The sequence below is a fragment of the Streptomyces sp. NPDC055189 genome, from assembly GCF_053606765.1.
Genome location: NZ_JBSGSG010000002.1, coordinates 1 through 113,461, shown reverse-complemented (window position 1 = coordinate 113,461; position 113,461 = coordinate 1). Strand labels below are relative to the sequence as shown.

Sequence of the window (113,461 nt, the reverse complement as noted above, 5' to 3'; positions counted from 1 at the left end):
GCGCTCGCCGACTTCGTCGTCGTACGGAAGAGATGATCACTATCGGGCAGATATAGCGCTCGCAGTCGCCGGCCGGCGCCCAGCGCGTCGGCCGACGGCGGACCCACAGCAGAGAAGACGACTGCACGAAGGGGAAGCCATGACAGCGACGACCGACGGAAGCACCGGAGCGGTGACGCCCCGCGCACCTTCGGCCAGCCAGCCACTCGACACGACCGCCGCGCCGCCGGGGCCACTTGACGCCGCCGCGCGCGCCATACAGCGCTCCACCGATTTCCTGCTCTCGCAGCAGGACGCCGCGGGCTGGTGGAAGGGCGACCTCGACACGAACGTGACGATGGACGCCGAAGACCTGCTGCTCCGTCAGTTCCTGGGCATCCGGGACGAGGAGACCACCCGCGCCGCCGCGCTCTTCATCCGCGGCGAGCAGCGCGAGGACGGCACCTGGGCCACGTTCTTCGGCGGCCCCGGCGAACTCTCCACCACCATCGAGGCGTACGTCGCGCTGCGTCTGGCGGGCGACGCCCCGGACGACCCGCACATGGCGAAGGCCTCCGCCTGGATCCGCGACCAGGGCGGCATCGCCGAGAGCCGCGTCTTCACCCGCATCTGGCTCGCCCTGTTCGGCTGGTGGAAGTGGGACGACCTGCCCGAACTCCCGCCGGAGCTCATCTACTTCCCCAAGTGGCTGCCCCTCAACATCTACGACTTCGGATGCTGGGCCCGCCAGACGATCGTGCCGCTCACGATCGTCTCCGCCAAGCGCCCCGTCCGCCCCGCGCCCTTCGCCCTGGAGGAACTGCACAGCGACGCACGCGTGCCGAACCCGGACAAGCCCCTGGCTCCCGTGGGCAGTTGGGACGGAGTGTTCCAGCGGCTCGACAAGGCGCTGCACCTCTACCGCAAGGTCGCCCCGCGCCGGGTGCGCAAGGCCGCAATGAACAGCGCCGCCCGCTGGATCATCGAGCGCCAGGAGAACGACGGCTGCTGGGGAGGCATCCAGCCGCCGGCCGTCTACTCCGTGATCGCGCTGCATCTGCTCGGCTACGACCTTCAGCACCCGGTCCTCAAGGCCGGCCTCGCGTCGCTCGACCGGTTCGCGGTCTGGCGCGAGGACGGCGCCCGGATGATCGAGGCGTGTCAGTCGCCGGTCTGGGACACCTGCCTGGCCACCATCGCGCTCGCCGACGCCGGTGTGCCCGCCGACCACCCGCAGCTCATCAAGGCGGCCGACTGGATGCTCGGCGAGGAGATCGTGCGGCCCGGCGACTGGTCCGTACGCAGGCCCCAACTGGCCCCGGGTGGCTGGGCGTTCGAGTTCCACAACGACAACTACCCCGACATCGACGACACCGCCGAAGTCATCCTGGCCCTGCGCCGGGTCGAACACCCCGACCGCCCGCGCATGGAGAACGCGATCTCCCGCGGAGCGCGCTGGACCCTGGGCATGCAGTCCAGGAACGGCGCCTGGGCCGCCTTCGACGCCGACAACACCAGCCCGTTCCCCAACCGGCTGCCGTTCTGCGACTTCGGCGAGGTCATCGACCCGCCGTCGGCCGACGTCACCGGACACGTCGTCGAGATGCTCGCCATCGAGGGCAAGTCTCACGACCCGCGCACCCGCCGCGGCATCGAGTGGCTACTCGCCGAACAGGAGCCGGACGGCTCGTGGTTCGGCCGCTGGGGCGTCAACTACGTCTACGGAACAGGGTCCGTGGTCCCCGCGCTCACCGCGGCGGGCCTGCCCGCCTCGCACCTCGCGCTGCGCCGCGCCGTCAACTGGCTGGAGTCCGTGCAGAACGACGACGGCGGCTGGGGCGAGGACCTGCGCTCCTACCGCTACGAGGAGTGGCGGGGCCACGGCGTCTCCACCGCCTCGCAGACCGCCTGGGCGCTGCTCGCGCTGCTCGCGGCAGGCGAACGGGACTCCAAGGCGGTGGAGCGGGGCATCGCCTGGCTCGCCGAGGCGCAGCGGGCCGACGGCTCCTGGGACGAGCCGTACTTCACCGGCACCGGCTTCCCCTGGGACTTCTCCATCAACTACCACCTCTACCGGCAGGTTTTCCCGCTCACCGCCCTCGGCCGGTACGTCAACGGAGAGCCGTTCGCGGGCCTCTCCGTCAAGGGGGGTTGATGGAGCGGACCCCGGCCGCCCAGGGCCCCGCACCGCTGCTGATCGCCTGCGCGCTCGGCATCGAGCACCTCGCCCTGCGCACGGGAGACCGCACGGGCGCCGCCGGGCAGGTCACCATGGTCCGTACGGGCATGGGCCCCAAGAACGCCGAGCGTGCCGTCACCGGCGCCCTCGGCAAGGAACCGCTGCGCCACGCCGCCGTCGTGGCCACCGGCTTCTGTGCCGGGCTCGTCCCCGGCATGCACCCCGGCGATCTGGTCGTCGCCGACCAGACCCGCGACGCACACGGCCACACGTCCTGCGTCGGCACCGATCTGCTGGTCAAGGAGCTGATGCGGGCCCTGCCCGGCCGCACCGTGCACACCGGCCCGCTGACCGGCTCCGACCACGTCGTACGCGCACACGAACGCGCCGGCCTGCTCGCCACGGGCGCGATCGCGGTGGACATGGAGTCCGCCGCGACGCTGCACAGCGCGATGCGGGCGGGACAACGGCCGGTTGCCGCCGTCCGGGTGGTCGTGGACGCCCCACAGCACGAACTCGTCCGCATCGGCACCGTGCGCGGTGGAATATCGGCTTTCCGCGTTCTTCGTGCCGTGCTTCCCGCATTTTTCGAATGGCACCGTTCTTCTTTGCTCCCTCGGAGGTGAGCCAGATGGCCATGCCGCTGCGCCAGACCATCAAGGTCGCGACGTATCTCTTTGAACAGAAGCTCCGCAAGCGTGACAAGTTTCCGCTGATCGTCGAGTTGGAGCCGCTCTTCGCGTGCAACCTCGCGTGCGAGGGATGCGGAAAGATCCAGCACCCGGCCGGTGTGCTCAAACAGCGCATGCCGGTGGCCCAGGCCGTGGGCGCCGTACTCGAATCCGGTGCGCCGATGGTGTCCATCGCCGGCGGCGAGCCGCTGATGCACCCTCACATCGACGAAATTGTCCGGCAGTTGGTGGCGAAGAAGAAGTACGTCTTCCTCTGCACCAACGCCATGCTGCTGCGCAAGAAGCTGGAGAAGTTCACGCCTTCCCCGTACTTCGCGTTCGCCGTGCACATCGACGGCATGCGCGAGCGGCACGACGAATCCGTCGCGAAAGAGGGCGTGTTCGACGAGGCCGTTGCGGCCATCAAGGAAGCCAAGAAGCACGGTTTCCGGGTGACCACCAACTCCACCTTCTTCAGCAACGACACGCCGCAGAACATCATCGAGGTCCTCAACTTCCTCAATGACGAGCTGCAGGTCGACGAGATGATGCTGTCGCCCGCCTACGCCTACGAGAAGGCGCCGGACCAGGAGCACTTCCTGGGCGTCGAGCAGACCCGCGAACTGTTCAAGAAAGCCTTCGCGGGCGGCAACAGGCTGCGGTGGCGCCTGAACCACTCACCCCTGTTCCTCGACTTCCTGGAGGGCAAGGCGGACTTCCCGTGCACCGCGTGGGCGATCCCGAACTACTCGCTCTTCGGCTGGCAGCGCCCCTGCTACCTGATGAGCGACGGGTACGTCCCCACGTACAAGGAGCTCATCGAGGAGACCGACTGGGACAAGTACGGCCGCGGCAAGGACCCGCGTTGCGCCAACTGCATGGCGCACTGCGGTTACGAGCCGACCGCCGTCCTCGCCACCATGGGCTCTCTCAAGGAGTCCATCCGCGCCGCCCGTGAGACGGTCTCCGGAAACCGCGGGTGACGTGATGACCCCTGGAACGCCTGTCGCACTGGGCCTTCCTGAGCTGCCGGTCCGGCCGATCGCCGAGCGTCGCCTCTCGCGGCGCATCGAGGTCGGACCGGTGGCCGTGGGGGGCGGTGCACCGGTGTCGGTGCAGTCGATGACGACGACGCGTACGTCCGACATCGGGGGGACCCTTCAGCAGATCGCGGAGCTGACCGCGTCCGGCTGTCAGATCGTGCGGGTCGCGTGCCCGACGCAGGACGACGCGGACGCGCTCGCGACCATCGCGCGCAAGTCGCAGATCCCGGTGATCGCCGACATTCACTTCCAGCCGAAGTACGTCTTCGCGGCGATCGACGCGGGTTGTGCCGCGGTCCGGGTGAACCCGGGCAACATCAAGCAGTTCGACGACAAGGTCAAGGAGATCGCGCGGGCCGCGAACGATGCGGGTACGCCGATCCGGATCGGTGTCAACGCGGGTTCGTTGGACGCGCGCCTGCTCCAGAAGTACGGCAAGGCCACCCCGGAGGCGCTCGTCGAGTCCGCCCTGTGGGAGGCGTCGCTCTTCGAGGAGCACGGCTTCAGCGACATCAAGATCTCGGTCAAGCACAACGACCCGGTGGTCATGGTCAACGCCTACCGCCAGCTCGCCGCGGCCTGCGACTACCCCCTGCACCTCGGCGTGACCGAGGCCGGACCGGCCTTCCAAGGCACGATCAAGTCGGCGGTGGCCTTCGGCGCGCTGCTGAGCGAAGGCATCGGCGACACGATCCGCGTCTCCCTCTCGGCCCCGCCGGTGGAGGAGATCAAGGTCGGCATCCGGATCCTGGAGTCCCTGAACCTGCGCCAACGGCGCCTGGAGATCGTCTCCTGCCCGTCCTGCGGCCGTGCCCAGGTAGATGTGTACAAGCTGGCCGAAGAGGTCACGGCGGGTCTGGACGGCATGGAAGTGCCGCTGCGCGTCGCGGTCATGGGGTGTGTCGTGAACGGGCCGGGGGAGGCCCGTGAGGCGGATCTCGGTGTCGCGTCCGGCAACGGCAAGGGGCAGATCTTCGTCAAGGGCGAGGTCATCAAGACCGTCCCCGAGTCGAAGATCGTGGAGACCCTCATCGAAGAGGCGATGAAGATCGCCGCCCAGATGGAGGACGACGGCGTCACCTCAGGGATGCCCGACGTCACCGTGAGCTGAGTTCAACCACAGAGGGGGCCCGAGCATGACCATCCTGGAAACCATTCGGGGGCCGCGCGACCTGAAGGCACTGACCGAGACCGAGCTCGACGAACTGGCCGAGGAGGTACGGGAGTTCCTGGTGCACGCGGTCGCCAGGACCGGAGGTCACCTCGGGCCCAATCTCGGGGTGGTGGAACTCTCCATCGCCCTGCACCGGGTCTTCGAGTCGCCGCTCGACCGCATCGTCTGGGACACCGGCCACCAGAGCTACGTACACAAACTCCTGACCGGCCGGCAGGACTTCTCCAAGCTGCGCGGCAAGGGCGGCCTCTCCGGCTACCCCTCGCGCGCCGAGTCCGAGCACGACATCGTCGAGAACAGCCACGCATCGACCGCGCTCGGCTGGGCCGACGGCCTGGCCAAGGCCCGCGAGGTCCTGGGGGAGCGCGGGCACGTCGTCGCCGTCATCGGCGACGGCGCGCTGACCGGCGGCATGGCCTGGGAGGCGCTCAACAACATCGCCGCCGCCAAGAACCGGCCGCTGATCATCGTCGTCAACGACAACGAGCGTTCGTACGCCCCCACCATCGGCGGCCTCGCCAACCACCTCGCCACGCTGCGCACCACCGACAGCTACGAACAGGTCCTGGCCTGGGGCAAGGACATACTCCAGCGCACACCCGTCGTCGGACACACGCTGTACGAGTCGCTGCACGGCGCCAAGAAGGGGTTCAAGGACGCCTTCGCGCCGCAGGGCATGTTCGAGGACCTGGGCCTGAAGTACGTCGGGCCGATCGACGGGCACGACACCGGAGCCGTCGAGTCGGCACTGCGACGAGCGAAACGCTTCCACGGCCCCGTCATCGTCCACTGCCTCACCGAGAAGGGCCGCGGCTACGAGCCCGCGCTCGCCGACGACGCCGACCGTTTCCACACCGTCGGCGTGATGGACCCGCTGACCTGCGAACCGCTCGCACCGTCCAACGGGCCGACCTGGACCTCGGTGTTCGGCGAGGAGATCGTACGCATCGGGGCCGAGCGCCAGGACGTGGTCGCCATCACCGCGGCCATGCTGCACCCGGTCGGCCTGACCAAGTTCGCCGAGGCCTACCCCGACCGCGTGTGGGACGTCGGCATCGCGGAACAGCACGCCACGGTCTCTGCGGCCGGGCTCGCGACAGGCGGCCTGCACCCCGTCGTCGCCGTCTACGCCACCTTCCTCAACAGGGCCTTCGACCAGTTGCTGATGGACGTGGCGCTGCACGAGTGCGGCGTCACCTTCGTCCTGGACCGTGCGGGCGTCACCGGTGTCGACGGAGCCTCGCACAACGGCATGTGGGACATGTCGATCCTCCAGGTCGTGCCGGGTCTGCGGATCGCGGCGCCGCGCGACGCCGACCAACTGCGCCTGCAACTGCGGGAGGCGGTCGCCGTGGACGACGCACCCACGCTCCTGCGCTTCCCCAAGGAATCGGTGGGACCCGCGATCCCCGCCGTGGACCGGATCGGCGGCATGGACGTGCTCAGCCACGACCCCGACGCGGACGTGCTGCTCGTGGCGGTCGGCGTGATGGCGCCCGTATGCCTGCAGGCCGCCGAGCTGCTGCGGGAGCGGGGGCTCGCCTGCACCGTGGTCGACCCGCGCTGGGTCAAGCCGGTCGACCCCGAACTGCCCGCACTCGCCGCCGGGCACCGTGTCGTGGGCGTCGTCGAGGACAACAGCCGGGCGGCCGGGGTCGGCTCGGCCGTCGCCCTCGCGCTCTCGGAGGCCGAAGTCGACGTACCCGTACGGCGGTTCGGCATTCCCGAGCAGTTCCTCGCGCACGCCAAGCGCGGCGAGGTGCTCGCGGACCTCGGGCTCACGCCCGTCGAGATCGCGGGGCGGATCAGCGCCACCCTCGCAGCCAAGGAGCACACAGCATGACCAAGGAGTTCGACCTCGGCAGACTCCTCGCCGAGCGGGGCGCCGAGCGCTACGAACTGCACGCGCGGCACCTGAACCACCAACTGCCGCGCATGCTGCACACCATCGGCTTCGACAAGGTCTACGAGCGGGCCGAGGGCGCGTACTTCTGGGACGCGGAAGGCAACGACTACCTCGACATGCTCGCCGGCTTCGGGGTGATGGGCCTGGGCCGCCACCACCCCGTCGTACGCAAGGCGCTGCACGACGTCCTGGACGCCTCGCTCGCCGATCTGACGCGCTTCGACTGCCAGCCGCTGCCCGGACTCCTCGCCGAGAAGCTGCTGACCCACAGCCCGCACCTGGACCGGGTGTTCTTCGGCAACAGCGGCACGGAGGCCGTCGAGACCGCGCTGAAGTTCGCGCGGTACGCGACGGGCAGACCCAGGGTGCTGTACTGCACGCACGCCTTCCACGGCCTGACGACGGGCTCCCTCTCGGTCAACGGCGAGTCCGGCTTCCGGGACGGGTTCGCACCGCTGCTCCCCGACACGGCGATCCCGCTCGGCGATCTGGACGCCCTGCGCACGGAGCTGAAGAAGGGCGACGTGGCCGGGCTGATCCTGGAACCCATCCAGGGCAAGGGCGTGCACGAGACGCCGCCCGGCTATCTGCGCGCGGCCCAAGAGCTGCTGCACCAGCACAAGGCGCTGCTCATCGCCGACGAGGTGCAGACCGGCCTCGGCAGGACCGGCGACTTCTACGCCTACCAGCACGAGGAAGGCGTCGAGCCGGACCTGGTGTGCGTCGCGAAAGCGTTGTCGGGCGGCTATGTGCCGGTGGGCGCGACCATCGGCAAGGACTGGATCTTCAAGAAGGTCTTCTCGTCCATGGACCGGGTGCTCGTGCACTCGGCGAGCTTCGGGTCCAACGCGCAGGCCATGGCGGCCGGGCTCGCGGTCCTGTCCGTCATGGACGACGAGCGGACCGTCGACAACGCGCGCGTGACCGGCGACCTGCTCAAGTCCCGCCTCGGCGCGCTCGTAGACCGCTATGAGCTGCTGAGCGAGGTGCGCGGCCGCGGCCTGATGATCGGCATCGAGTTCGGGCGGCCCAAGTCGCTCAAGCTGCGCAGCCGCTGGACGATGCTGCAGGCGGCACGCAAGGGCCTCTTCGCGCAGATGGTGGTCGTGCCGCTGCTGCAGAAGCACCGCATCCTCACCCAGGTCTCCGGCGACCATCTGGAGGTCATCAAGCTGATCCCGCCGCTGACCGTCGGAGAGCGGGAGGTCGACCGTTTCGTGGAGGCCTTCACCGCGGTGATGGACGAGGCGCACAGCGGGGGCGGCCTCATGTGGGACTTCGGCAAGACGCTGGTGAAGCAGGCGGTCGCGAACCGCTGAGGTGCAGCGGGCGAGAGGGACGGGCCGAAAGCTTTTGCCTCCGAGGCAATAAAGTTGCCTCGGAGGCAAGACCCTGGCTCAATCGGGGTATGAGCGATGCCGAGCCCGAACCGGTCGACCCGGAGGCCGCCGAAGCCCTGCCCGCCGTTGCCCCGCAACTGCGTGAGCTGCGGCGCCGTGCCTCCCTTACGCTGGAGGCCGCCGCCCGCACCGTCGGGCTCTCGCCCGCCCATCTCTCCCGTCTGGAGACCGGGCAGCGCCAGCCGTCCCTGCCCATGCTGCTCGCACTCGCCCGCACCTACGGTACGACGGTCTCCGAGCTCCTCGGCGAGACGCCCGCCGACCGGGACGCGATCGTCCGCGCATCGGACATGGAGCCGACCCGGGCGGGCGGCTGGACCTACTGGCAGGCGGGCGCGCAGGGCCGCGGCATGCAGGCGCTGCGGGTGCACGTGCCGCACGGCGCACAGGGCGACATCGTGCGCGTCCACCCCGGCGAGGAATGGCTGTACGTCCTGCAGGGGCGCCTGCGGCTGCGGCTCGGGGACACCACGTACATGCTCGAACCCGGCGACAGCGCGCACTTCGACTCGCTGACCCCGCACCGGATCGCCGCCGCGGACCGCCTCGGCGCCGACCTTCTCTTCGTCCACACCCTGCTGCAGAGCCCCGCCACCGCGCTGTGCCTCGGCGGGGCCCCGCACAGCCCCACCACGGGAGATTCGCGATGACGGAACCCGAAGCGCAGCAGCCCGGGCAGGATGCCCTGCCCGCCAAGAAGAAGATGTCGATGGAGGAGAAATTCCCCCGCGGACTCTGGGTCCGGCTGATCGTCTACGTGGCCGTCGGACACCTCTTCGCCGCCTTCATCTACCTGCTGTTCACGCTGGGCGCTCAGAACCAGTAGGGCAGGCGGCGCCGGGGGTCAGTCCAGGAGGTGCTCGCGGAGCCGCTCACGTATCTCCGGGGTCACCTTGAGGCCCTCGGCAAGGTAGGTCTCCGTGTCGCCCCAGGTCTGCTCGATCGTCTCGAAGGCGGCGGCCAGGTACTCGGCGCGGGCCTCGAAGAGCGGGCTGAGCAGCTCCATGACCTCGGGGGACAGGGCGCTGGGGGAGTTGTCGCCGCGGCGCACCTTGTAGCGGCGGTGGGTGGCGTTCGACTCCAGGTAGTCCGCCTCGATGGCGTCGCGCTCGACGCCGACGGCGAGGAGGGCCACGGCGATCGAAAGGCCCGCACGGTCCTTGCCCGCCGCGCAGTGCATCAGCGCGGGCATGCTGTCCGCGGCCATCTCGTGCAGCACGCGGCTGTGCTCGGCGGTGCGGTCCTTGATGATCTCGCGGTACGTGTCGATCATGCGCCCCGTGGCCTGCCCGTCGTCCAGGGCCGCCCGCAACTGGTCCAGGTCGCCGTCGCGCACCATCGTCCAGAACTCGGCGCCGTGCGCCGGGTCGGTCAGCGGCAGGTTCACGTTGCGCACGCCGGGCAGCTCGACGTCCGGGCCTTCGAGGCGCTGGTCGGCCGCGTTGCGGAAGTCGTAGATCGTGCGCAGGTTCAGGGTGGCGAGGAACGCGGCGTCGGTGGCGGTGGCGTGCGCGAGGTGACCGCTGCGGAAGAGCCGGCCCGGCCGGACCCGGCGGCCGTCCACCGTCGGAAGTCCGCCCACGTCACGGAAGTTGCGGACGCCGGTCAGCTCGGGCTCCGACAGCTCTGTCGGCGGGACTTGCTGCGCCACGGGGGCTCCTCCCATGCGGCCGCCGGCGCGACTCGCCGGTGGGGATTGCGACTTCGACCATACGACATGGGTTCCTGAGGCAATCACTGCTGGTGCATGAGCGTTGCCTCACAGGTGATGCCTCTCGACTCCGACCGCTGCCGCGGGGGTCCGCCGCGTATTCCGGGCTTGAACGAAACTTGACCGGTGGCTTATCTCACCCCCCGTCAACCCCTCCCTACGGTGGCGTAGGTCACTTAGCAAGGTGAAAGATATGACGACGTGAGAGCAGAGTCGACATCCTTCATCCCTGACACATTCACCTCCTACGCAGCGGTCGGCGACAGCTTCACCGAAGGCGTGGGGGACCCCGGCCCTGACGGCACGTTCGTCGGCTGGGCCGACCGCCTGGCCGTCCTGCTCGACGACCGGATGCCGGAGCACACGTTCCGGTACGCCAACCTCGCCGTGCGCGGCAAGCTGCTCGACCAGGTCGTCGCGGACCAGGTGCCCCTGGCCAAGAAGATGGGCCCCGACTTCCTGTCGTTCTGCGCGGGCGGCAACGACATCATCCGTCCCGGTACCGACCCGGACGAGGTCGCCGAGCGGTTCGAGCGAGCCGTCGCCGACCTCACCTCCGCGGTCGGCACGGTCATGGTGACCACGGGCTTCGACACCCGCGGGGTGCCGGTCCTCAAGCACCTGCGCGGCAAGATCGCCACGTACAACGGCCACGTCCGCGCGATCGCCGACCGCTACGGCTGCCCGGTCCTTGACCTGTGGTCCCTCAAGACCATCCAGGACCGCCGCGCCTGGGACGGCGACCGCCTGCACCTTTCCGCCGAGGGCCACACCCGCGTGGCGCTGCGCGCGGGCCAGGTGCTCGGCCTCGAAGTTCCCGCCGACCCGGACCAGCCGTGGCCGCCGGAGCCGCCGCGCGGCACGCTGGAGGTGCGGCGCGACGACATCAACTGGGCGCGCGAGTACCTGGTGCCGTGGTTCGGGCGGCGGCTGCGGGGAGAGTCGTCGGGGGACCACGTGGAGGCGAAGGGCAGCGTGGACCCGTACACCGTCAGGATGCACATCGAGTCGGCGTCCTGAACGGAGCCGTCAGGCCGCCGGGGAGCCGACCGGGAGCAGGCCGAGCTCCCGGGTGAGGGCCTCCTCCACCCACGCCAGCATGCGGGCGCGGGACAGCGTGCCCCCGTACGCGGTCATCTGCACCGCGAGGCCGTCGAGCAGGGCCGTCAGGCGCAGGGCCGTGTCCCGGGGGTCGGAGCAGGTGAACTCGCCCGCTGCGACGCCCTCCTCGATGACCTCGGCCAGCGCCGCCTTCCACCGCTGGTCCAGGTCGCGCGCCACCGTGCGCAGAGCGGGTTCGCGCAGTGCGGCCGACCAGCCCTCGATCCACAGGCGCCAGCCCTTGGCCTGACCGGTGGGGGCGTACCAGCGGATGGCGGCGCGCAGGCGGCGCAGGGCCGTGGTGCGGCGTTTCAGGAGCGTGCGCAGGTGGGCGAGGTCGGCCTCCGCGGCATGCGCGAAAGCGGCCGACACCAGCTTCTCCTTCGTGGAGAAGTGGTACAGGACCAGTGCGTTGCTCACCCCGAGCGCCGCGGCCACGTCCGCGATGCGCACGGCGGCCACGCCGCGCACTTCGATCTGTTCGACGGTCGCGGCAAGGAGCTCCGCCCGCCGTTCCGCCACGCTCAACCGCACTCTCGCCACGCCCGGCAGCCTAGCCGCCCGCGGTCTACGCGTGTCTACGTGGCGGCATACCAGCCGAATCGCTCCCCGATCTCCGGCAGACGGTCGGCGACCAGCGCGTGGGCAGCCGCCCGCGGCGTCGTGCCGTCCGCCTCCGCGCGGCCCAGCATCACCTCCACCAGGGACCGCATCGAGCGCCGCGTGTGCGCGAAGGCCCCCTCCGCGTCGGCCCCGATGTCCCCGAACAGGGTCCACCACCACCAGGCGTTGGTACCGGAGTTGACCACGACGTCCGGCAGGACGGTGACGCCGCGTTCCGCAAGCAGCGCCTCCGCCTCCGGCAGGACCGGCATATTGGCCGCCTCGGCTATCCAACGGGCCCTGATCCGCGCCTGGTTGACCCGGTTGATGGTGTACGACACCGCGGCGGGGACCAGGATGTCCGCCTCCACGGCCAGCCAGTCCTCGCCCGGCAGCTCGCGGTCGCCGGGGCGCAGGGCGGAGCGGTCCACGGTGCCGTGCGCGTCGCGGGCGGCGAGCAGCGCCTCCACGTCGAGTCCGGCCGGGTTGGCGATGGTGCCCCTGATGTCGGCGACGGCCACCGTCGTCAGGCCCGCGCGCATGAGGAACCGGGCGCTCGCGCCGCCCATGGTGCCCAGGCCCTGCACGGCCACGCGCGCACCCGCGTGCGCGTGGCCCGCGCGGTCGAGGGCGGCCAGGACCGCTTCGGCGACTCCGTGGCCGCCGACCAGCTCGGCCAGGCCGATCCCGTCGACCTGCACGGCGAACGCGTCCGCCAGGCGCTCACGGGCCGCCGCCTCGTCGTCCAGGAGCGGGTAGACGGCCTGGACGGACGAGACGAGGCCCGCTTCCGACGCCGCCTTGTCGACCAGGTCCCGGGTCAGGCCCAGATCCTCGCCCGTGGTCCAGGAACTCTCGACGTAAGGGCGCATCGCCCTCAGGTAGCGCACCAGGACGTCGTAGGCCTCGGGGGCGCGCGGATCGCAGTCGATGCCGCCCTTGGCGCCGCCGAGCGGTACGTAGCGGGCGCGCGGGTCGTAGTGCAGGGCTTCCTTCATGGTCATCCCGCGCGCGAGGCCGGCGACCTCGTCGAGGGTGCAGCCGGGGCGCATTCTCAGGCCGCCGCTGCAGACGCCCCGCACGAGACGGTCGATGACCAGGAAACCTCTGTGGCCGGTGAGGTGATCCGTCCAGGTGAGGGAGAGCAGGGGCGTGTGAACCGGGGGCATGAGGCACACTCCTACTGAATGGGGGATCAGTAGTAGTACACCACGCACCGGCGGGCACGTGGCCGGTGCGGGCCCCTCCGAACGGCCGTTGCCGGAGGCGGTGCACATAATGGAGATCTGACCTATCCCTTCCAGGAGGTGCTGTGTCCCGTTCGCTGAGCTCCGGGCTCCGCTCGCTCAGGACCGCCCCCTTCGGTGCGGATCCGGCCGGTGAGCGGCTCGCGAGGATCCACAGATCGCCGAACTTCGCCGACGGGTCCTTCCAGAACCCCGAAGGGGCGCGAACCCGGCCGACCGGGTCGTCACTCGAGTTCGCGAAGATCTACTTCCGCAAGGAGGAGCGGATCCGGCGCGGCCCGTCGGGCACCGTTCCCGTGCATGCCACGACCCTGGCCGACCTCGCCAAGCCCCCGGCCGACGGCCTGCGGATCACCTGGATGGGGCATTCCAGTGTGCTCGCCGAGATCGACGGGCAGCGGGTGCTCTTCGACCCGGTCTGGGGCGAGCGGTGCTCTCCCTTCTCCTGGGTCGGCCCCAAGCGGCTGCATCCCGTGCCGGTGCCGCTCGCGGCGCTCGGTCCGGTGGACGTCGTGGTGATCTCGCACGATCACTACGACCACCTCGACATGCCCACCATCCAGGCCCTGGCGGGCACGGACACGGTGTTCGCGGTGCCGCTGGGCGTCGGCGCCCACCTGGAGCGCTGGGGCGTCCCCGCCGACCGGCTGCGCGAGCTCGACTGGAACGAAGCCACGAAGGTGGCGGGCCTGACCCTGACCGCGACGCCCGCGCGCCACTTCTGCGGCCGCGGCCTGCGCAACTACCAGCACACGCTCTGGGCGTCCTGGGTCGTCTCGGGAGCCGAGCACCGGGTGTACCACAGCGGTGACACCGGTTACTTCAGCGGCTTCCGGGACATCGGCGCGGAGCACGGACCCTTCGACGTCACGATGATCCAGATCGGCGCCTACTCCGAGTTCTGGCCCGACATCCACATGACACCCGAGGAGGGCGTACGCGCCCACCTGGATCTCCAGGGCGGGCGCCCCGACGGCGTACTGCTGCCGATCCACTGGGGCACGTTCAACCTCGCACCGCACCCGTGGTCCGCACCCGGCGAGGGCACCGTCGCCGCGGCCGGGCTCGCGGGGGCGCAGATCGCGCTGCCCGTGCCGGGAGAGCCGTTCGAGCCCGCGTCGGACTCCGTTCCCTCGGAGCCGTGGTGGCGCGGCGTCGCGATCGAGCCGGAGGGCGGCTGGACCGCTGCGGACACGGTCGCAGCGGCCACCGGTCGCGCGCAGGCCACCGCCGGCGCGAGGGGTGCCGGGGGCGCGAGGGGCGCCGGGGGTACTGAGGGCACGGAGGGCACCGGGGAGCCCGAGGCGGCGCGGGTCGGCTGACGGCATTCGGGGTGGCCGGTGATTCCGGGGTGGCCGTGATTCCGGGTGGCCGTGATTCCGGGGTGGCTGGTGAATCTCGGGTGGTCGTGATTCCGGGGTGGCCGGTGGATCCCGGGTGGCTGTGATTCCGGGGTCGCCTTGATCCTGGGGTGGCCGCGCGCCGCGCGCTGCCGCCCCGGAGCCCGCCGCGCGCGCCTCGGTCGACATGGCGGTGTCGGACGGCGTAGAAGCACCGCACGGCCACCGGTACGGGACGGCGACGGTTGACGGCTGGGCGGCGATCGTGCCTCGCGAGGGCTGGCCGCCGCAGGACACGGAGAAGCTGCCGCCCCGGAGCCGGGTCAGCCGGGCGTGGGCGTCAGGGCGGGCCGGGCGGCGGGAACGCGGTCGGCCGACGCGAGCAGCATGGTGAACCACACGGTCTTGCCGCTGATGGTGGGCCGCGTGCCCCAGGCATCGGCGAGCGCTTCGACCAGGCACAGGCCGCGGCCGTCCTCCTCCGTGCTCCCGGCGAGCCGGGCCCGCGGCCGCGGCGTGCTGCGGTCGGTGATCTCCACGCCCAGTTCGCGGACGCTGTGCCACACCCGCAGATCGATCGGCCCCCGCGCGTGGCGGAACGCGTTGGTCAGGAGCTCCGAGGCCAGCAGGAGCGCCGTGTCGGCCTGTGCCAGAAGCCCCCACTCCGCCAGCTGCGCCCGCAGGAACCGCCGTCCTGCCGGGACGGAGACCGCCTCGCAGTCGAGCCCGGTCTCCGCGGTGTCCAGGGGGGCCGTGGGGAAGCTGACGAGCAGCAGGGTCACGTCGTCGGCGTACGTGTCGGTGTCCGGCAGCAGTGTGTGCAGAACGCGGTCGGCGGCGCTCTCCAGGCCACCGGCAGTGGCGAAGGCGTCCTCCAGCATGCTGGTCACCAGCTTCAGCCGGAGGTCGATGTCGCTGCTCGACGTCTCCACCAGGCCGTCGGTGTAGAGGGTCAGGGTCGTTCCGGCCCGCAGCGGCAGCCGGACCTGCTGGTGCGGCACCCCGCCCACCCCGAGGGGAATGCCGGTCGGCACCGGCAGCGCGCTCACCGTCGCGTCCGGTTCGATGAGGAGAACCGGCAGATGGCCGGCCGAACACACGGTCATCTCGCCCCGCGCCGGGTCCGCCTCCAGATAGACGCAGGTGACGAACGGCTCGGGCAGGTCCCGCGTGAAAGAGTCCAGCGTCTGCATCACCTCGCACGGCGGAAGGCCGGCCAGGGCCAGGGCGCGCGCCGCCGAGCGCAACTGCCCCATCACCACGGCCGCGTCCATGCCGCGCCCCATCACGTCCCCGACGAAGACCCCGACCCGCCCGGCACCCAGATCGATCAGGTCGAACCAGTCCCCGCCGACCCCCTGCCCCTGGGTCGACGGCAGATAACGGCTTGCCGCGAGCGCACCGGGAATCTGCCGGGCGTTCCCCATCAGGTTGAGCGCCAGTGAGATCTGCCGCTGCTGCGCGTGCAGTTCGGTGAGCTCTGCCTCGGCCCTCTTGCGCTCGGTGATGTCACGCATGAGCGAGCAGGCGGCGGTGATGGATCCGTCGCGCGTGCGGACCGGCCAGAGGGTCACGTCGATGTCCAGGACGCGGCCGTCGCTGGTCGTCCGGCGGGTTTCGTAGTGCTCGATCCGCACCCCGCGGGCGATCCGCTCGAGCATGCGGGCTTCCTCGTCCTTGAGGTCGGGGGGTACGAGCATGCCCGCGTGGCTGCCGACTGCCTCTTCGGGCGCGTATCCGTAGAGGCGCTGAGCTGCGGCGTTCCAGAAAGTGATCTGCCCGTCGAGGGTCTTCATGAGGATCGCGTCCTGTGAGGATTCGACCAGCTCCCGGAAGAACCCCGGCTGGCTTCCGGCGCCCCGCAGCTTGTGCACTGACATCGCTGATGCCTCGCTTCACCCGACGCGTCCGCAGCCGGGCTGGGAGAGCCGCGTCCCCCGCACCACTGCACGACCACGTCATCCATCACCTGTTGTGATGACGGATATTGCAGCACATCAAGGGGCGTCACCGTGGTTCTGCCGTTATTTCACCGATACGGATTCGCGGTTGTCCATTCCGGGCCATGCCGGGGTGGGGCGGGCATCACAATGGGACTGTTTGTCGGCCCTGTCTGCGACGTCATGCCTTTTTCCGATTCACCGACGACCGCCGAACTCCCACTCATGGACCTCGATTTCGGCGTACCGGTCCGGGACCAGGACGGTGCGTGCCGCATCCGGGTCCGCGGCCCGTACCAGCGCGGCCGTGCCCAGCCAGGTGGCGCCGTCGTCGGACAGCAGCGGCCCGTACGCGATGAGGTCGTCCTGGCCCGGCGGCACGTCGAGATCGGCGGAGAATCCCGAGCCGAGGCCGATGACCAGGTACCGGTTGCCACCCGAACGTCCGCCGGGAAAGTCCCACATGGTGCGCCCCAGCACGTTGCGCCACCGGCGCAGCAGTACGTCCCGGAAGGCGCCCGCCTGGTAGTTGGGCTCGTCGAAGGCGAACGCGCGGGCGGCGGCGGAATCCGGCAGGTCGGCTATGTGCACGCTGCCGGTGGGTGTTTCGCCGTCTGCGGCGAACGTCGGGCCGCGCGCGATCAACTCCGCCGCGTACCCGTCCATGTAGGACCAGTGGTCCTCCGTGAGCTCTTCGCGCAACTTGAGGGAGCCCGACCGGTCGCGGTGATAGCAGAAGAAATACATGGCACCGACTCTCGTCAATCAACGGTGGATTCTCAACAGCATTCGGGCAAGCCCGAGTTCGCACCGTAATCAGACGGCCGTGCGATGCGTCATACCAGAGCGGGACGCTGGGTGCCGGACTTTGTCAACTGCCCCACGCACTTGAAGCGTTGGTGACTACCGTGAGTGTCCGCCGGTCGACGCAGGGATCATGACGGCAATCACGCCTGTGCCCTCCCGACCGGCACGGCGATGCCGCGAAGCCATGCGTCGCGCGCCCGTCGGAGCCCGCTCCCTGACCGAGGACGCTGATGTCTCACCTTCGTGCACCGGCCGCCCGCGCAGACCGCCGTGAGGGCGGAAGGCACGGGAGGCCCGGGAGCCGACCCGTCACGACGCTGCCCGAGGCCCGGATACGCCCGCAGCTCCTGCGCATCGCCGTACTGCCCGCGGTCGCGGTGGTGCTCTGCGCCGGCGCGGCCGTGCTGTTCATCGTCCGCTCGGCACCCGGCCCGCTCGAACCCGCGCTCCTCCTCGTCCTCGGCGCCGCCGGGGCCATCAGCCTGGCCAGCGTCGTGATCGCCGCCGTCGCCGCGAACCGCACCGCCACCTCCGTACGCGACCGCGTCGGCACCCTGCGCCGCACGACCGCCCGCGGCCAGGCCGAACTGCGCGAAGTCGTCGAGAAACTGCGCCGCGGCGAAGGACCGCCCCCGCGCCGGGCTCCCGTCAGAACCGCCCCGGACGGCGACGAGTTCGGGCTGCTCGCCGACGAGCTCTCCCGGGCCCAGGACGTCGCCGTCGCCGCCGTCGTGCAGGCCTCGCAGCTCTCCAGCCACGCGGGCAGCGAACAGAAGGTCGAGGTCTTCGTCAATCTGGCCCGGCGGCTGCAGTCCCTCGTGCACCGCGAGATCTCCATCCTCGACGACCTGGAGAACGACGTCGAGGACCCGGACCTGCTCAAGGGCCTCTTCCACGTCGACCACCTCGCCACCCGCATCCGCAGGCACGCCGAGAACCTCGCCGTCCTCGGCGGCGCCATCTCGCGCCGCCAGTGGAGCAACCCGGTCTCCATGACGGAGGTGCTCCGCTCGGCCATCGCGGAGGTCGAGCAGTACTCCCGGGTCAAGCTGGTGCCGCCGATCGCCGGCACCCTGCGCGGCCACGCCGTCGCCGACGTCATCCACCTCCTGGCCGAACTCGTGGAGAACGCCACGGTGTTCTCCGCCCCGCACACCCAGGTCCTGCTGCGCGCCAACCTGGTGACGGCCGGACTCGCCGTCGAGGTCGAGGACCGCGGGCTCGGCATGCCGCTGACCGAGCAGAACAAGATGAACCACCTGCTCGCCGACCCCGACCAGGTCAATGTCGCGAGCCTCCTCCAGGACGGGCGGATCGGCCTCTATGTGGTCTCCGCGCTCGCCCGCAGGCACGGCATCGCGGTCCGCCTCCAGACCAACATCTACGGAGGCGTGCAGGCCGTGCTGATCCTGCCGCAGGGCCTCCTGGGCACCGAGCCGCAGAACGAGCCCGTCGCGGCCGGGCGCCCGCAGCGGGCCCCGCAGCCGGTCGACCCCGGCGGCGGCGTACGGGAAACGGCACCCGCTCCCGCGGCGGCCCCCCAGCCGGAACCGGTCCCCGCGGCGCGCCGACCGCAGCAGGACGCGCCGTCGAGCCCTCCGCAATCCCCCGCCCCGCACGCCCCCGCGGTGAACGGCTCCGCGGTGAACGGCTCCGCGCCCGCCCCGCTGCCCGTGCGCGGCAGGGAGGGCAGGTCCACCCCGGCCGAAGCCGTGCCGGGGATCCGGCCGGAGGACCGGCAGGCCGTGGCCGAGCACGCCGGGACACTGCCGACCCCCCTCAACGGCGCCGTACGCGGCCGGGTGGGCAAGCCCCAACTGCCCAAGCGCCGCGCCCAGGAACACCTCGCGCCCCAACTGCGGGACGCGCCCGCGCCACGGCCGGAGAGCGAGCACCACGTCGGCCACGACCCGGGCCTGATGGCCGCCTTCCAGCGCGGCATCGGCCTCGCCGCCGCACAGGAGATGCGCGACCCGGCGCCCGAACCCGACCTCAACGTCCCCCGTGACGGAGGCGACCAGGGTGGCTGAACCTCACCACCCGGCCACCACCACATCTGCCCCGGCAGATCCTCGTACCGCAAGGAGTCGATCCACCATGGTGAGCGATGCGCCGACAGGGCAGGTATCCGACCTCGACTGGCTGATGAGCGGACTCGTGCAGCGCGTTCCGCACACCCACAGCGCGGTCCTGCTCTCCTCCGACGGGCTCGTGAAGTCGGTCCACGGCCTCGACCCGGACAGCGCCGACCACATGGCGGCCCTGGCCTCCGGGCTCTACTCACTGGGGCGCAGCGCGGGCATCCGGTTCGGCGACGGCGGCGACGTACGCCAGGTCGTCGTGGAGCTCGACTCCACCCTCCTGTTCGTCTCGACGGCGGGCTCCGGCACCTGTCTGGCGGTGCTCGCCGGGCGCGAGGCGGACGCGGCGGTGCTCGGCTACGAAATGGCGATGCTCGTCAAGAGCGTGCGCCCCTACCTGATGACCGCCCCCCGCCAGCTCGCCGGCGAACCCGCGCCGATGAGGCATTGAGCGTGGCGGCCCCGCACGACGGGCCATGGCTCGACGAATCCGCCGGACGGCTCGTCCGTCCCTACACGGTCAGCGACGGACGGACCCGGCCGACCGCCCAGATGGACCTGCTGACGCAGGTGATGGCCACCGGCGGACCGGTCATCGGCTATCCGGGGCCCGATCACACGACGGCACTCGGGCTCTGCGCGGCACCCACATCGGTCGCGGAGATCGCGGCGCAGCTGAAGCTGCCCGCGGTCGTGACCAAGGTGCTGCTCTCCGATCTCGTCGACTGCGGGGCGCTCACCCTGAGAGCCCCGGACTTCTACCACAACCCCACTGACCGGTCCCTGTTGGAGGCAGTGCTCGATGGACTACGACGACAGCTCTGACCCCTTCCCCACCGCGCTGAAGATCCTGATCGCGGGCGGTTTCGGGGTCGGCAAGACGACCTTCACGGGCGCGGTGAGCGAGATCGCGCCGCTCAGCACGGAGGAGCTCCTCACCACGGTCAGCGAGGGCACCGACGATCTGTCGGGCGTCGAGAACAAGACCACGACCACCGTGGCCATGGACTTCGGGCGCATCACCCTCGATCCGGAGCACGTGCTCTATCTCTTCGGAACACCCGGCCAGGAACGCTTCTGGTTCATGTGGGACGAACTCTCCGAAGGCGCGCTCGGCGCGGTGGTCCTCGCCGACACCCGCCGCCTGGAGGACTGCTTCGCGGCCGTCGACTTCTTCGAGCAGCGCGGCATGGGCTTCATCGTCGCGATCAACGAATTCGACGGCGGCTACCGCTACGAACCCGAAGAAGTACGCTCCGCCATCGACCTCGACCCCCGGGTGCCCGTCGTGCGGTGCGACGCGCGGATCTCAAGCTCGGGCATCGCCACGCTCCTCACCCTCGTCAAACATCTCCTCGCCCACGCCCCGGCCGCCCCGAGCTACGGAGCCCACACCTGATGTACGACACGACAGCGCACCTGCTGCTCACACCCGTCGACAAGGAGGCGCCGAGCCGGGTACGGCGGCTGCGCAGGCTCGGCATAGGACTGCGCCCCGACCTCGCCTTCGACGCCTTCGCCGACCGGCTCGCCGAGGTCACGGGGGCGCCGTACTCCATGGTCAACTTCATCGACGAGAACCGGCAGTTCTTCGCCGGCCTGCACACTCCCGACGACACGGTGGCCGGTCCCGAACTGTCCTCCGCGGCTGCGGCGGAGAGTGCGGCGCGCCGCTACATGGCGCGCGATCACGGCTACTGCCCCCATGTGGTCGTGCGGCGCAAGGCGCTGGTCCTGGAGGACGTCTGCGACTATCCGCGGTTCGCGGGGAACCCCGTGGTCGACGAGATCGGGATCCGCTCCTATCTGGGCGCCCCGCTCATCGACCGCACGGGCATCGCGCTCGGCACGGTCTGCGTCGTGGACGTCGAGCCCCGCCCGTGGGGCAGGTCGGGCCTGGAGACGATCAAGGCGATGGCGGCGGAGCTGATCGAGCAGATCCACCGCCGGGAGGACGGCGGGATCTGACTCACACCGTGAGTTCGGTGCCGTCGGGGAAGCGGACGCGGACGGTGTCGCCCTCCACCGCGCACGCGATGGACTCCCGCAGCGCCGTCGGCCGGACGGCGTCCCTGGACAGGGTGACGAGCGTGACGTGGACGCCGGTCCCGCCCGGATGCCCGGCGAACGTCAGATAGGGCGTCGCCGAGTGCGGCCCGTAGGCGTTGGCCGCCACCTCGCGGGCGATGCCCGCCGCCTCGTCCCACCCGTGGAGTGCGACGACGGCGCTGGTCAGCCCGGTCTGCGTACGGGTGAGGGCCCAGCCGGGGCCCTGTTCGGCATGCGGCTGTGTCTCGTCGGCCACCGCGTAGCCGCCCTCGCGGACCGTCACGCCCTGCGGGGCCCTGACGCGGTGGACGCGGATCTCCCAAGGGCCGTGCAGTGCGCTGGTCGTCAGAATCGGGAACTCGCCCTCCGTGCCCGGCAGCAGCGCGTCGTGGCACGAGACGGCCACGCGACCCTCGCACCGCACCGGGTGGATCCTGCGCCGCCGTGACGGGGTGCCGTCCGGCGTGAGCAGGGCGAGGTGGTTGTCCACGTTGCGGTCCCATGCGCTGGGGGCGGTTTCGGGGGCGGTCGCCGTGGAGTAGCCGAACTTGGCGTAGTGCGGGTCGTCGGCCGCTTCGCCATCCAGGGGGTTGTGGTCGCTGCCGTGGTTGATCAGGCGGACGATGCCGTCGTGGCGGGTTCCGTGCAGGAGCCAGCCGGGCTCGGGGAGCGCCGTGTACTGGTCGGATTCCTCCACGGGGAGCGGGAGTTCGCGCTCCGTCCACACCGGGTGGTCGGCGGGAAGGAGCAGGCCGAGGAAGCCCTTGCTGGCCCAGTACGGGGACGCCGGGCCCGAGTAGGCCTGGGTGGAGGGCAGAAACGTCCCGTACCAGCCGAGCGGAAGCAGCCCCCGCTCGTCGGGAACGCCGCGCTCCACGAAGTGCCGTGCGGTGCCGGACGCCAGGCGCCGGGTGAGGCCGGGGGCCAGGGGCGTGCAGTCCGCGAGGGCGCCCATCCAGACGGGGGCGGTCGCCGCGAAGCGGTACGTCAGGGAGCGGCCCTGGTGGACGGGGGCGCCGTCGGCGCCGAAGAAGTGCGGGTAGGCGGAGAGGAATTGGGCCAGGCGCTCGCGGTAGACCTCGGCGCGGCCTCCGTCGTCCTCGCCCGCCATGCGGGCCCACAGCAGCGGGTACAGATGCATCGCCCAGCCGATGTAATAGTCGAAGTTGCGCCCGTCGCCGTCGGTGTACCAGCCGTTCCCGCGGTACCAGTCCTCGATGCGGTCCAGGCCGCCGTCGATGTCCGCCTTGCTGTGCGGGGCGCCGACGGAGGCCAGGAACTGCTCCGACACCACCTGGAAGAGCCGCCAGTTGTTGTCCCACGTCCGGCCGCCGACGAAGCCGGAGAACCAGTCGACGACCCGCTCCTGGACCTTGGTGTCGAGCTTGTCCCAGATCCAGGGGCGGGTCTCGTGCAGGCCGATCGCGATCGACGCCGCCTCCACCATCTGCTGCGAGCAGTCGCTGAGTTCGGGCCAGGCCTCACCGCCCGCGCCGTCGCGGTCCGTGCCCGTTGTCAGACCCTGCGCGTAGCGTTCGACGAGGTGGGGGTCGGCCTCGCCGCCCGAGCCGCCCGCTCCCGCGATCCGGAAGGAGGCGAGGAGGAATGACCGTGCGTAGCCTTCGAGCCCGTCCGACACGACCCCCGACCAACTGCCGCGCCCCGGCAGCCGGAACTGCGCGAAGTTCGGCGTCGCGTACGGGACGAGTGCGTCCAGCTGCCGGTCGGCGAGCGCCTCCCAGTGCGACCGGGTCCAGCCCGTGAGCGGGGACAGGACACGGTCGGTGGGCGGCAGGGTCAGGTGCGGTGCGGGCATGACGGGTCCGTGATTCCTCTTCGGCGTAGGTGGATCACCGCAGCTGTGCGGTGTGCGTATGGCCGCGGGAGCCCGCGACGCGGACGGTGACGCGGGCGCGACGGCCGGGAGTGACGCTGACCGTGTCGTCGGCGCGCACCACCCTCCGTACGGGGAAGGGCAGTTCCAGGGTGAGAGTCGTGCCGGTGCGGCCCGGGTCGGACACGGCGAGGGATATGCCGTCGGCGCCACGTCGTGCGATCACGGTGCAGGGGCCCGATGCCGTGAGACCGGCGGCGCTGCCCGGCTGCCAGAAGTGTGCGGCGAGGAGGCCGTGGCGGCGGGCCTCGACGGCCTGGGCGGTGGCGTTGTTGGCGACGATGCGGACCGGACGTGCATGGGACCAGACGGCGGTCGCGGCGGCGCTCGCACCGGGCAGCAGGACGTAGGCGTACGAGGACGCGGCGGGGGAGACGCCGTGGTCGAGCCACAGGGTCAGATAGCGGCGGGTGAGCGGGGTGGTGCTGCCTCCGGTGTCCGCGCCGGTGTTGATGGCCCGCCAGGTGCCGGTCCGCTCCTCGCGCAGGGCGTGCAGGCGGGCGGGGTGCTCGGAGTGATCGTCGGGGAAGACGTAGCCGCCGGTGCCGTCCAGATGGGCCCACCGGGTGCCGGGCAGGGATGCCGACCAGTCCGTGTGCGTGGGCTGCCGCCGGCCGTCGACCGTGAGGCGGGGGGCGCCGTTCTCGTGCAGATTGCGGTTCTCGACGACCGTCTCGATGCTCCGGCCGTCGCTCGCGGTGATGCCGGTGCCCAGGGCGACGACCGCGTTGTCGAGGAAGAACCACGCCTTCCTGGCGCGCAGTGTGCTGCCGTCGGCGATGAGCTCCATCGCGGCGGCGCCGTACCTGTCGTCGAGCACCGCGCCGCCCGCGACGGCGTTCTTCGGGAGATAGGTCCCCGTGCCGCCGCCGGTGCCGATGTCGGCACGTTCGCGGGTGTCCACGGTGGTGCCCGGCAGGCGGTAGGGATCGACCGTCGCCCAGAAGCCGTCGCCGAACTGCCCGAGGTCGTCGCCGTCGTAGAGGTAGGTCATGCCGTCGCCGGTGTACCAGCCGTGCAGGTTCTCGCCGTTGCCCGCCTCGTACGCGGCGATGCGCTTCGAGGAGAGCGAGAGCGTGAGCGCCCAGCCGGGGCGCCGGTGCACCACGCGGTCCATGTCCGCGAACGAAAAGTGCCCGGTGAGCCGGTCGGCGGCCGGTACGGCTGAGTCGTCGAGGACGGACTTGGCGCGGGCGATCGCGGGCACGCCGACCAGGCCGAGGTAGGGGTTGGTCTTGTTGCGGGACATCCATCCCTTGGCCAGGGCGCGCCAGCGTGCGGCGTACGCGGCCGGGGCGCCGTCCGCCAGCTGCAGGATGTTGGTGAGGGCCGCCGCGCCGTCCTTGTGGTCCGGCGCCTTCTCGCGGGAGGTGGCACGGCCGCGCAGTGCGTCCATCATCAGGCCGTCGAAGACCACCGGCGAGAAGGTCCGGTCCACCGCCTCGTAAAGGACGGACGTCTTGGGGTCGGTGACGGCCCAGTCGGAGTCGGCGAGCAGTGCGATCAGCTGTCCCGCGCTGCCGAGCAGGACACTGCCGTACGTCCCCGTGTAGGCGACGGAGCCGTGCTGCACGAAGGACCCGTCCTCGTAGAACCCGTCGCCCGAAGTGACGTACGTGAACAGGCTGTTCTTGCCCTTGTCCCGTACGTCGGAGAGACCGTCGCGGGCCAGTGCGAGCGTGTCCGCGTCGCGTGCGAGGAGTCCGCGCAGCGCCACGATGACGGCCTTGTCGGCGCGGTTGGCGCCCGTCTCGGACAGCGTCGGAATGCTGGTGCGCCGGTCCGGGTCCGGGACGAACTTCGCCACCGTGGCGACGTATGCCGTCAGGTCGGCCGCGGGGATCTTCTCCCGCAGCAGCACGCAGGTGTCCATAAGGGCGCGGGGCGCGCCGATCTCCCAGAACCACCAGTTGCCGGATTCGGGGCGGCCGGGGTTGTAGGCGTCGGCGTGCAGGAAGCGCAGGGCTTCGAGCAGGGCGTCGGCCGCTTCGGTGCTGTCGCTGAGGGAGGTGCCGGGGGTGGTCAGGGCTGTCGCGATCGTGCGCAGGCGGGTGTAGCTCTGGCCGAAGTTGCCCGGCTCCTTCGCGGGGGAGAGGTCGGGCCACAGGGCGGTGCGGCTCGTGCTCCTGTCCAAGTCCCGCCACCATGCGGACGCCTGGGTGTCCAGGGTCTTCAGCGCTGCCGCGAAGTCGGGGTCGCCGGCGTCGAACTCACCGCCGGTGAGCTGGGCTGCGGCGCGGGCGAGGAGGGTGTCGTAGGGGTTCGCGTCCGAGGCCTTGTCCGCGCTCTTGTCCGAGGCGGCGCGGGCCGTGCCACCAGCAGCCAGCGGCACGAAGGCCGATGCGGCACTCGCGGCGAGGATCGTGCGGCGTCGTGGCCCGGTGGAGCCGGAGTGGGACATGCGCATAAGGAACTCCCGTGAGGCGTCAGGGCGTCGGGGTGTCAGGGCGTCGGGGGGATCCCGCGACAGCATGTAAGCGGTTGCTATGGCACGCAAGAGGGCCGGGAATCTTTCTATATCTTTCTGTGCTGGTGACAGCCTGCCGAGGGCCTATGTGCCTGCTGTCCGAGGGGTCACCAGATACATCGGAGGTATTGACGCTGACAGTAAGCGATTACTACGTTGCGGCCCCATGGCTGAGAACTGGACCCGAAACGTACGCGCTCGCGGTACTCACACAGTCCGCGCCCGCAGCACCCGTACCGTTCGCGCCGCCACGGCGACCGCGGCCGCGGCCGCCACCCTCGCGCTCGCCCTCCCCGCCCACGCGGCGCCCTTCGACCCGGCCCCGGGGGCGGACGGCGTCGGCGACCCGCTCTTCCCGACGCTCGGCAACGGCGGCTACGACGTCCGCCACTACGACCTCTCCTTCGACTTCACGCCGGTGACGTACGACTTCACCGGCACCATGAAGATCAAGTCGAGAGCCACTCAAGACCTGTCGTCCTTCAACCTCGACGTCGACTCGCTGGCGATCGACGCCGTCAAGGTCAACGGCAAGAAGGCGGCATGGGAGATCGGCCCGGGCCAGACCGGTCAGGAGCTGACCGTCACCCCGTCGGGCGGTCTGCGCGACCACCGCGCCTTCGACGTCGAACTGACCTACCACGGCAACGGCAGGACCAAGCCGGTCGGCCAGCCCGGCTGGCGCTACATGTCCGACGGCGGTTTCGCCTCCGCCGCCCAGGCCTCCCGCGCCGACACCTTCGCGCCGGTCAACGACCACCCCTCCGACAAGGCCACCTGGACCTTCCACCTCACCGCCCCCGACGGCTGGACGCCCGCCGCCAACGGCAACCTCACCGGCACCCGCAACGCCGGGACCGAGAAGAAGACCTGGGACTTCTCCCTCAAGTCCCCCATGGCGCCCGAGCTCCTCGGGATCTCCGTCAACAAGCAGACCTACCTCTACGGACGCGGCCCGCACGGAGTGAAGCTGCGCCACCTCGTCCCCGAGGACCAGCAGGCCAAGTACAAGCCCATCGCCGAGGAGACCGGCGGACAGCTGGCCTGGCTGGAGAAGACCCTCGGCGTGCGCTACCCGTTCGACACCTACGGAGTGCAGATCGTCCGGGACGGCTACAGCGACGCACTGGAGAACCAGACCCTGTCGCTCTTCGGCCCTTCGTGGTTCGAGAAGCCCACCTACTCGACCACCATGGTCCACGAGCTGACCCACCAGTGGTTCGGCGACTCCGTCACCCCCGCCACCTGGCAGGACGCCTGGCTGAACGAAGGCCCCGCCGTCTACTACGCGGCCGTGTGGGCGGACCAGAAGGGGTTCCAGACCATCGAGGAGAAGATGAAGACCGCGTACGCAAAACTCGACGCGGTCCGCAAGACCGACGGACCGCCCGGAAAGCCCACCGGGCTCGGCGGCTTCAACATCTACGACGGCGCCGCGGTCTCCCTCTACGCCCTCAACCAACGGATAGGGCAGACGAAGTTCGAGGCCGTCATGAAGTCGTGGCTGAGCGAGCACCGGCACGGCAACGCCTCCACCCAAGACTTCATCGACAACGCCGTCGAGGTCACCGGCGACGACTCGGTCGGCACGTTCCTGAACCACTGGCTGTTCGACCTCGACAACCCGCCCATGCCGGGCCACCCGGAGTGGGGTGTCGCGAAGTGAGGCGCCGGCAGAGCGCGGGGAAGCGCCCGCGCATCGCAGCGGCGGCCCTCGCGATGGCGGCGGTCGGTGCCGTCAGCGCCGTCAACGCGCCGCAGAGCGCACAAGCCGCCCCGAGCCCCAAGATCCTCCACGTCGCCCCGAACGGCTCGGGCGACTCCTGCACCGTCACCCGTCCCTGCTCCCCGCAGGCCGCCCGTGACACCGCACGCACCGTCGACGGACGGGACGTACGCGTCGAACTCGCCCACGGCACCTACGAGATGAGCGAGCCGCTGAAGCTGGGCGCGGCCGACTCCGGGCGCGACGGGCACACCGTCACCTGGACGGCAGCGCGCGGCGCCCGCCCCGTTCTGTCCGGCGGCCGTGCGCTGACCGGGTGGGACAAGGGCGCCGACGGCACCTGGACGACGGATGTCCCCGAAGGGATCACCCCGCGCCAGCTGTTCGTGGACGGCGAGCGGGCGGTACGTGCGCGGGGCGAGGCCTGCCCGGCCAGTACCTGTGACGCGACGAAGACCGGCATGACGGGCGCCAGGGCCACCGACATCGACCGGTGGCAGCGGCCCACCGGCGCGGAAGCCGTCATCAAGGTCCGCTGGCGCGACTACCACTGCCGGATCACGGGCGTCGAAGGCGACAACCTCACCTTCGCGCAGCCCTGCTGGACCAACTCCGCGAGCGGCACGAACCGTACGGGCCCTGCCTGGGACTCCACCACGGTCGACTCGGCGCGCTACTCCGGGGTCGCCTACTTCGAGAACGCCCGCGAACTACTGGACAAGCCGGGCGAGTTCGTCCGGGACGCGCAGGACCGCACCGTCACCTACCTCCCGCGCAAGGGCGAGAACATGCGGCACGCGCGCGTGCTCACCCCGGTGACCGAGCGGCTCATGGTCGTCGACGGTGCCCACGACCTGCGCGTACAAGGCATCGGCTTCGCCTACGCCGCGTACGGCCAGCCGTCCACGGACGAGGGCTACGCGGGCACCCAGGCCGGCCTCACCCTCACCGGAGCGACCGGTCCCGTCGATCACGCGGGCCGGCACTACACCAAGCCGAGCGCGGCGCTCACGGTGCGCGGTGGCCGCCATGTCAGCGTCACCGGGGCCGAGTTCACGCACCTGGGCGGTGCCGGTGTCGTCCTCGAAGGGGGCACCAAGGACAGCTCGGTCACCCGCTCCCGCTTCACGGACCTCTCGTCCGGCGCCGTGTACGTCGGTGACACCGAGCCGAAGCCGGAATCCGAACTCGCCGGTGAACGGAACACCGTCGCGTACAACACGATCCGTCGCACCGGCGTCGAGTACACCGACGCGGTGGGCATCTGGGCCGGATACGAGGCCGGACTCACCGTCGACCACAACACCCTCGACGACCTGCCCTACTCGGGGATCTCCGTCGGCTGGGGCTGGAACCAGCCGGAGGCCAGGGAGTCGGTCCTGCGGGACAACCGGATCACGAACAACCGGATCATGAACGTGATGCGCGTCGAACACACCCAGCACGACGGCGGCGCGGTCTACACCCAGGGCGCCCAGCCCGGCACGGTTGTCTCCGGCAACTACATCAACCGCTCCGCCTACGGGAACACCGAGCGCGACGGCAACGGAATCTACCTCGACGAGCAGTCGTCGTACATCCGCGTCGAAGGCAACGTCATCACCCGCATCGGCTACAAGTGGGTCTCCAACTGGGCCGATTACGGCATCCGGAACCACGCCACCGGCAACTGGACCGACACCGACACACCGGCCCTCACCGGCACCGGATCGACGATGAAGGACAACCACACCAAGCTCGACAGGCTCCCCGCGGCGGCGCTCGCCGTGGCGGCCCGCTCGGGTGCGCACGAGGCGGCGGCCGAACAGCTCCGCCCGGACCTCGCCCGCGCCGGAACCGCGACCCAGTCCTCCACGGACGGCGCGGCCCCGGCCTCCCGCGCGACCGACGGAGACACCTCGACCGACACCCGCACCCTGTCCGAACCGGGCGCCTGGTGGCAGGTCGACCTCGGCGGCGTGCGGCGCGTGGGACAGGTCGAGATCTGGAACGACACGTCCATGACCACGGCCGACTTCGACGTACAGCTCGCGAGGACCGCGGACTTCGCCGACGCCACGACCGTGCACGTCGACGGACGATCGCTTCGGCCCACACTCCTCGACACGGACGCGGAAGCCGGATACATAAGGATCAAGCTCACCGGCACGGGACGCGTAGCGCTTTCCCACGTACTCGTGCACCCTGCACGTACATAGGCAACATCCGCACTCGCACAGGTTTTTGTACGGAAAGGCACACCATGACCGACCTCCGTCTCGGCGTCCTCGGCTACGGCTTGCGCGGTTCGCTCGCCCGCACCGCACACCGGCCCGGCGCGGGCTCCCGCGTCATCGCGCTCGCCGACCACGACGTCACCGCGCGGACGGAGGCGGCCGCGGCCTTCCCCGACGCCCGGATATCCACCGACCACCGCAAGGTCGTCGAGGACCCGGACGTCGACGCCCTCGTCATCCTCACCCCCGACCACACCCACGCGCAGCTCGCCTGCGAGGCGCTGCGCGAGAACAAGCCCGTCTTCGTGGAGAAGCCCCTGGACATCGGCATCGAAGCCTGCGACGAGATCCTGCGGACCGCCTACGAGACGGGAACTCGCCTCTACGTGGGCCACAACATGCGCCACATGCCCGTGATCAGGCTGATGCGCGACATCATCGGGCGCGGTGAGATCGGCGAGGTCAAGACGGTCTGGGTACGCCACTTCGTCGCCTACGGAGGCGACTGGTACTTCAAGGACTGGCACGCCGAACGGCAGAACACCACCGGCCTGCTGCTCCAGAAGGCCGCCCACGACATCGACGTACTGCACTGGCTCGCGGGCGGCTACACCCGTCAGGTGCAGGCCCTCGGCGACCTCATGGTCTACGGCGACAACCCGCACCGCCGCGAGCCGGGCGAGCCCAAGACGGACGACTGGTACACCGAGGACGGCCACTGGCCGGCGGCCACCCAGCGCGACCTCAACCCGGTCATCGACGTCGAGGACGTCTCGCTGGTCAACATGCGCCTCGACAACGGCGTCCTCGCCTCCTACCAGCAGTGCCACTTCACGCCCGACTACTGGCGCAACTACACCGTCATCGGCGACGCGGGCCGCCTGGAGAACTTCGGCGACGGCCCCGGCGGCGTGGTGAAGGTCTGGAACACCCGGCGCTCGGCCTACCGCGCCGACGCGGACGCCGAGTACCCGGTGCCGGACGAGCAGGACGAGGGCGGGCACGGCGGCTCCGACCCGCTGCTCATCGACGAGTTCGTACGGTTCGTGCGCGAGGGAGGCCGCACCGACACGTCGCCGGTCGCGGCCCGGATGGCGGTCGCGGCGGGCGTGCGCGCGACGCAGTCGCTGCGGGACGGGGGCACGCCGCGTGAGGTGCCGGACCTGGATCCGGAACTCGTGGCCTACTTCGAGCGGGGCCAGACCCGCTAGGACACAGGGCCTGAAGGAAAGCTGCGGCGGCGCTTAAGAAATCCTCGATGGACCGGGGCGCCGCCGTAGGGAAGATTCCTGTGTCGTCGGTGGAAGAAGCGACGTACGACAGGAGCCGCTGCGTTGAAGGCGCTGGTCAAGGAGAAGGCGGAGCCGGGTCTCCGGCTGATGGACGTACCGGAGCCGGTGATCGGCCACGGAGACGTCCTGATCAAGGTGCTCCGCACCGGGATCTGCGGAACCGATCTGCACATCCGGGCCTGGGACGGCTGGGCGCAGCAGGCGATCAAGGCGCCGCTGGTCGTCGGGCACGAATTCGTCGGCGAGGTCGTGGAGACCGGGCGTGACGTCGCCGACATCAAGATCGGTGACCGGGTCAGCGGCGAGGGCCACCTGGTCTGCGGCAAGTGCCGCAACTGCCAGGCGGGCCGCCGCCACCTGTGCCGCGCCACGGTCGGTCTGGGCGTCGGCAGGGACGGGGCGTTCGCTGAGTTCGTCGCGCTGCCCGCCGCCAATGTGTGGGTGCACCGCGTTCCCGTCGACCTCGACGTGGCCGCGATCTTCGACCCGTTCGGCAACGCCGTGCACACCGCGCTGTCCTTCCCGCTGGTCGGCGAGGACGTGCTGATCACCGGGGCAGGGCCGATCGGCCTGATGGCCGCCGCCGTGGCCCGGCACGCGGGCGCCCGCAACGTCGTCGTCACGGACGTCAGCGAGGAGCGCCTCGAGCTCGCCCGCAAGATCGGCGTGAGCCTGGCGCTGAACGTCGCCGAGACCCCGATCGCCGAGGGGCAGCGCGACCTCGGCCTGCGCGAGGGCTTCGACGTCGGCCTGGAAATGTCCGGCAACCCCGTCGCGATGCGCGACATGCTCGCCAACATGACGCACGGCGGCAAGATCGCCATGCTCGGTCTGCCGGCAGAGGAGTTCGCCGTCGACTGGTCCCGGATCGTCACCTCGATGATCACGATCAAGGGCATCTACGGCCGAGAGATGTTCGAGACCTGGTACTCCATGTCGGTGCTGCTCGAAGGCGGCCTCGATCTCGCCCCCGTGATCACCGGCCGCTACGGCCACCGTGACTTCGAGGCGGCCTTCGACGACGCGGCGAGCGGCCGCGGCGGCAAGGTCATCCTCGACTGGACCTCCTGAACCTTCTCGGCCGCACCGCTCAACTCCCAAAGGACTCAAGCATGTTCGACTCCGTACGCGACGACCTGCGCACCACCCTCGACGAGATCCGCGCCGCCGGCCTGCACAAGCCCGAGCGCGTCATCGGCACCCCGCAGTCCGCCACCGTCTCCGTCACCGCGGGAGGCCGCCCCGGCGACGTACTGAACTTCTGCGCGAACAACTACCTCGGTCTCGCCGACCACCCCGAGGTCATCGCCGCCGCGCACGAGGCCCTGGACCGCTGGGGCTACGGCATGGCGTCCGTGCGCTTCATCTGCGGCACGCAGGAGGTGCACAAGGAGCTGGAGGGGCGCCTTTCCGCGTTCCTCGGCCAGGAGGACACGATCCTCTACTCGTCCTGCTTCGACGCCAACGGCGGAGTCTTCGAGACGCTGCTCGGCGCCGAGGACGCGGTCATCTCGGACGCCCTCAACCACGCCTCGATCATCGACGGCATCCGCCTTTCCAAGGCCCGCCGCTTCCGCTACGCCAACCGCGACATGGCGGACCTGGAGCAGCAGCTGAAGGAGGCCTCCGAGGGCGGCGCGCGCCGCAAGCTGATCGTCACCGACGGCGTCTTCTCCATGGACGGCTACGTCGCCCCGCTGCGGGAGATCTGCGACCTCGCCGACCGTTACGACGCGATGGTGATGGTCGACGACTCGCACGCCGTCGGTTTCGTCGGCCCCGGCGGCCGCGGCACTCCCGAGCTGCACGGCGTCATGGACCGCGTCGACATCATCACCGGCACCCTGGGCAAGGCGCTCGGTGGCGCCTCCGGCGGCTACGTGGCGGCCCGCGCGGAGATCGTCGCCCTCCTTCGCCAGCGCTCGCGCCCCTACCTCTTCTCCAACACCCTCGCCCCGGTGATCGCGGCGGCCTCGCTGAAGGTCATCGACCTCCTGGAGTCGGCCGGTGACCTGCGCGACCGGCTCGCCGCGAACACGGAGCTGTTCCGCTCGCGGATGACGGAGGAGGGCTTCGACATCCTGCCGGGCGACCACGCGATCGCCCCGGTGATGATCGGCGACGCGTCGGTCGCGGGGCGGATGGCCGAGCTGCTCCTGGAGCGCGGCGTGTACGTGATCGGCTTCTCGTACCCCGTGGTGCCGCAGGGCGCGGCCCGTATCCGCGTCCAGCTGTCGGCCGCGCACTCCACCGATGACGTGAACCGCGCGGTGGACGCGTTCGTGGCGGCGCGGGCGGAGCTGGACGCCTGACGGTGTCCGGGCGCCCTCGGGTGACCGCGGGGCTTGGCCGGACCGCTGGTGTCGGTGAGGTCCGAGGTTTGGGACAATCGACCCCATGATCGAAGCGCGGCGGCTGCACATCCTCCGTGCGGTGGCCGACCACCGCACGGTCACGGCCGCTGCCGCCGCGCTCTATCTCACCCCGTCCGCGGTCTCCCAGCAGCTGTCCGCCCTGGAGCAGGAGACCGGCCACCGCCTGGTCGAGCGGGGTGCGCGCGGGGTCAGGCTGACCCCGGCGGGCGAGATCCTGCTGTCCCACACGAACGCGGTCCTCGCCCAGCTGGAGCGGGCCGAGGCGGAGCTGGCCGCGTACAGCTCGGGCGAGGCGGGGACGGTGACCGTGGCGTCCTTCGCCACGGGGATCGCCCTGGTGGTCGGCCCCGCCCTGGCCCGGCTCTCGTCCAGCGCGCCGGGGATCCGCGTACGGGTCCAGGACGCGGAGGGCGACGCGAGTCTGCCGATGGTGCTGGACCGGCAGGTGGATGTCGCCGTGGCCGTGGAGTACCGGGGCGCGCCTGGCGCGGACGATCCGCGTCTCACGCGGGTCCCGCTGTACGCGGAGCCCTTCGACGCGGTGCTCCCCGAGAGCCACCGCCTCGCGGAGGCGGAGCGCGTACCGCTCGCGGAGCTTGCCAAGGACGCGTGGATCGGGCCCTTCGCGGGGAACCCCTGCCATGACGTGGTGATACTCGCCTGTGAGGCGGCGGGCTTCCAGCCGCTCCTCGAACACTGGTCGGACGATTTCCGGGCCGTCGTCGCCCTGGCGTCGGCGGGCGCCGGAGTGGCCCTCGTGCCCCGGTCGGCACTGCGCGGCATGGACGTCTCGGGGGTGGTGATCCGTCCCGTGGAGGGCGCCGCTCCCACCCGCCGGGTGTTCGCGGCCGTGCGGTGCGGGGCCGAGGAGCATCCGCTGATCCGCCCCGTCCTCGACGCGCTGGGACAAGCGGCGGAATAGCGGTCGGCCTTCGGCCCGGTCCTGTCGCCGGGGCGGCCGACGGAACCGGGCCGGACGCGGATACCGGCGGAGGGCGGACGGCGGACGGCGGACGTGGCTACATCCAGAGGCCGTCCAGGAACGGGTAGACCTCGGTGAGCCCGGCCGGGCCCTGGATGAGCTTGTCCTCGGAGACGACGACGAACTCGTCGCCCTTGGTGAGGAAGTAGTGGGCCGTCGACTCCGAGACGGCCGTGCAAGCCGCGTCGGGCCCGAACCCGAAGGCCTCGGGTGCGGCCGTCAGCTGGAACAGCTGGTGGATGGGGCCACGTGCCAGGTCGACCTCTTCGGGGTCGACGGTGCAGCTGCCCTTGCGGCCGAAGACCAGGAGCCTCCCGCCGTCGGTACCGAAGCCGGTGACATCGCACAACTCGCCGACGGTGTGCAGCAGTTCGGGGTGCAGGAGATGTTCCGCGTAATGGACGGGGCCGTGGCTCTTCTCGGAGAACTCGATGGCCTGGTCCTGTACGAAGCCCATATAGATGTGCCCACTGCGCTCGGCTGCCGGACCGACGGCGTCGAAGCCGTCGCTGAACGGCTTGGGCAGGTGCGGGAACTGATCGGTGATCCTCCGCGGTCCTGCCTCGATGCCGCGTCGCTTCGAGAAGCGGATGAACTCGTCCCCGCGGAAACCGTCGAATCGTACGTAGGGCGTGTCGCTGTCCGGGATCGCCTTGGCCGCGGACTCGAAGATCCCGCCGCCCGCGTCGAGTGCCCGCTTGGTCGCGCCGCTCAAGGAACCGAGCGCCGAGCCCAGGACGCCGCCGCCGGCGGAGACCAGGGTGGCCGTCAGCGCGTCGAAGGCCTTGGCCTCGCCGCGACCGGGCACCCGCTCCAGGATCCACTGCTGGGCGGTGCGAGGCCCCAGGGCGGGCTTGGCCGCCTGCTCCAGGGTCGCGTCCGGCGAGCTGCTGTCGTCGTGGACGGACAGCAGGTGACCGCTGTTCGCGTTGATCAGCGTGTACCGGCCGTCGCCGGTCTCCACCGGCCGCCACAGCTGGGACACCAGCAGGTCACGCCGGGTCTCCGCAGGGCACTGCTGCACCGGGGAGCCCGCACGGCCGCGGCCCGTCATCACGTCCATGCGCAAGGTGCTGTGCACGCTCTGCAGCGTCCAGGTGTCCTTCTCGGCGGCGTTGGGCCGCAGATGCCACAACTGGCTGTACCGCGCGGTTCCTTGCGGGTTCAGCTCCTGCTGCACGATCGGCACGCTCTGTGCCGTCTTGGCTCCCCGCACTCCCGCGTACAGCCCGCTCTCCTCGTTCTTGAGCAGGTAGATCCCCTCGGACAACGCAGCCATGTGCCAACCTCCGTGGAAGACGGACAGTGATCCCGCGGTAACCCCCCGGTGATCCCCCGCGTGTGCGCCTCACAGAGTAGGAGCTCGGTTCGATATCCGATACGGGTGGAATTCGGCTGCTATTCACCCCTCAATTACCGGGACGTGAGGCTGCCGTCCGGACGGGCGTAGACCCAGGTGGCCTCAACTCCCACCGGTGGCACATCCGTTGGGACTAGACGCGTGGGGGCGGAATGCGCCCGGTGTGCGAGGTCCGGTTCTCACCCGTGACGCCGTCGCCCCTCCCGCCGCGCCAGACCGCCGGAGACCGGTGCGGTGCCGAGGTCGCCGTCCCCGTCCTCGTGGCGCAGGACCCAGTCGTCGAGGTCGCGCGCGGCTTCGAGGGGACTGCCCGCGGTGTAGTCCTGCCACCAGGCAGCTCCACCGGGGTTTCCCGGGGAGCGCAGTTCCTCCCGGAAACGGGACTCGGCCGCGGCGAAGCGTGTCCGCGCGGTCTGCGCCTCCACGCCCAGGGCGTCGGCGATCAACTGCCAGCCGGCGCCGCCCAACCGCTCGCACACGGCGGCGGCCTCGAAGAACCGGTGCGCCGCCCTGAGCACGTCGGCGGCGTCGGACAGCACGGAGCCGGGGGAGCGGGCGGTGCCGTCGGAACGCAACTCGTGTTCCCCGATCGGTACGGCGGCCCGCGCGAGGCCGGCAAGTTCGCACGCCTCGTGGGCCATCGCGAGACGCGCCAGGGACGCGTCCGTGTACGGCGACGATGCGGCGGCACCGGAGTCCTTGTCGGCCATGTCAGCTCCAGTGGCCATGTCAGCCAGGTCCGCTGTGTCGGCAGTGTCCGCCGTGTCAGCCATTTCGTCCGCGTCGGCCATGGTGGTCCGCCTCAGCCGCGTACGAAGTAGAGGACGGTCATCGTCACGGCGACGGTGAGGATGATGCCCCGCAGCAGCCGGGCTGAGAGGCGGCGTGCGAAGTGGGCGCCGGTGAAGCCGCCCGCCAGCGCGCCGACGAACATCGCGCCGAGAACGAGCGGAGCACTGAGCGCGTCCGAGGCGAGGAGGAGCAGGGCGGCCGCGCTGAGATTGATGGCCGCGATCTGGGTGATCCGCATCGGATTGCTGACGGCGGCGTCGAGGCCCAGGCCGATGCCCCACAGGGCGAACATCATGATGCCTACGGCCCCGCCGAAGTATCCGCCGTACAGCGCGAGCAGGAACTGGCCGATCAGAACGGCTCGCGGACTCATGTCGATCCGGCGGCCGAGTGCGCTGCTGATCGTGCGGGAGATGCGGCGGCCGAAGGCGAGTACGGCCGTGGCGAAGGCGAGCAGCCACGGCACCGCGGCGTCGAACGAGGCCGCGGGCAGGGTGAGGAGCAGGGTGGCGCCGAGCCCGCCCCCGACCACGCTGACCGTCGTCAGCGCCTTGATGGATGTCGCCCCGACCGGGGCGATTTCACGCCGGTAGACCCATCCGCTGGCCACGGCTCCCGGCACCAGGGCGATGGTCGAAGAGGCGTTCGCCGTCACCGGGGAGAGGCCGACCGCGACCAGGGCGGGCAGCGCCACGAACGTGCCTCCGCCGCCGACGGAGTTCAGTGCTCCGGCGGCGATGCCTGCGAGGAGGACGAGCAGAGTCTCGGACACCCGCCGAGCATCGCCCCGTGACGGACGGATCCACAATGCGTAATCGGCGTACCCGGCCTAAGGCTGTGCCATAGGCTGATCTGGTGCGCTACGACCTCGACGACCTGCGACTCTTCCTCGACACGGTGACGGAGGGGTCGATCACGGCAGGGGCCCGCCGCATGCACCTGAGCCTGCCGTCGGCCAGCGCCAGGGTCCGTTCCCTGGAACAGCAGGCCGGTGTGGCGCTGCTGATCCGCGGCCGGAGAGGGGTTCGTCCCACACCGGCGGGGACCACACTGGCCCGGCACGCGCGCGAGGTCCTGGCCCAGACGGTGCGGCTCGAGAGCGCAGTGGCCAGCTACACGCGATCGCCCACCGCGCCCCTGACCCTCCTCGGCGGCGGTTCCGCGGTGCACAGGCTCGTACCGCATGCCCTTGTCTCGTTCCTCCGGGCGCACCCGGATGTCGACGTCCGGGTATCTGAACACCGCACTCCGCAGATCGTGCGGATGCTGACCGACGGCGAGGCGGACCTGGGCATCGTCCTCGACGACGAGGCGCGCGACTGCGGTCTGGTCATGGAACCCCTCGGTGACGACTCCCTTGTGGTGGTCGGCCAGGCAGGCGGGATCCTCGCCGGCCGTACGTCGCTCACCTACAGCGAGGCCGCCGAGCATCCGCTGGTCGGCCTCGACGCCGACGCCTCGCTGCGCCGCTGGATCGAGAGGCACGTCGGCCCGCACGCGCCGGTCGTCCGCTACCGCACCACCGTCGCCAACCTCAGCGTCCTGCTCGCCCTGGCCGCCGCGGGCGTGGGTCTCGCCATCGTCCCGCGCCGCGTGATCGACCCCGCCCAGCCCTTGGACGTATGCGCCCTCCAGGACCCCTGGGCCAAACGCCACCACCTCCTGGCCCGGGGCGCGAAGACGGGCCCTGCGTCTCCGGCGACGGAATCCCTGGCCAACCACCTGCGTAGTGCCGCGACTTCAGAACCGATACTGCCGGGGCACGGGGTGGGCGGGGTGGGGTGAAGGCGCTGGGTGTCGGCTGTCGGGCCCGGGCCGTAGGCCGTTGGGTGCCGCGCCCCTCAGGTCGCAGGCCACTCGTGCTGCGTGGCGGCGTCACTTGGCCCTGCCGCCGTTCGACCCGTGCGTGCAGGTTCTGCCAGCAGGTCCAGCAGGTCCAGCAGGTCCAGCAGGCCGTACCTACGCGCCGCGTCGGGGGACCGCCGTCCTCAGGTCGTCGCAGGTCGCCCCGTGCTGGCCCGGAGCACGACCTCGCCCTGCACCCGCTCCACCCGGGACCTCGCGCCCCGCTCGCGAAGGGCGAGGGCCAGTACGTCCCGGCCCATCTGCGTCAGCGGCAGAGCCACCGTGGTCAGCGGTGGGGTCAGTTCGCCGACCAGGGGGATGTCGTCGAAGCCCGCCAGCGATACGTCCTGCGGCACCCGGAGCCCCCGCTCCCGTAACGCACCCAGCGCACCCACGGCCATCACGTCCGTCACCGCGAAGACGCACGTGGGCCGCTGCCCCCGGCGCAGCAGTTCGACCGCCGCCGCATGACCCCCGTCACGGGTGAACGCGCCCTCCACGATCCGCTCCGGGGGGAGATCGACCCCCGCGTCGGCCAGCGCCGTGCGGAACCCGGCCAGGCGGTCCGCGACCGTGGTGAGCCGTTCGGGCCCGGTGAGGACGGCGAACTCCCGGTGGCCCAGGGACAGCAGCGCCCGCGCCAGGGCGCCCGCCCCCGCCCGGTTCTCGGGCTGCACCGTGTCCACGCGGAGGCTCCGGTGCCGGCTGACCACCGCGACGCGGCCACCGTCACGTATATAGGGAGCGAGCTCCGACTCCAACGCCCGCTCCCACGCGGGGTCCTGGAACCCGGAGCCGATGAGCAGGATCGCGCGGGCCCGCTGCGCCCGCAGCATCGAGACGTACGCGATCTCCCGCGCCGGAGCGCGGAAAGTGCTGGCCAGCATGACCAGCAGATCCTGCTCGGCGGCCGCCGCCATCACACCGCTCGCGATCGCCGCGAAGTAGGGGTCCCCGACGTCGTGGCAGATGACCCCGACCGTGTTGTTCGAGGAGCTGGCGAGCGCCTGCGCATGGGCGTTGGGGATGTACCCCAACTGCTCCGCCGCTTCGAGCACCCGGCGCCGCAGGTCCTCGCGGACACGCGTGGTGCCGTTCAGTGCCCGTGACGCGGTGGCCGGCGAGACCCCGGCGGTCCGGGCCACGGCGTGCAGGGTGACATGAGGTCCGTGCTCGCGCTCGCGTCCTCGCCCCGGCACGGGCGGCTGCTCGCGCCCCGGCGCCCGCCCTGTTCCCGGTTCCTGCTCGCGCCCCAGCGCCCGCACCGCGCCCCCCTCGTCCCGCGTCGCGAAACTTCGAGCCGACCTATTGACCCTGCGGTCAGCCAGTCATTAGCGTGGCGGACACCTTACCAGAAAGCGCTTTCTGAAAGCGGTTTCCGCACCACCGAAGCTGAAACCCGAAGCTGGAACCGAAGCTGCAACTGAAACTGAAGCCCGTACCACCGAAGCTCCGCAACTGACTCCGAAGTTCGCTGAATGCCAGGGGAGTTCACCGTGAGCCAGAGCGCACTGCAGGCAACTCCCGTCAAAACGGCAGGCGTTGCCGATCGAAGCCGTCCCACCCTGCGACAACGTACCGCCGAGGCGGCCGAGAAGAGCTGGCGTCCGCTGGTCCTGCTGCTCGTCTGCTTCGGGGCCTGGTGGCTGATCGCCGCCACCGAGATGGTCGAGGCATACCTCGTGCCCTCGCCCGGTGCGACCTTCGACGTGATCCTCGACAAGCCCGACTACCTGTGGCAGCACACCTGGGTCACCACGTACGAAACCCTGCTCGGCTTCGTCATCGCCGTGGCCGTCGGCATTCTCTCCGCGGTCGTCATGGTCTACTCGACGACCGTCGAGAAGACGCTCTATCCGATCCTCCTCTTCGCCCAGGTCGTACCGAAGATCGCGATCGCCCCGCTGTTCGTCGTCTGGCTCGGCTTCGGCATCGCACCGAAGATCCTGATCGCTGTTCTCATCGCCTTCTTCCCCGTCGTCATCTCCATGGTGACCGGGCTGAAAGCCGTCGACCCGGAGATGCTCCAGCTCTCCGCCACCATGGGCGCGCGGCCCTGGCAGACCTTCCTCAAGATCCGCTTTCCGGCATCGCTGCCGCACCTGTTCTCCGGCCTGAAGGTGGCCGTCACCCTGGCCGTCACCGGCGCCGTCGTGGGTGAGTTCGTCGGCGCGAACGAAGGCCTCGGATATGTGATCCTCCAGGCCAACGGAAACCTCGACACCCCGATGCTCTTCGCGGGGCTGCTCGTCATGTCGCTCATCGGCGTCGTCCTCTTCGTCATCGTCGAGATCGCCGAGAAGCTGCTTCTGCCGTGGCATGCGAGCCGCAGGGACGTGGCCGCCACCACTACTTACTGACCCGCACCATGCCTTACTGACCCGCACCACGGCCTACGTCACCCACCACGGCCAACTGTCACCCACCACGCGGTGCCGGCGCACCCACCCCGCCATGTCCGACGCTCGACGTACGCGAGAAGGGCCCGCCCATGCACGCGCGCAGACTGCTCACCGGCCTCGTCCCCCTGACCCTCGTCGCGATGACCGCGACGGCCTGCGGCGGCGATGACGACAAGACGAGCACCAGTGACTCAGGCAAGAAGCTCAACAAGGTGACGCTGACGCTCAATTGGTATCCCTACGGCGAACACGCGCCGTTCTATTACGGCAAGCAGCAGAAGATCTTCGAGAAGCACGGCATCGACCTGGACATCAGGGCGGGCCAGGGCTCGCAGAAGACCGTGCAGGCCACCGGCGCCGGGCAGACCGACTTCGGCTGGGCGGACACCCCGGCGGTGCTCGCGGGCGTCGATCAGGGCGTCAAGGTGAAGAGCCTCGGGGTGTTCCTGCAGACGACGCCCGCCTCCGTGCAATTCTTCGACGCGCAGGGCATCAAGGCGCCCGGCGACCTCAAGGGCAAGATGATCGCGGGCACGGCGGGCGACGCGCTCACCAAAACCTTCCCGATCTTCCTGGAGAAGAACGGTCTGGAGCTCTCCGACGTCAAGGTCCAGAACACCGACCCGGCGGGCAAGATCGCCGCGGTGATCTCCGGCAAGACGGACGCGCTGCTCGGGTACGCGAGCGACCAGGGCCCCACCATGCAGAACAAGGCCAAGAAGGACGTCTCGTATCTGCGCTTCTCCGAGAACGGCCTCAACTTCTACTCCAACGGCCTCATCGCCGGGCCCAAGACCCTCCAGGGCAACGGCGACCTGGCCAAGCGCATGACCGCCGCGGTGAGCGAGTCCTGGGCGGCCGCGGAGAAGAGCCCGGAGCCGGCCGTCGCCTCGATGGAGGGCGCGTCCGAGCAACTGCCGCCCAAGGACGTGCTGTCCGAGCAGTTCAAGACGACGCTGACCCTGCTGCACACCGACGCCACGGAAGGCAAGGCGCCCGGCGCCAACACCGAGGCGGACTGGCAGCAGACCATTGACGTCTTCTCGAAGGCAGGCCTGGTCAAGGAGGCCAAGCCGGTCGCGGAGTACTGGGACGCGGCCAAGGGGATCAAGGGCTGAGGGGCGGCAGGGGAATGGCGAAGGACGCGACTCTCAAAACGGACGCGGCTCTTGAGATGACCGACGATCGACGAATTCCGGCGGGGGAGGCGAAGTCGTCCGCGGTGCGCCTGGACGACGTCGCAGTCCGCTTCCGTACGAAGAAGAAGGACGTCACCGCCCTCCAGGACGTCTCGCTCGACGTCCGCCCGGGCGAGTTCGTGGCGATCGTCGGCCCTTCGGGGTGCGGCAAGTCCACCCTCCTGAAGCTCGTCGCCGGGCTGCTCACGCCCTCCTCGGGCACGGTGCTCCTCGGCGGCGAACGGGTGCGCGGGCCGCGGCGCGACATCGGCTACGTCTTCCAGCGCGCCGCGCTCCTGGACTGGCGCACGGCACGCCGCAACATCCTGCTCCAGGCGGAGATGCGGGGGATCCCCGGAGCCGAGGCACGCGCGCGTGCCGACGATCTGATCCGCATGACGGGACTCGGCGGCTTCGAGGACGCCTATCCGCACGAGCTCTCCGGCGGCATGCAGCAGCGCGTCGCGCTCTGCCGCGCGCTCCTGCACGAGCCGCCGGTACTGCTCATGGACGAGCCCTTCGGAGCCCTCGACGCGCTCACCCGCGAGCAGATGAACGTCGAGCTGAACCGGATCTGGCGCGAGACGGGAACCACGGTGCTCCTGGTGACCCACTCGATCCCCGAGGCCGTCTATCTCGCGGACCGTGTCGTCGTGATGAGCCCCCGCCCCGGCACGATCACGGAGATCATCGACGTCGGCCTGCCCGCCGAGCGTTCCTACGCGACGACGCTGGCGACAGCCGAGTTCGGCGAGGCCACCGGTCGTATCCGCGAGCTTCTGGGGGCGGTGTCGGCGCACGAGTGAGGCGTGAACCGACGCGGCCGGCGATTGCCGCGTGTTTCATATCTGGGATAGCGTGCCGAATATGGAACGCGATGATGTCGACGAGCGGCTCGCCGGCCGCCTCGCCGAGCTGCGGTCGGAACACGGCTGGTCCCTGGGCGATCTGGCGGACCGCAGCGGCGTGAGCCGGTCCACCTTGTCGCGGGCCGAACGCGCGGAGATCAGCCCCACGGCATCCCTCCTGAACCGGCTCTGCGCCGTCTATGGGCGCACCATGTCGCAGCTCCTGAGCGAGGTGGAGGCCGAGCCCGCGCTGCTCGTGCGCGCCGCCGAGCAGAGCGTGTGGACCGACAGCGCGTCCGGCTTCGTACGGCGATCGGTGTCGCCGCCGCACGCGGGACTGCGCGGCGAACTCGTCGAGGGACGCCTGGAACCGGGCGCTGACGTCGCCTACGACCGGCCTCCCGTGCCCGGCCTCGAACAGCACATCTGGGTGCTCGACGGAGCCCTTGAGGTCACCGTGCAGGGCGAGGCGCATGCCCTGGACACCGGGGACTGCCTGCGCTTCCGGGTCTGGGGGGCGACGCGGTTCAGGTGCCCGGGGGAGCGGGCCGTGCGGTACGCCCTGGCGGTGGTCGCGCGATGAGGGCCGGACGAGCGACGGTCACCCGCCTCACCGCAGATCAACTCACCGCGTGCGCAGACGACTTGGGGGGTCTGCTGGCCGACGTCGTGGGCGGCGGCTCCTCCCTCGGCTTCCTCGCGCCCTTCGACCGGTCGGCCGCCGCCGACTGGTGGCGGGGCCTGGCCCCTGCGGTGGCGGACGGGCGGCTCGCCGTCTGGGCCGCGCGCGACGCCGAGCGGGTCACCGGGACCGTCAGCCTCGGCTTCGTGGACAAGCCCAACGGCAGGCACCGCGCCGAGATACTCAAGCTGATGGTGCACGCCTCCGCGCGCGGCCAGGGCCTCGCCCGCACCCTCCTGGCCACGGCGGAAGAGGTGGCGGCCGAGGCGGGCGTGACCCTCCTGGTCCTGGACACGGAGACCGGCAGCCCCGCCGAGTCCCTCTACCGGTCCGGAGGTTGGACGGAGGCCGGGACGATCCCGGACTACGCGGCCGATCCGGCGGGGAATCTCCACCCGACGACCCTCTTCTTCAAGAAGGTGGGCGTCTCCCTCCTTCTTTAAGAAGGTGGGCCAATCCGGCTGAAAGACACGTGCGGCCGAGCCCCCGCCGGGGAGCTCGGCCGCACGCGCGAACCGCCTTCAGCGCCCGGCTCAGTACCGCAGCGCCGCCAGATACGCGTAACTGTTGCGAGCCGTGGCGAACGGATCGGCGGGAGTGTCGTGCTCCACCAGCCACTGCTTGACGCCGCCCACGCGCGCGTGGTCGAACATCGCGGCGAAGTCCAGCGTCCCCGAGCCGACGTCGGCGAAGCCGCCGTCCGCCGCCATGTCCTTCACGTGGAGCGCGGGGAACCGACGCGGATGACGTTCGAAGTACCGTCCCGGATCCGTGCCGCCGCCCTTCGCCGCCCAGTACACGTCCAGCTCGAAGCCGACCAGATGCGGGTCGGTCTCGGTCAGGAGGATGTCGTACAGGCTCGTGCCGTCCACCACCACATGATCCGAGCCGTGGTTGTGGAAGAGGACGGGCCCGAGGCCGGCATTGCGCGAGGCCTGCCCGATGATGTTGAACTGCCGTGCCGCTTCCCGGAATCCGTCCGGCGTGTGCATGGCGCCGGGCAGACTCGGCACCACCGGCCACTTCGCGCCGAGGGTGTGCAGATCCTCCAGGGCCTGCGGGAGGCCGCTGCCCTTGAGCGTGTCGTACGCGACGTGCTCGAGGACCGCCTTCAGGTCCACCGCGTCGAGCATCCGCCGGATGTCGGCCGCGCTGTTCCCGTGCCGCCCGCTCACGCCCACCGTGGCGTAGCCGATGTCGGCGAGCTGCTCCAGGGTGCCCGCGAAGTCCCGTGCGAGGACATCGCGCATCGTGTAGAGGTGCATGCCGATGCCGCCGCGCGGGATGCGCCGGCACCGTGATGCCTCACCCGCGTGCGCGGGAAGTGCGGTACCGACGGCTGCCGCAAGCCCCAACGACGTACCGAGAAAGGCTCGCCTGGTCCTGCTCGGGCCGGCCGTCCTGCCGTTCAGTCCGGTTCTCTTCATGGCTGTCATGGCTGACCCCTCACTTCGCCGTGATCCGGACCGCGCCGGTCGTCGTGTCGCCCTTGTCGTCGGTGACGGTCAGATGCGCCGTGTACGTCCCCGCCCGCGCGTACGTGTGCTCGGCGCTGCCGCTCTCCGTGCCGGAGGGCTTGGCGTTGTCCCCGAAGTCCCAGTGGTACGAGGCCGCGGTACGGCCCTCGGGGAGCTTGACCGTGCTCGTGAGCTTGACGGCGAGCGGCGCGGTGCCGTCGGCCGGAGCTGCCTTGACCGTCACCTTCGCACCGGTCTTCTTCTCGACTCCGGGGCCGTTGAAGTGCAGCCAGTCGACGCTGAGGAGATCCTCCTTGTCGGCGGACCATTCGGGGTTGGTGAAGACGGCGTACAGCTTCGTCGTGCCGTCCTGCGGGGCCAGTTGTGCGGTCGGCGAGATGAAGTTGCTCCAGCCGCCGGTCCTCGGCACGCTCACCTTGCCGAGCAGCTTGCCCGTGGGAGACCCGGCGCGGAACTCGATGTCACCGCCGAGCCCGCCGGAAGACGCGCCCACCGTCACGGAGTCGACGCCCTTGAGGTTCACCGGGTCGAAGGAGACCCAGTCGCCGTCCTCGATCTCGATGAGCCGCTTCCCGCCGGACGCGTCCGCGCGCTCACCGGTGTCCACGCCGCCGTGCGCCCCGCCGGTGGCGGTGCGGTGCTCGGCCTCGCGGAAGGAGGTGCGCAGGGTCAGGGACGAGGAACCCGTCAGGGCGGGCACCCCGGACGCACCCTTGTCCTCGTACTGGGCCGTGATCCCGTAGTAGAGATTCTGGCCCGGTCCGTGGCTGTCCCCGGCGTCCGTCACGATCTCGCCCGCGCAGCCGGTGTAGTTGTCCAGCGGGTGCAGATGGGCGTCGTGCCCGAGCTGGGACTGGACGACGACCCGCTTGCAGTCGATCTTCCCGTCCTCCTTGTCGGTCACCTTGATCTTGAACGGAATGGTGTCACCGAAGCTGAACGTGCCGCCGTTGGGCGGCTGTTGGATCGTCACCACGGGCCGGGTGTTCCCGACGGTGATCTCCTGCACGGCAAGACCGCTCAGTTCGTCAGCGCCCGTCACCTTCAGACGCGCGCTGAAGAGCCCCTTCTTGGTGTACGTGTGCGTCGGGTTGGCCTCGGTCGAGTCGGTCGTGCCGTTGCCGTCGAAGTCCCACGCGTACGTCACCGGCTTGCCGTCCGGCAGCCCCGACCCCTCACTGGAGAACTTGACCTCCAGCGGGGTGCCGCCGTTGTCCGGGGTGGCCGTCACGCGGGCGTCCGGCAGGTGTCCGTCCGCCACGTAGTCGATGCGGTAGATGCCCGCGCCCTCGTTGCTGCCGCCGCGGCCCGTGCCGCTGCCGAGCCCGAAGTCGATGACGTACATCGCGCCGTCAGGACCGAAGTCGGCGTCGAAGGGCTGATTCCACTTCATGTCCGGGAAAATGGAGTTGATCGAATTCAGATCGCCCGCCTTCGCCGGGTCGAACCGCGGGTCGGTGAAGGTCTGGTCCTTCTCCTGCATCGAGAAGACCTTGAACCACTGCCGCGTCAGCTCGTAGTTGAACCACTTCCCCTCGAAGTACTCGGGGAACTTCGTCTTGTACGTGTTGGCGGCGTCGTAGTCGTATACCGGGCCGCTCATCGGGGCTCCGCCGCCCGTGCCGAGTTCGGGGAACTCCGCGGACGCGGAGTAGGCGTACCAGACATCCGCCGCCTGTGCCGGCGGCAGTTCCCGCAGGCCCGTGTTGTTCGGCGAATCGTTCACGATCTTCGCGCAGTCGAATTTCGCGCCCGACTTCTTCGTCGCGAAGTCGTAGTCGTTGAAGGGGGTGTTGTTGCCGACGCAGTAGGGCCAGCCGTAATTGCCCGCCTTGGTGATGCGGTTGAACTCGACCGTGCCCTCGGGGCCGCGGTCGGCGACGGCCGCCCTCGCGTCGGGCCCGTAGTCGGCCATCAGGAGGGCGCCGCTCAACGGGTCCGTGGTGATGCGGAAGGGATTGCGCATGCCCATCGCGTAGATCTCGGACCGGGTCTTGTCGGTCCCCGGCGCGAAAAGATTCCCCTCCGGCACGGAATAGGTCCCGTCGTCCTTCGGCGTGACGCGCAGGACCTTGCCGCGCAGGTCGTTCGTATTGCCCGAGGTGCCCTGCGCGTCCCAGGCGCGGCGGCCCTCGCGCTCGTCGATCGGGCTGAATCCGTCCGAGGCGAAGGGATCGGTGTTGTCACCCGTCGCGATGTAGAGGTCGCCCTTCTTGTCGAAGGCGATCGAGCCCGCCATGTGCGAGTTCGCCCGGCCCTCACCGCGCAGCGTGGGAATGGTCAGGAGCCGCTTCTCCGTCGCCGGATCGACCTTTCCGCCCGCTTCGGTGAAGCGGGAGAGATTGATGCGTTTCTCGGTCTTGTCGGAATTGAGGAGATAGACCCAGTGGTTGTCCTTGAACTTCGGGTCGAGCGCGAGACCGAGCAGCCCGTCCGACTGGCTCGTCATCTCGGGGGTGTACTCGAAGTCCAGGGCGGTGGAGACCTTCAGCGTCTCCTGGTCGATGATCTTGAGCTTGCCGGTGCGCTGGATGAAGAACACCCGGCGGTCGGGGGCGACGGCCAGCTCGAAGGGGTCGGCCAGGTCGTTGGTGGCCAGCGGCGTGCGCTGGAAGGCGCCGGTCTTGGTCGCGGTGCAGTCGCCCGGCTTGTTGCCCGCGGCCCACTCGATGCCGCCGAGGATGTGCTTGAGGAAGCCCTCTTCCTGGAAGGCCGTCTTGTCGTGCCCGCCCGCGGTGTACCAGGAGCGGCCGCCGTCGTAGTTCTGGCACCAGGACCACGGCTGGTCGACACCCTCGTCGAGGCCGGTAACGCCGTCACGCACCTTGACCTGCGCGAGCGTGTGCACCTTCCCCGTCGGATTGGTGCGCCAGTTGTACCACTCCTCCTTGCGCTCCCAGAGCTCCGGAAGGCCCTTGGTGGAGGGGTGCGCATGGTCGAGCACCTTGATCCGCCCGGTCTGCACCTCGGGGTGCTTGTCGAAGATCGCGCCGACCAGACCCTCGTACCAGGTCCAGTCACGCTCGCTGGCCGAAGCCGAGTGCAGGCCGACCCAGCCGCCGCCCGCCCGGACGTACTTCTGGAAGGCCGCGCGCTGCTCGGCGTCGAGCAGATCGCCGGTCTCGGGCGTCGAGTTGGTGTTGTTGAAGATGATGGCCTGGAAGCGGCCGAGATTGGCATCGTTGAAGGCGGCCGCGTCGTCGGTGGCCTCCACCTCGAAGCCGTTCTCGCTGCCGAGCTTCTTGATGGCCTCGACGCCGGCGGGGATCGACTCGTGCTGGGAGTTCGTGGTCTTGGAGAAGACCAGCACGCGGTACGGCTCTGCTGCGGCGGCTTTCGGCTCCGGATCCGCCTGTGCCGTCGCGCGGGACGGCGCGGTGAGGGCGAGGCCGATGACGAGGGCGAGCAGGGCGACGAGCGCGAGCCAGGGGCTCGGCGTGGTGGGGCCGGGCCTCGGCCGGACGGGGCCGCGTCTGGGCGCGGTGGGACTCGTGGAACTCATGGCGCTCCCTGGGCTGGGCTGGTGGACGGCTGCCGGTAGCCGGGTGTGCGGTGAGTGCGAGTTGCGCGGTGCGCGGGGTGCGTGAACCGGCCTCGGTGTGGGGAGGCTAGAAAGCGCTTTCTCCCGCGCGTTGCTCAGCGTAGGTTCCGCTCTGACGGGGGGTCAATGGGTCGGAAGGGCCTGGCGTGAGAAGGGAGTCACCGCGAGCTACCGGCAGACCCGCTGGTATGAGGGCGCGTGTGCGGGGGAGGGTTTCAGGGCCAGGAATCGCAGCCGTGCGGAAGCCGTCCGGGAGGGGCAGCATTCGTACGGGGGCGTATGGAAGCCACAGAGAAGCCGTACAGGGGAGTCTCCCGAATGTCTGACCACGCCTCGACGCCCGCCCCCGCCGCGTACACCGCCGGACTCGTGAACGCGGTGGACGGCGTCCCCGTCGCCACGTACACCTGGCTGCCCGGCGGCGGCCGGCCGCGCGCGTTCGTGCAGATCGCGCACGGCGCGGGTGAACACGCCCTGCGCTATGACCGGTTCGCGCGCCATCTGACCGAGCACGGCTATGGAGTGATCGCCTCCGACCACCGGGGGCACGGCGCCACGGCGCAGGCGACCGGCGGGTACGGGGTCACGGGCACGTCCGCCGACGCGTCCGCGGCTGCGTCCTCCTTCGACAGCTGGCGCGCCATGGTCGACGACCTCAAGGCGATCGGAGATCAGGTGCGCACCCTGCACCCCGGAACCCCGCTCTTCCTGCTCGGCCACAGCATGGGCTCGCACCTTGCAAGGGACTACGCCCAGGAGTACCCGGACGGCCTCGCGGGCCTGATCCTCTCCGGAACCTTCCGTTCCCTGCCGGGGGTCGGGATCGAGGAGTCGATTGCCCGCCTGGAGCGCGAGATCGCCGAGAACGGCCGCGAGGGAATCTCTTCCTACCTTCCCGAGCTCTTCGCCGCCTTCAACGATGCGTACCCGCACCGCACCGGTTTCGAGTGGCTCTCGCGCGACGAGGCCGAGGTCGACGAGTACGTCGCCGACGAGCGCTGCGGATTCCCGTTCTCCGCCGGGCTCTGCCTGGACTGGGTGCGTGCGGTACGCAAGATGAACGACCCGCGGAACCTCGCCAGGATCCCCGCGGACCTGCCCCTGCACATCGCTGTCGGCACCGAGGACCCCTGCAACCAGGGTATGACGCTGGTCCATGAGCTCCTGGAGGACTACCGGTACGTGGGCCTGGACGACCTGACCTGGAAGGGTTACGAGGGGGCGCGCCACGAGATCCTCAACGAGACCAACAGGGACGAGGTCCAGGAGGACCTGCGGAGCTGGCTGGACAAGCGGGTGCTGTGACACGCGACGAGCTCGTTGTTCCGGTGGCTGTGTCGGAGGGGTGTCCGGTAGTCATATTGCAGGGCCGGCCGGCCAGTCACCGTGTCGGAGGGGCGGCCGGTGGTCGTGTCGGAGGTGCGGCCGGCCAGTCACCGTGTCCGCGGGGCCGGAGTGGTGCGCCGCGGCAGTCGCATCCAGCCAAGCACCAAGCCTGATCCGGCCTCAGTTCCCCCTTCTCGGCTAACTGCTTAGCCGTCAACACCCCCCGCCTCTAAAATGATATGGACGCGACAGTATGCCCGGGGGGTGAGACCGATGGCCTTGACCGAGATCGCCGTAGCCGTGATCACGACCGGACCTGCCTATATTGCCGTCTGGTTGACCGCACGCAGGGCTCAGGGTGGCCCGGCGCGACCACAGGCTTGTGCGCGGCACACCGCCTGCGGGCAGTGCGAGGGCCGAACCGCGAAGGACGGCATGCCGGGCAACCCGAAGGCTTGGGCTCTCGCCACCTGACCCTCGTCTTCGCCGTACCGCGGCGGGCCGTGAACGCTGCCCGGGAGGCCGCTGTCAGTGGCGTTGGCTACCGTTCTCCGCATGTCTCGAGCTCATGCCAAGGCCCAGGTCACGGGTGATGATGTACGCCGTATCGCACTGGCCCTGCCGGATACGACGGAGAAGATCGCCTGGAGCATGCCCACCTTCCGGGTGGCCGGAAAGATGTTCGCCACGCTCCCCGAGGACGAGACGTCCATCGCCGTGCGCTGCCCGAAGGAGGAGCGCGACGAGTTGGTCCTCGCGGAGCCGGACAAGTTCTGGATCGCCGACCACGAGGCGATGTTCGCCTGGGTGCGGGCCCGGCTCTCGGCCCTCGACACGGCCGAACTGAAGGACATCCTCGCCGACTCCTGGCGCCAGGCCGCTCCCACCCGACTCCTCGACGCTTACCCGGAGTTGGGGCTCCCGCCCGCGAGCTGAACGGATCGGCCCGGCCGCTGTCAGTGGGCCGTGGCATGATCCAGGCAGGGTGGAGGGCGGGGGTCCGTGGGACGACGGGCCCGCGCTGCCGCCGGGGGAGGGGACAGGGGTGCCGTCAGAGGACGGGATGGACGAGGACGGGCCTGCGCGGAAGCGGGTGGAGCGGCAGCAGGGCGGGCGCCGCGTGCCGGCAGGTCGCGAGGCAGGTCGCGAGGCCGGTCGCGCAGAGGGTCACACACGCGGCCGCACAGACGGTCATAGCCGCGCAGCGGATCACACACGAGGCCGCGCAGGCGGTCACACACACGGGAGCAAGGCCGTGCCGCGGTCAGCAGAGGCGGACCGCGGGGGCCCGCTGACCGAGGACCGCAGGAGCATCTGGTCGAGGGACTTCGGGTTCTTCTTCGGCGCGCGCACCGTGGCCAAACTCGGCGACACCATGCTGCCCGTCGCGCTCGCCGCGGGACTGCTGCAGCACGGGCACGGCGCGGGCGCGGTCGGGCTCGCGATGGCCGCGACGACGGTCTGTTTCGCGGGCCTGGTGATCTTCGGCGGGGTCTTCGCGGACCGGTTCAGCACCCGCCTCCTGATGATCGGCGCCGACGTGGTCCGGCTCGGCACACAGTCGATCGCGGCGGCCCTCTTCTTCTCCGGCCACGTCGTCCTCTGGCAGATCTGCGTGATCGGCGCGGTCAACGGCGCGGCGGGCGCTCTCTTCCAGCCGGGCGTCGCCAGCACGGTCCCGCGTCTGGCCGTCGACGTCCAGAAGGCCAATGGCGCGATACGCGTGGCCGAGTCGGCCGCGGCCCTGGCGGGACCGGCCGTCGCGGGCATCCTCGTGGCCTTCGCCTCACCCGGCGCCGTCTTCGCCGCGCACGCGGGAACGTACGGACTGAGTGCCCTGTGCCTGGTGCTGCTCAGGCTGCCGCCCGCACCGCCCGGCTCGCTCCCGCACAGCAACGGCTTCCGGGCCGATCTGGTGCAGGGCTGGCGGGAGTTCAGGTCCCGCACCTGGCTCTGGGGCGTCATCGCCATCTTCTGCGTCCTGATGATCACGACCACGGGCCCGCTGACGCCGCTGGTCGCGACGCTCGTGGTCCAGGAGCACGGCTCGGGCGCGTACGGCCTGGTGAACTCCGCCCTGGGCGCCGGCACCGTACTCGGCGGCCTGGTGGCCCTGCGCCTGCGCCCCCGCCGCATGCTCCGGGCCGGTTCCATGGCCCTGATCGGCTACTGCGCGTTCCCGGCGGCCGTCGGCGCCCAGCTCGGCGTCCCGCTCATGGCGGCGGGCGCCGCGATCGCGGGCGCCGGGCTCTCCTTCTGGGGCGTCATGTGGGCCACGAGCGTCCAGACCCAGGTGCCGCCCGACGTCCTCAACCGCATACACGCCTACGACGTCGCGGGGTCGATCGCCCTGCTGCCGGTCGGCCAGGCCCTCGCAGGACCCGCCGCGAGCGCCTTCGGCGCCGAGCAGGTCCTGCTCACGGGCGCCGTGACGACGCTGGTGGTCTGCCTGGCCCTGCTCTCCGTACCGGCGATACGCGGCCTTGTCCGGGTAGACGGGAGAGCACCCGTATCGGCCGGTGGCCCAACAGGCGAATCACCGACCATACGACCGGAGAGCCTGCCTACCCCTACACCGACAACAGGTCACGACGGAGCTATACGAGGCTGTACGGAAGCCCCTGCCGCGCCCCCAGAAACCCGGTGATCCGCTCCCGCAGAGACCGGACGTCGAGCCCGTGCGCGGCGATGTGCTCGTCGATCTGCCCGTAGCGGCGCAGCTCGGCACGGCCGACCCCGAGCCCGAGCACGCGGTGCGGCACATCGGCGAGGGCGTCGTTGGCGGCGGCGGTGGAGGTCCCGGCCAGATAGGGCTCGACCACCACGACATCGGCGGCTGCCCCCGCCCCCGTCGCGCGCCGCAGCGCCTCGCCGTCGAAGGGCCGCACCGTGGTCGCGTACAGCACGGTGAGATCGAGGCCCTCACCCGCGGCGAGCACGTTGTCCAGCATCGGCCCGACAGCGATCACGACCCCGCCGCGCCCTTCGCGCACGGTACGAAAACGCGCTCCGTCGACCGGCAGTCCCCGGACGTTGGACTGCACCGAGAGCCGGACGTACACCTTGTCGTCGCCCGCGGCGATCGCGTGCCGGAGGAGCGTCTCGGCCTCGTCCGGGTGCCCCGGCACATGCACGGTCCAGCCGTCCAGCGTGTCGAGCAGCGCCACATCGCCCGGCGACATGTGCGTAAAGCCACCGGCGGGCCAGTCGAAGGAGCCGGCGGCACTGACCAGCACACCGCCCACACCCTGATGCCCGAAGTCCAGCTTCACCTGCTCGAAGGGCCGCTCCACGAGAAAGCTGGCGAAGGTATGCATGACGGGCCGCAACCCGGCCAGGGCTAGCCCGGCGCCGGTACCCACGAGCAGCTGCTCCCGGATCCCGACATTGATCACCCGGTCCGGGTGCTTGCGCCGCGCCTGAGTGAACGCGTCCGCGCCGATCTCGGCGAGGACGACGGCGACGCGCGGATCCTCGTCGAGCAGCCGCGAGACGACGGGGCCGAAACGATCACGCATGGTGTCCATGACAGAAAACCTCCAACAGAAGTCCAATAAAGAGGGTCCGGCAAATGCACTCGGCACTCGGCACGGGCCCGACGATCCGCAGGCGGATGCTCAGGCAGGCGAGCTCTTGGGCTCGACCCGAGCCACGACCACGCGGGGCCGCCCCGGATGGGGCGCGGTGAACGCCGCGTACAGCGCGTCGTGGTCACGCCCGTCGACGGTCTCGGCGGACCACCCGGCGGCCTCGAAGCGCGCGGCGATGCCGCCGGGCCTGGCATGCCGGGCGGAGGCATTGTCGATCACGACGGTGTGCAGCCGTTCGAGCCCGGCGGGCCCGGCGAAGGCGATGGCCTCGTGATTGCTGCCTTCGTCCAGCTCGGCGTCCCCGACGAGCACCCACACGGCGGCGCCGGTGATCCCGCGAGCGCCGAGCCCGAGCGCCGTCCCGACACCGAGCGGCAGCCCGTGCCCCAGGGACCCGCTCCCGATCTCGACCCCCGGCACGAGCTCCCGGTCCGGGTGGTGCCCCAGCGGGGAGTCGTACGCCCCGAACCCCTCCAGCCAGCCGACGGGAAAGAAGCCCCTGGCGGCGAGGACGGCGTAGTAGGCCATGGGCCCATGCCCCTTGGAGAGCAGAAACCGGTCGCGCCCCGGATCGTCCACCCGCTCGGGTGTGACCCTGAGCACCCGGTCGTACAGAACCCAGAGCGCATCAAGGGTCGACGTCGCGGCGGGCCCGTGCTTCTCGTCCCCCGTCATCCGCCCCATGAGGCGGGGCAGGTCTGTGTATCCGTATGTGTGCCCGAGTTCCGTTGTCGTCGTCATGCCACAGAGCGTGCAACCTAAAGTCCACTTGAGGTCAACAGGCCACAAAAGGCGTGAGCGATCACGCCTCCGAGTGCGGTATTGTTTCGGTGCACGTTCGGCCAGGGAAAAACCCCAGGTCACACGGGCATCGGGACGTGGCGCAGCTTGGTAGCGCACTTGACTGGGGGTCAAGGGGTCGCAGGTTCAAATCCTGTCGTCCCGACGGAAACGTCGCAGGTAGGGGTCATCTTCGGATGGCCCCTACTTCGTGTTTGGGAGCGATTTTGGGAGCGGGGAGCCGCTCCCTTTGCTCCCAGGGAGCGGGAGTCTGGGAGCGATGTCAACCGAGGGGTGACGGATGGTCACCCGATCAGGTTGCTCCCACGGGGAATCTCCGCTGCCCGGTCTGGTGCACGGGGCAAGGGGTCGCGCTGTTCGCCCCTTGTCCGAATACACGTCAAGGGGCCGTGCTCCCGCTCGCCCCCTTGACGGCCTTAGCCGACCCCATGTCTTTGCGGACTCGATGTCTCGGTGCGCACGTCATCCAGAGGTTGAACGCAGTAGCGGGATGCTGTGCAGGTCGGCAGGGGTGTTGGGTCGGGTATGTCTGCTCCTGGGGGTCCCCTTGGCCGGACGCCAGTGGATATGGGCGTCTGTACAGAGCGGTACGGAGATGATCGAAGCGGGTGCCCGGCTCGGTAAGGCTGGAGTGAGCTCCAGGAGTCCGAATCTGCCTACGAGGTCAGATTGGTTCAACCTGGCATCGACCGAACACACTTGTCCTCGTGAATGCCTCGAACTTGAGGCCGTCAGGGACCGACTCTGGGCTCCGATCCTGTTCGAGGGAGCCGAAGCATTCGCCGTGGGCGGTGACGGTGAAGTGCGGTGCCGCCTTTCGGTGGTGGCGGGGTGGGGGGAGCGTCTTGAGTGGGGCCGAGTACTGCCGTATGGCCCCCTGATTCGGTAGCACAAGTGCCTGGATGATGCGCAGGGCTCGGCCGCAGACGGATTTCGTCAATCCCATTCGGTGGGGTTGCTGTTGCAGAGTGGCCACCACGGCGTGGGGCCGGGTGGGTCCGGTCGGCACGATGACGGGGTGAGCTCGACGAGGCGCCAGGCGGAGATGTTGACGAGCCTGATTTCGTAGCCGCGGAGATGGCCACTACTTACAGTCGTCGCAGGTGGGTCCAGGTGGGGGCCCAGCCCTTGATCCGACGCTCTCCCACCCTTTCTCTACCCGACGTCTTCACGGTCGAACTCGCCGGCCGACATTGCAGCGAGTAGGCCAGAACCGTTGGTTCAGAGTCCCGTTCCCAGCTGCATCCCGCCCTACCCAAGGCAGCATGATCCACGTCACATCGCCCTCCGGGAGCTTCCGTGAGGCGGAAGGCTAGCCGCCAGATTTCTCCACCGTGCGGAAGAAGCGGGGAGAATGCCTCTGAACTGCAAAGTCTCGGTGACTCCCACTGATTAGGCCCCCTGATCGGAGACCCTTGACTGCCGGAAACGCTCTACCGCATAGTCACTCTGACCGCGAGACGGGGTAGGTAGGTTCGCCTGCTGGCAGCACTACTTACCTGGGCCAGACTCCCCAGGGATGGCAGGAAGACGCTTACCCCTCTCCACAACGTGAATGTCGCGCTGCGGAGACGCGAGTTCCAACGAACGCTGTCCGGCTTCCCGGACCGGTTCGGGCTGGACGAGCGAGGGGGATCTTCCATGCAAGTTGTCATCCGAGCGCTGCAGGTTCTACGTGCGCTGGCACCGAAGTCGAAGGGAGCCACGCTCCAGGAGCTGCACGACGAACTGGGAATCCCTACGGGCAGCCTGCACCGCCTTCTCGTCACGCTCGGCAAGGAAGACTTCGTCACACGCTCCGAGGTGAATCGACGCTACTTCCTCGGTCCGATAGCCCGCCAGCTTGCTGAGCAGAATCAGCACCAGTCGGCTCTCCTTGTCACTCCGCACCGTGCCGTGGTCTCCGCCGCAGAGACCAGTGGCGAGACGGTCTTCCTGACCGAGCTCATTGGTGGCAAGGCGGTGTGCGTGGCCCTGTCCGAGGGGTGCCACCCGCTGCGCCTGTTCGTCCGTATCGGCCAGGAGATGCCGCTGCATGCCGCCGCCTCGGGTCGGACGCTGCTTGCCTACCGTTCCGAGGCAGAGACACGCGCGTTGCTCGCCCGGCGGGAACTCACCAAGTTCACCGAGGAGACCCCGGTCACCGTCGATGACGTCTTGGCTCACCTCGCGCAAGTACGTGCCCGCGGCTACGACGTCTGCGACGACGAACTCGACCGTGGGGTATGGGCGGTGTCCGCGCCGATCTTCACTTCTACCGGCGCGGTTGCCGCCAGTGTCACGCTCGCCGCGGCCGGCAGCCGGATGCGCGACCCTCTGAATCGCGCCAGCGCCGTGCAGACCGTCCTGACCGCTGCGCGAGATCTCTCTGCTGAACTCGGCTTCGGCGGGCAGGCCGGCAGTGAGAGCGGGGCCATTGGGCCCGATCAGGTGGAAAACCGCCTCTGACCACAGGCGTGCTCGGCGGGGGCCGGGCACGCTGCGCCTGCGTGAGAAAACGGGAGATGCCGCACCGTGGTGTCAGACATTATGGGGGAAGCCATGATGCCTCTTGAGGAGGTAAGAGAATCTGCGAAACAGGCTCTCGGCCATATGCACGGAGGGTCGCCCTACGAAGACCTGGAGGTCATCCCGAAGATTCCCTCCGCCGCCCCTTCGTCGAATTTCCCGACCGATGGAATTCGGAGGCCAGGCAGTAACCGCAATGGCAAAAAGACCTGGTGTCTCGATGGGGCGACGGCCACACATGTATACCTGACCGAACTGATGCGAATGACAGAGCGGGAAACCCTGTCCCTCATCCCTGATGGGTCGCAGAGGGGGATGGGGAGCGCGATGGCTGATTCACTGGCCAGGGAACTGCTGGCTCCCTCGGTCCACGTCAAGGCAATCTATTCTGACCAGATTCGCCGCGATCCTGACCCCACACTCGGCCCGCAGGACCCGGCCAGGAGCGGCGCGGAAATCCGGACGATTCCCTACCTGGCGTTCCGCGTGCACATCGCAGACCGCAGAGTGGCGCTGGTGCAGTTCCACGAGGAGGACTTCGCGAAGGCTGCGCTGGTTACCGAGGAGCCGGCCGTGGTCACCGCGCTGTGCTCAGTCTTCGAGGGGATGTGGGCATCGGCCACTCCGCTCGCGGGCACGGGATGCAGCCACACATCGATCACCCCGCAGGAGCAGGAGCTGTTGCGGCTGCTCGGACAAGGACTTACGGACGAAGCGGCCGCCCGGAAGCTCGGCGTCTCCTTGCGCACCGAGCGGCGCATGCTTACGAAACTCTCGGATTCCCTGAACGCCCGGAGCAGATTTCAGCTCGGCCAGCGGGCCGTCGAGCGAGGAATTCTGTGACAATCACGCAGCGCAGAGTCGCAGCGGCCCGCACCAGGCAAGACCGCCGCGACCTGCGAGCGGGTTACTTACCGCAGTTCTGGCATCCGCGCTTCACGGCACCGGTGGACAGCTGACGAAGAACATCCGCGTTCATGTTTATCTCCATTTTGGTTCCATGCTCAGAGGCATGCGATTGGGAATTCGAGGCCGATTGGGCTGGCCGACCGATCTCGATGCGCTGCATCCTGGCACGGCGAATCGGCGTGTGTCATCACTTCTCCACGGCGCAAAGTTGCCAAGGCATTTTCTTGCCATGCCGACCGCAGATCCCGAGATGGCTGTCCGGTGCGCGTGGCACGAATGCGCCAGCCGTAAGCCTGGCGCCCCCCTTCCTGCACAGCTAAGAATGGGAGGAGACACGGATCCGGTGGTCTCATATCGCCACTCATGTAAGGCATCTCTTTATGGCACACAATTCCGTCATGCAGATTAATGGTGCCGATGCCGGAGAGAGTCCTGGAGGCCAGCCTTCATGCATGTGCCAATTCCCGAGGAATCCGGCGCGGATGCCCTGCTGGATGTGCGAACGCCGCTAGCCGTCGCGCGTTCAGGGGACGACCGCGACACGCGGTGGCATGAGCTCACTCCACGGGAACGCGATCTGATCCTGGCTGGCACGTCCTGGTGGCGGTAGCTGCGGCGCGGAGGTATGCGAGCCCGGTGTTCCGGCTCTCGCCGTCGGTACCGAAAGAGACTGAGAACGAGGGGGCTTCGTCCATGAATACACCTGGACACATGGATTTTGACGGGCTGCTCGGCGCAAAGCGCCGTGACGCACGGAAAGAACTCGCCGAAACCATGCGGACGTTGTGCGCCCAGCAGGAGCCCGACCACGCCGCGCTAGGGAGCGCGCCTGCCGAGGCCTTCTTCGAACCACGGCTCTACAGCCAGTTGGTGCTCGGCGGCTTCCCGTCCATGACGGCCGATCAGCTCCTCCTTGCGGCGGCTCCGGACCGAAGCAGCACGCTCTCCGTTCGCACCGATACAGACGGGGTCGCCTTCCTCCCAGGGCTCGGCCGTTGCACGACGGACCAGAACTCCGCCGAGCTCCTGGTGAACTACGACGCCGACGGCCGCACCCTCACGACGAAGCCCGGGGGCACCCCAGACACGGTGTACGGGCTCGAAGCGAGCTCCCTGGTGCCCGGCACGAGTATGGAGCTGGTCGACAGGCTGGACCCCGTCCTCGACGGCTTCCTCCGGCTCCACGTCGACCGGTACGAGGAACTGTCCGTTGTCACTGACGTCCACGCTCATCTGCCGCACATCTCACGGGCGCTGGACCTGATCGCCTTGGTGAGTCCCTCTTACCACGCCGCTCTCACCGAATCACTGCGAGGGATCTTCCTCTTCCGGCATCCGACGGCCGAGTCCTTCGCCGCTCTGGGCATGCACGGCCTGATCTTCCTGAACGTCCCCGAGACAGCCGGCGCGGAGTACTTCGTTGAGGAGCTCGTGCATCAGGGCGGACACGTGCTTTTCAGCGAGGCGACGCTGAACCGAGGCGACTTCCTGTGTGTGGACCCAGATACCTCGCTGTCAGACCTGCTGGGGCAGGACGATCCGCGCGATGTGTACGGCGCGTTCCACGGTCTGTTCACGGAGCACATGGAGTACCACATCGTTCTCGGTGTGCTGGAGACGGGCCTCGCCAACGATGAGGAGCGGTCAGCGTTTCAGCGCCACCTCGCCACGGTGGCCCGGCGTCACCGGCGCGATCTTCAACTGATCGGCCGTCACGCTGCAGAGATCTTCAGCCCTCTGGGACAGGAGGTCTTCGCTGCCTTTCGCGCTGCCAATGACCGCGCGGCGGGGCTGCACCCTCACGTTCTGGCTTGCGCCGTGGACGCGGAGGAACTCCTCCACGAACTGATCGCCATACCGAGCGTGAACCCGCTCCTTCCGGGCTCGGACGGAATCGCACACGAGGCAGATCTGGCTGCCTTCGTGGCCGGCCGCCTGCGCTCCGCGGGCATCTCCGTGGAGATGCAGGAGGTAGTCGACGGGCGCTGCAACGTGATCGCCCACCTGACGCGCGCCGGCGACGCGGACGACGAGGTTGTGCTGCTCAGCGCCCACATGGACACCTACCCGGCGGGCGGCCCGCGTGCGGGATACCAGCCGGTGGGCGAGGGCCGTACGTTGTACGGCCGGGGCAGCGCGGACGCCAAGGGATCGCTTGCCGCGATGATGACGGCCTTCCTGCAGGTGGCAACCGTGCCCAACAGGCGCGAGTGCTATCTGGCTGCGACGGTCGACGAGGAATGCCTGATCCTGGGAGCCAAGGCACTGGCCACCCACGGCATGCGCCCGACGCTGGGCATCACGGGCGAGCCGTCGGGCCTCGTGCCCGTCGTCGCGCAGAAGGGGATTGTGCGGGGCTCCTTCCGGGTGCGCGGCCCGAAGATCCACGCCGCCTATCCTCACGGCGCGACGGCAGTGGGGTCCGCGGCCGAACTGGTGCGGGCCCTGGAGCGGGTCAACGGGCGCCTCGGGACCGGGCCGAGCCACCCCGACCTGGGTTCACCGACCATTGTGGTCACCCGACTGGAGAGCGACGGAGGTATGAACCTCGGAGCCACCGAGGTGGTGGTGTGGTTCGACGCACGCTTCCTGCCCGGTTCGAGCGGTGAGGACTTCGTTGCCCGCGTCGAGCACGATCTGCGCGAACTGCTGCCTCAGCAGGTGGACTTCGTCCTGGACCCGCTTGCCTTCGTGTCACCTCCCAACGAGGTGTCTCCCGCCTCGTCCCTGGTCTCCGAGTTTTTCACGGCGGTGAAGAACGTGACGGGAGCCTGCGAACCGGACAGCTTCTCCTACGGCAGCGAAGCCGGCGTCCTGGCCGAGTTCTGCCAGTCGAGCCTGGTCTTCGGGCCCGGCGACGCCCGCTATTCGCACGCCGACGTCGAGGCGATCGACCTCGATGAACTCGGCGCGGCCACCCACATCTTTCGCAGCATCCTGGTCGGCGACCAGCGGTAGTTGCGGCGTCCCATCAAGACAGGAACATGGAATGACAACACCTCCCAAGGCCCCCCATCCGGACGGTCGCGAACGCCTGTGTCTGGCACTGGACCTCTCGGACCGCTCCGAGATTCTGCGGCTGGTCGACGAGCTCAAGGACCTCATCGGGTACTTCAAGCTCAACTCCGCCTTCACCCTGCACGGCCCCAGCCTCGTAGAAGAGATCCTTGACCGGGACGTCAAGCTCTTCCTGGACCTCAAGCTCCATGACATCCCCAACACCCTCGCCGGCTACGGCCAGGCCGTTACCCGGCTGGGGGCCCACATCGTTACTCTGCACACCGCAGGTGGCCTTGAGATGATGCGGGCCGCGGTGGCCTCCGCGGACAGGACTGCCGCCGAACTGGGCGTGGAGCGTCCCAAGCTGGTCGGGGTGACGCTCCTGACCAGCGTCGACCGCGAGACGCTCAACGGCGACCTGAACGTGAGCGGCTCGGTCGAGGAGGAGGTCCGTCGCCGGGCCCTGCTCGCCGCCGAAGCCGGTCTCGACGGCATCGTGTGCGCCCCGTCCGAGATCGGGCGCATGCAGGCGGAGCTTCCGGACGACTTCTTCTATGTCACGCCCGGAACCCGCTCGCCGGGAACAAGCGACAACGACCATAAGCGGACGGGCACTCACGCCGAGGCGCTTGCGGGCGGCTCGTCGCTGCTCGTCGTGGGCCGAAGCGTGTATGACGCGCCGGACCCCCGCCAGGCGGCGCAGCGCATCCTGCGGGAGATCCAGGGGGCGTGCTGATGTTCACGCTTCCCGAGAAGGCCGTCATCGCCTGCGTGCACCTGCCTCCCACCCCCGGGTCACCGAGGTACGGCGGGCGGATCGACCATCTCTACGAATCTGCGCTCTCCGACGCCGAGATCTTCCTGCGGCACGGAGTCGACGCACTGATCGTCGAGAACTTCCGTGACGCGCCGTTCCACCCCCAGTCCGTCCCCGTCGAGACCACGGCCACGCTCGCCGGTGTCACCCGCGAGATCGTCCGCATGTCCACCGTTCCGACGGGTGTCGCGGTCCTGCGCAATGACGCCTCCGCGGCGCTCGCCATCGCCACCGCTACCGGCGCCGCCTTCATCCGTGTCAACGTGCACGTCGGCGCGGTGCTCTCCGAGCAGGGCATCCTGACCGGCAACGCACACGAGACGCTGCGACAGCGCCGGGCCCTGGAGAGCGACGTGGCGATCTTCGCCGACGCCCGGGTCAAGCACTCACAGCCGTTCGTCTACAGCGACCTCGCCACTGAGGTCCGGGATCTCTCCCAGCGTGCGGACGGGATCATCGTGTCGGGAGAACTCACCGGCGTGGAGACCCGGCCCGCGGACCTTTTGACGGCACGTGCGGCAACCGGCGCCCCATTGCTGGTCGGCAGCGGTGTGACTCCGGAGAACCTGCCGGCGGTCTTCGCCGCCGCCGACGGCTTCATCGTGGGCAGCTACTTCAAGGTAGACGGAGTGCCCGCCAACCCGGTGGACGAGTCCCGGGTGTCGGCCCTGATGGACCGGGTGCGGTCGCTGCGCCGGAGCACCGGCGTGGAGGCGGCCGAGAGCCGCGTGTGATGACGATGATTCGGCTAGGAGAAGGACGGAACATGCAGGAACGCAGGGTCGACGATGCAGCGTTGGCGGAGCTCTTCGGGCCCGAGCGGACCGACAAGGGACTGCTCGTCTCGATCGTCGGGTTCGACGGCTCGGGGAAGACCACCCAGATCGAACGGGTCGCGGAGGCATTGCGTGCGCAGGGCCGTGAGGTAGTGGAGACCCGCCAGCCTTCCGACTGGTATCGGCAGTTGGCCGAGGTTCAGGTATTCCACGGTCAGGGCGGCTCCGCCGAGACGGCCCGCATCCTGGCGCTGTTGGCCGCAGCCGACCGCCACCGTCATGTCATGGAAGTGATCAATCCCGCCCTGGAGCGGGGTGCAGTGGTGATCTGTGACCGTTACGTGTACGCCACCTTCGGTGTCTTCGTACACCGTGGTGTCGACTTCCGGTTCCTGGCCACCATCAACAACGGGATCCCGCGGCCCGATCACGCCTTCTACCTGAAGCTTCCCACCGATGAGCTGCTGCGGCGTCTACGGGAGCGCGACGGCGAACGCCTGCAGCACGAGGAGAAGTCGGCCGAGCGCGTCGAGTCGATCACCCGCACGTACGAGGAGCTAGGCAGCGAACTGGTCCATATCGACGGCACAGCCGACCGCGAGGACATCACCGCCGAGATCCTCCGTCACATGGGGGACTCCCTGCCCGGGTGATTCCGCCCGGCGTCCAGACATCCACACCCGCGACGAGACCGAAGGCCAACTGCCGCATGAGTATCGATTTCTCGAGCTGCCTCGACGAGTTGAACAGCCGGGGACTGCTACCCGAGCGGTACGAAGCCGCCTTCGTCGTCGGCTCCCAGGCCAGAGGCTGGGGCAACGCGTTGAGCGACGCCGACGTCTGCATCGTGACGCGTGAGCCCTGGGCCAGCGGCGACCACGGGCTCATTCGGGTGCCGCTCACACCGGACACCGTCACGACCGAGGGATTTCGCACGGGCGGCCTTGCCTGGGAGCTCAAGTACTGGCTCGACGGCCAGGTGGATCAGATGATCGAGAAAGTGCACTGGAGCGAGTTCGACGGCTCCACCCTGGTGGGCCAGCGTCTCAACCGCGAGGAGGAGAAGTTCCTCGACCGGATGCTGACCTGCGTCCCCCTCACCGGTACCGACTGGATTCTGCAGCGCCAGAAGGAGATCGAGGAGTCCGCGTTCCGGGCATTCGTGACGACCGAGTGCCTCAGCCTCGCCGACGACTACGTCATCGACGCCGTGGGACAGCTCGAAGCGGGTGATGTGGACAGTGCGGTGCTCTCGGCTCGCACCGCCTTCGGGCACGCCGTGGATGCCGTGCTCGCGTCCCACGGTGAGCTCGGGCGGCTGAACACCAAGTGGAGGGCGCGTCGGCTTGCGAGCGTGCATCCGAACGAGCTCCCGTACGAGGAGTACTGGAAGGTCGAGACGATGCGCACCTTCGATCCGGCCGCGCCGGAGACATGGGTACGGGAGACCGCTTGGCTCTGCAAGCGGATGGCCATGGAAGTGCAGGTCTGACGCCAGTGATGCTTTCCTCCTCTGTGCCGGTCCCCCGGCTGGACGTGCGTTTCAGGAACATCCGCGGGCAGGTTCTGATCGCTCGGGGTGAAGACGCTCTCGAACTCACCGAGGCCGCCGCCTTCGTCTTCCGCCGGGTCGACGGGGTGAGCTGTGTCCAGCGGATCGGTGAGCTGCTCGCCGCGGAGTACGGGATACAGGCCGATGAGGCAGGGACCGACGCTGCGGTCGTGCTGACGGAACTGGCCGACGCAGGCTTCATCGGCATCGAAATGCGCATCTCGTGAACCCCGCGAGGACATACCGGCGCCGGACGCTGTCCGAACTGGCGGCGATACGGGAGCGGATGCCGGAGCCGTCGCGGGGCGGCGCCGGTCCGCATCCGCCCGGGTACCGGAGCGCGTTCGGTAAATGGGACGACCGGGCGAGCGTCCGCATCAAACCGAGCAGGCATTTCACTCACGAACAGGATGGCGCCCAGCAGCTCTATTTTCCGCCTGAATTGGTGCCAGCGGCATCCCACCCCTTGCTGGCGGAAACGGCCGGGCCGTCCGGGGTGAACGAATTTCTCGTGCAGCAGCTCTATTCCTATCTGAGCTTCACCGTCGACCTGGAGATGACGGCAGTGGTGCCGATAACCTCCGACATCAGCCTGGGGCGGAGCGGTCTCGACCTTCCTGGGCGGATGCGCATGGACGCTTTCAAGATTTCCACCGATGAAGCCTGGCATGCGCAGTTCTCCTACGACTTGATTTGCCAGATTGAGTCGGCGACGGATGTACGGGCCCTTCCGAACCATGAGCCGTCTTTCCTGCGCCGGCTCGCCGAGATCGAAGCCGGGCTGGACAGCGACGGCCGGGCGCTGAGCGGGCTACTGTTCGCGGTGGTGAGCGAAACCCTTGTCTCGGCGCTCCTCTCGGATCTTCCCAAGGACCGCAGACTGCCCCCAGCCGTGCGCGAAGTGGTGGCGGATCACGCGGAGGACGAGGGCCGCCACCACGCATACTTCAAGAGCCTCCTCTACCACTTCTGGCCTGCGTTGAATGCCCAACAGGGGCGGATGGCCGGCGCTCTGGTGCCGCGCCTCATCGCGGCCTTCCTCGAACCGGACTACGCCCATCTGGCCCGGGGGCTCTTCGCCTGCGGACTGACAACCGACCAGGTGGCGCAGACCCTGGAGGAGTCCTATCCGGACTCCGAGGTGCAGCGCCGCATCAGGAACGGATCGGTCTCCACAGTCCGATACTTCACCGAAATCGGCGCGCTGGACGACTCCGAGACGCGCGACCATTTCGAAGAGGCGGCCATTCGCTGACCGTGCGCCCTGCAATTACACCTCCCGGATTCAATATCGAGAGGTGATTGCGGCATGCCTGGAATTCTTTAGGCAGCGGCTCGTAATTTCTCCGATCATCCTCTTGCGCCATCGTTTACGACACGCATACGATCAGCGCATTCTGCTGCACGGGGTAATCTCGGCGGCCGGAAATTCACCGGGAAAAGGAGGTGTATTCGAATGAAGAAGTACGAGAAGCCGCAGGCCAACAAGATCGACATCACGACTGTTCTGAAGACCAGCAAGTGATGCGAGATGGGAGTGCCGTTCCCAGATTCCTCGGGAACGGCACTCCCATCGGCACGAGCAGGTGAGCACTGCTTGCCGGGGAAAGGTGAAGGGAAATGTGCGGACTGGGCGGGCTTGCCCGTATCGACGGGCGGCATCTGGACGCCGGTGCTGACGTCGTCCTTGAGACCATGGCGCGGACCCTGGCCCATCGCGGCCCCGACGCCGAGGAGCTCCTGCGGGACGGAGCCGTCGGCTTCGCCTTCACCCGGCTGTCGCTGGTGGACCCCGCGGGCGGCGGTCAACCCTTGACCAGCGCCGACGGATCGATCGTCCTGATCGCCAACGGCGAGATCTACAACCACCGCGCGCTGGCCGCCAGACTGCCCGCCCGCGGCAGGGAGTTGCGCGGCGGGTCCGACTGCGAAGTGCTCGTGCACCTCTACCAGGAGAAGGGCCTGTCCTTCCTCGACGAGGTGCGCGGGATGTTCGGACTGGTCCTGTGGGACCGGCGCCGCAACGTCCTGGTGATGGCCCGGGACCACTTCGGTGTGAAGCCGCTCTACTACAGCCGGAACCGAGAGCGGATCGTCTTCGCCTCGGAGATCAAGGCCCTGTTCTCGGATCCCGCCTGCCCGCGCCGGGTCGCCTGGGACGAAGCCCTGACGAGCCCGACCCTCACCTCGTCGCCCGCCCTGGACACCTCGGCGCCCACGACCTGGTTCGACGGAGTGGAGTCCGTGCCCGCCGCGACGATCATCGAGATCGATCTCGCCGACGGCGCCACCCGCGAACACCGGTACTGGACCCCTCCGGATTTCATGGGCGATCCGGCGTTCGCCGAACGCGACGACCGTGACGTCATCGCAGAGTTCCGCGAGCTCCTGGCCGACTCGGTGCGCGACTGCGCCACGGCCGACGCCTCCATCGGGCTCTTCCTCAGCGGTGGCGTAGATTCCGCAGCGGTCGCCGCCCTGGCCTCGGGCACCGCCTCACTGGAGACGTTCACCGTTCTCAACGGTTCCACGATCGCCAATGAAGACGCCGCCTTCGCACGCAGGGTGGCCGAAACGCTCGGTGTACCCAACCACCAGATCCTCTTCGAGGCATCGCACATCCCCTCCGCGATGGAGTGGAAGCGCCTCCTGTGGCTGACCGAGATGCCGACCTGCGGCCCCGAGCAGTACTACAAGCACGAGCTCCACCGGCATGTGCGATCCCAGCACCCCGGGATCAAGGGCATGTTGCTCGGCGCCGCTGCAGACGAGTTCTGCGGCGGGTACTCCGTGCTGGCCTCCGGAGGCCAGGGGTGGAACGGCTTCATGACGGCTCTGGGAGACATGGACCGCCGGGCACGGCTGCAGAGCGGCCCGCGGGCGCTGGACGTCTGGTGGGAGGGTGCCGAGGCGGGGCTGCTGTCCGAGGATGCCCTGAGTGCCCGTCACGACCAGCGCGGCCGGGACCCCTACGCCCTCTTCGTCGCCGCGAAGATGCGCGACGTGACGCAGTACAACTGCTGGCACGAGGACCGCACCGCCGCCGGCAGCGGTATCGAGGCCCGCGTTCCCTTCCTCGATCGGCGGCTTTTCGAGCTCGTGGCCGGCATCCCGCCCCAGCGCCGTGAGCGGCTGCTGTGGGACAAGGCCATCGTGAGAGAGGCGGTGGGTGACCTGCTCCCCCGGGACGTCGTCCACCGTCCCAAGGTCCCCTTCTTCTACGGCGAAGGCGTCCAGCACACCCACCGGACGTTCATCTCCATGCTCGCGCAGAACGGCTATGCACTCCTGGAGGAGGCCCTAGCCAGTCCCCGGGGCAAGGAATACCTGAACGCCGACCGCGTGTACGCACTTCTGCGCCGCCTAGAGCACGCTCCCCTCTCCGGGCAGGTGGAACGGCTTCTGCCGCTGGTCAACCTCTGTTTGCTGGACCGGATGACCGCCGACCTGCCCGATCCTCCCATCGCATCCGAGCCGCTGCTTCCACCGGTGCGCAAGACGTACGCCGTGGACGGGGAGACTGAGGCCGCCGAGGCCGTGGCGCTGACGGCCGGGCCACCACGCTGGGATGAGCTCAGCCGTCTGGTCCTCGCGGACAACGCCGTCCTGCTGAGGGGCGCCGACGAAACGACCTGGTACATCGCTGTCGACGGCTCGCTGGAGTACGTCCTGGACGGCGAGGAGCCGTGGCTGGCGTTCCTGCGCAACCTCGACGGGACAAGCACCGTGCACCAGATCTGCGCCTCCGCAGGCACCACCCCCGAGGCGCTGGAGTCCCTTCTGACGGAGTGTCTCGACCTGGGACTGCTGGTATCGGCGGGCCCCACGCCCGTCCCTCCGACCATCACAGAACGGTCATGACCCGATGCACACCTCAGATTTCGCGATCGAGACCGACGGACTGCGCCGGTCCTATGAGACCAAGACCGGTTGGCTCAGGCCCAAGCGCTTGGTGATTGAGGCCGTGCGCGGCGTGTCCTTCCAGGTCGCCCGGGGGGAGCTCTTCGGTCTGCTGGGCCCGAACGGGGCAGGCAAGACCACCACGATCAAGATGCTCAACACCCTCCTGCTGCCGACAGCGGGCCGCGCCTCGGTACTTGGCTACGACGTGGCCCGCGACCCTGTACCGGTCCGTCGGCGGATCGGATACGTCTTCGGCGGCGACAAGGGGCTGTACGAACGGCTTTCCGCACTCGACAACCTCCGCTACTTCGCAGAGCTGTACGGCGTGGACCCCCGGGAGCAAAAGACCCGGATTCCCGAAATGCTGGAGGCCGTGGGACTGAAGGGCCGTGAGCAGGAACGCGTCGAAGGCTACTCACGCGGCATGCGCCAGAAGCTGCACATCGCGCGGGGCCTGCTGCACCGGCCCGAGGTGCTCTTCCTGGACGAGCCGACCATCGGTGTCGACCCCGTCGCGGGGCGGGAGTTGCGCGCCATGGTGGCCGACCTGGCTGCCACCGGCATCACCGTCATCTTGACGACGCACTACATGGCGGAAGCAGATGAACTCTGCGATCGAATCGCCGTCATCAACAACGGCGTCATCGAGGCCGAGGGAACCCCGGCCGAGCTCAAGGATCGTGTGCGCAAGCTCGACGTCGTGGAGATCGAGGTACGACAAACCCTGAACGACACCCACCTGGACACGCTGCGCAGGCTACCCGGTGTCGAACGGCTTAGCCTCGAGCCCGGCGGCATGACCGACGTCCTTCAGGTCCATGTCAGGCCCTCGCCTGAGGGGCACAGCGCGGTGATCTCGTCCCTCGCCGATGTACGGACCGGCCGGATCACGACTCGGGAACCTACGCTCGAGGACGCCTACGTCGCCGTCATCGCGCAGGCTGACGACGCCTCGAAGGCTCCGGCATGACCAGAGCCCTCACCCAGTTCCGTCGGCTCGTTACTGTCGGTGCCCGCACGCACCTGCTGCACCTGTCCCGGTCAGGTGTCGACCTCGTCGTCGCGCTGTTCGCACCGGTCATCTACGCCACCCTGGCGGTCTACCTCTTCCGCGCCGGCGGACACCCCGACCGCCTCTTGCAGGCAGCAGTCGGCGCCGGCCTGATGGGCGTCTGGTCCTCAGTGCTCTTCGGTTCCGGCGGCGCGATCCAGGACCAGCGGTGGATGGGGACCCTCGAGTCACTGGTGATCGCTCCCACCCGGCTGTTCCTGGTGCTGCTCCCCATCACCTTGGCCTCGTCACTGGTGGGGATGTACTCCATGTTCGCCACCATCGCCTGGGGCACTCTGCTCTTCGGAGTCCCGCTGGCCCCCGCCTCACCAGTGCTGTTCGCCCCCGCGCTGATCGTGTGCGTGGTCGCCCTGGGCATGCTGGGCATGTTCCTGGCCTCCACCTTCGTCCTGCTCCGCAACGCCAACGCCATGGCCAACGCACTGGATTACCCGGTGTGGATGCTGTCCGGCATGCTCGTGTCCACCACAACGCTTCCGGGCTGGACACACGCGGTGACGTGGGCGCTGCCCACCAGCTGGGCCGCGCGAGCCGTCCAAGCCGCCACCGGGGGAGGCGCAGTTGCCCTGCCGGCAGCCCTGGCCCTCGGGCTGGGCTGCGTCTACATGCTGATCGCCTTCGTGGCCTTGAAGTGGGTCGAAAAGCGTGCCCGCCAGGCAGGGACGCTGGCACTGACATGAGTGGAGACAGCCGGTGAGTACCTTTACCCGTACCGTGCGCTTGGTGTTCCTGGGCGGCGCGATGTCCTATCGCGCCCTCTTCAACTGGACGAACCCTCCGATCTTCATCGGAACCCTGATCGTCAGTCCGCTCTTCCAGATCTTCTTCTTCGTCCACGTCGGCCGAACGCTGGGAGTGGCAGACGACCGCTTCTACCTCATCGGGAACACCGTGCTCGCGGCAAGCGTGTCCTGCGTGTACGGCGGAGTAATGGCCGTATCCAAGGAGCGACGCTGCGGGACCCTTGGAATGGTCCTCCTCAGCCCACGAGCCCGAGTCCCCCTCTGGGGCGGTCGTGTACTGCCCTACGTGGGCAACGGCTTCCTGGTCATGGTCTTCATGCTGGTGGTGGGGTCGCAGACTCTAGGGATCGAGCTGCCGCTGTCCGTACTCGGCGGCGTAGCCGTCATCTTCGTGGTGGCAGCGGTCTCCTGCGCCTTCTTCGGTCTGGCCCTGGGAGCTCTCTCGCTCCGGGTTAGAGACGCTTCCGTCGTCTCGAACATGGCCTTCACCCTGCTGATTCTCTTCAGCGGCGCGAACCTCCCGCACGAGGCCATGCCCGGCTGGATGCAGGCCGTCGCGACTGTGACCCCCATGTCCCACGCAATCGACGCCCTCCGCGGGCTCTTCGCGGGAGCCTCCTACTCCGTCATCTGGCGGGATCTCGCAGTCGAAGGCGTACTGGCAGTCGGCTATGCGGCCCTGGCCCTGATCCTGCTTCGCTACTTCGAGCAGCGAAGCCGCGCGACGGCCACTCTGGACATCGCCTGAGGGCGACCGCGTCACGACTTTCCCTCCGGCCTGTCGACGTGAAACCAAAACAGATCCCCGGTTTCCACCACCGCCGCTCCTCACCCACATCGGACGTCGTGTCCGAGCCACCACGGACCGACATGCGTCCCAGAAGAACGGAGTCGATCCCGTGTCCCCTGAACGCGCACAGCCGCGGAACCTGCTCATATCGACCAACTGCGGCACGGCCACAGATTCTGCGCCGGAGACGCCACCCAACTGGGTCATCTGGAGACAGGGGGACGAGGATGTCGTGTTCGACCTGACGCTGAACATACCGGTGTACTTCTCATCGCCCGAATCCTCGGCACAGGCCGTTCGACGACTGCGTGAGGTCAACGCAGAGACCTACGCTACCTATCCCGGACGGCCATGCCACGAGAGCTAGTTCACTAGTGGGTGTCTGAGAAGGGTAGGTCAGTGTCGGGCTCTTTCCACGCGGTGCAGTAGGAGCATGATGGTGGCCAGGTAGACGGCGTTCTCCTGACTGGCGGCTAGGTATTCGTAGTCTTTGGACAGCCTTCGATACCGGCCCAGCCAGGCGAAACTCCGCTCGATCACCCAACGACGTGGCACCACCTGGAACATCGGCACCTCGCGTGGTGCGGCGTCGGCCCTGGCCCAGGTCCGCCGGAAGGCGCCATCCGTCCGCTGCACGATTTGGACGGTGATGCCGGTCTCGCCCTGTACCCAGGCCAGGAACTCGCGGCCGCGGTAACCCTGGTCCGCCCACAGGTGCCGAAGGTGCGGGAACTTGCCCGCGCATCGGGCCAGCAGGACTGCTGCCCCGTCGCGGTCGCTGATGTTGGCGGGGCTGACGCACACGGCCATGACCAGGCCGAGTGTGTCGACCATGAGATGCCGCTTGATGCCCAGGACCTTCTTGCCGCCGTCGTAGCCATGCCAACCGCCCCGCTCGGTGGCCTTGACGCTCTGGCTGTCCAAGACCCCGGCGCTCGGGGTTGCTTCCCGGCGTTGACCAGCTCGTTCGCGAGCGCGCAAAGCGTCGAGAACCTCCTCCCAGCGGCCCTCGATGCGCCACTGCCGCCAGTAGTGGTAGACGGTCTGGTAGGGCGGGAAGTCGTGCGGCAGCAAGCGCCAGGCGCAGCCGGCCCGCAGCCAGTACGCCAGGGCGTCGATCAGCTCACGGCGCGGATGCTTGGGCGGCCGGCCGTTTGGCTTCGGCGGCGGAACCAGCGGTTCGAGCACCGCCCACTCGGCATCAGTGAGATCCGTCGGGTATGCACGCCGATCGGCCATCCCCACCTCCCCGAAGTGCGGGAACTACCAAGGCACCTGCCCTGGAGGGCCTTCTCAGACACCCACTAGCCGCCAGTCAGGAGAACGCCGTCTACCTGGCCACCATCATGCTCCTACTGCACCGCGTGGAAAGAGCCCGACACTGACCTACCCTTCTCAGACACCCACTAGGTGGGGGATTGGCCGGTAGAGGGCCCAGCGGCGCTGTACTTCCACGTACGGCGTCGTACGGGCGCCAACGGGGCTTCAGAACTCCGAACCGGAATCGTGCACTTGACTGGGGGTCAAGGGGTCGCAGGTTCAAATCCTGTCGTCCCGACGGAAACGTCGCAGGTAGGGGCCATCTTCGGATGGCCCCTACTTCGTTTTTGGGAGCAAATCTGGGAGCGGGAGCCGCTTGTGGGTGCCCGCAACTGGGCCGCCCTATGCGGCCTGGGTGTATGCGTGGATTATCCCGCCGAGTAGATCACGACGGACGACCTCACGGTCAGGGTCGACCGGGCTGGGGAGTGGTCGCAGGGGTGCTGCTTGGTGGAGGGCGCGGTGGGTGTTGAAGTGCGTTTCGTATGTGGCCAGTACGTTGCGCAGGTGCCGTTCGTTGATGATTAGTGTGCGGTGGAGGAGTTCCCGGCGGCAGCCGCCTATCCAGCGCTCGATGTACGCGTTCGGCTGAGGTGCTCGGACCGGAGTGAGCAGGACCTGCACGGCCTGGGACGCGAGGACGGCGTCGAAGGCGTCGGTGAACTTCGCGTCCCTGTCCCTGATCAGGAACCTGACTCGGTCGACGCGGTCGTCCGGTGCCATGAGGAGCTCACGTGCCTGCTGGACTGCCCAACCGCCGGTCGGATGGGCAGTGACGCCAAGCAGGTGCACTTGGCGGGTGGAGATCTCCATGGCCACCATGCAGTACAGGCGCCGCAGCAGGACGGTGTCCACGTGGAAGAAATCCACCGCGAGGATCCCTGAAGCTTGGCTGCGCAGGAACTGTGCCCAGGTCGGGCCCAAGCAGCGGGGTGCCGGGTCGACCCCGGCCCTCTTCAGGATCGCCCATACCGTCGCGGCGTCAACCGGACAACCCGGCCCAGCCAGCTCACCCGTGATCGGGCGGTATCCCCAGTGCGGGTTCTCCGCGGCCATCCGCAGTGCCAGCTCCCGCACGGTGGGCGGGGTCGGCGATCGGCCTGGGCCTCGGCGTTTGTAGGTCCAGCGGCGCTTGACCAGGTCGGAGTGCCAGCGCAGCAGCGTACCCGGGGTGACGAACAGATGCCCTCGCTGGTCCTTGGGCAGCAGCCGGGACAGCGCCGCGATCACTGCCCGGTCCGCCCACGAGGGCTGGGGCCGGAGGACCTGACGGCGGAGCACTGCAAGCTGATGCCGCAGTACGAGGACCTCCGCGTTCTTGGAAGCCTCCGATCGCGCCAGCAGCGCAATCCATCCCAGGGCCTTCAAGAAGGTCAGATACAGCAGTCGCAGAGTCATGCCCCAGGATCTCGCCACGCCTGACCTCGACCGCAAGGCCAAGTCAGCTGGGGTAGCCGAGTTTCGGGCAACCACAGTCGAAGGCGAACGCGATTGACGAGAGAGTCGTGGGCACCCTGCGCCGTGAGCTTCTTGATCGGATCCTGATCTACAACGAGGCCCATGCTGTGAAGGTACTGACCGAATACCTTCAGCATTTCAACGGGCACCGGCCTCACCAGTCGCGGTGGCAACTTCCCCCAAACACAACCGAATCACCCTTCCCGGCCACTGTCCACGACCTGGAGGACCACCGGATCCGGCGATATCCCGTCCTTGGCGGCTTGATCAACGAGTACCACCGCGCTGTCTGATGGAACGGCATCGCAGCAGCTCACGGCACCGAACTGTAATTTCGAGCAGGACACCCGGGGATCGTCATCCTTGGTGGGAGTCTGCTCGGATACTTTCCCTGTGTGGGGCGGCTCTTGTGCCGCCGCACGATCGTGTTCTTCTGCAGAGTGAGCTCTCGGATTGTTCGCGCCAGGACGCCGGGTCTGCTACGCGTCGTTCCTCAGTGAAGTGGGGGCTGGGGCAACTGACGCGGGGCCGCCCGCTTGTTGAGAGTGCGACCCCGCGTTCTTCGTTAAAGGGAGATACCGACCCGGTCCCAGGTGCGCCCCCGTGGATACACTTTCACCCAGAAACAATGAGGGGCTGCTGGCTTGCAGGAAGGGCGCTGCGAGGGGGATCGCATGTTGGATCAGGCGTTGATTGCATTGGCTTCGGCGGCCGGTGCAGCTGTGGCGTCGGCCGCGGGGACAGATGCGTGGGCGGGGTTCCGGGTGCGGGTGGCCCGCCTCTTTAGCAGGGGCAACCTGTCGGATGTCCTCCAAGGGACGTTGGACCGCCTTGACCGGTCGGCCACCGAGCTGGACAGCGCCGACCCAGAGGAGTCCCATTCGGTACGGGCTGGGGTAGAAGCCTCCTGGCGGACCCGGTTCGAGGACCTGTTGGAGGACCTGGACGACGTCGACCGCGTACAAACAGCCGCCCAGTTGCGTGAGTTGGTAGCCCTGGTCCATCAGGCCCGCAGTGGCGTCTCGGCTGCAGGTGAGGGCATCGCTCTTGGCGGAAGCGCGCACATTCAGGCCCACGATCGAGCTGCGGCCGCTTTGAGGATGGGCGATGTAGCCATCGGAAACCCTCCGCCGCCGGGCCCGAGCCAGGGCTGACCGCACCCGGCATCAATCAAGCCCTGAACATCACAGCAAAGACTTCGCTCTTCGCGCAGGACCACAGCATGGTGGTCGGCCAGGCCGGGACGGTGAAGCACTACGCTGCACCGCGGCCGCCTGTGTCCTGGCCGTACCTGGTGGGCAGGATCCCGCGCCAGGCGGACTGCTTCCAGGACCGAGGCCCGGTCGGCTCGTTGGATGCTGCGGTGGCCGAGGTGGGTGCGGCGGTGCTGTGCCAGATTCTTGCGGGGGCCGGAGGGGTCGGCAAGACACAGCTCGCGGCCCACCACGCCCGCCAGGCTTGGCGCGCCGGACAAGTCGACCTGCTCCTCTGGATCACCGCAGCCACCCGTGAGGCGATCGTCGCCGCTTACGCCACGGCCGGCGCCGCCGTGCTCGGCGCAGACCCCGACCGCCCGGAACAGGCTGCGGAGGAGTTCCTGGCCTGGCTGGAACCCAACCCGGCCTCCACAGCCAGCGAGAGTCCGGGGTGCCGGTGGATGGTAGTGCTGGACGATCTCACCGACCCCGCCGATCTACGGGGCCTGTGGCCCCCGAGCAGTTCCCTCGGCGAGACCCTGGTCACCACCCGCCGTCGGGACTCCGTGCTGACCAGCGGCTCACGCCGTCGCGTCGATGTGGGCCTGTTCACTGAGGCCGAGGCCGACACCTACCTCACTGCTGCCCTCGCCAACCACGGCCGCGCCGACCCGCCCGCGCACATCCACGCCCTGACCCGAGACCTAGGCAGGCTCCCTCTGGCCCTGGCCCAGGCCGCCGCTTATCTCAACAACGCTCGCTTCAACGAAGCTGATACGCAAGCGGAGTTCCTGCCGATCGACTGCCTGCTCTCGTGCCCGGCCCCCTGTGCCCGGGCGGACTGTGTCAACTACCGCAAGCAGTTGTCCGACCGCGCCCGCACCTTGGACGACGTCCTGCCCGAGCCCGGCGCCCTGCCTGACGACCAAGCTGCCACTGTCTCTGCCGCCTGGTCCTTGTCCATCGACCGCGCCAACACTCTCCGCCCGGCGGGCCTGGCCCGCCCGATGCTGCAGCTGACTGCGATGCTCGACCCCAACGGCATCCCCACCGCCGTCCTGACCAGCCCACCCGCCTTGACCCATCTCACCGAAGAACGAACCACCCCACACACCCGCCGCCAGAACCCGGTCTCGGTCAGTGCCGAGGACGCGGTCGGCGCGCTGAGGGCACTCCACCGGCTATGCCTGCTCGACACCACTGCCGACCCTGGCTCCACCACCGCCCATCAGACGGTACGGGTCCACAACCTCATCCAACGCGCCGTCCGCGATCCCCTGCCCACCGATCGCTACGACCAACTAGCCCGTACCGCCGCCGACGCCCTGACCGCCGTCTGGCCCGAGGTGCCACGCGAGACCACCCTCGAACAGCACCTGCGCGCCAACACCACCGTACTCACCGCTTGTGCCAACGAGGCGCTTTACCGACCCGACGCTCACGAGGTGCTATACCTCGTCGGCCGCAGTATCGGAGAAGCTGGCCACACCATCACTGCACGTGACCACTTTGCTCATCTCACCACCACAACCAGCCTGCGGCTCGGTCCCGACCACCCCGATACGCTCACCTCCCGACACCACCTGGCCCGGTGGCAGGGCCAAGCTGGGGATCCCGCTGGAGCCGCAACTGCCTTCGCCGAGTTGCTGGGGGACCGAGTCCGCGTACTGGGTCCCGACCACCCCGACACCCTCATCACCCGCCACAACCGGGACCGGTGGCGAGGGGAGGCGGGAGACCCCTCGGGAGCTGCGGCCGACTTCTCGGCATCGCTGCGGGACCGGATCCGCGTACTGGGTCCCGACCACCCCGACACCCTCATCGCCCGGCACAATCTTGCGCACTGGAGAGGAGAGGCTGGGAACACTGCTGAGGCGGTGGCCTCCTTCGATGAACTCCTGCACGACTTGTACCGGGTGCTGGGCCCCGATGACCCCCATACCCTCAGCGCGCGGCACAACCTGGCGTACTGGAGGGGTAAAGCGGGGGACCCGGCTGGAGCCGCGACCGCCTTCGCTGAGTTGCTGGAGGATCGAACCCGCGTGCTGGGCCCTGACCACCCCCACGCCTTCACCACCCGGCACAACCTGGCGTACTGGAGGGGTAAAGCGGGGGACCCGGCTGGAGCCGCGACCGCCTTCGCTGAGTTGCTGGAGGACCGAACCCGCGTAATTGGCCCTGACCACCCCGACACCCTCACCACCCGGAATAACCTGGTGTATTGGCAGGACGCTGCGGGGCGCGGCGGCGCGTGAACCTCTCTACGTAGATTTGAGGTGAGCGCTAAAGGCAATGCTGTTGCTTTAGTGGGCGGCGAAGTCTGATCGCAGGGCGTCAGGGGTCGGTGACCGAGAGTGTTCCTGAGTCATCGGGTCCTTGGGCGTTGACCTGGATGTATCCGCCGGGTCTGGGTGATCGGGTGGTGGCCGCGTGCGGCCGGACCGAGCATCGCAGAAGGCTGCTTCCCGCCCGGCTGGTGGCCCGGTCCGGCGTTGTGCTCGCCGGCCCCGTATCTCGAGGTGCTGCGCCATCTGGTTGCGGGGCTGCGTGGGGTCGGCGGGTGGGGGTCCTGGCGGATGCCGGCGAAGTCCTCGCCGCTCCGGGCCCGAGACCGGCTGGGATCCGGGCCGCTGCGGGTGCTGTTCGCCGCCACCGCCCGGCCGTTGGCCGGCGAGAGAACGCCGGGCGCGTTCTTGTCCCGCGTGAAAACCCTGGTTCGGACCGATGACCAGGCCGTTTGTCTACCTGCTGTCAGGTGCTTGTTGGTACTCGTTGATGAGGCCGCTGAGTAGCTGTGTGCGGCGGACGCGGTTCGCGAACGGGTGCATTCACGGCGGACGGTGCCGACCCAGCGTTCCGCGAAGGCGTTCGCCTTCGGCGATCTCGGTGGTGTGAGGAGACCTGTACGCCCGCGCTTGCGAGGACAGTGTCGAAGGCGTCGGAGAACTTCCCGTCCCGATCGCGCAGGAAGAACCGGAACCGGTCGACCTGGTCATCAGGTCCATCAGCAGGTTGCGGACCTGCTGGGTCACCCAGCCCCGGTTGGGGTGGTCGGTGACGCCGAGGATGTGCACCCGGCGCGTTGAAACTTCCACTGTGAACAGCACGTACAACCTCCGGCGGAACGCGGTGTCGACGTGGAAGAAGTCGCACGCGGGTAGTCCGGAGGCTTGCGCGCGCAGCAAGGTGGACCAGGCGTCGCGTGCCCGTTGGGGCGCGGGCGGGACGTTTGCCTTCCGCAGTGCTGACCGGACGGTAGCGGCGGAGACGGTGACGCCCAACCGCGCCAGTTCGCCCTGCATGCGCCGGTGACCCCACAGAGGGTTCTCCCTCGCGAGGCGCAGGATCAACTCCCGTGTCTCCTCTGATATCGGTGGCCGACCCGGTTTCTTGTGAGGGTAGGTCCACTTGTCGGCGATCAGCTCCCGGTGCCAACGGAGCAGTGTCGCCGGGGTGACGAAGAAGCTGCTCCAACACTCTCTGGGCAACAGTCTCGACAGGGCCGCCGGCAGAACCCGATCTCCTGGTTCTGACTTCGGGCGGCCGACTTGACGTTGGAGCACGGCGAGCTGATGCTGCAGCACGAGCAGTTCGACGTCCTTGGCCGCGCTGCCCATCAGCCGTAAGCTTGCCAGCTTCAGTGCCCTTCGTGTCAGCAGGTAGATCCATGACCACCGCATGGACTCCGATCATCCTCGGTCTGACACCGCTCCCGCGAAAGAATGCTCCAGCTCAGTGGCCCGAACCCGGGTTTTCACGCGGCACACGCTCTACCTGTTCATCAACGTAAGCGCGACGCACGTCCCGCATGGTCACTACCTCGGCCAGAGCACCGACACCGTCTCCTCCCAACAAGCGGCGCTGGCCTACGCCGATGCGCATCTGGGCCGGCTCGTCGATCAGCTCACCGCTGCCCGATCGTGGCTGATCATCGTGTGCGCCGACCACGGAGACGCCTACGGCGACGACGGCTTTAACGGCCGGGGCATCGCGCATCCCAGCGTGACCTCCGTGCCGTACGCCGCATGGGTCCAGCCATGACCGCTACGCTCACCGCCCATGAGCGATGCACCCACGCGCGACGCTTCCGTGGTCGCGGCGGTCGACGACGACCACCACGTCGCGATCCTCAGCGCGCACTTTCCCAGACACGGCGGCGAATACCTGTTCCTGCCGGGCGGTCGTCGCGAGGACAACGAGGACGCGGCCACCTGCGCCCGCCGTGAACTCAAGGAAGAAGCCGGCGTCACCGCTTCCCCCTGGAAACACCTGGGCAGCTACGCCATGACGCTCGCCTCAACGGCCCGCATCGACCTGTTCCTGGCGGCCCAGCAGCTCTCCTTGGACGCGCAGGCACTCACCGAAAGCGAACAGGGCTTCAAGCTGGACTGGTGGCCGCTCGATACTGCACTGCATGAGGCCGAGCGAGGACGCTTCCTGCTGCCCGCAGGCCCTCTTGCTCTCCTCCTGGCAGCTCGCTCCACCTCCTGACGACTGCACTGTCTGTACGCCCTTCACGCTCGCCGTCCGGACCGGTGCATAACGCGCCGGGCGGAGCCATGCCGCAGTCGTGAACGCCCACCACCGCATCTTTCGCTCCAGCCGTCTGGACCACGGCGCGGAGGTGCAGGCGCTCGAACCATCACTTCGGGGGCCGGGGAGGGACTACGGCTCGCCACTGTCCCTGACGGAGTTGAGGGGCGACCTGGCGTGGATTCGTGTCCTGAGCCGACGATGCTTACTCGTGTACGACCGCTTTGCTTCACAACAGAGTTGGAGCTCTCGGGCCTCTTCGGAGCTGGTCGGTGAGCACTTCGGCAGTGTCGGTCACTTCGGATCAGGGCGTTCCGCTCTTGTTCGAGCGGGGGGTGTGGTGATCGCGGCCCAATGCCGCGATCACGGGAGGCCGCCATGTTTCTGTCCCTGCCACTCACCGGTGCGCTTTTGTTGAGCGCGCGCTCCGTCTCGGCCGCGTGCGCGCTGGAGGACGTACGAGTCTGCTTTCGCCGTGGGCCCGGCCGTCACCGCCGTGTCGGAAGCGGTCGTCATGCGCAGCGCGGAGGTGCGCGATGAGGCCCGGCATGGACCGAGGCGCGCCGGAATGCCGGCAGCTCTATAGCTGGGGGACGAGTGTCGAGAATCCCGTCGGACTCTCCCCGACGAAATACAGGTAGCCGAAGGAGGCGATCGCGAACTCGGCCGCCGCGATGAGCTTCCGCACCGTGCTGTTCTTCTCCTGCTCCGGCAGTGCATTCAACTCTGATACAAACCGCCTCAGTTGAAGTTCGTTGAACATGGTGTCGCCGTGGCGGTGCACGGCGCGAAGGATGCTTCCCTCCGGTGCCGACTCGCACAAGGCCAGGAACGTCTCCTTGCGGTCCTCGTAGGTCTTGGCCATGCGGCCGTGCACTTGGTCTTCCACGTAGATGACGAGGGGCATGCGGTACGTCTTCCTCCAGAGTGTCGTTCGGGATCAGTCGCCGGAGATAAACAAGTAGCCGTGCAAGGCTGCCGCCCGCCGTGCCATGTCGGCCACCTGCCGGGTCGTGACCGTCTTCCGCTCATCGGGGAGCTGGTTCAGCTCATCCGCGAACTGCCCCAGTTGAAGTTCGTTGAACATGGTGTCGCCGACGGAGAAGACGCCGCTCATGACGCTCCCGTCCGGAGCGGCCTGGCACGCCGAGAGGAAGCTCTCGTCGATGTCGTCCCCCAGTTTCTCGGAGACCCGCTCGTGCGACCGGTTCTGCACATGGATTTCCATCCGCGCTACCTACTCCTCGCTAAACGGCCGGCTTCTCGATCGGGTACATCGTGCGGACGCCTCCCCGCTCGTCCTGCGAGACCAGGAGCCATGATGTCGGCTTCTTGCCGGTCATCTCGGATGTCCGACCGACCAAGGTGCCTGCATCGACGTAACGCTCGTAGTGTCCCTCGTGGTTCGGGCCGACAGGCTTGGACCTGTAGGACATTTCAACGAGCTCGTCGAGGTCGACGCTTTCGTCGAAGACGCCCTTCTTCCATGTGACGTTCGCGCCTCCCTCGCCCGCTTCCCGATACCGGAGATCACGTCGGACGAGAGACCGGATGCCAGAGAGCGCTGGCCCGCTCCTGGACGGGAGCGGGTGCATGGAGGTCCTAGAGTGGGGGCGGTCTTGAAACAGCAAGGAAATGGGGATCAAGTGGTCGACATGACAGCCGCGGCGCGGAAGGTCTTCGAGCGGTACGACGTCGACGGGGACGGACAGTTGACCGCCGAGGAGTACCGGCAGGTCGTCGTGGAGCTCGGCGACACGGGTATCACCGCGGAGGCCGCGCAGGACCTCATCGACGCCATCGACACCGACGGTGACCGGAAGGTCTCGTTCGACGAGTTCCGGGCCTCCATGGGGCTCTGAACGCGACGACACCCCCTGTGCCCCCGGATCCGCTGATCCGGGGGCACAGGCACGTCCGCCTCAGCGGGCGCCGGGTGTTCAAAGGAGGCGTGGAGCAGAGGGGCCGGATACTCCGTGAAGCCATCTATCCGGGGCTCGAGCTGCCACTGGACGCCGCAAGTGAGTACGCCGAGCGGGCGGGCCCAGGCGGCCACCCGGACAGCTACTTCCCGACAGCTACTTCGCGGACGCCACGATCCGATCCTCATGAGATGTCCGCAGGCGGGGGGCGGGGGAGACCGCGCCGTACGCATCTGCCCGGAAGGGGACTCTAGGTTTGGCCAGCAACGGCCTGAGGAGCAGACTCGATCGACCGGACACTGTCCGTGCCTCGTCCGCCCCGACGACTCGCAGGTCGCCGCCCCGCACCCGGCGGCCATCCATGAACCCGAGCGGGGGCGGCACCCGTGAGAAATTCACAGGCGCCCTGCACTCGCACCAGCCCAGCCGGGGCTCGCGTTCTCGGCGAAGCGTGGGCTTACTCGTCTCGGTGTCGACGGCATGCGCTGTCGCGTCTTGTCCGGCCGGGCATCACAGTCCGGTGAGGTGGCGCAGTTGCTGGATCAGTGGGGGCCGGGGGAGTGGGACAGTGCCGAGTTCGGGGTGTTGGCTTTGGGTGATGTGGTCGTGGAGTTGGTCGATGAGGGATGGCAGGAGGAGGGGGGCTGTGGCGCGGTCCCCGCAGAGGTAGGTGGGTTCGAAGTCGTGGCGGATGAGCTGGCGTCCCCAGTGCTCGGCGTCGTGGTACTCGCCGGTCTGGGCATGCTCGAGGAAGAGGCAGTACTCGGCGACGTGGTGGCCGGCGCCGGCGGCGAAGCGCCACCAGAAGCGGGCTCCTTCGGTGTCGTCGGCCAGGTGCAGCAAACAGGCGAAGACCAGGGCGCCGGTCTTGTCGGCGTACTGAGCGGTGATGAAGTCGCTCAGGTGCCGGTCGACTTCGGGGCCGAACAGGATGAGCAGGCTGACCGCCTTGAGGTCCCAGCAGGCGTTGTCGGCGTCGGGGGCGCGGTCGACACGGGGCTCGGTCCACACCGGTGTCCATCCCGGCACGGACGGGGCGCCGGTCGCGCGCCGGCGGTTTGCCTGGCGCTGGCACAGCCGGGTCTCGGCGGCGACGATGTCGTAGTCGACGTAGCGGTCGCGGGTGCGGGCCTTGCCCAGCAGGTCGTCGATGGTGCGGCGGTGGTCGGGCCGTGTGGTGCTCATGTGGTGCTCTTCCGGTAAGTGGTGTCCGGGTACTGGAGGTTCAGCAGGCGGGCGAGGCGGCGGCGCCCCTGGCTGAGTTGGGAGCGGACGGTGGCTTCTTCGGTGCCCATCAGCTCAGCGGCCTTCGCGCAGGTGTAGCCCATGCCGTAGTAGAGGAGGATCGCGTCACGCTGGCGCTCGCTGAGGCGGGTGACGGCCCCGTACAGGGCGATGGTGTCGGTCAGGGCGTCGAAGGGGTCTTCGGCGGTGCCGGCGGCCAGGGCGGCTTCGAAGGCGGCGGTGTCCATCGGCTCGGGGCGGCGCCGGCGCTTGCGGTGCATGTCGATGATGCGGCGCTTGAGGACCGTCCAGGCGTAGCCGTCGAGGTTCTCCATCTCCAGCATGTCCGGCCAGCGGTCCATGACGCGGTCGAAGGTCAGGTCGACGGCTTCCTCGGCGTCGGCGTCGGAGCTGAGCTGCAGGTAGGCGTAGCGCATGTAGTCCTGGCGGTGCTGCTGGTGAAAGGCCCAGTAAGCCATCTGTGCGGTGGGGTCCCACTGGTCTATGGGGACGTTGCGCGGTAAGCCGATCGCTCCGCCGGTCTCGTCGGCCCCGCTGTCCGTGTTCATGGCGTGTCCTGAGGGGTGTCGCCCGAGCGCGCCGGCGGGCTCGGGCGGGCGGAGCTGGTCAAGTTCGTTATCCCGACGCGGACGCCGGCGGTCAGGATCCGGCGGCTGCCTCGGATGAGATCTGGGCCGAACACCCTGATGACGAGCGCGATCTGTACGAGCCACGCTGCAGCACTCTGCTGCACGGGGTCCTCCCCTGTACCTGTTGCGGTTGGGCGCCGCGATTCCCCCCTCGCGGCGCCGGAGACACCTTGCGTCTCCATGTATAAGGCGGCGGAGGGGGCCCGAACGTGCAGACGAAAAGCTGGAAATATTACGGTCAGTAAAGGTCAAGTCACGCCATCTTCGGTCCACTTGCGACAGTGACTCGCCAGTCCGTTCAACCTTTGGCGTGCGTGCCCGGCGTGTGGCCGAACGTGCGGCGGAAGGCGTCGATGAACGCGCTGGCCGACGACCAGCCGCACAGGTGCGCCACCGCGGTGACGGGTGTGTCCTCGGCCAGCAGGACCAGTGCGTGGTGGAGTCGCAACTGGGTGCGCCACTGCGGGAACGTCATGCCGAGGTTGCTGCGGAACAACCGGGACAGGGTCCGGTCGCTCGCCCCCACCTCGCGGCCCAGTTCGGCGAGGGTGCGGCTGTCCGCAGGGGCGGCGCGCAGGGTGTCGCAGAGCGTCCGCAGCAGGGGTGCGGTCGGTGTCGGCAGATGCAGGGGCTCTTGCGGCGAGGCACGTAGTTGGTCCAGCAACACCGCCCGCAGTCGGGCCCGTTCGGGACCGTCGTCCTGTGGCGGACGCGTGTAGGCGACGATCAGTTCGCGCAGCAGCGGGCCCACCGCGAGCACCGTCGGTGTCTCCAGGCCGAGCGGGTTCTCGGTGGCCGGTAGTCCCAGCAGGTGCAGTTGAAGGTGACCGTGTGCCTGATGGGCGTGCATGGTGCCGGCCGGGATCCACAGGGCCCGGGTGCCGGGGGCCACCCAGGAACCGGCGCTCGTGGTGACGGCGAGGACTCCGCGTCCGGCGTAGACGATCTGGTGGTCGTCGTGGCGGTGGGTGTCGATCGCGGCGCCGGGCGCCAGCGACTGGGTGCGGGTCGGAGCAGCCGGTACGTGGCGGATGTTCGTCATTGGCTGGCAGATTATCGGAAGTGCGACACGCGGGCCCGAGTCGACGATGACGGGGTGCGAAAGAATGCGTCCATCACCCTGTTGTCCGCCGGGCACGCCTGCGTCGACCTGTACCAGGGCGCCGTGGCCTCCCTGGTGCCGTTCTTCGTCGCCGAGCGCGCCTACAGCTATGCCGCGGTATCCGGCATCGTGCTCGCCGCCTCCCTGCTGTCGTCGGTGGCCCAGCCGTTGTTCGGCATCCTGACCGACCGCTGGGCCATGCCGTGGTTGCTCCCCGTCAGCACGCTGCTGGGCGGTCTCGGCATCGCGTCGAGCGGGATGAGCGGCTCGTACGGGCTGACTCTCGTGTTCGTGGCGGTGTCCGGGCTCGGGGTGGCCGCCTATCACCCCGAGTCGGCGCGGGTCGCCCGGCTCGCCGCCCGGGGCAGTCACAGCGCCATGGGCTGGTTCTCGCTCGGCGGCAACCTCGGCTTCGCGGCGGCCCCGCTCCTGGTCGCGGCCGTTGTCGCCACCGGAGGTCTGCGCCTGACACCGCTGCTGATCCTTCCGGCGCTGGTCGGCGCCGTGTTGTGTCTGCCCGTGCTGCGTGCCCTGGAGCGGCAGAAGGCCGTCGGGGCGCGTACGGAGGTGTCGGCCGGAGTGGACGACAGGGCGTCGTTCGTGAAGCTGTCGCTTGCCGTGGTGTGCCGGTCGATCGTCTTCGTCGGCCTGAGCACCTTCCTCTCGCTGTACGCGAGGGAACGCATGGGCGGCAGTACGGCGGCGGGTACCGCGGCGCTCTTCGTGCTCTATCTCGGTGGCGCGGTGGGTTCCGTGCTCGGCGGCATGCTGGCCAACCGCTGGGACCGGGTCACCGTCGCGCGACGGGCCTACCTGATCACGGCCGGATCGGTGGCGGGCGTGGTCTTCGTGCCCGGCCCGGCGATGTATCTGTTCGTGGCGCTGACCTCGGCAGGTCTGTACGTCCCGTTCTCGCTCCAAGTGACCCTCGGGCAGGACTACTTGCCGTCCCGTATCGGCACCGCCAGCGGGATCACGCTCGGCCTGACCGTCAGCGTCGGTGGTCTGGTGAGCCCTTTGATCGGCAGCGTCGCCGACGCGGCGTCCCTGCGGACCGCCCTTGCGCCGCTGGTCCTGATGCCCGTACTGAGCTGGCTGCTGTTCCGCACCTTGCCCGAACCGCCTGTCCCACCTGTACCGCCTGTGCCGCCCGGACCGCCTGTGCCGCAGCCCGCGGGAGCGGACCGATCGCCGCTGACCGGCGGCTAGCTCACCGGGCGGAGACCTTGTGGACGGTGGTGTCTTCGGGGTCAAGGCGTCGCCCGTCCGCGGACAGCACTTCGAGTGCGCGCAGGTGTTGCCCCTTGCGGCGGTCGACCAACTCTGAGTGCGGTTCGCCGGGTGCGAAGAAGTTCTGTTCGCCCCACTGCCGCAGCGCCACGATGACGGGGAAGAGCGCCTCGCCCTTCGGGGTCAGTACGTACTCGCGGTAGGCGCTGCCGTCCGATGCGGGGACGGATTCGAGGACACCACCGGCGACGAGATTGCGCAGCCGTGCGGTGAGGATGTTCTTCGCCACGCCGAGGCTGCGCTGGAACTCCCCGAAGCGCCGGCTCCCGTCGAAGGCGTCCCGCACGATCAGCAGGGACCACCAGTCGCCGATCGCGTCCACCGACCGGGCGACAGGACATTCGCTGTCGTCGAAGCGCGTTCTGGTCACCATGGGGCCCTCATTCTCGCGACGGTTGCAACATGCTACCAAAAAGGCTAGCGTCACCCTCGCTCTTTGGTGGCAAGATGAAACCAGGCGGGGGAGGGGTGCTGATGCCCGGCAATGGCGAAAGCAACGGGAAGAGTGGAGACCGCGAAGCGATAGAAGACGTCGGAGACGGCAGGGAAGGCGCCGCGTTCGTCCTGTCCCGTGGCGCCGTCGCGCTCTTCGCCGTCGCTTGCGGGGCCGCTGTCGCCAACGTCTACTTCTCCCAGCCGCTCCTGGTGACCATGGGACACGACCTCGCCATGAGCCCGGCGCTCGTCGGCAGCGTGGTCACCCTCACCCATGTCGGATACGGCCTTGGCCTCTTCTTCCTCGTACCGCTCGGCGACGTGGCCGACCGCAGACGGCTCATCGTGGCCCAATTGCTGTTCCTGGTACTGGCGTTGGTCGTGGTGGCCACCGCTCACACGGCGGTGATCCTGCTCGCGGGCATGGCCGCGACGGGGCTTCTCGCGGTCGTCACGCAGACGTTGGTGGCCTTCGCGGCATCACTGGCCCGGCCCGCCGGACGCGGGCGGGTCGTCGGCCTGGTCACCAGCGGCGTCGTCATCGGCATCCTGCTCGCCCGTACCGCGTCCGGCCTCATGGCCGACCTCGCGGGCTGGCGCTCCGTCTACCTCGCCTCGGCCTCGCTCACCGCCCTGCTCGCCCTGGTCCTGTACCGAGTGCTGCCGAGCCGCAGCGGCGCCGCGCCGACAACCCTGCGCTACGGACAGCTCCTGCGCTCCACGGTCACCCTGTTCGCACGGGAGCGACTGCTGCGGCTCCGGGCCTTGTTCGGGCTGCTGGTCTTCGCCGCGTTCAGCACTTTGTGGAGCAGCATCGCGCTGCCGCTCAGCGAGGCGCCGTACTTCCTGTCCCACAGCGCGATCGGGGCGCTGGGCCTCATCGGCGTCGCCGGCGCCCTGGCCGCCACCGTGGCGGGCCGCCTCAATGACCGCGGACTCTCGCGGCGGACCACCGGCGTCGCACTATCGCTGCTCACCGTCTCGTGGCTGTCCCTGGCCTTCACCCCCAGCTCACTCTGGGCCCTGGCCGCCGGGGTGATCCTTCTCGACCTCGCCGTGCAGGCGGTCCATGTCACCAACCAGACCCTGATCTACGAGCTTCATCCGGACGCGGGCAGCCGGTTGATCGGCGGATACATGGTCTTCTACTCGATCGGCAGCGCCACCGGTGCCATCACGGCGACCACCCTCTACGATTTGGCGGGCTGGGGCGCCGTATGCGCACTGGGCGCCGCGTTCAGTTTGCTGGGGCTGGCGCTGTGGGCGTTCACCCGGCGCCACACCCCGGACACCGTCAGCCCGCTCCCGGCCCGGCGGTGAGCTTCGGCAGTTGCTGGCCTCGTACTGCGCTCGTACTGCGCTCGTACTGCGCCACAAGCTCCGCTCAACGAACCTCGGCATGACTCACCAGCCCGTGAACAGCAGGTGGTTCAGTGCCAGTGCGAGCACGGCCTGTGCGGTGAGCCAGCGGCGTCGACTCACCGTGGGCAGGAGTGCCGTCGCCGCAGGCAAGAACGTGGTGAACGGCAGCCAGATGCGTTCTGTTTCCGCCTTGCTCATTCCGGAGAGGTCGGCCGCCAGCAAGGCAAGGAGTGTGGCCAGGACCAGTACGGTCAAGTGGTCGGTGGGTGTGGTCCGGCCGGTGCGCAGGCGGCCGATCGTGCCGGGGGCGGTCGTCGCCGTCCTGCGGAGGGCTGCCACCGTCGCGGGGCCGATGACCAGCGCCGTGCAGGCGAGGTTGGCCCAGACGAAGTAGCCGTACGGCCTGATGCCGCCCGCGCCCTGGTGGTAGCGCTCGACCAACAGGCGGTACGCCTCCCACCAGTTGAAGCCCGCGAGGGTGAAGGCGAGCGGGGCGAGGGCTGCTCCCGCGAGGAGGAGTGGGAGCGGGCGCGGGGCGCGGGTGATCAGCAGGACGGCGGTCACGACGAGGGTGAACAGGGTCAGGCCGTACGAGAGGTAGCAGACGAGACCGAACAGTAGGCCCGAGCCGAGGGCCGCTGCCGCGGGGGAGCGGACCGCACGTGTCGTCGCCAGTGCGAGAAGGGCGATCATCCACGCCGATACGGCGGCGAAGTAGCCGTCCGCGGAGGCGCCGACCCAGATCGCGGCCGGGGCCAGGGCCAGGAAGGGGGCCGCCCGGCGAGCGGTCGCCTCGTCGGCCAGTGCGCGCAGGGTGATCAGGAAGGCCGCCACGGCGGTGCTGCCCGCGGTGATGCAAAAGGCCCCGGCCCAGGTACCGCCGCCGAGGCCGATGCGGTCGAGGAGGACGAAGGTGAGGGTGGCGCCGGGCGGATGACCTGCCGTATGGGCGGGCCAGGGGGCGGGGGAGTCGATCAGGATGTGACGGGTGAAGTCCCGCAACGCTGCCGGTACGTCCTCGAAGCGGTCGATGACCTGGAGGTATTCGTATTTGGTGGTCAGCCGCTGTGCCACGCCCCGGTGCATGCCGTCGACGAGGGCGAGCGACCAGATCCAGGCCATGGAGGCGGTCCATGCGGTGAGGAGAAAGGGCCGCCAGGAGAGCCGTGCGATGACGGTGGGGGCGTACGCGATCACCATGACGGCGACGGTGAGTGCGGCGGGTGTGCCCGGCCCGAGGTGGGGGTCCCATCGGGCGTACAGCGGTGGCCAGTTGAGGTGCAGTGTGCCGTCCGCCTGCTCGATGGATGCGCCGACGATGACGGCCGCGACGACGAGTAGCGCCGCGGTACCGGCCGCTGCCAGGTCGCGGCGGTGGGCGCTGCGGTTTGTGGTGCTCACGTCTGCACGACAGGGACGACAGGGGCGACAGGCGCGACCGGCATGAGCGGCACGGCAGGCATGGCAGGCGCGACCGGTACGACAGGCGCGGGTGGAGTTAGGGATCCGGGCTTCCGGGGGTGACGTCAGGGCTTCGTCATGACTCATGAGTGATGTGTCATGGGCCTGTTGCGGTTGCCTCCGCCGTGGCGTGCGCGCCGCAGTGCCAGGAACGAACGGCCGCTGGTGCTCCACTGGCCGGCCGGAGACCAGCCGAGCGGACGGGCGTGACGCAGCAGGGCGGGGGTGCCGAGGCGGGCCCAGGGGAACAGTTCGCCCGGTGCGCCTTGCCCGTCGTCGACGTGCACTTCCACCCTCTCGTCCACGTCCATCGGTGCTGCCTCTGCGATCAACAAGCCTTTAGGTGCGACGAGTTGAGCGACACGCTTCAGAAGCGCGGTGGGGTCGCCGCCGATCCCCACATTGCCGTCGATGAGCAGGGCGGTTTCCCAGCGACCCTCGCCCGGCAGCGTGTCGAAGACGGAGCGGAGCAGTGCCGTGCCGCCGAGGCCGAGCGTGTGGTCGACGGCTGCCCGGCTGATGTCGATCCCCAGGACGCGATGGCCCAGTGCCGCCGCCCCGGCCACCAGGCGGCCGGGGCCGCAGCCGATGTCGAGGACACTGCCCTCGCAGCGGCGCAACGCGGAGAGGTCCGCCGCGTCGGCGCTCGCGCACCAGCGCTCGACGTCCAGCGGCAGCAGCCAGCCGTCGCTGCGGCGCAGGAACAAAGGGCCGTGGCCGTTGCGCAGGGCGTTGGTGTACGGATCTGCATGCCAGGGGGCGGCTTCGGGGCCTGTCCTGCCTTCCCTGCCCACCCTGCGCAGGGCGGTGTCCGTCGGTGCGGTGCTCATCGGCCACCGCCCGCGCTGGTGAGTCCGGTGAGTCCGGTCGGTCCGGTGTGCTCGGCTGTCGCCGCGAGGCGGGCGAGCATGGCGGCGAAACGGCTGTCCGGCGCAGCGGCGGCGACTTTCCCGGCGTCTTCCGCGGTGTCGACGTCACGCAGCGGCGGCAGTTCGCGCACCCGCAGCCCGGCGCCGGTGAGCCGGGCCCGTTGCAGGGCGCCCGTGTCGGGCCTCGACATGGGTACGCCGCGCAGCAGTTCGGGATCGGGTTCGGCCAGGCCCAGTGCCCAGAAGCCGCCGTCCACGGCGGGGCCGAACCATGCGTCGCAGTCCTGCCATGCCTCGGGGCCGAGCGCGGGGGCGAGGAGCCGGGGGGTGATCTGGGGGGTGTCCATGCCGACCAGAAGAGCGGGCCCCGCGCAGCCGGCGAACGCCGCGGCCAGCCGCTCGTCCAGGTCGCCCGCGCACTGGGGCACCACCTCGATGCCGGGCGGAAGCCAGGGCCCCGCCTGCCCGTCGAGCACCAGGACACGTCGCCGGGCGGGCGCAGCGAGCACCGCGTCGAGGGTGTCGGCGAGCGAGGCCGCGGCGAGGCCGGCGGCTTCCTCGGGGGTGTAGGGCGGGGTGAGGCGGGTCTTTACGCGTCCCGGCAGTGGTTGCTTGGCGATGACGAGGAGGGTGGTTGCGTGTGTGGTCATGCGGCACCGCCCGACGCCTGCCGCGCACGGCCGGTGAGGGTCGGCTGGGGTGGCTCCGCGAGTACGGCCCGCATGTCGCGTACCGCGTGCCACGTCCCCAGCCACGTCCCCGTGACCTTCGACTTCCCGGTGCGCGGCAGATACGGCACGTCACGCTCCTCGATCCGCCACCCGGCGTCGGCCGCCCGCACGACCATCTGCAGCGGGTATCCGCTGCGCCGGTCGGTCAGGCCGAGCCCGAGCAGTCCCTCGCGCCGCGCCGCCCGCATCGGGCCGAGGTCGTGCAGGCGTACGCCGGTACGCCGCCGCAGCATCCGGGCGAGTGCCACGTTGCCCGCGCGGGCGTGCGGCGGCCAGGCGCCGCGTCCCTGAGGGCGCCTCCGCCCGACGACCAGGTCGGCTGCTCCGTCCGCCACTCTGCGTACGAAGGGCCGCAGCTGATCCGGATCGAGGGAGGCGTCGCAGTCGCAGAAGCACACGATGTCCGCGTCGGACGCCATGAGGCCCGCGTGGCATGCGGCCCCGAAGCCGCGCTGCGGCTCATGCACCACGGTGGCTCCCAGCGCGCGGGCGATGTCCGGCGAACCGTCGGTGGAGCCGTTGTCGACGACCACGGCCCGCCAGGTCGCGGGGACGCGTTCGAGAACCCGGGGCAGCGCGGCGGCCTCGTCGAGGCAGGGCAGGACGACATCGACCTGCACGGCGGAGTGAGCGTCAGGCTCAGCGTATTCAGCGTATTCAGCGTATTCAGCGGGTTCTGCGGAGGGAGAGGGCGTCATGCGACTCACCCTATGAACCTGAAACGGACATATGGGACTTCGGGTTCTTACGAAACAGGGACGTCGGCTACCGGGAGCGGGCCTGACCGGCAGGACCCCGTACGGCAGGTGCGAGGCTGGCCACATGCAGCCACCACCGCAGCATCGCCCGCCCGGCGGGTCCGCCGGACCCGCGAGGTCCGCCGAACCCGCCCGGTCCACCGAACCCGCCCGGTCCACCGAACCCGGCGGATCCGCGGCGCCCGGTCCGCTCCGGGTGCTCGTCGTGGACGACGATCCGACCGTCGCCGAAGTCGTCGCGGGCTACCTCGAACGCGGCGGTTACCTGGTCGACCGCGCCGAGGACGGCCCCGGCGCGCTGGAGCGTGCCTGGGTGTTCCGGCCCGATCTCGTCGTCCTGGACCTGATGCTGCCCGGCATGGACGGTCTGGAGGTGTGCCGCCGCCTGCGTGCCAAGGGGCCCGTGCCCGTCATCATGCTCACCGCCCGCGGCGACGAGGACGACCGGATCCTGGGCCTGGAGGTGGGAGCCGACGACTACGTCACCAAGCCCTTCAGCCCCCGTGAACTGGTCCTGCGGGTGGAATCGGTACTGCGCCGCAGCCGTGCCGCACACGTTCCCGAGGTCGTCGCCACGCTGAGTGCCGCGGGCCTGTGGGTGGATGCGGCGGCACGCCGTGCGACGAAATTCGGTGTCGAACTCGCCCTGACGCTGCGGGAGTTCGACCTCCTCGCCTTTCTGCTGCGGCATCCGGGGCAGGCGTTCGGGCGGGAGGAGTTGATGCGGGAGGTGTGGGGCTGGGAGTTCGGCGACTTGTCCACGGTCACGGTTCACATCCGCAGGCTCCGCGGCAAGGTCGAGGACGATCCCGCCAAGCCGCGGCTCATCCAGACGGTGTGGGGCGTGGGATACCGCCTCGATGTGCCGGAGGTGGGCGGAGGCGCGCGGGACGCCGATGATCCCGCCACCCCTAATCCGCCCGCCCCTTACGACCCGCGCGGCACCCGGTGCGACATCGACCCCCCGGGTGACCCCGTACCGCCCCGAGCCGAAGGCTGACCTCCCATGCAGGACATCCTCGTCATCGCCGTCTTCGCTTTCCTGGGCGCAGCGACCGCCGGGCTCCTCGGCGCCCTGACGCTGCGCCTCCTGCGGCACCGCTCCCTCACGGTGTCGATGACCGTGGTGGCGGCCGTCGCGGTGCTCGCGATGCTGGCCGGGACGCTCGCGGTGGCCTGGGAGATGTTCCTGTCGCCGCACGACCTGACCGTGGTCACCATCGTCGTGGCGATGGCCGCCGCCGTCTCCCTCGCCACCGCGCTGCTGCTCGGCCGCTGGGTGGTCGCCCGCAGCACGGCCCTGACCCTGGCCGCCCGTTCCTTCGGCGATGGCGGCAGCTTCGCGGCCCCGCCCGAGCCCATGAGTGCTGAACTGGCCGTACTGACAAGGGAGTTGGAGTCGACCAGCGCCAAGCTCGCCGAGTCGCGCGAACGCGAGCGGGCCCTGGAACGCTCCCGACGGGAACTGGTCGCCTGGATCTCGCACGACCTGCGCACCCCGCTGGCCGGGCTTCGAGCCATGTCCGAGGCGCTGGAGGACGGTGTCGCCGCCGACCCCGACCGCTATCTGCGCCAGATCCGTACCGAGGTCGAACGTCTCAACTCCATGGTGGGAGACCTCTTCGAACTCTCCCGCATCCACGCGGGCGCGCTTGCCCTCTCGCCGTCCCGGATCTCCGTCTACGACCTGGTCGGCGACGCGCTCGCGGGCGCCGATCCCCTTGCCCGCGAGCACCGGGTGCATCTCGTCGGCGACAGTGTCGAAGCCGTCCCGGTGGAGGTCGACAGCAAGGAGATGAGCCGCGTCCTGGGCAATCTCCTGATCAACGCGATCCGCCGCACACCCGCCGACGGGACGGTCGCGGTGGCCGCGGAGCGCTCACCGGACGGCGTGATCCTGTCCGTGACCGACGGCTGCGGAGGCATCCCCGAAGAGGACCTGTCCCGCGTCTTCGACACCGGCTGGCGCGGCAGCCAGTCCCGCACACCCCCGGCGGGCGCGGGTCTTGGCCTGGCGATCGTGCGCGGCATCGTCGAGGCCCACCAGGGCCGGGCGGCCGTGCGCAATGTGGCGGGCGGCTGCTGCTTCGAGGTCACACTGCCGAGGGCACGGGCCTAGCCGCCGCTCTGCCGAGTCCGGCCGAGTCCGGCCGAGTCCGGCCGAGTCCGGCCGAGTCCGGCCGAGTCCGGCCGAATCCCTCGGTCGGGCCCGCCCCGCCCCCGTACCGCAACCGTCGCGATCGAAGCCATGGCCTCACCGACTCCAGGGGCCTGGTGGCCGTCCCGACCCGGCCCCGACCGGCCTACCCCCGCAGCTCCGCCTTCGCGAACGAAGTCATTCCCTCGGCGAAGTCCACCTCCGCCCGCCACCCCAGCTCCGCCCGCAGTCGACCCGAGTCCGCCGTGACGTGACGTACGTCGCCGAGCCGGTACTCGCCCGTCACCACCGGGGGCGGGCCGCCGAACGCCCGCGCCAGTTCGCGGGCCATCTCCCCTACGGTGTGGGGCTCACCGCTGCCGGTGTTGTACGCGGTGAACGTCCCCGCCTCCCGCTCGCGCACCGCCTCCAACGCCGTCACGTTGGCCGCCGCCACATCCCGTACGTGCACGAAGTCCCGCCGCTGGCGGCCGTCCTCGAATACGCGGGGTGGCTCGCCCCGCTCCAGCGACGATCGGAAGAACGAGGCCACACCGGCGTACGGGGTGTCGCGGGGCATGCCGGGGCCGTACACGTTGTGGTAGCGCAGCGACACCGCACGGCCGCCGCTCGCCCGCGCCCACGCGGCGGCCAGATGTTCCTGCGCCAGCTTGGTCGATGCGTACACGTTGCGCGGGTCGGCGGGCGCGTCCTCGCCCACCAGTCCAGGGGCCAGCTCGGCGCCGCAGTCGGGGCAGTGGGGCTCGAAGTGTCCGGAATCAAGATCGGCGGCAGCGCGCGGGCCCGGCCGTACGACGCCGTGCCGGGCGCACTCGTACCGCCCCTCCCCGTACACCACCATCGACCCCGCGAGCACCAGATCCCGTACCCCGCTCCCGGCCATCGCGGCCAGCAGTACGGCTGTGCCGAGGTCGTTGCAGCCGACGTACTCGGGGGCGTCCGCGAAGTCCTTGCCCAGTCCCACCATCGCCGCCTGATGACAGACCGCGTCCACCCCGCGCAGCGCCTCCCGCACGGCGTCAGGGTCCCGGACGTCGGCGATGGTCCACCGCTGTTCGGCGGGCGGTGCGGACGATGCGGGCGACGCGTGCGGCTCAGGCGGCCGCGTCGTTCCGGCATGGGCGGTGGGCAGCAGAGCGTCGAACACCACCGCCTCGTGCCCCCGTTCGGTGAGGGCTTCGACCACGTGCGATCCGATGAACCCGGCGCCGCCGGTGACAAGTACGCGCATGCCGCCCACGCTAGGCGCGCCGAGCCGGGTCGACGGTCTCCGGCGGGGCTTCGTCATCGGTCGGTAAGAACCGACGGGTACCGACCGGTGGGGAACCGCACGGCGCGCCGGAACGGCATACTGCTGTTGTGCCTTGAATGACCCCTTCTGTAGTCGAGGCGCGGTATGGAGGTGGTCTGGATGACCCTTCACACATCCGTCAGGCAGGGCTGCCTGGTCGTGGAGATGCCGCCGGAAGTAGACATCGGCAACGCCGAGCCGCTGCGGGGAGAGTTGCGTGAGACGTGCCGGACGCTGCTGGACCGCTCCTCGCGGGACCGGGTCTCGGCGGTGGTCGTGGACTGGGCGGCGGCCCCGTTCCTGACCATGGCCGGCGTCGCCGTGCTCGACGACTTCCGGCAGCGGGTGGACGAACGCGGGGTGCCGCTGCGGGTGGTCGCCTCGCGCAGAACGGCTCGCGCGGTGCTGCGCATCGTGGGTCTGAACGAGATGCTGACCGTCCACGACACCCTTGAACAGGCGCTGGCCGGCGGCAAGGCTCCCCGTGAAGGAAGCTCCCGTCAAGGAAGCTCCAGTGGGGGACGTTCCGGAGGGGGACGTTCCGGAGGAGGGCGGGACCGGCCCGAGACGGGGAAAGCCAACTGACCAACTGACCGGGGGCGGACGGACGGTGCGGACATGACCAATGGCGAACGCCGGCGGAGCCAAGGGACCCCGTCGAGTCATCTGGGCGACCACCTGGGTCTGATATCCCAGTTCACCGAGCAGGCACGGGTCGGTCTTGAAAGAGAGACCGACACCGCGCGCATCTTCATGGCGATCTATTCCGGCTTCCTCGTGGAGGCCGGCGCGGGCATACGCTGGCTTCTCGAGCCGTCCCTGATCGAGCGGGCGACCGTCGCCGTCCGCCGCGCGGCTCCCACGGCCAGAGGCTCGGAGACCGACCTGGCGACCCGTCTCCTTGCCACCTTGTGGACGGCGGGCGTCGTCGCGGGCATCGACACCGAGGACTGGATCACAGGCGCCCCGGAACTCCCCGGCATCTGTCTGCGCATGGCCTCCCAGATGGTCGAAGGGGGAAACGCCGGGCCCTGACGGCCCGGGCCCGTGCCTGCCCGTGCACTCCCGTCACCGTGCCACGAGGCCCCGCGCCAGGCCGAGTTCGACCAGGTCCTGCGGACGCAGGCGCAGCTGCTCCGCCGTCGACCGGATCTCCTCCTGCCCGCGCTTGAGGATCGCGGCGGCCTGCTCGGGGGCGATCACCGAGAAGTAACTGTCCGGCGTCGCCCAGAGGTTGTCCGGTGCCGCGAGGGCGAGCGCGCCGCCGGAGCCGCCCTCACCGATGATCAGCGAGGTGACCGGCACCGGTGAGGTGGCGACTGCGGCGAACAGATCGGCGATCGCCGCGCCCGCCCCCGCCCGTTCGGCCTCGTCCCCGTTCGCGGCCCCCGGTGTGTCGACGAGCGTGAGCACGGGAATGCCGAGCCGCCCCGCGAGCCGGACGAGCCGGGCCGCGGTGCGGTATCCGGCGGGCGTCGTCGCGGTCCCGCACTGCGCCGCGTAGGCGACCGCCCGCCCCTCGCGCAACCCGAACCCGCAGAGCATCCCCGGGTCCGTGCCCCCGCACCGGTCACCGTGCAGAGGCGCCCGTTCCGTGAAGTAGGCGTCCAAGTAAGCCCCGGCGCGCGGACGTTCGGAGGCGCGGGCGCGACTGACGGCTTCCCATCCGGTGGCGGGAAGGTCGGTGCGGCCGAGTGCGGCGGGGGGTTCGGCGGCTTCCGGGGGGTGGTGCGCCGCCGTGTCGTGGAGGGCGCGCGCATCCGGAGGGGAAACCGGAGGGGAAAGGAGCCTGAGGCGCAGGGCCAGGGCCTCGCGCAGCTCTTGGGGTCGTACGATCTCGTCGATCGCCCCGGCTGCCAGCTGGGCCTCCGCGGTGTATGCCGTGGGGTCCGCGTCCGCGGGGCGCACCCGGGACCCGGCGAAGCCGACCTGGCTGCCGGGCAGCGCCAGGGTCAGGTCGGCGCCCGCTCCCAGGGTGGCCCAGCCGCCGCCCGTCGCGGGATCGCGCAGGACGGCGATCCGGGCCAGGCCCGCGGCTCCGGTGAGCTCGGACTGGCGTGCCACGCGCTGGAGTTGGACCAGGGCGCGCATGCCTTCCTGCATACGGCTGCCGCCCGTCGCGATCAGCGAGACGACGGGCAGCCTGCGGTCCCTTGCCTGACGGTGCGCGGCCTCCAGCCTGTCCCCGGTGCGTTCTCCGAGGGAGCCGCCCAGGAAGCCGAATTCAAAGGAGACGATCACCGCCCGTGTGCCGCCGACGGCCGCGGTGCCGCAGACCACCGACTCCCGTTCGCCGGTGCGTTCCCCGGCGCGGGCGCGGGAATCCCCGTACCCCTGCCAGCCGAGCGGACCGTCCGGCCCTTCATCGGTGAACTCGGCTGCATTGACTGCATCGACTGTATTGAAGGGCAGTTCGTCGAACGAGTCCTTGTCGGCCACGGCGGCGATGGCCTCGCGGGCGGTCCACCGGCCGGGCGAGGGCTCAGGCATGCAGGGACCGCTTCATGATCTTTCCCATGTCGTTCCGGGGCAGCTCCGGCAGATAGTGCACGACCCGGGGCCGCTTGTGCGGGGCCAGTTGGGCGGCCACATGATCCGCCAAGTCCCCCTCTGCCGGGACCTGTTCCGGATCGGTCGGCACGATCCAGGCGACGATGCGCTCGCCCAGGTCGTCGTCCGGCTCGCCGGTCACGGCGGCTTCGCGTACACCCGGGTACTCGAGGAGGGCGTTCTCGATCTCACCGGCGCCGATCTTGTAGCCGCCGCTCTTGATGAGGTCGGTGGCCTTGCGGCCGACGATGCGGACATAGCCGTCGTCGTCACGCACCGCCATGTCGCCGGTGCGGAACCAGCCGTCGGCGGTGAAGGCCGCGGCGGTGGCGTCGGGCCGGTTCAGATACTCGGTGAACAGGTTCGGGCCGCGCACCTCGATCTCGCCGACCTCCTGGCGGTCCGCGGTCTCGGCGCCCGCCTCGTCCACGAGCCGCAGTTCCACGCCGCCCAGCGGCACCCCGACGGTTCCGGCGCGCGGTTCTCCGTCGGCCCGCACGCTCGTGTTCATCAGGGTCTCCGTCATGCCGTACCGCTCGATCACCCGGCGCCCCGTCGCCGACGCGATCCGCTCGTGGTCGTGCACGGGCAGCGCGGCCGAGCCCGAGACCAGGAGCCGCGCGCCGGACAGGGCCTTGGCGAGGCCGGGATCGGCGGGCAGCGCCTCCGCGATGCGGTGGTACATGGTGGGGACGCCGAACAGCATCGTGGCCCCGTCGGCCAGTTCGTGCCGCACGCCCTCGACGGAGAACCGCCCCAGGTGCCGCACCGAACCGCCCCGTCGCAGCGGCCCGAGGATGCCGAGGATGAGACCGTGCACATGGAACAGCGGCAGCCCGTGCACCAGCACGTCGTCGGAGGTCCACTGCCAGGCGTCCTCAAGGGCGTCCAGGGTGGCGGAGAGGGCCCGGCGGGGGAGCACCGCACCCTTGGGCGGCCCTGTGGTGCCCGAGGTGTAGACGACCAGGGCGGGGGAATCGGGGCCGGGCTCGACCGGCGTTGCCGGGGCGGTCGTGGCGGGGGTGGGCGTGATGTCCGTACGCTCCAATGCCCCCAGGGATACGGGGAGTTCGTCGCCCGGTGCCGCGAGTACCACCGACGGGGCGCTGTCCGCCACGATGTGCCCCAGCTCGCGCTCGCCGATCTTCGGGTTCAGCGGTACGACGGGCACACCGGCGAGCAGCGCGGCCACCACGCCGACCGCGGTTTCGAGCGTCGGCGTCGCCCACAGCGCGACCCGGCGCGCCGAGCCGATGGAGGCGGCCAGGGAACCCGCCGCTGCGGCGAGTTCGGCGTACGTCAGGGAGCGCTCGCCGAAGCGCAGGGCGGGGAGGTCGGAGCCCGCGACGAGGGCCGGGAAGAGGGGCGGGTGGGGAGAGCTCACGCTGCGTATCTCCTTGGTTGTCGCGTCGGTGCGTCGGTGCGTCGGTCCGTCCGTCCGCGCGTCCGTGCTTCGGTGATTCGGTACGTCGGTCGTTCGTGCGTCCGGGCCCGGCAGCTGCCGGGCCCGTGAGGATTCGTCCTACCCGAATCCTGGCACCACGAGGACGAGCCACACCGCCGCGGGCACCACGGCCACCACGATCCCGCCGTACACCATCAGCTGCCGGAAGAAGCGCTCCCGGTCGACGTCGGGGGCGGCGGCCAGCACCAGCGCGCCGTTGGTCGAGAAGGGGCTGACGTCGACGACGGTGGCGGAGACGGCGAGCGCCGCGATCATGCCGACGGCGCCGATCTCGCCCTGGGCCAGGAACGGCACGGCGAGCGGAATGAGCGCGCCCATGATCCCGACGGAGGAGGCGAACGCGGAGATGATCGCCCCGATGTAGCAGAGCAGCACGGCGGCGAGGAGCGGGACGCCGATGTCGGAGACGCCCTCACCGGCCCACTTGATGGTGCCCATCTCCTCCAGGACGCCGACGTAGGTCAGCACACCGCAGATCAGGAGCACGGTCGACCAGGCGATCTCGCCGACGGCCTTGCGGCTCGACTCCGGCCAGAACGCGCTCAGGATCACGGCCAGCGTGATGGCGCTCAGACCGGCGTCGAGGTCGAAGCCGAGTACGGCGACGACGAGGGCGACGAGGGCGGCGAGAGTGGCGATCTTGGCCGGATCGAGCCGCGAAGCATCCTCCTGATCGGCCGACTCGGACGCCTCGCGCGTGTCGCGACCGCCCAGCTTCAGCCCGCCGAAGAGGACGAACACGATCCCGGCGATGATGAGATTGGCGATCAGCGAGGCGAGGAAGAGGGCGACTTCGTTGCCCGGCAGGTTCTCGCGCTCCACGATGCCGTTGACGATGGAGCCGTAGATGCTGATCGGCGAGAAGCCGCCGCCCTGCGCTCCGTGCACCACCATGGCGCCCATCAGGAGCGGGCTGATGCCGTACTGCGCGGCGAAGCTCAGGGCGATCGGCGCGACGATCGCCACGGCGGCCGGGCTGACCGCGCCGATCGCGGTGAGCGCCCCGGTGATCACGAACATCACCCAGGGGATCAGCGCGATCCGCCCGCGTACCAGGCGGATCGAGGCGTGCACCAGCCAGTCCGTGGTGCCGTTGGCGCGGGCGATCGCGAACAGATAGGTGACGCCGACCAGGACGACGAAGAGGTCGCCGGGGAAGCCGGCGAAGATGCCGTCCGCGTCGAGATCGGCGGCCAGCTCGCCGACCGCGAAGGCGGCGGCGAAGGCGAGCGCGCCCATGTTGATGGAGCGGGTGGTGGCGATCACGAAGACCACCACGAGTACGAGGATGGAGATGAGTTCGGCGGACATCGTGGGCTCCCGTCCCTGGGGCCGTCCCTCAGTGGCCAAGTGGCTGAACCAATTTGGCCGTTGGCGGAACTCAGCGTCGGGGTATCGGTTTCGGCCGTCAAGAGATCGGACAGAAATTGGCTGGACCACTTGGCCACTCGTCCACTGCGGCGGCCGCTGTTAGGCTGCGAAACCATCGGCCGGGGACCGAAATACGGCACGGGGGCCGAAATGGGGGGGTTGGGATGTCTGACGCGCTGCGCCCCATGGGCAGGACGAGGCTGTACGAGCAGGTGCTCGACCGGCTGCGTGCCTACGTCGGCGAAGGCGGCCTGCGCTCCGGCGACCGGCTGCCCCCTGAGCGCGAACTGGCCCAGCGCCTTGGCGTGTCCCGCGCCTCCGTCAAGCAGGCCATCGTCGTACTGGAAGTGCAGGGTCTGGTCGAGGTGCGCCACGGCGGCGGCACTTACCTGGTCAAGGACAGCCTGGACGTCGAGCCCGTGGAGCGGCTCGTGGAGCGCAAGCGGCGGCTGCCCGATGTCCTGGAGGCGCGGGAGGCCCTGGAGACCAAGCTCGCCGAACTGGCCGCCGAGCGCCGCACGGAGGAGGACCTGCGGGCGATGCGGGACGCCCTCGATACGATGGCGCGGGAGATCGAGGAGGGCCGGCACGGCACCGAGGGCGACCGCCTCTTCCACGCCGCCGTGACCGCCGCCGCGCACAGCGTGCTGCTCGCCGAGTTCATGCGCTCCATCGCCGAGCAGATCACCGAGAGCCGCAACGAATCACTGCGCCAGGTGCGGCGCCCCGCCCGTTCCCTCGCCCAGCATCACGAGATCCTCGACGCGATCGAGGCCGGGCGCGGCCGGTCGGCGGCGGCAGCGATGCGCCGTCATGTGCGGACGGTCGCGAAGGTGCGGCTCCTCGACTGGAATCCGGAGGACGGGGCGAGCGCTCCGGATGGGCCCGAGGGATAGTACCCCCGGTAACTTCACTCCTTCACGGGGCTGTTCATTCGTCGTCGCAGACCTCACCATGCGCAGACCTCACCATTCTCGGCACGTCCGCCGGCCCGAAGGGGAACTCGTGCTGCGCCGATCTTCCGCACCGCTGACCATCGCGGCCGTCGCCGCCCTCCTGATGCCGCTGACCACGGCCAGGGCGGCGGACGACGCCGCCCCGAGGGCTGCCCGCACTCCGGTGATCTTCGTCCACGGCTACAACGCCGACCCCGGTGTGTGGGGCTCCCTGCGCGAGGACTTCAAGGCGTCCGGGTACACCGACGCCGAGCTGTTCTCCTGGGGATACGACACCAGCAAGTCGGTCAACGAAGTACTCTCCGGCCGGTTCGCCGCGTACGTCGAGCAGGTGCGCGCACAGTCGGGCGCCGCCAAGGTCGACATCGTCGCCCACTCCTTCGGCAGCCTCGTCACCCGCTGGTACGTCAAGCACGGCGGCGGCACCGGGAAGGTCGCCCACTGGGCATCGCTCGCGGGACCCAACCACGGCACCGCCACGGCCTGGGCGTGCGCCGCCTGGTCCCAGGCCTGCCGTGACATGACACCGGGCTCGTATGTCCAGGACCGGCTCGCGGACGGCGACGAGACACCGGGCGACGTCGCCTACGCGACCTGGTGGTCCAACTGCGACGAGGTCATCAACCCGGACAGCAGCGTGCCGATCGACGGCGCGCGGAACAATGCGGCGGGATGCCTCAAGCACAATGACCTGCTGGGAGATGACGGGGTGTCACAGGGGGTGCGGGACTTCGTCGGCGGTCAGCCCGGCTCCTCGTGGGGGCGCACAAGGGAACCCATTCGCCTGGTCCTTCGCTCCTGAACGTGTTGCTCGCGCCGGCCTTCGCATGCGCCGTCGAAGCTAGGCGCCATGGACGACGACAACGCTCCCCGCCGCACCGGCCCCGGCGCCCGCGCCTCCGCGCTACTGCGCCGCCCCAAGCTGTGGCTGGTGCCCACCGTTCTGACCGGGCTGCTCGCCCTGCTGCTCTCCCTGCTCTACATGGGCGGCATCATCAGCCCCAACCGCGACCTGCGCGACCTGCCCCTGGCCGTCGTCAACATGGATCAGGGAAAGCCTCCGGCCGGGCAGAAGCAGAACCTGGGAACGCAGGTCGCCGAGACCGTCCTCTCGGACACGTCGAGCGACAAGGCCGACTGGCGCGGGCTCACGCGGGGCCGGGCACAGGACGACCTTGACTCCGGCAAGATCTACGGCGCCCTGGTCATCCCCGCGGACTTCACGGACTCCGTCGCCGCGCTCGGCACCGCGCGCGCGACGCAGCGGCCGACGATGACGATCCTCACCAACCCCGGTATGGGCAGCCTCGGTTCCTCCCTGGCGAGCAAGATCACCACGGCGGCCGCGCAGCAGTCGTCCCAGGCCATCGGCGAGCAGCTGAAGTCGGCGGGCGCCGACGAGAAGGCGGGCGCCACCGCGAGCCTGTTCCTGGCCGACCCCGTCGCCGTGACGACCCGGGTCGGCCACCCCATCGGCGAGAACAGCGGCCTGGGTCTGAGCGCGTTCTACTACACCCTGCTGCTCGTCCTTGCCGGGTTCCTCGGCGCCAACCTCATCGGCATGGGAGTCGACACCGCTCTCGGCTACGCCGACACCGAGATCGGCCCCTGGCACACCCGTCGCCCGACCGTGCCGATCAGCCGCACCCAGACGCTGCTCCTGAAGATGGTGATGACAGCCGGCATCACGGTCCTGACGACCACTCTGATCATGCTGGCCACCGTCGCGATCCTGGGGATGGACGCCACCCACCTGCCGCTGCTGTGGATCTTCTCCTACTGCGCGAGCCTCGCGGTCGGCCTGGGAGTGCAGGCCATCAACGCGGCCTTCGGAGGGATCGGCCAGCTCGTCTCCATGTTCGTGTTCATCGTCCTTGGCCTGCCCTCCTCCGGGGCCACCATCCCGCTGGAGGCGGTCCCCGGCTTCTACCGCTTCCTCGGCATCTTCGAGCCGATGCGCCAGCTCAGCGGCGGCGTCCGCGCCATCCTCTTCTTCGACGCCCGCGCCGATGCCGGGCTCGGCCGCGCCTGGATCATGATCGCGGTCGGGAGCGTCGTGGCCGCGGTCTTCGGGTTCGCGATGACCCGCTACTACGACCGCAAGGGGCTGCACCGCATGACGCCGCAGCCCTCGCCCTGAACATGCGTCGGCGAACGCGCGTCGGCGAACGCGCCTCAGCGGCGCAGGCGGACGCGGGTGAGCAGGTCTTCGCCCGCGGGGCCCGAGCCCGACTTGTCGACCACGTACGCGTGACCGTCCGCCACGTGGACGTGGTTGGGGTTCGCGCCGGTGGCCACGGACTTCACGACGGCTCCCTTGTGCGGGTCGACGAACGTGACGGTGGCGCTCGTACGGTTGACCGCCAGGACGTGCCCCGAGCGGTGGTCGACGGCCACGGACTTGGTGCCCCCGCCGGTGGCCACGGACCGGGTGACCGCGCCCTTGCGCAGGTCTACGACGGTGACGGTGCCGGAGGTCTGGTCGGCGGTGTAGGCGGTGCGGCCGTTCCTGGAGAGGGCGATCGAGAGCGAGCCCTGCCCGGCCGGGATGAGCCGCGGGCTCCCGGCGCCGGGGGAGACCTCGATGATCCGGGCGCCGTGGAAGTCGGCGGCGTACACCGCGCCGGTCCGCTTGTTCAGGGCCAGGCCCGTCGGGCCGGTGCCGGGGACGGTGACGCGCTCCTTCTCCTTGAAGGTGGCGGAGTCGAACGCGACGAGGGTGCCGTCGCCGAAGGCGCTCGCCCACACCGTGTCGCGCCGCTCGTCGACGACTATCTCGCGGGCGTGGTTCACGCCGGGCAGCGTGGCGAGACGCTTGCCGGTGCGCTGGCTGTAGACGGCGACGGAGTGATCGCGGGTGTTCGTCGTCCAGACGGTGTTGTGCTCGTCGTCGACGGCGACTCCGTAGACCGACTCGACCGCACCGGTGGCCGTGTCCGTGACCGGCGTTCGGTAGGACTTCTCCACCTTCAGCGTGTCCGGGTCGACCCGCAGCAGTCTGGAGTCGGTGACCGTGGCGGGCGGCATGCCCACGGAGGAGGTCATCCAGAGCGCGTCGTTCCGCTCCGAGTACGCGGACTGGTACAGGCCTTGCCTGATCGGCACCGAGGTCGGCGAGGCCACCGATACCACCGAGGCGTCGGGCGAGCCGCTCCTCGCGGTGTCGGCGGCCGCGGTGCCGGTCGGGACCAGGGCACTTCCCGCGGCGAGCGACACGGTGATCGCGGTGGAACGGCGGGCCCGGCGGATGGTTGAGCTCATGCTGCGTCGATCTCCTTGGCAGAGGTGCCTCCGGAGGGAGGCACTCGCCGATCAACTTAGCCGAGCCTTACCTAAATAGTCATGCCCCGTGTGCAGGTCCTCAGGACAGGCAACCCGCGTGCGCGAGGGCCTGCTTGAGGAGCACGCCGTGACCGCCCGGCATCTCGTGCTGGACCAGCTCGGACGAGGCCTCCTGCGGACTGAACCAGGCCAGGTCGAGAGCGTCCTGGCGGGGACGGCAGTCGCCGGCCACCGGGACGATGTAGGCGAGGGACACCGCGTGCTGGCGGGGGTCGTGGAACGGCGTGATGCCGTGCGTCGGGAAGTACTCGGCGACGGTGAAGGGCTGAAGGGATGCCGGGACGCGGGGGAGCGCCGCAGGGCCGAGGTCCTTCTCCAGGTGGCGCAGCAGGGCGTCCCGGACCCGCTCGTGGTGCAGGACCCGGCCGGAGACGAGGGAGCGGCTGACCGCCCCGTCCCGCCCCATGCCCAACAGCAGTCCGATGCTGGTGACTTCGCCGTTGTCGTCGACGCGCACCGGCACCGCCTCGACGTACAGGATCGGCATGCGTGCACGGGCCTGCTCGAGCTCGTCGGAGGTCAGCCAGCCGGGCGTGGTTTCGGTCGTGTCAGACATCGGCTGATCATACGTTCACTGGCTGCCGGCGTGCTGCTCCACCTTCGTCGCGGTGTCGCCGTCGACGGCCGCCGCCAGTTGCGGCACCAGGCGTTCCAGCATGTAGGGCAGGCTCAGGACCGACACGAACGAGACGGAGTTTCCGTAGTCGCTCGTCTCCGCGACGTAGACCTCGCGGTCCTCCTCGGCCACGTTCAGATCGGCGTAGAGGGCGTTCCTGTCGAGCTTGGCCTCGTCCTTGGCCGGGTCGGACGCGAGCCACACGATCGCGTCGGTGTCCAGGAGATCGGTGCGTTCCTTGCTGATGTTGGCGCCGAACTCGTCGCCGATGACCTTGTCCAGGCCGCCGGGCAGGGTGAAGCCGAGGCCGGTGAGAACGCGCGATCGGGGGTCCTGGCTGCCGAAGGCGAAGATTCCCTCGTACGGGGTGGCCATCACGGCGCTGGACTTCGCGAACGCCGGGTTCTCCTTGGCCGCGGTCTTGAACTCGGCCTCGACGCCCGTCACCAGCTTCTTCGCCTCGGCCTCCTGGCCCAGCGCCTTGCCGATGGTCTCGGTCTGCTGCTGCCACGGGACCCCGAAGTCGTTGTACTCCTTGGGCTGGGCCACCACCGGGGCGAACTTCGACAGGGTCGTGTACTGCTCCTCGGTCAGACCTCCGTAGACGGCGAGGATCAGGTCCGGGCCGAGTGCGGCGATCTTCTCCGTCTGCGGTCCCGTGCCGGTGTCCTTCAGGACGGTGGGCGCCTTGGCGTCGCCGAGCTTGTCGGCGGCCCAGGGGCCGACGGCGCCCTTGTAGCCGCCCAGCCACTCGGTGGTGCCGACGGGGACCTTGCCGAGGGCGAGCACGGCGTCCTGGTCGGTCAGGCCGACCGTGACGATGCGCTTGGGCTCCGACTTGACGGTGGTGCTGCCGTACTTGTGCGCGATGCTCACCGGGAAGGCGCCGCTCGCGGACGAGGCCCCCGCCGAGTCCGTGCCGGAATCGTCTTCGGAGCCGCAGGCCGTGGCCGTGCCCAGGAGGAGGAGCGCCGAGGCGAGCGCGGCGGCGATACGGGTGCGTCCGAGGGTGCGTCCGGGGGTGCGTGCGGGGGTGCGTGCGGGAGCACGTCTGGGAGAGCCGAGCATCAGTCGTCGTCCTTCACGGTGTGGTGTCGGGTCCGGCGTGGTGCGTGGGGGCTTTGTCGGTCGCGGTGCGGGTGCCGGACCAGGCCTGCCAGAGCGAGGCGTAGGGCCCGGAGCCTTCGCGCAGTTCGTCGTGGGTGCCGCTCTCCACGATCCGGCCGCCTTCCATGACGACGATCCGGTCGGCGGTCGCGGCCTGGGTGAGACGGTGCGCGACGACCAGCGCGGTGCGTCCCTCGATCGCCCGGCCCGCGGCCTTCTCCAGCAGACGCGCGCCGGTGCTCCCCGCCTCGGCCGTCGCCTCGTCGAGCACGGCCACCGGCGGGTCGGCCAGCATGAGGCGGGCCAGGGCCAGTTGCTGGACCCGGGCGGAGGTGAGCCGGTGGCCGCCGTCGCCCACCACGGTGTCCAGGCCGTCGGGCAGCGCTTCGACCCAGTCGAGCGCTTCGACCTCGGTCAGCGCCGTGCGCAACTCTTCGTCGGTGGCGTCGGGCCGGGCCAGGCGCAGATCGTCCGCGAGCGACCCGGCGAAGACGTGCGTCTCCTGGGTGACCAGGGCCACCGGCAGTCCGTTGCCCCGGCTCCGGGCCGCGGGCAGGTGCACGGAGCCCGCGGTCGGCTTGTGCACCCCCGCGATGAGCTTGGCCAGGGTGGTCTTGCCCGCGCCGCTCGGGCCGACCAGGGCCACCCGCTCGCCGGGGCGGAGCGTGAGGTCCACGTTCTGCAGGACGGGGCGGCCCGGTATGTACGCGTGGTCGATGCCGGTCACGGTCACGGTGCCGTCCGGCGCCGCACCGGGCTCGTGCGGCTGCTCTGCCTGTGCCGCCTGTGCCGTCCGCGCGGCAGCGGGCTCCGGGGTCGGCTCGTCGGCGACGCCGACCAGACGGGCGAGCGAGGCGGTCGCCGACTGTGCGTCGTCCAGGAGCACGAGTGCGGAGTTGACCGGCGCGAACAGGCTGTGGAAGTAGAGCGCGGCGGCGGTCGCGGTGCCGATGGACACGGAGTCCGCGCGGACGAGGAAGAAGCCGGCGACGAGAACCGCGGCCAGGCCGGTGTACTCGGCGACGTGCAGGCGGTTGTAGAAGTCGAGGACGAGGCGGATGCCGCGCATCTTCAGCGCGACCGCGGTCGACGAACGCCGCGTCACCCGCTCGGTGTGCTCCTCCTCGATGCGAAAGCCCCGCACCGTGCCCGCTCCGGAGATGGTGTCGAGCAACTGCTGCTGCTGTGCTCCGGTGGCGATGCGCTGCTGGGCGTAGAGCGGCACGGCATGGCGTACGTACCAGCGGGCGGTGGACGCCTGGACGGGCACCGCGAGGAGGGCCGCGACCAGGAAGCGCCAGTCGAGTGCCGCCATCGCGGCCAGCGTCAGGACGATGGCGAGGAGGGAACGGGCCAGTTCGGGCAGGGCGCTGCGCACCGCCTCGCCGACCACCGAGACATCGCGGGTCACCCGCGCGGTGAGGTCCCCGGCCCCGGCCTTCTCCACCTGTTCCAGCGGCAGCCGGAGGGCCTTCTCCACGAACCGCTCGCGCAGCTGCGCGAGGACGGTCTCGCCGAGCCGGGAGACGAGGGAGAGGCCCAGCGAGGTGGTTGCGCCGTGCACGAGGGCCACCAGGACGAGCAGGACGACCGGCAGCGTGAGGTCTCCCGGCGGGCGTTGACCGGCCACCAGGTCCACGATGCGGCCGAGGATCGGCTGGACGAGCAGCCCCACGCCGGTCGCCGCGATCATCACCGCGAAGCCGCCCGCGGCGAGGCCGCGGTGCGGACGCACCAGCTCGCGGACCGCGGCGCGGGTGCGCTGCGCGGTGGCGGTGGGGAGCAGCTCGCGGGTGTCCGCCCGCTGCTCCGCCGACGTCTCGTTCGTGGTTTCGTTCGTGGTCTCGTTCATGCCAGCACCGCCGCGCGATAGGTCTCGTGCCGCTGGATCAGGTCGGCGTGCGGGGCCGTGTCGGTGACCCGGCCCTCGTCCAGGAGCACCACCCGGTCGGTGACCGAGAGCAGTGCGGGGCTCGTGGTCACCAGGACCGTGGTGCGGCCCTTGCGGATCTCGCGGAGTCCGGCGGCGATGCGGGCCTCGGTCACGGCGTCGACCGCGGTGGTCGGGTCGTGCACCACCAGGACCGGCCGCTCGGCGGCCAGTGCGCGGGCCAGGGCGACGCGTTGGCGCTGGCCGCCCGAGAGCGAGTGGCCGCGTTCGCCGACCGGCGTGTGCTCTCCGTCCGGCAGGGTCTGGGCGACCTGGGACACTCCGGCGGCCGCCATCGCCTGCTCCGGGTCGCTGCCCTCGGGTGCGGCGGCCGTGACGTTCTCGCGGACGGTGCCTTCGAAGAGGTCCGCGTCGTGCGCGGCGACCAGCATCGCCGTGCGCAGTTCGGCCGGGTCGAGGTCCCGCAGGGCGATGCCGTCAAGCTCCACGGTCCCGGTGCCGGGATCGGCGTGCCGGGCCAGGCAGCGCATCAGGTCGCCCGCGTCGGCGGGGTCGGTCGCGACCACGCCGAGCAGCTCGCCGGGCGCGACGTCCAGGTCCACTCCGCGCAGCCCGCCGTGCCGTACGCCGTCGAGGCGGACCGCGCCGCGCACCGGCTGGGGCAGGCTGCGGCCGCCGGCTGCGATGGCGGGCGGCGTGGCGATGACCTCCGCGACCCGCCCTGCCGATGCCCGGCCCTGTGCGAGCTCGGCGTTGACCCAGGAGAGCGTCTCCAGGGGGCCGACGAGGAAGAGCGCGAGCCCCACCGCCGACACGAGCTCGCCGAGGCTGATGCTGCCCCCGGCGGCCAGCCTGCCGCCCACCAGGGCGACCACGGCGATCAGGCAACCGGTCAGCGCAAGGACCACGCCGCTCTGGAAGGCCTGCGCGCGCGCCGCCTTCAGGGTGGCCCCCAGGGAGTCGCGGCTCGTGGTGCGGTAGCGGGCGATGGCCGCCGACTCGCCGCCGATTCCCTTCAGTATCCGCAGGCCCGACACCAGGTCGGCGGCGACGGCCGACGCGTGGGCGGCACGTTCCTGCTCGGCCTCGCTGCGGCTTTCGAGGGGCTTGCTCAGCAGGTGTCCGAGCCAGAGCAGGACGGGTGTGCCGAGCAGGACGACGAGGCCGAGCGTCAGCGACATGCGCAGCAGGACGACGGCACAGGTGAGGATGCCCATCAGCGCCGACGTGCCGGCCATCACGGCCATGTTGACGGCGCCCACCCGCTTGGCGTCCTCGGTGGCGGTGTTGGCGAGGGCTCCGGGCAGCCGGCCCTCCTCGGCGCCGCCGCCGGGGTCGAGCACGCGTCGTACGAGAGAGATGCGCAAGGTGTGTTCGGCGCGGGCAGCGGCCCGTTCACCGGCCATGGCGCCGAAGCGGAAGCTCAGCGCGAGTGCCACATAGCCCACGGCGAGTACGCCGAGGCAGATCAGCAGGGCGCCGGTGTCGGAGTCGGTGACGGCCTGGTCGATCGCGACGCCGATCAGGACCGGGACCAGGGCCTCGCCTATCTGGTGGCCTGAACCCAGCAGGGAGCCCACGGCGACATCGCGCCGCTGCCCCCGTATCGACTCTCTCAGGACGTCCCGCCCCGACGGACTTGAAGAACTCACCCGCCACCCTCTCCAGGCCGGACAATGGAAAAGCTAAGTGAGGGTACCCTAAGTTTCCGGAATCGGGTCCCCGTGGTGGCGTCCCACGGGAATGACCAGCGGTGTGCCGCTGACCGGGTCCGGGGTGATGCGGCACCGCAGCTCGAAGACGTCCCGCACCAGGTCCGCGGTGATGACCTCGGCCGGGGTGCCTTCCGCCGCGATCCGCCCGGCCTTCATGGCGACGACATGATCGGCGTAACGGCAGGCCTGGTTGAGGTCGTGCAGCACCATCACCACGGTGCGGTTCTCGCGCCGGTTGAGGTCGGTGATCAGGTCGAGCACGTCGATCTGGTGCGCCAGGTCGAGGTAGGTCGTCGGCTCGTCGAGGAGCAGTACGGGGGTGCCCTGGGCGACCGCCATGGCGATCCAGGCGCGCTGGCGCTGGCCGCCGGAGAGTTCGTCGACGGGACGGTCCGCGAGGGACGTCATGCCGGTGGCGGCAAGCGCCTCGTGGACGGCACGCTCGTCGGACTTCGACCACTGCCGCCACCAGGTCTGGTGCGGTGAACGGCCGCGGTTGACCAGGTCGGCGACGGTCAGGCCCTCCGGTGCGACCGGGCTCTGCGGCAGGATGCCCAGGCGCTGGGCCAGTTCCCTGCTCGGTATGGAGTGCAGCGCGCGGCCGTCGAGATGGACGGCGCCTTCGCGGGGCGCGAGCAGCCGGGCCAGGGCGCGCAGGAGGGTGGACTTGCCGCAGGCGTTGGGGCCCACGATGGCCGTGATGCGGCCCGGCGGTACGGACAGGTCGATGCCGTCCACCACCGGGCGGTCGCCGTAGGCCAGACGCAGGTCACTGGCCCGCAGCTGCACGTCGGCGGCGGGCGCGGTGATGGCCGCGGAGTCGGCGGGGGAGTCGGTCGGCACGGGGATCAACCTCCTGAACCCGCGCGGTTCGCGCGGACGAGCAGCCAGAGCAGGACGGGCGCCCCGAGCACGCCGGTGACGATGCCGACCGGCAGTTCCGTGCCGGAGAACAGCGTGCGGGCGATGAGATCGCTGCCGAGGACCACCACGGCCCCCGTCAGTCCCGACGCGAGGGTGGGCGGCCACGCGGTACGGGCCAGGCGCTGGGCGATCTGCGGAGCGGCGAGCGCCACGAAGGCCACGGGCCCGGCGGACGCGGTGGCGAAGGCGACGAGCCCCACCCCGGTGAGCAGCACGGCCAGGCGCACCGGCTGCACCCGGGTGCCGAGCCCGGTGGCCACGTCGTCACCGAGTTGCAGGGTGCGAAGGAGCCGCCCGAGCAGCAGCGCCGCCGGCAGCAGTACCGCGAGCGCGATCGCGAGTGGCCCGACCTGATTCCACGTACGGCCGTTGAGGTTGCCGACCAGCCAGCCGAGCGCGGCCTGCGCCTGGAAGCGTCCGCCCCTGGCCACGAGGTAGTCGGTCGCGCTGGTGCAGATCCAGGCCACGCCGATGCCGACCAGGATGATCCGGTAGCCGGTGGCGCCGCGTCGCCAGGCGAGGGCGTACACGACGAGCGCCGTGACGAGCGCGCCGAGCAGCCCGAGGCCCTGGGTGCCGAGGCCGCCGTCCCAGCCCAGGACGATCCCCGCGACGACGGCGGTACCCGCGCCCTGGGTCAGGCCGATCATGTCGGGGCTGGCCAGCGGATTGCGGGTCATGGTCTGGAACAGCGCGCCGCTGACGCCGAAGGCGGCCCCGGCGAGGAGCCCGACCAACGCGCGGGGCAGCCGCAGTTCCCGGACCACGAGCACGGTGCCCGCGTCGCCGGAGCCGAACAGGGCGCGTACGACATCGGCGAGGGCGATCGGATAGTCGCCGGTCGACAGGCCCCAGCAGAACAGCAGGAAGGCGGCCACGGCGAGCAGCGCGCTCAGCGCCACGAGCCGGGGGCGCAGGATCCCGGAGACGGGCGGCACCGTCAGGCGGTAGGTGCGGAAAGGGGAGTTGAGCCCGGCTTCCGGATCGCTCATCCTCACACCTCCGACAGGTGGCGTCGGCGGACCATGGCGATGAAGAACGGGCCGCCGATGAAGGCGACGACGACGCCCGCCTGGATCTCGACGGGCCGTGCCACGACACGTCCGACGATGTCGGCGGCCAGCAGCAGACACGGTGCGAGCAACGCCGAAAGCGGAAGCAGCCAGCGGTGGTCCGGGCCGATCCCCGCCGACCGGGCGAGGACGCGGGCGATGTGCGGGACGATCAGGCCGATGAAGACGACCGGGCCGATCACCGCGACCGCCGCGCCGGTCAGGAGCGTGACGGCGGCGACGCCCTGCAGCCGGACCAGGCCGAGCCGCCGCCCGAGCGAGGCCGCCACGTCGTCGCCCAGGGCCAGGCTGTTGAGCGCCGGTGCGCAGGCCAGGGCGAGGACCGTGCCCACGGCGATGAAGGGCAGGATGCGCAGGACGGTGGCGCTGTCCTGGTCGGCCATGGAACCGGCCGAGAAGAAGCGGTAGCGGTCCAGCGCGTCGGGGTCGGTGAGCGCTATCGCGCTGGTGAGGGAGGAGAGCAGCGAGGTCACCGCGACTCCGGCGAGCGCCAGTTTGACCGGCGTCAGGCCGGAGCGGCCCAGTCTGCCGAGGAGGTGGACCACGACGCTCGCCACGAGAGCGCCCGCGAAGGCGAACCAGACGTACCCGTGGAAGGAGCCGATCCCCAGCACCCCGACGGCAAGCACGAGGGCGAAGGACGCACCGGCGCTGACGCCGAGAATGCCCGGATCGGCCAGGGGGTTGCGGGTCAGGGCCTGCATGAGCGCGCCGGCGATGCCGAGGGCCGCGCCCGCCGCGAGGCCGAGCGTGGTGCGGGGCACGCGCGCCGACCAGACGATGTTCTCCACGAACCGGCTCGGCGCGTGGCCGAACAGGGCCCGCACCACCTGGTCCGGCGGAACGGAGGCCGCACCGACGGCTATCGAAAGGACGCAGAGCGCGGCGAGGACGGCACAGAGGAGGCCTGCCAGCAGGGCCGGACGGACCCGTTTGCTCCGCGTCACCGTGCGGTCTCCAACAGCCGACTCCCTTGCTGAGGGCGGGACTTGGGGGTGCTGCAGGGGTCCGTGTTCCGCCGAGGCCGGGCCGGTCGATTAGGTTACCCTAACTTTTCGGCCACCACCGGTGAGAGCTCCCGCCGCCGCCCCCGCCTGCCGGAATCGTTCCGCGCGGCCCCCTAGGCTTCCTCCCGGCACCGGCACCTACCCCCTGGAGCGCACACCGTGTTCGACCCCGCACCGGAGTACCCGTACCCCGACGGTCACCGCCCGGACGAGGCGCCCGCGCCGCACGAACTGCTCGCGCCCGTGCTCGGTCTCCTGGGCACCTGGCACGGCCGGGGCCAGGGCGAATACCCCACCATCGAGGCGGACTTCGCCTACGCCCAGGAAGTCACCTTCAGCCACGACGGCCGCCCCTTCCTGCACTATGAGGCGCGGGCCTGGATCCTGGACGCCGACGGCGCACCGCTGCGGCCGTCCGCACGCGAGAGCGGCTGGTGGCGGCTGCAGCCCGACGGCCGGGTGGAGGCGCTGATCACCCAGCCCACCGGCATCGCCGAGATCGCGGTGGGCCGAGCGGCCGACGGCACGATCGACCTCTCCACCCACGAGGTGGCCCGCACCCCCACGGCCAAGGAAGTGGAGGCCACGCGCCGCCGCTACGAACTGACGGACGCCGACACCCTCACCTTCGTCCACGACCTCGCGGCGGTCGGACAGCCGTTGCAGCACCACCTCTCGGCACGGCTCACGCGCAAGGCGTAGGCACCGCGCAGGCGTACCGCTGGGGCCGCCCGTACGTGGCCCGAAAGCAGCCTTGACCGAGGCCCGCCAAAGTCTATGGTCTGGACTAATCGGCCATCGTGAACATCTGGCCCCAGCACTTCACGCACACCCCCACCCCAGCGCCGTGAAGGAGTACGCATGCACAGGAAGCGGAAGTTGGCCGCCATGATCGGTGCGGGCCTGGCACCGGTCCTCGCCCTCACCCTGCCCACCGGTTCGGCAAGCGCGCACGGATACGTCAACGCACCGGCCAGCCGGCAGGCGCAGTGCGCCTCGGGCGCGGTCTCGTGCGGCGAGATCAAATGGGAACCCCAGAGCGTCGAGGGCCCCAAGGGCCTGCGCAGCTGCAGCGGCGGCAACGCCAGGTTCGCCGAGCTCAACGACGACAACAAGGGATGGAAGGTCAGCAACGTCAGCAGGACGCAGACCTTCACCTGGACGTTCACCGCACGGCACCGCACCGCGAACTACGAGTACTTCGTCGACGGCACGAAGGTCGCGACGATCGACGGCGGCAACCAGCAGCCGCCGGCCACCGTCTCGCACCAGGTCAACCTCGGCAGCGCCACCGGCAGGCACAAGGTGCTGGCCGTCTGGAACATCGGCGACACGTCGAACGCCTTCTACGCGTGCATCGACGTGAACATCCGCTAGGACAGGCGCTCTCACCCCCGCACCCCTGACGGAAATCTCTCCGGTCATGGCCCTATGAACTGATACGCCCTCTGGCTACCCTCCGCGCATGATTTCCACGGTTGTCTGGGGTACCGGAAATGTCGGCCGAGCGGCCATCCGTGCCGTCGAGGCCCACCCGGCGCTGAAACTCACCGCCGTGCTCGTCCACAGCCCCGGCAAGGTCGGCCGC

The 113,461-nt window shown here is 69.8% G+C and carries 101 protein-coding genes, 2 tRNA genes and 3 pseudogenes (1 of these 106 cut by a window edge); 65 read left to right on the top strand and 41 right to left on the bottom strand.

The genetic code is table 11. The features are described from left to right. The 9 genes from ACWFR3_RS02300 to ACWFR3_RS02260 all read left to right on the top strand — a co-directional run. On the top strand, positions 1-36 hold the 3' portion of the coding sequence (locus ACWFR3_RS02300; RefSeq protein ID WP_453732619.1) for a polyprenyl synthetase family protein. 1,095 nt of this gene lie to the left of the window's left edge; only the last 36 of its 1,131 coding nucleotides appear in the window; the start codon falls outside the window, past its left edge; it ends in the stop codon at positions 34-36. 103 nt (positions 37-139) lie between these two features. Then, on the top strand, positions 140-2,134 hold the full coding sequence (gene shc, locus ACWFR3_RS02295) for a squalene--hopene cyclase (protein ID WP_453732618.1): 1,995 nt from the start codon (positions 140-142) through the stop codon (positions 2,132-2,134). Continuing rightward, the gene (locus ACWFR3_RS02290) at positions 2,134-2,784 is read left to right on the top strand and encodes a phosphorylase family protein (protein WP_453732617.1); all 651 of its coding nucleotides are present in this window, start codon (positions 2,134-2,136) and stop codon (positions 2,782-2,784) included. Before shc ends, ACWFR3_RS02290 begins: the two co-directional genes overlap by 1 nt. A 5-nt stretch (positions 2,785-2,789) precedes the next feature. Then, the gene (gene hpnH / locus ACWFR3_RS02285) at positions 2,790-3,812 is read left to right on the top strand and encodes an adenosyl-hopene transferase HpnH (protein ID WP_453732616.1); all 1,023 of its coding nucleotides are present in this window, start codon (positions 2,790-2,792) and stop codon (positions 3,810-3,812) included. A 4-nt stretch (positions 3,813-3,816) separates the two neighbouring features. Next, positions 3,817-4,983: a flavodoxin-dependent (E)-4-hydroxy-3-methylbut-2-enyl-diphosphate synthase gene (gene ispG, locus ACWFR3_RS02280; protein ID WP_453732615.1), complete on the top strand. Its 1,167-nt coding sequence runs from the start codon at positions 3,817-3,819 to the stop codon at positions 4,981-4,983. Positions 4,984-5,008: 25 nt separating this feature from the next. Further along, entirely contained in the window at positions 5,009-6,889 is a 1,881-nt protein-coding gene (gene dxs, locus ACWFR3_RS02275; RefSeq protein WP_453732614.1) for a 1-deoxy-D-xylulose-5-phosphate synthase, read from the top strand. Further along, entirely contained in the window at positions 6,886-8,271 is a 1,386-nt protein-coding gene (locus tag ACWFR3_RS02270) for an aspartate aminotransferase family protein (RefSeq protein ID WP_453732613.1), read from the top strand. Before dxs ends, ACWFR3_RS02270 begins: the two co-directional genes overlap by 4 nt. Before the next feature lie 89 nt (positions 8,272-8,360). Further along, on the top strand, positions 8,361-9,002 hold the full coding sequence (locus tag ACWFR3_RS02265; RefSeq protein ID WP_453732612.1) for a helix-turn-helix domain-containing protein: 642 nt from the start codon (positions 8,361-8,363) through the stop codon (positions 9,000-9,002). 59 nt (positions 9,003-9,061) lie between these two features. Continuing rightward, positions 9,062-9,178: a DUF6126 family protein gene (locus tag ACWFR3_RS02260; protein WP_361830421.1), complete on the top strand. Its 117-nt coding sequence runs from the start codon at positions 9,062-9,064 to the stop codon at positions 9,176-9,178. Between the two features lie 18 nt (positions 9,179-9,196). On the opposite strand, the gene ACWFR3_RS02255 is transcribed toward ACWFR3_RS02260, so the two are convergent. Beyond that, the gene (locus tag ACWFR3_RS02255; protein WP_453732611.1) at positions 9,197-10,003 is read right to left on the bottom strand and encodes a tyrosine-protein phosphatase; all 807 of its coding nucleotides are present in this window, start codon (positions 10,001-10,003) and stop codon (positions 9,197-9,199) included. A gap of 261 nt (positions 10,004-10,264) precedes the next feature. Between ACWFR3_RS02255 and ACWFR3_RS02250 the strand changes: the two genes are divergently transcribed. Then, complete coding sequence (locus tag ACWFR3_RS02250; RefSeq protein ID WP_361185476.1) at positions 10,265-11,083, top strand: SGNH/GDSL hydrolase family protein; 819 nt, start codon at positions 10,265-10,267, stop codon at positions 11,081-11,083. A 9-nt stretch (positions 11,084-11,092) separates the two neighbouring features. On the opposite strand, the gene ACWFR3_RS02245 is transcribed toward ACWFR3_RS02250, so the two are convergent. Both ACWFR3_RS02245 and ACWFR3_RS02240 read right to left on the bottom strand, forming a co-directional pair. Continuing rightward, positions 11,093-11,707, bottom strand: coding sequence for a TetR/AcrR family transcriptional regulator (locus ACWFR3_RS02245; protein WP_453732610.1), 615 nt, complete (start codon positions 11,705-11,707; stop codon positions 11,093-11,095). A 35-nt stretch (positions 11,708-11,742) separates the two neighbouring features. After that, a complete protein-coding gene (locus ACWFR3_RS02240; protein ID WP_453732609.1) occupies positions 11,743-12,936 on the bottom strand; it encodes a Glu/Leu/Phe/Val dehydrogenase dimerization domain-containing protein in 1,194 nt (397 codons plus the stop codon). A 143-nt stretch (positions 12,937-13,079) separates the two neighbouring features. Between ACWFR3_RS02240 and ACWFR3_RS02235 the strand changes: the two genes are divergently transcribed. Together ACWFR3_RS02235 and ACWFR3_RS02230 are read left to right on the top strand one after the other, a co-directional pair. Then, positions 13,080-14,336 (top strand): MBL fold metallo-hydrolase, encoded by a 1,257-nt coding sequence (locus ACWFR3_RS02235; RefSeq protein WP_453732608.1) that lies wholly within the window; start codon positions 13,080-13,082, stop codon positions 14,334-14,336. 205 nt (positions 14,337-14,541) lie between these two features. After that, positions 14,542-14,748 carry an alpha/beta-hydrolase family protein gene (locus ACWFR3_RS02230; protein WP_453732607.1) on the top strand — a complete coding sequence of 69 codons (207 nt, stop codon included), beginning with the start codon at positions 14,542-14,544 and terminating at the stop codon, positions 14,746-14,748. On the opposite strand, the gene ACWFR3_RS02225 is transcribed toward ACWFR3_RS02230, so the two are convergent. After that, positions 14,678-16,234 carry an ATP-binding SpoIIE family protein phosphatase gene (locus tag ACWFR3_RS02225; RefSeq protein ID WP_453732606.1) on the bottom strand — a complete coding sequence of 519 codons (1,557 nt, stop codon included), beginning with the start codon at positions 16,232-16,234 and terminating at the stop codon, positions 14,678-14,680. The two genes, ACWFR3_RS02230 and ACWFR3_RS02225, sit on opposite strands and share 71 nt — an antisense overlap. Positions 16,235-16,492: 258 nt before the next feature. Next, positions 16,493-17,041, bottom strand: a complete 549-nt coding sequence (locus ACWFR3_RS02220; protein ID WP_453732605.1) for a YciI family protein — start codon at positions 17,039-17,041, stop codon at positions 16,493-16,495. A gap of 290 nt (positions 17,042-17,331) precedes the next feature. Here ACWFR3_RS02220 and ACWFR3_RS02215 point away from each other — a divergent pair, with 290 nt between their 5' ends. The 5 genes from ACWFR3_RS02215 to ACWFR3_RS02195 all read left to right on the top strand — a co-directional run bounded on the left by ACWFR3_RS02215 (position 17,332) and on the right by ACWFR3_RS02195 (position 21,150). Continuing rightward, positions 17,332-19,131, top strand: a complete 1,800-nt coding sequence (locus ACWFR3_RS02215; RefSeq protein ID WP_453732604.1) for a sensor histidine kinase — start codon at positions 17,332-17,334, stop codon at positions 19,129-19,131. Positions 19,132-19,198: 67 nt separating this feature from the next. Further along, a complete protein-coding gene (locus ACWFR3_RS02210) occupies positions 19,199-19,633 on the top strand; it encodes a roadblock/LC7 domain-containing protein (protein ID WP_453732603.1) in 435 nt (144 codons plus the stop codon). Positions 19,634-19,635: 2 nt separating this feature from the next. After that, positions 19,636-20,007 carry a DUF742 domain-containing protein gene (locus ACWFR3_RS02205; RefSeq protein ID WP_453732602.1) on the top strand — a complete coding sequence of 124 codons (372 nt, stop codon included), beginning with the start codon at positions 19,636-19,638 and terminating at the stop codon, positions 20,005-20,007. Further along, complete coding sequence (locus tag ACWFR3_RS02200; RefSeq protein ID WP_361185495.1) at positions 19,985-20,581, top strand: GTP-binding protein; 597 nt, start codon at positions 19,985-19,987, stop codon at positions 20,579-20,581. Before ACWFR3_RS02205 ends, ACWFR3_RS02200 begins: the two co-directional genes overlap by 23 nt. Further along, positions 20,578-21,150: a GAF domain-containing protein gene (locus tag ACWFR3_RS02195; RefSeq protein WP_453732793.1), complete on the top strand. Its 573-nt coding sequence runs from the start codon at positions 20,578-20,580 to the stop codon at positions 21,148-21,150. The genes ACWFR3_RS02200 and ACWFR3_RS02195 overlap by 4 nt, the downstream gene beginning before the upstream one ends. Before the next feature lies 1 nt (position 21,151). On the opposite strand, the gene ACWFR3_RS02190 is transcribed toward ACWFR3_RS02195, so the two are convergent. Beyond that, entirely contained in the window at positions 21,152-23,047 is a 1,896-nt protein-coding gene (locus tag ACWFR3_RS02190) for a DUF2264 domain-containing protein (RefSeq protein ID WP_453732601.1), read from the bottom strand. Positions 23,048-23,081: 34 nt separating this feature from the next. After that, positions 23,082-25,532, bottom strand: coding sequence for a polysaccharide lyase 8 family protein (locus ACWFR3_RS02185; RefSeq protein WP_453732600.1), 2,451 nt, complete (start codon positions 25,530-25,532; stop codon positions 23,082-23,084). A 226-nt stretch (positions 25,533-25,758) separates the two neighbouring features. Between ACWFR3_RS02185 and ACWFR3_RS02180 the strand changes: the two genes are divergently transcribed. The 6 genes from ACWFR3_RS02180 to ACWFR3_RS02155 all read left to right on the top strand — a co-directional run bounded on the left by ACWFR3_RS02180 (position 25,759) and on the right by ACWFR3_RS02155 (position 34,123). After that, entirely contained in the window at positions 25,759-27,258 is a 1,500-nt protein-coding gene (locus ACWFR3_RS02180) for a M1 family metallopeptidase (RefSeq protein ID WP_453732599.1), read from the top strand. A gap of 53 nt (positions 27,259-27,311) precedes the next feature. Then, a complete protein-coding gene (locus tag ACWFR3_RS02175) occupies positions 27,312-29,516 on the top strand; it encodes a right-handed parallel beta-helix repeat-containing protein (RefSeq protein ID WP_453732792.1) in 2,205 nt (734 codons plus the stop codon). Positions 29,517-29,560: 44 nt separating this feature from the next. Further along, complete coding sequence (locus ACWFR3_RS02170; protein WP_453732598.1) at positions 29,561-30,745, top strand: Gfo/Idh/MocA family protein; 1,185 nt, start codon at positions 29,561-29,563, stop codon at positions 30,743-30,745. A 123-nt stretch (positions 30,746-30,868) separates the two neighbouring features. Continuing rightward, a complete protein-coding gene (gene tdh, locus ACWFR3_RS02165) occupies positions 30,869-31,897 on the top strand; it encodes an L-threonine 3-dehydrogenase (protein WP_453732597.1) in 1,029 nt (342 codons plus the stop codon). A gap of 41 nt (positions 31,898-31,938) precedes the next feature. Beyond that, positions 31,939-33,138: a glycine C-acetyltransferase gene (locus ACWFR3_RS02160; RefSeq protein WP_453732596.1), complete on the top strand. Its 1,200-nt coding sequence runs from the start codon at positions 31,939-31,941 to the stop codon at positions 33,136-33,138. 85 nt (positions 33,139-33,223) lie between these two features. Then, the gene (locus ACWFR3_RS02155) at positions 33,224-34,123 is read left to right on the top strand and encodes a LysR family transcriptional regulator (protein WP_453732595.1); all 900 of its coding nucleotides are present in this window, start codon (positions 33,224-33,226) and stop codon (positions 34,121-34,123) included. A gap of 97 nt (positions 34,124-34,220) precedes the next feature. On the opposite strand, the gene ACWFR3_RS02150 is transcribed toward ACWFR3_RS02155, so the two are convergent. The 3 genes from ACWFR3_RS02150 to ACWFR3_RS02140 all read right to left on the bottom strand — a co-directional run bounded on the left by ACWFR3_RS02150 (position 34,221) and on the right by ACWFR3_RS02140 (position 37,107). After that, positions 34,221-35,462, bottom strand: coding sequence for an RICIN domain-containing protein (locus ACWFR3_RS02150; protein WP_453732594.1), 1,242 nt, complete (start codon positions 35,460-35,462; stop codon positions 34,221-34,223). A 260-nt stretch (positions 35,463-35,722) separates the two neighbouring features. After that, positions 35,723-36,271 (bottom strand): hypothetical protein, encoded by a 549-nt coding sequence (locus tag ACWFR3_RS02145; RefSeq protein WP_453732593.1) that lies wholly within the window; start codon positions 36,269-36,271, stop codon positions 35,723-35,725. Between the two features lie 74 nt (positions 36,272-36,345). Continuing rightward, positions 36,346-37,107 (bottom strand): sulfite exporter TauE/SafE family protein, encoded by a 762-nt coding sequence (locus ACWFR3_RS02140; protein ID WP_453732592.1) that lies wholly within the window; start codon positions 37,105-37,107, stop codon positions 36,346-36,348. An 83-nt stretch (positions 37,108-37,190) separates the two neighbouring features. Between ACWFR3_RS02140 and ACWFR3_RS02135 the strand changes: the two genes are divergently transcribed. Further along, on the top strand, positions 37,191-38,120 hold the full coding sequence (locus tag ACWFR3_RS02135; RefSeq protein WP_453732591.1) for a LysR family transcriptional regulator: 930 nt from the start codon (positions 37,191-37,193) through the stop codon (positions 38,118-38,120). Between the two features lie 203 nt (positions 38,121-38,323). Here the strand turns inward: ACWFR3_RS02135 and ACWFR3_RS02130 are convergent, their stop codons facing one another. Further along, on the bottom strand, positions 38,324-39,325 hold the full coding sequence (locus ACWFR3_RS02130) for a LacI family DNA-binding transcriptional regulator (protein ID WP_453732590.1): 1,002 nt from the start codon (positions 39,323-39,325) through the stop codon (positions 38,324-38,326). A gap of 333 nt (positions 39,326-39,658) precedes the next feature. On the opposite strand from ACWFR3_RS02130, the gene ACWFR3_RS02125 reads away from it, so the two are divergent. From ACWFR3_RS02125 to ACWFR3_RS02105, 5 genes are all read left to right on the top strand, one after another. Beyond that, positions 39,659-40,540, top strand: a complete 882-nt coding sequence (locus ACWFR3_RS02125) for an ABC transporter permease (RefSeq protein ID WP_453732589.1) — start codon at positions 39,659-39,661, stop codon at positions 40,538-40,540. Positions 40,541-40,671: 131 nt separating this feature from the next. Further along, positions 40,672-41,700: an ABC transporter substrate-binding protein gene (locus ACWFR3_RS02120; protein ID WP_453732588.1), complete on the top strand. Its 1,029-nt coding sequence runs from the start codon at positions 40,672-40,674 to the stop codon at positions 41,698-41,700. Between the two features lie 56 nt (positions 41,701-41,756). Continuing rightward, positions 41,757-42,566 (top strand): ABC transporter ATP-binding protein, encoded by an 810-nt coding sequence (locus tag ACWFR3_RS02115; protein WP_453732587.1) that lies wholly within the window; start codon positions 41,757-41,759, stop codon positions 42,564-42,566. 61 nt (positions 42,567-42,627) lie between these two features. Further along, positions 42,628-43,191 (top strand): helix-turn-helix domain-containing protein, encoded by a 564-nt coding sequence (locus tag ACWFR3_RS02110; protein ID WP_453732586.1) that lies wholly within the window; start codon positions 42,628-42,630, stop codon positions 43,189-43,191. Continuing rightward, positions 43,188-43,733, top strand: a complete 546-nt coding sequence (locus ACWFR3_RS02105; RefSeq protein ID WP_453732585.1) for an N-acetyltransferase family protein — start codon at positions 43,188-43,190, stop codon at positions 43,731-43,733. Before ACWFR3_RS02110 ends, ACWFR3_RS02105 begins: the two co-directional genes overlap by 4 nt. A 90-nt stretch (positions 43,734-43,823) precedes the next feature. Here the strand turns inward: ACWFR3_RS02105 and ACWFR3_RS02100 are convergent, their stop codons facing one another. Continuing rightward, a complete protein-coding gene (locus ACWFR3_RS02100) occupies positions 43,824-44,717 on the bottom strand; it encodes a sugar phosphate isomerase/epimerase family protein (RefSeq protein ID WP_453732791.1) in 894 nt (297 codons plus the stop codon). 19 nt (positions 44,718-44,736) lie between these two features. Continuing rightward, positions 44,737-48,270 carry a ThuA domain-containing protein gene (locus ACWFR3_RS02095; RefSeq protein WP_453732584.1) on the bottom strand — a complete coding sequence of 1,178 codons (3,534 nt, stop codon included), beginning with the start codon at positions 48,268-48,270 and terminating at the stop codon, positions 44,737-44,739. Between the two features lie 357 nt (positions 48,271-48,627). On the opposite strand from ACWFR3_RS02095, the gene ACWFR3_RS02090 reads away from it, so the two are divergent. The 3 genes from ACWFR3_RS02090 (at position 48,628) to ACWFR3_RS02080 (ending at position 52,282) form a co-directional block, all read left to right on the top strand. Beyond that, complete coding sequence (locus ACWFR3_RS02090) at positions 48,628-49,614, top strand: alpha/beta fold hydrolase (RefSeq protein ID WP_453732583.1); 987 nt, start codon at positions 48,628-48,630, stop codon at positions 49,612-49,614. Between the two features lie 576 nt (positions 49,615-50,190). Further along, a complete protein-coding gene (locus tag ACWFR3_RS02085) occupies positions 50,191-50,571 on the top strand; it encodes an MmcQ/YjbR family DNA-binding protein (protein ID WP_453732582.1) in 381 nt (126 codons plus the stop codon). A 319-nt stretch (positions 50,572-50,890) separates the two neighbouring features. Then, the gene (locus ACWFR3_RS02080; RefSeq protein ID WP_453732581.1) at positions 50,891-52,282 is read left to right on the top strand and encodes an MFS transporter; all 1,392 of its coding nucleotides are present in this window, start codon (positions 50,891-50,893) and stop codon (positions 52,280-52,282) included. Here the strand turns inward: ACWFR3_RS02080 and ACWFR3_RS02075 are convergent. Both ACWFR3_RS02075 and ACWFR3_RS02070 read right to left on the bottom strand, forming a co-directional pair. After that, on the bottom strand, positions 52,233-53,162 hold the full coding sequence (locus ACWFR3_RS02075) for a transketolase family protein (RefSeq protein WP_453732580.1): 930 nt from the start codon (positions 53,160-53,162) through the stop codon (positions 52,233-52,235). The two genes, ACWFR3_RS02080 and ACWFR3_RS02075, sit on opposite strands and share 50 nt — an antisense overlap. Before the next feature lie 90 nt (positions 53,163-53,252). Further along, positions 53,253-53,966, bottom strand: a complete 714-nt coding sequence (locus ACWFR3_RS02070) for a transketolase (RefSeq protein WP_453732579.1) — start codon at positions 53,964-53,966, stop codon at positions 53,253-53,255. A gap of 131 nt (positions 53,967-54,097) precedes the next feature. Here ACWFR3_RS02070 and ACWFR3_RS02065 point away from each other — a divergent pair. The 14 genes and pseudogenes from ACWFR3_RS02065 to ACWFR3_RS02000 all read left to right on the top strand — a co-directional run bounded on the left by ACWFR3_RS02065 (position 54,098) and on the right by ACWFR3_RS02000 (position 70,054). Then, a tRNA-Pro gene (locus ACWFR3_RS02065) sits at positions 54,098-54,171 on the top strand. 1,496 nt (positions 54,172-55,667) lie between these two features. Further along, a complete protein-coding gene (locus tag ACWFR3_RS02060; RefSeq protein ID WP_453732578.1) occupies positions 55,668-56,474 on the top strand; it encodes an IclR family transcriptional regulator in 807 nt (268 codons plus the stop codon). A 93-nt stretch (positions 56,475-56,567) separates the two neighbouring features. Further along, the gene (locus ACWFR3_RS02055) at positions 56,568-57,377 is read left to right on the top strand and encodes a hypothetical protein (RefSeq protein WP_453732577.1); all 810 of its coding nucleotides are present in this window, start codon (positions 56,568-56,570) and stop codon (positions 57,375-57,377) included. A 777-nt stretch (positions 57,378-58,154) separates the two neighbouring features. After that, the gene (locus tag ACWFR3_RS02050; RefSeq protein WP_453732576.1) at positions 58,155-60,401 is read left to right on the top strand and encodes a M20 family metallopeptidase; all 2,247 of its coding nucleotides are present in this window, start codon (positions 58,155-58,157) and stop codon (positions 60,399-60,401) included. A gap of 31 nt (positions 60,402-60,432) precedes the next feature. Then, on the top strand, positions 60,433-61,179 hold the full coding sequence (gene pyrF, locus ACWFR3_RS02045; protein ID WP_453732575.1) for an orotidine-5'-phosphate decarboxylase: 747 nt from the start codon (positions 60,433-60,435) through the stop codon (positions 61,177-61,179). Continuing rightward, entirely contained in the window at positions 61,179-61,994 is an 816-nt protein-coding gene (locus tag ACWFR3_RS02040) for a BtpA/SgcQ family protein (RefSeq protein WP_453732574.1), read from the top strand. Before pyrF ends, ACWFR3_RS02040 begins: the two co-directional genes overlap by 1 nt. Before the next feature lie 119 nt (positions 61,995-62,113). Then, positions 62,114-62,689 (top strand): annotated as a pseudogene (gene tmk / locus ACWFR3_RS02035) (dTMP kinase); the annotation flags it as partial. A 56-nt stretch (positions 62,690-62,745) separates the two neighbouring features. Further along, positions 62,746-63,528: a hypothetical protein gene (locus ACWFR3_RS02030; protein WP_453732573.1), complete on the top strand. Its 783-nt coding sequence runs from the start codon at positions 62,746-62,748 to the stop codon at positions 63,526-63,528. After that, the gene (locus ACWFR3_RS02025) at positions 63,489-63,815 is read left to right on the top strand and encodes a PqqD family protein (protein ID WP_453732572.1); all 327 of its coding nucleotides are present in this window, start codon (positions 63,489-63,491) and stop codon (positions 63,813-63,815) included. The genes ACWFR3_RS02030 and ACWFR3_RS02025 overlap by 40 nt, the downstream gene beginning before the upstream one ends. Then, positions 63,812-64,843: a diiron oxygenase gene (locus ACWFR3_RS02020; RefSeq protein WP_453732571.1), complete on the top strand. Its 1,032-nt coding sequence runs from the start codon at positions 63,812-63,814 to the stop codon at positions 64,841-64,843. Before ACWFR3_RS02025 ends, ACWFR3_RS02020 begins: the two co-directional genes overlap by 4 nt. A gap of 365 nt (positions 64,844-65,208) precedes the next feature. Then, positions 65,209-67,449, top strand: a complete 2,241-nt coding sequence (asnB, locus tag ACWFR3_RS02015) for an asparagine synthase (glutamine-hydrolyzing) (protein WP_453732570.1) — start codon at positions 65,209-65,211, stop codon at positions 67,447-67,449. Between the two features lie 4 nt (positions 67,450-67,453). Continuing rightward, positions 67,454-68,461: an ABC transporter ATP-binding protein gene (locus tag ACWFR3_RS02010; protein ID WP_453732569.1), complete on the top strand. Its 1,008-nt coding sequence runs from the start codon at positions 67,454-67,456 to the stop codon at positions 68,459-68,461. Next, a complete protein-coding gene (locus ACWFR3_RS02005; protein ID WP_453732568.1) occupies positions 68,458-69,243 on the top strand; it encodes an ABC transporter permease in 786 nt (261 codons plus the stop codon). The genes ACWFR3_RS02010 and ACWFR3_RS02005 overlap by 4 nt, the downstream gene beginning before the upstream one ends. Before the next feature lie 13 nt (positions 69,244-69,256). Then, positions 69,257-70,054, top strand: coding sequence for an ABC transporter permease (locus ACWFR3_RS02000; RefSeq protein WP_453732567.1), 798 nt, complete (start codon positions 69,257-69,259; stop codon positions 70,052-70,054). A 438-nt stretch (positions 70,055-70,492) separates the two neighbouring features. Here ACWFR3_RS02000 and ACWFR3_RS01995 read toward each other — a convergent pair whose 3' ends face one another. Further along, positions 70,493-71,335, bottom strand: coding sequence for an IS5 family transposase (locus ACWFR3_RS01995; RefSeq protein ID WP_453732566.1), 843 nt, complete (start codon positions 71,333-71,335; stop codon positions 70,493-70,495). Between the two features lie 239 nt (positions 71,336-71,574). On the opposite strand from ACWFR3_RS01995, the gene ACWFR3_RS01990 reads away from it, so the two are divergent. Further along, positions 71,575-71,654 (top strand) — tRNA-Pro (locus ACWFR3_RS01990). Between the two features lie 104 nt (positions 71,655-71,758). Here ACWFR3_RS01990 and ACWFR3_RS01985 read toward each other — a convergent pair. Further along, the gene (locus tag ACWFR3_RS01985) at positions 71,759-72,814 is read right to left on the bottom strand and encodes an integrase core domain-containing protein (RefSeq protein ID WP_453732565.1); all 1,056 of its coding nucleotides are present in this window, start codon (positions 72,812-72,814) and stop codon (positions 71,759-71,761) included. A gap of 89 nt (positions 72,815-72,903) precedes the next feature. Between ACWFR3_RS01985 and ACWFR3_RS01980 the strand changes: the two are divergent. The 3 genes and pseudogenes from ACWFR3_RS01980 to ACWFR3_RS01970 all read left to right on the top strand — a co-directional run. Beyond that, positions 72,904-73,167: pseudogene (locus ACWFR3_RS01980) on the top strand (integrase core domain-containing protein); the annotation flags it as partial. A 1,070-nt stretch (positions 73,168-74,237) separates the two neighbouring features. Further along, positions 74,238-76,325, top strand: a complete 2,088-nt coding sequence (locus tag ACWFR3_RS01975; protein ID WP_453732564.1) for a tetratricopeptide repeat protein — start codon at positions 74,238-74,240, stop codon at positions 76,323-76,325. Between the two features lie 156 nt (positions 76,326-76,481). Further along, positions 76,482-76,862: a transposase domain-containing protein gene (locus ACWFR3_RS01970; RefSeq protein WP_453732563.1), complete on the top strand. Its 381-nt coding sequence runs from the start codon at positions 76,482-76,484 to the stop codon at positions 76,860-76,862. A gap of 36 nt (positions 76,863-76,898) precedes the next feature. Here the strand turns inward: ACWFR3_RS01970 and ACWFR3_RS01965 are convergent, their stop codons facing one another. Further along, positions 76,899-77,687: a helix-turn-helix domain-containing protein gene (locus ACWFR3_RS01965; protein ID WP_453732562.1), complete on the bottom strand. Its 789-nt coding sequence runs from the start codon at positions 77,685-77,687 to the stop codon at positions 76,899-76,901. Between the two features lie 118 nt (positions 77,688-77,805). Here ACWFR3_RS01965 and ACWFR3_RS01960 point away from each other — a divergent pair, with 118 nt between their 5' ends. Both ACWFR3_RS01960 and ACWFR3_RS01955 read left to right on the top strand, forming a co-directional pair. Then, positions 77,806-78,111, top strand: coding sequence for a sulfatase-like hydrolase/transferase (locus tag ACWFR3_RS01960; protein WP_453732561.1), 306 nt, complete (start codon positions 77,806-77,808; stop codon positions 78,109-78,111). A gap of 18 nt (positions 78,112-78,129) precedes the next feature. Beyond that, positions 78,130-78,561: an NUDIX hydrolase gene (locus tag ACWFR3_RS01955; protein ID WP_453732560.1), complete on the top strand. Its 432-nt coding sequence runs from the start codon at positions 78,130-78,132 to the stop codon at positions 78,559-78,561. A 622-nt stretch (positions 78,562-79,183) separates the two neighbouring features. Here ACWFR3_RS01955 and ACWFR3_RS01950 read toward each other — a convergent pair. Genes ACWFR3_RS01950 through ACWFR3_RS01940 form a run of 3 tightly spaced genes read right to left on the bottom strand, consistent with a single transcriptional unit; the run spans position 79,184 to position 80,198 of the window. Then, entirely contained in the window at positions 79,184-79,510 is a 327-nt protein-coding gene (locus ACWFR3_RS01950) for a hypothetical protein (protein WP_453732559.1), read from the bottom strand. 33 nt (positions 79,511-79,543) lie between these two features. Further along, positions 79,544-79,831, bottom strand: coding sequence for a hypothetical protein (locus tag ACWFR3_RS01945; RefSeq protein ID WP_453732558.1), 288 nt, complete (start codon positions 79,829-79,831; stop codon positions 79,544-79,546). A gap of 19 nt (positions 79,832-79,850) precedes the next feature. After that, positions 79,851-80,198, bottom strand: coding sequence for a hypothetical protein (locus ACWFR3_RS01940; protein WP_453732557.1), 348 nt, complete (start codon positions 80,196-80,198; stop codon positions 79,851-79,853). 60 nt (positions 80,199-80,258) lie between these two features. Between ACWFR3_RS01940 and ACWFR3_RS01935 the strand changes: the two genes are divergently transcribed. Then, entirely contained in the window at positions 80,259-80,465 is a 207-nt protein-coding gene (locus ACWFR3_RS01935) for an EF-hand domain-containing protein (protein WP_453732790.1), read from the top strand. A gap of 570 nt (positions 80,466-81,035) precedes the next feature. On the opposite strand, the gene ACWFR3_RS01930 is transcribed toward ACWFR3_RS01935, so the two are convergent. The 3 genes from ACWFR3_RS01930 to ACWFR3_RS01920 form a co-directional block, all read right to left on the bottom strand. Further along, entirely contained in the window at positions 81,036-81,710 is a 675-nt protein-coding gene (locus tag ACWFR3_RS01930) for a hypothetical protein (protein WP_453732556.1), read from the bottom strand. Further along, positions 81,707-82,318 carry an RNA polymerase sigma factor gene (locus ACWFR3_RS01925; RefSeq protein ID WP_453732555.1) on the bottom strand — a complete coding sequence of 204 codons (612 nt, stop codon included), beginning with the start codon at positions 82,316-82,318 and terminating at the stop codon, positions 81,707-81,709. The genes ACWFR3_RS01930 and ACWFR3_RS01925 overlap by 4 nt, the downstream gene beginning before the upstream one ends. Positions 82,319-82,697: 379 nt before the next feature. Beyond that, the gene (locus ACWFR3_RS01920) at positions 82,698-83,441 is read right to left on the bottom strand and encodes an AraC family transcriptional regulator (RefSeq protein WP_453732554.1); all 744 of its coding nucleotides are present in this window, start codon (positions 83,439-83,441) and stop codon (positions 82,698-82,700) included. A gap of 54 nt (positions 83,442-83,495) precedes the next feature. Here ACWFR3_RS01920 and ACWFR3_RS01915 point away from each other — a divergent pair, with 54 nt between their 5' ends. Further along, complete coding sequence (locus ACWFR3_RS01915; protein WP_453732553.1) at positions 83,496-84,710, top strand: MFS transporter; 1,215 nt, start codon at positions 83,496-83,498, stop codon at positions 84,708-84,710. 1 nt (position 84,711) lies between these two features. On the opposite strand, the gene ACWFR3_RS01910 is transcribed toward ACWFR3_RS01915, so the two are convergent. After that, positions 84,712-85,164: a winged helix-turn-helix transcriptional regulator gene (locus ACWFR3_RS01910; RefSeq protein WP_453732552.1), complete on the bottom strand. Its 453-nt coding sequence runs from the start codon at positions 85,162-85,164 to the stop codon at positions 84,712-84,714. A 101-nt stretch (positions 85,165-85,265) separates the two neighbouring features. Here ACWFR3_RS01910 and ACWFR3_RS01905 point away from each other — a divergent pair, with 101 nt between their 5' ends. After that, positions 85,266-86,546, top strand: a complete 1,281-nt coding sequence (locus tag ACWFR3_RS01905; RefSeq protein ID WP_453732551.1) for an MFS transporter — start codon at positions 85,266-85,268, stop codon at positions 86,544-86,546. Between the two features lie 84 nt (positions 86,547-86,630). Here the strand turns inward: ACWFR3_RS01905 and ACWFR3_RS01900 are convergent, their stop codons facing one another. The 4 genes from ACWFR3_RS01900 to ACWFR3_RS01885 all read right to left on the bottom strand — a co-directional run bounded on the left by ACWFR3_RS01900 (position 86,631) and on the right by ACWFR3_RS01885 (position 90,269). Beyond that, positions 86,631-87,989: a hypothetical protein gene (locus ACWFR3_RS01900; RefSeq protein ID WP_453732550.1), complete on the bottom strand. Its 1,359-nt coding sequence runs from the start codon at positions 87,987-87,989 to the stop codon at positions 86,631-86,633. A 143-nt stretch (positions 87,990-88,132) separates the two neighbouring features. After that, positions 88,133-88,879 (bottom strand): class I SAM-dependent methyltransferase, encoded by a 747-nt coding sequence (locus ACWFR3_RS01895; RefSeq protein WP_453732549.1) that lies wholly within the window; start codon positions 88,877-88,879, stop codon positions 88,133-88,135. Next, complete coding sequence (locus ACWFR3_RS01890; protein ID WP_453732548.1) at positions 88,876-89,568, bottom strand: TIGR04282 family arsenosugar biosynthesis glycosyltransferase; 693 nt, start codon at positions 89,566-89,568, stop codon at positions 88,876-88,878. Before ACWFR3_RS01890 ends, ACWFR3_RS01895 begins: the two co-directional genes overlap by 4 nt. Then, a complete protein-coding gene (locus ACWFR3_RS01885) occupies positions 89,565-90,269 on the bottom strand; it encodes a glycosyltransferase family 2 protein (RefSeq protein WP_453732547.1) in 705 nt (234 codons plus the stop codon). The genes ACWFR3_RS01890 and ACWFR3_RS01885 overlap by 4 nt, the downstream gene beginning before the upstream one ends. Before the next feature lie 202 nt (positions 90,270-90,471). Between ACWFR3_RS01885 and ACWFR3_RS01880 the strand changes: the two genes are divergently transcribed. Continuing rightward, the gene (locus tag ACWFR3_RS01880) at positions 90,472-91,407 is read left to right on the top strand and encodes a response regulator transcription factor (RefSeq protein ID WP_453732546.1); all 936 of its coding nucleotides are present in this window, start codon (positions 90,472-90,474) and stop codon (positions 91,405-91,407) included. A gap of 6 nt (positions 91,408-91,413) precedes the next feature. Next, complete coding sequence (locus tag ACWFR3_RS01875) at positions 91,414-92,526, top strand: sensor histidine kinase (protein ID WP_453732545.1); 1,113 nt, start codon at positions 91,414-91,416, stop codon at positions 92,524-92,526. A gap of 184 nt (positions 92,527-92,710) precedes the next feature. Here the strand turns inward: ACWFR3_RS01875 and ACWFR3_RS01870 are convergent, their stop codons facing one another. Next, positions 92,711-93,796, bottom strand: coding sequence for an NAD-dependent epimerase/dehydratase family protein (locus ACWFR3_RS01870; RefSeq protein ID WP_453732544.1), 1,086 nt, complete (start codon positions 93,794-93,796; stop codon positions 92,711-92,713). A 180-nt stretch (positions 93,797-93,976) separates the two neighbouring features. Between ACWFR3_RS01870 and ACWFR3_RS01865 the strand changes: the two genes are divergently transcribed. Then, positions 93,977-94,441: an STAS domain-containing protein gene (locus ACWFR3_RS01865; RefSeq protein WP_453732543.1), complete on the top strand. Its 465-nt coding sequence runs from the start codon at positions 93,977-93,979 to the stop codon at positions 94,439-94,441. A 33-nt stretch (positions 94,442-94,474) separates the two neighbouring features. Next, on the top strand, positions 94,475-94,891 hold the full coding sequence (locus tag ACWFR3_RS01860) for a hypothetical protein (RefSeq protein WP_453732542.1): 417 nt from the start codon (positions 94,475-94,477) through the stop codon (positions 94,889-94,891). A 33-nt stretch (positions 94,892-94,924) separates the two neighbouring features. Here the strand turns inward: ACWFR3_RS01860 and ACWFR3_RS01855 are convergent, their stop codons facing one another. The 3 genes from ACWFR3_RS01855 to ACWFR3_RS01845 form a co-directional block, all read right to left on the bottom strand. After that, positions 94,925-96,346, bottom strand: a complete 1,422-nt coding sequence (locus ACWFR3_RS01855) for a carboxyl transferase domain-containing protein (protein WP_453732541.1) — start codon at positions 96,344-96,346, stop codon at positions 94,925-94,927. Beyond that, the gene (locus tag ACWFR3_RS01850; protein ID WP_453732540.1) at positions 96,339-97,790 is read right to left on the bottom strand and encodes an acyl-CoA synthetase; all 1,452 of its coding nucleotides are present in this window, start codon (positions 97,788-97,790) and stop codon (positions 96,339-96,341) included. The genes ACWFR3_RS01855 and ACWFR3_RS01850 overlap by 8 nt, the downstream gene beginning before the upstream one ends. 138 nt (positions 97,791-97,928) lie before the next feature. Further along, positions 97,929-99,182, bottom strand: a complete 1,254-nt coding sequence (locus tag ACWFR3_RS01845; protein ID WP_453732539.1) for an SLC13 family permease — start codon at positions 99,180-99,182, stop codon at positions 97,929-97,931. Positions 99,183-99,406: 224 nt separating this feature from the next. On the opposite strand from ACWFR3_RS01845, the gene ACWFR3_RS01840 reads away from it, so the two are divergent. The 3 genes from ACWFR3_RS01840 to ACWFR3_RS01830 all read left to right on the top strand — a co-directional run bounded on the left by ACWFR3_RS01840 (position 99,407) and on the right by ACWFR3_RS01830 (position 102,338). After that, the gene (locus tag ACWFR3_RS01840; protein WP_453732538.1) at positions 99,407-100,138 is read left to right on the top strand and encodes a FadR/GntR family transcriptional regulator; all 732 of its coding nucleotides are present in this window, start codon (positions 99,407-99,409) and stop codon (positions 100,136-100,138) included. A gap of 112 nt (positions 100,139-100,250) precedes the next feature. Continuing rightward, positions 100,251-101,000 (top strand): esterase/lipase family protein, encoded by a 750-nt coding sequence (locus tag ACWFR3_RS01835; RefSeq protein ID WP_453732789.1) that lies wholly within the window; start codon positions 100,251-100,253, stop codon positions 100,998-101,000. Positions 101,001-101,048: 48 nt separating this feature from the next. Further along, positions 101,049-102,338 (top strand): YhgE/Pip domain-containing protein, encoded by a 1,290-nt coding sequence (locus ACWFR3_RS01830; protein ID WP_453732537.1) that lies wholly within the window; start codon positions 101,049-101,051, stop codon positions 102,336-102,338. Between the two features lie 35 nt (positions 102,339-102,373). On the opposite strand, the gene ACWFR3_RS01825 is transcribed toward ACWFR3_RS01830, so the two are convergent. From ACWFR3_RS01825 to ACWFR3_RS01790, 8 genes are all read right to left on the bottom strand, one after another. Further along, complete coding sequence (locus ACWFR3_RS01825; RefSeq protein WP_453732536.1) at positions 102,374-103,459, bottom strand: YncE family protein; 1,086 nt, start codon at positions 103,457-103,459, stop codon at positions 102,374-102,376. 100 nt (positions 103,460-103,559) lie between these two features. Beyond that, a complete protein-coding gene (locus ACWFR3_RS01820; protein ID WP_453732535.1) occupies positions 103,560-104,096 on the bottom strand; it encodes an NUDIX hydrolase family protein in 537 nt (178 codons plus the stop codon). 15 nt (positions 104,097-104,111) lie between these two features. Further along, positions 104,112-105,224, bottom strand: coding sequence for an iron-siderophore ABC transporter substrate-binding protein (locus tag ACWFR3_RS01815; protein WP_453732534.1), 1,113 nt, complete (start codon positions 105,222-105,224; stop codon positions 104,112-104,114). 13 nt (positions 105,225-105,237) lie between these two features. Continuing rightward, a complete protein-coding gene (locus ACWFR3_RS01810; RefSeq protein ID WP_453732533.1) occupies positions 105,238-107,115 on the bottom strand; it encodes an ABC transporter ATP-binding protein in 1,878 nt (625 codons plus the stop codon). Then, positions 107,112-108,806: an ABC transporter ATP-binding protein gene (locus ACWFR3_RS01805; protein ID WP_453732532.1), complete on the bottom strand. Its 1,695-nt coding sequence runs from the start codon at positions 108,804-108,806 to the stop codon at positions 107,112-107,114. The genes ACWFR3_RS01810 and ACWFR3_RS01805 overlap by 4 nt, the downstream gene beginning before the upstream one ends. Positions 108,807-108,854: 48 nt before the next feature. Continuing rightward, positions 108,855-109,712 carry an ABC transporter ATP-binding protein gene (locus ACWFR3_RS01800; protein ID WP_453732531.1) on the bottom strand — a complete coding sequence of 286 codons (858 nt, stop codon included), beginning with the start codon at positions 109,710-109,712 and terminating at the stop codon, positions 108,855-108,857. 5 nt (positions 109,713-109,717) lie between these two features. After that, entirely contained in the window at positions 109,718-110,785 is a 1,068-nt protein-coding gene (locus tag ACWFR3_RS01795) for a FecCD family ABC transporter permease (RefSeq protein WP_453732530.1), read from the bottom strand. Positions 110,786-110,787: 2 nt separating this feature from the next. Continuing rightward, positions 110,788-111,813 (bottom strand): FecCD family ABC transporter permease, encoded by a 1,026-nt coding sequence (locus ACWFR3_RS01790; RefSeq protein ID WP_453732529.1) that lies wholly within the window; start codon positions 111,811-111,813, stop codon positions 110,788-110,790. A gap of 219 nt (positions 111,814-112,032) precedes the next feature. On the opposite strand from ACWFR3_RS01790, the gene ACWFR3_RS01785 reads away from it, so the two are divergent. The 3 genes and pseudogenes from ACWFR3_RS01785 to ACWFR3_RS01775 all read left to right on the top strand — a co-directional run. Further along, positions 112,033-112,575 (top strand): FABP family protein, encoded by a 543-nt coding sequence (locus tag ACWFR3_RS01785; RefSeq protein ID WP_453732528.1) that lies wholly within the window; start codon positions 112,033-112,035, stop codon positions 112,573-112,575. Positions 112,576-112,734: 159 nt separating this feature from the next. After that, complete coding sequence (locus ACWFR3_RS01780) at positions 112,735-113,250, top strand: lytic polysaccharide monooxygenase auxiliary activity family 9 protein (RefSeq protein ID WP_453732527.1); 516 nt, start codon at positions 112,735-112,737, stop codon at positions 113,248-113,250. 88 nt (positions 113,251-113,338) lie between these two features. Further along, positions 113,339-113,461 (top strand): annotated as a pseudogene (locus ACWFR3_RS01775) (dihydrodipicolinate reductase); the annotation flags it as partial.

Excerpts from the sequence above, each read along its gene's own strand:
- shc (WP_453732618.1), top strand. The coding sequence starts at position 140 with ATGACAGCGACGACCGACGGAAGCACCGGAGCGGTGACGCCCCGCGCA.
- ACWFR3_RS02290 (WP_453732617.1), top strand. The coding sequence starts at position 2,134 with ATGGAGCGGACCCCGGCCGCCCAGGGCCCCGCACCGCTGCTGATCGCC.
- hpnH (WP_453732616.1), top strand. The coding sequence starts at position 2,790 with ATGGCCATGCCGCTGCGCCAGACCATCAAGGTCGCGACGTATCTCTTT.
- ispG (WP_453732615.1), top strand. The coding sequence starts at position 3,817 with ATGACCCCTGGAACGCCTGTCGCACTGGGCCTTCCTGAGCTGCCGGTC.
- dxs (WP_453732614.1), top strand. The coding sequence starts at position 5,009 with ATGACCATCCTGGAAACCATTCGGGGGCCGCGCGACCTGAAGGCACTG.
- ACWFR3_RS02270 (WP_453732613.1), top strand. The coding sequence starts at position 6,886 with ATGACCAAGGAGTTCGACCTCGGCAGACTCCTCGCCGAGCGGGGCGCC.
- ACWFR3_RS02265 (WP_453732612.1), top strand. The coding sequence starts at position 8,361 with ATGAGCGATGCCGAGCCCGAACCGGTCGACCCGGAGGCCGCCGAAGCC.
- ACWFR3_RS02260 (WP_361830421.1), top strand. The coding sequence starts at position 9,062 with ATGGAGGAGAAATTCCCCCGCGGACTCTGGGTCCGGCTGATCGTCTAC.
- ACWFR3_RS02240 (WP_453732609.1), bottom strand. The coding sequence starts at position 12,936 with ATGCCCCCGGTTCACACGCCCCTGCTCTCCCTCACCTGGACGGATCAC.
- ACWFR3_RS02230 (WP_453732607.1), top strand. The coding sequence starts at position 14,542 with ATGGCGGTGTCGGACGGCGTAGAAGCACCGCACGGCCACCGGTACGGG.
- ACWFR3_RS02225 (WP_453732606.1), bottom strand. The coding sequence starts at position 16,234 with ATGTCAGTGCACAAGCTGCGGGGCGCCGGAAGCCAGCCGGGGTTCTTC.
- ACWFR3_RS02220 (WP_453732605.1), bottom strand. The coding sequence starts at position 17,041 with ATGTATTTCTTCTGCTATCACCGCGACCGGTCGGGCTCCCTCAAGTTG.
- ACWFR3_RS02215 (WP_453732604.1), top strand. The coding sequence starts at position 17,332 with ATGTCTCACCTTCGTGCACCGGCCGCCCGCGCAGACCGCCGTGAGGGC.
- ACWFR3_RS02210 (WP_453732603.1), top strand. The coding sequence starts at position 19,199 with ATGGTGAGCGATGCGCCGACAGGGCAGGTATCCGACCTCGACTGGCTG.
- ACWFR3_RS02200 (WP_361185495.1), top strand. The coding sequence starts at position 19,985 with ATGGACTACGACGACAGCTCTGACCCCTTCCCCACCGCGCTGAAGATC.
- ACWFR3_RS02190 (WP_453732601.1), bottom strand. The coding sequence starts at position 23,047 with ATGCCCGCACCGCACCTGACCCTGCCGCCCACCGACCGTGTCCTGTCC.
- ACWFR3_RS02185 (WP_453732600.1), bottom strand. The coding sequence starts at position 25,532 with ATGCGCATGTCCCACTCCGGCTCCACCGGGCCACGACGCCGCACGATC.
- ACWFR3_RS02180 (WP_453732599.1), top strand. The coding sequence starts at position 25,759 with ATGGCTGAGAACTGGACCCGAAACGTACGCGCTCGCGGTACTCACACA.
- ACWFR3_RS02175 (WP_453732792.1), top strand. The coding sequence starts at position 27,312 with ATGGCGGCGGTCGGTGCCGTCAGCGCCGTCAACGCGCCGCAGAGCGCA.
- ACWFR3_RS02170 (WP_453732598.1), top strand. The coding sequence starts at position 29,561 with ATGACCGACCTCCGTCTCGGCGTCCTCGGCTACGGCTTGCGCGGTTCG.
- ACWFR3_RS02160 (WP_453732596.1), top strand. The coding sequence starts at position 31,939 with ATGTTCGACTCCGTACGCGACGACCTGCGCACCACCCTCGACGAGATC.
- ACWFR3_RS02155 (WP_453732595.1), top strand. The coding sequence starts at position 33,224 with ATGATCGAAGCGCGGCGGCTGCACATCCTCCGTGCGGTGGCCGACCAC.
- ACWFR3_RS02150 (WP_453732594.1), bottom strand. The coding sequence starts at position 35,462 with ATGGCTGCGTTGTCCGAGGGGATCTACCTGCTCAAGAACGAGGAGAGC.
- ACWFR3_RS02145 (WP_453732593.1), bottom strand. The coding sequence starts at position 36,271 with ATGGCCACTGGAGCTGACATGGCCGACAAGGACTCCGGTGCCGCCGCA.
- ACWFR3_RS02125 (WP_453732589.1), top strand. The coding sequence starts at position 39,659 with ATGCCAGGGGAGTTCACCGTGAGCCAGAGCGCACTGCAGGCAACTCCC.
- ACWFR3_RS02120 (WP_453732588.1), top strand. The coding sequence starts at position 40,672 with ATGCACGCGCGCAGACTGCTCACCGGCCTCGTCCCCCTGACCCTCGTC.
- ACWFR3_RS02115 (WP_453732587.1), top strand. The coding sequence starts at position 41,757 with ATGACCGACGATCGACGAATTCCGGCGGGGGAGGCGAAGTCGTCCGCG.
- ACWFR3_RS02110 (WP_453732586.1), top strand. The coding sequence starts at position 42,628 with ATGGAACGCGATGATGTCGACGAGCGGCTCGCCGGCCGCCTCGCCGAG.
- ACWFR3_RS02105 (WP_453732585.1), top strand. The coding sequence starts at position 43,188 with ATGAGGGCCGGACGAGCGACGGTCACCCGCCTCACCGCAGATCAACTC.
- ACWFR3_RS02100 (WP_453732791.1), bottom strand. The coding sequence starts at position 44,717 with ATGAAGAGAACCGGACTGAACGGCAGGACGGCCGGCCCGAGCAGGACC.
- ACWFR3_RS02095 (WP_453732584.1), bottom strand. The coding sequence starts at position 48,270 with ATGAGTTCCACGAGTCCCACCGCGCCCAGACGCGGCCCCGTCCGGCCG.
- ACWFR3_RS02090 (WP_453732583.1), top strand. The coding sequence starts at position 48,628 with ATGTCTGACCACGCCTCGACGCCCGCCCCCGCCGCGTACACCGCCGGA.
- ACWFR3_RS02085 (WP_453732582.1), top strand. The coding sequence starts at position 50,191 with ATGTCTCGAGCTCATGCCAAGGCCCAGGTCACGGGTGATGATGTACGC.
- ACWFR3_RS02075 (WP_453732580.1), bottom strand. The coding sequence starts at position 53,162 with ATGGACACCATGCGTGATCGTTTCGGCCCCGTCGTCTCGCGGCTGCTC.
- ACWFR3_RS02070 (WP_453732579.1), bottom strand. The coding sequence starts at position 53,966 with ATGACGACGACAACGGAACTCGGGCACACATACGGATACACAGACCTG.
- ACWFR3_RS02060 (WP_453732578.1), top strand. The coding sequence starts at position 55,668 with ATGCAAGTTGTCATCCGAGCGCTGCAGGTTCTACGTGCGCTGGCACCG.
- ACWFR3_RS02055 (WP_453732577.1), top strand. The coding sequence starts at position 56,568 with ATGATGCCTCTTGAGGAGGTAAGAGAATCTGCGAAACAGGCTCTCGGC.
- ACWFR3_RS02050 (WP_453732576.1), top strand. The coding sequence starts at position 58,155 with ATGGATTTTGACGGGCTGCTCGGCGCAAAGCGCCGTGACGCACGGAAA.
- pyrF (WP_453732575.1), top strand. The coding sequence starts at position 60,433 with ATGACAACACCTCCCAAGGCCCCCCATCCGGACGGTCGCGAACGCCTG.
- ACWFR3_RS02040 (WP_453732574.1), top strand. The coding sequence starts at position 61,179 with ATGTTCACGCTTCCCGAGAAGGCCGTCATCGCCTGCGTGCACCTGCCT.
- ACWFR3_RS02030 (WP_453732573.1), top strand. The coding sequence starts at position 62,746 with ATGAGTATCGATTTCTCGAGCTGCCTCGACGAGTTGAACAGCCGGGGA.
- asnB (WP_453732570.1), top strand. The coding sequence starts at position 65,209 with ATGTGCGGACTGGGCGGGCTTGCCCGTATCGACGGGCGGCATCTGGAC.
- ACWFR3_RS02010 (WP_453732569.1), top strand. The coding sequence starts at position 67,454 with ATGCACACCTCAGATTTCGCGATCGAGACCGACGGACTGCGCCGGTCC.
- ACWFR3_RS02005 (WP_453732568.1), top strand. The coding sequence starts at position 68,458 with ATGACCAGAGCCCTCACCCAGTTCCGTCGGCTCGTTACTGTCGGTGCC.
- ACWFR3_RS01995 (WP_453732566.1), bottom strand. The coding sequence starts at position 71,335 with ATGGCCGATCGGCGTGCATACCCGACGGATCTCACTGATGCCGAGTGG.
- ACWFR3_RS01985 (WP_453732565.1), bottom strand. The coding sequence starts at position 72,814 with ATGACTCTGCGACTGCTGTATCTGACCTTCTTGAAGGCCCTGGGATGG.
- ACWFR3_RS01965 (WP_453732562.1), bottom strand. The coding sequence starts at position 77,687 with ATGGGCAGCGCGGCCAAGGACGTCGAACTGCTCGTGCTGCAGCATCAG.
- ACWFR3_RS01955 (WP_453732560.1), top strand. The coding sequence starts at position 78,130 with ATGAGCGATGCACCCACGCGCGACGCTTCCGTGGTCGCGGCGGTCGAC.
- ACWFR3_RS01950 (WP_453732559.1), bottom strand. The coding sequence starts at position 79,510 with ATGCCCCTCGTCATCTACGTGGAAGACCAAGTGCACGGCCGCATGGCC.
- ACWFR3_RS01945 (WP_453732558.1), bottom strand. The coding sequence starts at position 79,831 with ATGGAAATCCATGTGCAGAACCGGTCGCACGAGCGGGTCTCCGAGAAA.
- ACWFR3_RS01940 (WP_453732557.1), bottom strand. The coding sequence starts at position 80,198 with ATGCACCCGCTCCCGTCCAGGAGCGGGCCAGCGCTCTCTGGCATCCGG.
- ACWFR3_RS01935 (WP_453732790.1), top strand. The coding sequence starts at position 80,259 with ATGACAGCCGCGGCGCGGAAGGTCTTCGAGCGGTACGACGTCGACGGG.
- ACWFR3_RS01930 (WP_453732556.1), bottom strand. The coding sequence starts at position 81,710 with ATGAGCACCACACGGCCCGACCACCGCCGCACCATCGACGACCTGCTG.
- ACWFR3_RS01925 (WP_453732555.1), bottom strand. The coding sequence starts at position 82,318 with ATGAACACGGACAGCGGGGCCGACGAGACCGGCGGAGCGATCGGCTTA.
- ACWFR3_RS01920 (WP_453732554.1), bottom strand. The coding sequence starts at position 83,441 with ATGACGAACATCCGCCACGTACCGGCTGCTCCGACCCGCACCCAGTCG.
- ACWFR3_RS01910 (WP_453732552.1), bottom strand. The coding sequence starts at position 85,164 with ATGGTGACCAGAACGCGCTTCGACGACAGCGAATGTCCTGTCGCCCGG.
- ACWFR3_RS01905 (WP_453732551.1), top strand. The coding sequence starts at position 85,266 with ATGCCCGGCAATGGCGAAAGCAACGGGAAGAGTGGAGACCGCGAAGCG.
- ACWFR3_RS01895 (WP_453732549.1), bottom strand. The coding sequence starts at position 88,879 with ATGAGCACCGCACCGACGGACACCGCCCTGCGCAGGGTGGGCAGGGAA.
- ACWFR3_RS01890 (WP_453732548.1), bottom strand. The coding sequence starts at position 89,568 with ATGACCACACACGCAACCACCCTCCTCGTCATCGCCAAGCAACCACTG.
- ACWFR3_RS01880 (WP_453732546.1), top strand. The coding sequence starts at position 90,472 with ATGCAGCCACCACCGCAGCATCGCCCGCCCGGCGGGTCCGCCGGACCC.
- ACWFR3_RS01875 (WP_453732545.1), top strand. The coding sequence starts at position 91,414 with ATGCAGGACATCCTCGTCATCGCCGTCTTCGCTTTCCTGGGCGCAGCG.
- ACWFR3_RS01870 (WP_453732544.1), bottom strand. The coding sequence starts at position 93,796 with ATGCGCGTACTTGTCACCGGCGGCGCCGGGTTCATCGGATCGCACGTG.
- ACWFR3_RS01865 (WP_453732543.1), top strand. The coding sequence starts at position 93,977 with ATGACCCTTCACACATCCGTCAGGCAGGGCTGCCTGGTCGTGGAGATG.
- ACWFR3_RS01860 (WP_453732542.1), top strand. The coding sequence starts at position 94,475 with ATGACCAATGGCGAACGCCGGCGGAGCCAAGGGACCCCGTCGAGTCAT.
- ACWFR3_RS01855 (WP_453732541.1), bottom strand. The coding sequence starts at position 96,346 with ATGCCTGAGCCCTCGCCCGGCCGGTGGACCGCCCGCGAGGCCATCGCC.
- ACWFR3_RS01845 (WP_453732539.1), bottom strand. The coding sequence starts at position 99,182 with ATGTCCGCCGAACTCATCTCCATCCTCGTACTCGTGGTGGTCTTCGTG.
- ACWFR3_RS01840 (WP_453732538.1), top strand. The coding sequence starts at position 99,407 with ATGTCTGACGCGCTGCGCCCCATGGGCAGGACGAGGCTGTACGAGCAG.
- ACWFR3_RS01830 (WP_453732537.1), top strand. The coding sequence starts at position 101,049 with ATGGACGACGACAACGCTCCCCGCCGCACCGGCCCCGGCGCCCGCGCC.
- ACWFR3_RS01825 (WP_453732536.1), bottom strand. The coding sequence starts at position 103,459 with ATGAGCTCAACCATCCGCCGGGCCCGCCGTTCCACCGCGATCACCGTG.
- ACWFR3_RS01820 (WP_453732535.1), bottom strand. The coding sequence starts at position 104,096 with ATGTCTGACACGACCGAAACCACGCCCGGCTGGCTGACCTCCGACGAG.
- ACWFR3_RS01815 (WP_453732534.1), bottom strand. The coding sequence starts at position 105,224 with ATGCTCGGCTCTCCCAGACGTGCTCCCGCACGCACCCCCGCACGCACC.
- ACWFR3_RS01810 (WP_453732533.1), bottom strand. The coding sequence starts at position 107,115 with ATGAACGAGACCACGAACGAAACCACGAACGAGACGTCGGCGGAGCAG.
- ACWFR3_RS01795 (WP_453732530.1), bottom strand. The coding sequence starts at position 110,785 with ATGAGCGATCCGGAAGCCGGGCTCAACTCCCCTTTCCGCACCTACCGC.
- ACWFR3_RS01780 (WP_453732527.1), top strand. The coding sequence starts at position 112,735 with ATGCACAGGAAGCGGAAGTTGGCCGCCATGATCGGTGCGGGCCTGGCA.